This is a genomic window from Pseudomonas serbiensis (assembly GCF_030580745.1).
Classification (GTDB): domain Bacteria; phylum Pseudomonadota; class Gammaproteobacteria; order Pseudomonadales; family Pseudomonadaceae; genus Aquipseudomonas; species Aquipseudomonas serbiensis.
This window is the reverse complement of the sequence record NZ_JAUQOO010000011.1, coordinates 57672-173014: the sequence shown is the minus strand read 5'-3', so window position 1 is coordinate 173014 and position 115343 is coordinate 57672. Positions and strand designations below refer to the sequence as shown.

The window sequence follows — 115343 nt, the reverse complement described above, 5'->3', positions numbered from 1 at the left end:
GTAGGCCTGCGGGGCCGAAGCGCCATCAATGTCTTCGTTGTACAGCGGCAGGTCACCGATCTCGACGATGTTCAGCTTCAGTGTGTCAGGGGCCAGATCAGCCAATGCGAGCGCGATCTTACGGTTGATGGAATCTTTTCTCAGACTGCCGACCAATACGGCGATGGAGTGAACCTGGCTCATGGAGATATCCGTCATCTGATTCAAGGAACCATCAGGTATAGCCCAAGTCATGTTCAAGAGGCGAATGGAATAGCCCACTATTTTTTCGTGCCCGCCAAACTCACCTATGAATCAGTGGTCTACAAGCCTCGGTGGATTCTTAATCCAACGGTTATCTTCAGTTTCAGAGGTTACAAAGCAGATGGCTTCAGTTCTCGTCGGACAGTTTCATGCAAGAGATGCGGCAGGCCGTATCTACCCGGTGCATGAATTCCAGGAATCACAGCCTGATGAGGCTGACGGCAAGGAGCCTGTCAAAACGTATCGCCTGGCTATCGGAGACAGGGTCAACCATTTAGGCGGGGATGATTTTGAAGTGATCCAGTCCGGCGTGAAGATGACCCGAATCCCATAACATCCGTGTGCAGGTGTGGGACCGGATTTATCCGGGAAGATATTTCTTCGCTCCCACCCTTCAGGGAAATATCAGATACCAGAAAATCGCTGTCTCACGAGTCTGCGGGTCGATGCTGCGGTAACGCATGTGATCGAAACCTCCCACCACATACCCGCACCGCTCATACAGCCTGCAGGCCGCCAGATTATTGTTCTGGGTTTCGAGCATTATCCCCGGCAGATTGCGCTGGCGGCTCCAGAACTGCGCCACATCCAGCAAGGATCGGGCAACCCCGCAACGACGTGCCGACTCGTCGACCGCCAGCTCATCGATATGGGCAAAACCATTCCAGTGGGTACTGAGCACGATATGCCCGACCGCCTGCTCTCCCAGCCAGGCGACCAGCACCGTACTGTCGGCGGCGTCGCGGTAATCGCAGAATTCCTGTGAGTCGATGCCGTAGTTCTTGAGATAAGGCTCTACCGAATCGATGACCCAGGACTCGACACTCTGCCCCACGACCACCCGGGCATAACCCTGGACCGTGAAGGTGAATTCGCTGTTGAGGATATAGTCCTCGAAGCATTCGTCTGCGACACGAATGCTCAGAAAGGGGTTTGCTGCCGTCATCTCACCGCTGCCATGCTGGTGCAAACCATGGCCCGGTCAGGACGAAGCCTGAGCCTTGGCCTCTTGCAACTGAACCCACAACGGCGGCGCGCCTGCCGCCTTGGCAATAATGGCCAGGCGTGCTTCATGCTCTGCCAGTTCACTTTCGGTCGCACGAATGATGCGCGACGGCTGACGGCCGGACAGGCGGCGAATCTCGCTGCCGCGGTTGGCATTCCCACCACTGGAGCCGTTGTCATCGCTCGCGTTACCGGCCAGAGACAGGCTGGTCTGCCCACCGGTCATGGCCAGATAGACATCGGCCAGGATCTCGGAGTCGAGCAATGCGCCGTGCAGCTCACGGCCCGAGTTGTCTACGCCATAGCGCTTGCACAAGGCATCGAGGCTGTTGCGCTGGCCCGGGTGACGCTCACGGGCCATCAACAGCGTATCGAGCACCGAGCAATGCTGGGTGATATCGGCCTTGTCGTGCGCGCCCATCAACGCGAATTCGTTGTTGATGAAGCCAACGTCGAACGCCGCGTTATGGATGATCAGCCGGGCGCCCTTGATGAACTCGAAGAATTCTTCGGCGACTTCATTGAAGCGCGGTTTGCCAACCAGAAATTCGTTGGTGATACCGTGAACGCCAATCGCACCTTCATCGCTCTCGCGATCAGGTTGCAGATAGACGTGAAAATGCCGCCCGGTCAGGCGGCGGCCAATCAACTCGACGCAACCGATCTCGATGATGCGGTGGCCGTCGGTGACGGGCATACCGGTGGTTTCGGTATCGAGTACTACGGATCTGTTATCTGTGTTTTGCACTGCCATTGACTGTTGCCTCGTCTACAGGCCGCGATCTTAGCACGCTGCAAGGCCGGATGAGCCGTTCAGCTCATCGGGCAAACGGTCAGCCCTGCTTGATGCCGCGCACCTCATCCACACCACGGTTGGCCAACTGGTCGGCACGCTCGTTGCCGGGATGGCCGATATGGCCACGCACCCACTGCCACTTCACGGTATGACGGCTGACCTGTTCGTCCAGTTGCTGCCAGAGGTCGGCATTCTTGACCGGCTCCTTGGCAGCGGTTTTCCAGCCGCGCTTCTTCCAGTTGACCATCCATTCGGTGATGCCTTTCATGACGTATTGCGAGTCCGTCACCAGGGTCACTTCGCAAGGACGCTTGAGTTCTTCCAGGCCGCGAATGGCACCGGTCAGCTCCATGCGGTTATTGGTGGTATTGGCCTCGCCGCCCCACAATTCCTTTTCGACGCCCTTGTAGATGAGCAATGCACCCCAGCCGCCGGGGCCAGGGTTGCCCTTGCAGGCGCCATCAGTGAAGAGTTCAACGCTTTCGCTCATTACGACCGTTCCAGAATCAAGGGATTATTCGGGCAGGACGACAGGCCAGACCATCAAGGTTGCGGCGTGTTGCGGTTGACCTTGGCCATCGGCAACGGGATCAGCTTGCCCATCGGCTCGCGACGGACCTGACGCAAGGGGCGCAAGCCAACCACCAGTTTGCGCGCCACCAATAGATAGAAGCCGCCGCCCGGACTTTGCCGCCCCTCACCGAGGCTTTCCAGACCGCTGAAGCGTGCCTGCCATGCTGCCGAAGAAAGGGGCGGACGATAACACCCGAAGCGCCGCTTCTCCAGTGCGAACCCCAGCAGGTTCAGCCAGTCGGCGACACGGGACGGTGAAATGCAGCGCGCCTTGCGCAAGGCATCGCGAGCGAAGACATGCCGTAAACCCCAGGTGCTCCAGGGGTTGATACCGATAATCAGCAGGTGCCCGCCCGGCCTGACGCTGCTGGCGGCTTCGCGCAGCAGGCCATGGGGCGAAAGGCAGAAATCCAGGCCATGCTGCAGGACCACCACATCGGCGGCATGCTCGCTCAATGGCCAGGCTTCTTCTTCGCAGACGATCTCTACGCCGGGCAGCGGCGCGCCAAGCCTGACATTGCGTTGTACCTGCTTCGCCACGGGCGGGTTTTCGGCAGATGGCCCGTAATGCACAAGATAACCACCGAAATAACGCCCCAGTTCGTCTTCGAGAATCCGACGCTCCTCCTCAAGCAGGAGTTGTCCCAACGGCCCGGACAGCCACTTGCGGGCGGCCTGGATCAAAGCAAGCCATTCAGGATCGGCCTGGGCGAACGCTTCATCGGTCATTTGAGGTCTCCTTGGGGGTTCGCTTGCAGCCGTATCAAAGACTAAGATGCACCATTGTTTCCCGATGTGCGAACTGCGCCATGATACAGATCCACGCCCTGCACGCTTTCAACGATAACTACATCTGGTTGTTACAAGACCTTTCCACTCAACGCTGCGCAGTGGTCGATCCGGGTGATGCGCAGCCAGTACTCGACTGGCTGGAGCACAATCCCGGCTGGCAACTGACCGATATCCTGATCACTCATCATCACAACGACCATGTCGGTGGTGTCGTGCAGCTCAAGCAGGCCACTGGCGCCAGAGTGCTCGGCCCGGCCACGGAAAACATCCCCGCCCGTGACATCGCGCTGGTGGACAACGACAGGGTATCCGTTCTGGGCCTGGATTTCGCGGTCCATGCCGTCCCGGGCCATACCCTTGGCCATATCGCCTTTTATCACGATGACGCGACGGCTCCCGTGCTGTTCAGTGGCGATACCCTTTTTGCCGCTGGCTGCGGACGCCTTTTTGAAGGGACGCCGCAGCAGATGCATGATTCCCTGAGCCGACTGGCGGCCTTACCCAACAGCACGCTGATCTACTGCGCCCATGAATACACACTGAGCAACCTGCGTTTCGCCCAGGCCGTGGAACCCGAAAATCGGGATATTGCCGAACGTCTGGCGCAAGTCAGCCAATGGCGCAGTGAAAATCGTATCAGCCTGCCTTCCAATCTAGCTCTGGAACGACGCACAAACCCCTTCCTCAGGGTCCGGGAAACATCTGTTAAAGAAAAAGCGGACGAACGGACCGGCCGTGAAAACAGCTCGCCGAGCGAGGTTTTTGCTAGCTTGAGGGCTTGGAAAGATACGTTCTAAAGCGCGTGGAATCGGCACGAAAATTCTGAAAGGTTGACCGTTGGGGGGACGCTTTCTAGAATCGCCCGACATTTTCGCCTGGAAGTCCCCCCCAGCCAATGTCGTCACTTACACGCAAACACCTAAATTCGGACGCATTGACTCGGTTGGCTCAGGCTGTGGCTGTAGCCGCGAGTGCGCTACTGGCAGGCTGCCAGACCACAAGTCATGTGGAGCCAAGCAGCACTTACCGCACGCCCAACCTGTCCACCGGCATCAAGCAAAAACCCATCTTCATTACCCAGACGCCAAACCAGTCGGCCCCGCCCCAGGATATCTGGGACCGGATGCGCCAGGGTTTCCAGTTGCAACAGAACAACGACCAGAACCCCCGTATCGATCAGCAGCGCCTGTGGTTCGCCAACAACCCGTCCTTTCTTGAAAACGCGGGCGAGCGCGGCAGCCTCTATATGCACTACATCGTCGAGCGCCTGGAAGAACGCAACATGCCGCTTGAGCTGGCCCTGCTGCCAGTGATCGAAAGCGCCTACAACCCGATGGCGATCTCCCGCAGCCAGGCTGTAGGCCTGTGGCAGTTCATCCCGTCCACGGGGCGCTACTTCAATCTGCGCCAGACCAGCTTCTATGACGGTCGACGCGATATCCAGGCGTCCACCGTGGCGGCAATGGATTACCTGACCAAACTGCATGACATGTTCAACGGCGACTGGCTGTTGGCACTGGCGGCCTACAATGCGGGCGAAGGCACAGTCAGCCGCGCCATCGAACGCAACGAGAAGCTCGGCCTGCCAACGGACTACTGGAACCTGCCGCTGCCTCAGGAAACACGCGACTATGTGCCCAAGCTGCTGGCACTTTCCCAGGTGGTTCTGTCGCCGGATGCCTATGGCGTCAACCTGAACCCGATTGCCAACGAACCCTATTTCGAAGTCGTCGAGCTCAACAAGCGTGTCGATCTGTCCAAGGTCGCAAGCCTGGCCAATATCGACGAAGACGAACTCATCCAGCTCAACCCGGCCTTCAAGAAGCGCCTGACCATTGATGGCCCTCAGCATTTGCTGGTGCCGACTTCAAAGGCGCACATACTGACAGCAAGCCTGTCGGCCATGAAGTCCGAAGAACTGACCGCATGGCAACCCTACCGCGTACGTCGTGGCGATACGCTCGAAAGCCTTGCCAGCCGTTATCAGGTGCCGGTCAGCTCGATCAAGAGCAACAACAGGCTGGCTGGCAACAAACTCAAGGCCGGTCAGTCCTTGAGCATTCCGGTCCAGCCGGGCATGAAGTCTTCGCAGCCTGTGTTCGAGGAGCTGGCCAGCAACGACAAACCGGCCACCAGCCGCAGCTACAAGGTCAGGAATGGCGACAACCTGTCGAGCATCGCTCAGGCCCACAAGGTTGATGTCGAAGAGTTGCAGCGCTGGAACAAGCTGTCCGGCAACAAGCTCAAGATTGGCCAGACGCTGATCGTTCAGGGCGGCAAGGCCGAGAAAGCAGCCACTGCAACGGCCAGCGCCGAGCCCGAAAAGAAATCCATGCAGTACAAGATCCAGAAAGGCGACTCGATGTATCTGGTCGCCAAGCGCTTCAACGTCGAGATGAAGCATCTCAAGCGCTGGAATCCACGTACCGGTCAGGCCCTTAAACCCGGCCAGACCCTGACTGTCTACCTGCCTCATTGATGACGCCGGCCACCTGCCCTGAAGCAACCTCGGGGCAAGTGGTCGTCCAGACCATCGCTCCCGCATTGCCGGCGGTCTTTTTCCAATCCGGACAAGCTGTTACTGTTAGCGACCCGAAAGCCCAAGCCGTCTGGATCGTGATACGTCCCTTCCTGCTAGTCATCTGTCTGGTCTTGAGCTTCTGTGCCAACGCTGCCATCAGCGAAAGCAATGGCTATGCGCAATTTGGCGTTCTCAAGTACCCGGCCAGTTTCACTCATTTCGACTGGGTCAATCCCGAGGCGCCGAAAGGTGGCACCTTGCGAATCATGGCCTTCGGCACGTTCGACACACTCAACCCTTACACCTTCAAGGGCACCAGCCCTGTGTCGACAGGCAACTTCCTGCAATACGGCGTCAATGAGCTGAACGAACCCCTGATGGTCGGCACCGGCCAGTACGACCCGTCCGGCGACGAGCCCACGTCCAGTTACGGGCTGATCGCACAGTCGGTGGAGTTCAGCGAGGACCGCAGCTGGGTGGTATTCAATCTTCGTCCCCAGGCGCGCTTTCACGATGGCAAGCCGATCACGGCCTATGACGTGGCCTTCTCCTATCGCACACTGCTCAAGGACGGTCACCCGCAATACCGCACGGCCTTGCAGGAAGTGCAGCGAGTCGACATTCTCAATCGCCATCGCATCCGCTTTGTCTTGAAGCGTTCCGGCAATCCCCTGCTGATCCTGCGTCTGGGTGAGCTGCCGGTACTGCCGCAGCATTACTGGAAAGACCGCGACTTCAAGGCCACGACTTTCGAGCCGCCACTGGGCAGCGGCCCCTATCGCATTACCCGAGTACAGCCAGGACGCCAACTGGTGTTCGAGCGGGTGAAGGATTACTGGGGCAAGGACTTGCCGGTCAATCGCGGCAAATACAACTTCGATCGCGTCGAAGTGGAGTTCTACCGCGACAGCGATGTAGCCTTCGAGGCCTTCAAGGCCGGTGAATTCGACATCTATATCGAACATCAGGCCAAGAACTGGGCCAATGGCTACAACTTCCCGGCCGTCGCCAATGGTCAGGTGATCAAGGCGCAGATCCCGCACAAGATCCCGACCCAGACTCAGGGGCTGTTCATGAACACCCGGCGCGGCACCTTTGCCGATATCCGGGTGCGTGAAGCACTGGGGCTGATGTTCAATTTCGAGTGGACCAACCGCGCACTGTTCAGTGATGCCTACTCCCGCTCCACCAGTTACTACCCCAACAGCGAGTTTTCCGCGACGGATCTGCCCACCGGCCGCGAGCTGGCCCTGCTGGAGCCTTACCGGGACCAGTTACCCGCCAGCCTGTTCACCTCCCCCTTCAGCCCATCGAAGACCGATGCCCGCGGCATTCCGCGTGAAACCCTGCGCAAGGCACTGGGCCTGCTTGCCAAGGCCGGCTGGACGCTGTCGGAGCGAGGCCTGCTCAATGCGGACCAACAACCGCTGCATTTCGAGATTCTGCTGGTGAACCCCAATCTCGAACGCATCCTGCAACCCTATATAGAAGACCTGCGCCGCATAGGGATCGAAGCAAGCCTGCGCACGGTGGACCGCGCCCAGTACAAACAGCGGCTGGACCATTTCGACTTCGACATGATCCTCATGACCCTGCAACAGACACTCAGCCCCGGCCTTGAACAGTGGCAGTATTTCCACTCCAGCCAGGCCACGGTCAATGGCAGCAAGAACTACGCTGGCGTCGCCAATCCTGTGGTCGACAGCCTGCTCAACAAGCTGCTGGCCGCACAGACGCATGATGAACAAGTCGCAACGGCACGCGCACTTGATCGCGTATTGCTGTCCCAGCATTACAGCATTCCGAACTGGTACCTGAACAATCATCGCCTGGCCTATCGCAATCGATTCGCCATGGTCACCACCCCGCCCTATACCATGGGGTTGCGTGCGTGGTGGCTCAAGACTCCGGAGAAGACCCGATGACCCCACTGCGTTCCCTGTTCATGCAGGCTGGCGGCCTGTTGCTGGCCGGTATCGTCTGCACCGTCCAGGCTGCTCCCCAGCATGCCGTGACGCTGTATGACGAAGCCCCGAAATATCCGGCCAACTTCAAGCATTTCGATTACGTGAACCCCGACGCGCCCAAGGGCGGGATTTTCCGTCAGGCAGGCTTCGGCAGTTTCGACAGCCTTAACCCGTTCATCAACAAGGGCGTGGCCGCTGAAGATATCAGCCTGATCTACGACACCTTGACCAGCCGCAGCCTGGATGAGCCGTTTACCGAGTACGGGCTGATTGCCGGCAAGATTGAAAAATCTCCGGACAATGACTGGGTACGTTTCTACCTGCGCCCTGAAGCGCGCTTCCATGACGGCCATCCGATACGCGCCGAAGACGTGGTATTCAGCTTCGAGTCGCTGATGAAACATGGCTCACCCATGTACCGTGGCTACTACGCCGATGTCGATCAGGTGATTGCCGAAGATCCTTTGCGCGTGCTGTTCAAGTTCAAACACAAGAACAACCGCGAAATGCCACTGATCCTGGGTCAGTTGCCAGTGCTGCCCAAGCATTTCTGGGCCACACGGGACTTCAGCAAGAGCAATCTGGAGATCCCGCTGGGCAGCGGGCCTTACAAGGTCGCCGAGGTCAAGGCCGGGCGCTCGATGCGTTATGAGCGGGTCAAGGATTACTGGGCCAAGGATCTGCCGATCAACAAAGGCTCCTACAACTTCGATGTCCTGACCACCGATTACTACCGTGACAACACGGTCGCTCTGGAAGCCGGCAAGGCCGGGCAGTTCGATTACTGGCTGGAAACCAGCGCCAAGAACTGGGCCACGGCCTACAACACGCCAGCGGTGCGGGACGGTCGCCTGATCAAGGAAGAGTTGCCCAACGGCAACCCCACCGGCATGCAGGGTTTCATCTTCAACCTGCGCAAACCGGTGTTTCAGGACATAAGGGTCCGCGAGGCCCTGACCCTGCTGCTGGATTTCGAGTGGACCAACAAGCAGCTGTTCAACGGCTCCTACAGCCGGACCAAAAGCTACTTCGACAACTCCGAGATGGCCTCCAGCGGCCTGCCTTCGGCACAGGAACTTGCCATCCTGGAACCGTTGCGCGGCAAGATCCCTGACCGGGTCTTCAGCGAAGAATACAAACTGCCGGTCAACGATGGCAGCGGCATGATCCGTCCTCAATTGCGCCGCGCCTTCCAGTTATTGCAGGAAGCGGGCTGGAAAATCGTCAACGACAAGATGGTCGATGCCCAGGGCAACCCGGTCAAACTGGAGTTTCTGCTGGCCCAGACCGAGTTTGAGCGCGTCCTGCTGCCCTACAAGCGCAACCTGAACGATCTGGGTATCGAACTGAGCATTCGCCGGGTGGACGTCTCGGAGTACATCAACCGCCTGCGCTCGCGGGACTACGAGATGATCGTCAGCAGCTACCCGCAATCCAGCTCGCCGGGCAACGAACAGCGGATCTACTTCCACTCCTCCAGCGCCGACAACCCTGGCAGCCGCAACTTCATGGGCCTCAAGGACCCGGCCATCGATACCCTGGTGGACGGCCTGATCAATGCCGACTCGCGCCAGAACCTGATCACCCATACCAAGGCCATGGACCGCGTCCTGCTGTGGGGCTTCTATGTGGTTCCCAACTGGCACATCAAGACCTGGCGCGTGGCCTACTGGGACCATATCGCCCACCCCAAGGCCCCGCCACTGTCGGACATCGGCGTCATGACCTGGTGGATGAAACCGGACGCAAAACCGGCGATTCCCGCGCAGCCTGCCAACGGGCAAGCTGAACCTGCGAGTACGGAGCAATAACATGCTGGCTTATATTCTCCGGCGCTTGCTGCTGATTATCCCGACCCTGTTCGGCATCCTGATCATCAACTTCATCATCATCCAGGCCGCTCCCGGCGGACCTGTGGAACAGATGATCGCCAAGATCGAAGGTTTCGACGGCGCCACCAGCCGCATCGCCGGTGGTGGCTCGGAAGTCGCGGTGGCAGGCTCCAACTACCGCGGCGCACAGGGCCTGGACCCGGCGCTGATCAAAGAAATCGAGCGCATGTACGGCTTCGACAAGTCGGCACCGGAGCGCTTGTGGATCATGATCAAGAACTACGCGCAGCTGGATTTCGGTGACAGTTTCTTCCGCGATGCAAAAGTGATCGACCTGATTGTCGAGAAGATGCCGGTGTCCATATCCCTCGGGCTATGGAGCACCCTGATCATGTATCTGGTGTCGATCCCGCTGGGTATCGCCAAGGCCACTCGCCATGGCAGCCATTTCGATGTCTGGACCAGTTCGGCAATCATCGTCGGTTATGCAATTCCCGCGTTCCTGTTCGCCATCTTGTTGATCGTGGTATTTGCCGGTGGCAGTTATTTCAACTGGTTCCCGCTGCGCGGCCTGACGTCCAATGGCTTCGACGAGATGAGCACGCTGGGCAAGATAGGTGATTACTTCTGGCATCTGGTGCTGCCGGTGACAGCGCTGGTGATCGGCAACTTCGCCACCATGACCCTGCTGACCAAGAACAGCTTCCTGGACGAAATCAGCAAGCAATACGTAGTGACCGCCAAGGCCAAGGGCCTGAGCAATAACCGCGTGTTGTACGGCCATGTGTTCCGCAACGCCATGCTGTTGGTGATAGCAGGTTTCCCTTCGGCCTTCATGGGGATCTTCTTTACCGGCTCGCTGCTGGTGGAGGTGATCTTTTCCCTGGACGGCCTTGGCCTGATGAGTTTTGAAGCGGCCATCAACCGTGATTACCCGGTGGTCTTCGGCACCCTGTTCATCTTCACCCTGCTGGGGCTGCTGGTGAAACTGATCGGTGACCTCACGTACACCCTGGTAGACCCGCGCATCGACTTTGAAAGCAGGAAGCATTGATATGAAGCTGTCTCCTCTCAATCGCCGCCGCTTCGAGCGTTTCAAGGCCAACAAGCGCGGCTGGTGGTCGCTGTGGCTGTTTCTGATCCTGTTCGGCCTGAGCATGGGCGCGGAACTGATCGCCAACGACAAGCCGCTGGCTGTGCGCTATGACGGCGAATGGTACTTCCCGGTGTTCAAGCGTTACCCGGAAACCACCTTCGGCGGGGAATTCCCGCTGGAAGCCAATTACAAGAGTCCCTACATCAAGGAACTGGTCGCGCAAAAGAACGGCTGGACCCTTTGGGCACCCATTCCGTTCAGCTACCAGAGCATCAACTACGACCTGAAAGTCCCCGCCCCGGCGCCGCCCTCCAGCGAGAACCTGCTGGGCACCGACGATCAAGGGCGCGATGTATTGGCTCGCGTGATCTATGGTTTCCGCATCTCGGTATTGTTCGCCCTGATCCTGACGGTGCTCAGTTCCATCATCGGCGTGATTGCCGGTGCCTTGCAGGGTTTCTATGGCGGCTGGGTGGACCTGATGGGCCAGCGCTTCCTGGAAGTCTGGTCGGGCCTGCCGGTGCTGTACCTGCTGATTATCCTGGCCAGCTTCGTGCAGCCCAATTTCTGGTGGCTGCTGGGCATCATGCTGCTGTTTTCCTGGATGAGCCTGGTGGACGTGGTACGCGCCGAATTCCTGCGCGGCCGCAATCTGGAATACGTGCGCGCTGCCAGGGCGCTGGGCATGGAGAACGGCGCGATCATGTTCCGCCATATCCTGCCCAATGCCATGGTGTCGACCATGACGTTCATGCCGTTCATTCTGACCGGCGCCATCGGTACCCTGACAGCGCTGGACTTCCTGGGCTTCGGCCTGCCCGCCGGCTCGCCTTCGCTGGGCGAACTGGTCGCGCAGGGCAAATCCAACCTGCAAGCCCCGTGGCTCGGCATCAGCGCCTTTGCCGTACTGGCATTGATGCTGAGCCTGCTGGTGTTCATCGGCGAATCCGCCCGCGATGCTTTCGACCCAAGGAAATGAAATGAACAATGACAATCTGATCGAAATCCGCGATCTGGCGGTCGAGTTCGTGACAGGCGAGTCGCGCCAGCGCGTGGTCGAAAACATCAGCTTCGATATCCGTCGCGGCGAAACCCTGGCTCTGGTGGGTGAAAGCGGCTCCGGCAAGTCGGTCACCGCGCACTCGATCCTGCGCCTGCTGCCCTACCCCATCGCCACCCATCCTGCCGGCACCATCCGCTATGCGGGCGATGACCTGCTGAAGATGGACGAGAAAAAACTGCGCTCCATTCGTGGCAATCGCATTGCCATGATTTTCCAGGAGCCCATGACCTCGCTCAATCCGCTGCATTCGGTGGAAAAGCAGATCAACGAGGTGCTCGGCCTGCACAAGGGGCTCACCGGCAAGGCAGCCACGGCGCGTACGCTGGAGCTGCTGGAAATGGTCGGCATCAGCGAGCCGCACAAACGGCTCAAGGCCCTGCCCCACGAGCTGTCAGGCGGCCAGCGCCAGCGCGTCATGATCGCCATGGCCCTGGCCAACGAGCCCGAACTGCTGATTGCCGACGAACCGACCACCGCACTGGATGTTACGGTACAGCTGAAAATCCTCGAATTGCTCAAGCAATTACAGGCTCGTCTGGGCATGGCATTGCTGCTGATCAGCCATGATTTGAACGTTGTGAGGCAAATAGCCAATCGTGTATGTGTCATGCAGCGCGGTTGCATCGTCGAACAAGCATTGTGCGAAGAGCTGTTCCGTTCACCACAGCATCCGTACACCCAGGTGTTGCTCAGTGCAGAGCCCAGCGGCGGTCCTTCGACCAACCCGGCTGGCGCTCCACTGCTTGAAGTCGAGGACCTGAAAGTCTGGTTCCCGATCAGGAAAGGCCTGCTCAAGCGAACCGTCGATCACGTCAAGGCGGTGGATGGTATTCGCTTCAGCCTGCCTCAAGGGCAGACACTGGGGATTGTCGGTGAAAGTGGATCGGGCAAATCGACGCTGGGCCTGGCAATACTCAGGCTCATCGGCAGCCAGGGCGCCATACGGTTTGAAGGCAAGCCGCTTGATGGCCTGTCGCAGCAGCAGATTCGTCCGCTGCGCAGACAGATTCAAGTGGTGTTCCAGGACCCGTTTGGCAGTTTGAGCCCGCGCATGTCAGTAAGCGATATCGTGGGCGAAGGCCTGCGCATTCATGGCATGGGGACGGACGCCGAGCAGGAAGCGGCAATTATCGAGGCACTCAGGGAAGTAGGTCTGGACCCGGAAACCCGGCACCGCTACCCCCACGAGTTCTCGGGTGGGCAAAGGCAGCGAATCGCCATAGCCCGTGCATTAGTGTTAAAACCGGCGCTGATTCTGCTGGACGAGCCGACATCGGCCCTCGACCGGACAGTGCAGCGTCAGGTAGTCGAGTTACTGCGCTCGCTGCAAACCAAGTACAACCTGACGTATTTGTTCATCAGCCATGACCTGGCTGTCGTCAAAGCGCTGAGCCACCAGTTGATGGTGGTCAAGCAAGGCAAAGTGGTCGAACAGGGTGTGGCGCAGGATATCTTCGCCGCACCGCAACATCCCTATACACAGCAGCTACTGGAAGCAGCCTTTTTGGCGCCGGTAGCTGTCGATTAACCTGAAGAGGAACAACACATGGGTTTTCTCGCCGGTAAGCGCGTCCTGATCGTCGGTGTCGCCAGCAAACTGTCCATCGCATCCGGCATCGCTGCCGCCATGCATCGTGAAGGTGCCGAGCTTGCGTTCACCTACCAGAACGACAAACTCAAGGGCCGCGTCGAAGAGTTCGCAGCAGGCTGGGGCTCAGGCCCTGAGCTGTGCTTCCCTTGCGACGTGGCAAGCGACGAAGAGATCAACAAGGTCTTTGAAGAGCTGAGCAAGAAGTGGGACGGCCTGGACGTCATCGTTCACTCCGTTGGCTTCGCTCCAGGCGACCAGCTTGATGGCGACTTCACCGAAGCCACCACCCGTGACGGCTTCCGCATCGCTCACGACATCAGCGCCTACAGCTTCGTTGCCCTGGCCAAAGCCGGTCGCGAACTGATGAAAGGCCGCAATGGCAGCCTGCTGACCCTGTCGTACCTGGGCGCTGAGCGCACCATGCCTAACTACAACGTGATGGGCATGGCCAAGGCCAGCCTGGAAGCCGGCGTTCGCTACCTGGCTGGCAGCCTCGGCCCGGAAGGCACTCGCGTCAACGCCGTATCGGCTGGTCCGATCCGTACCCTGGCTGCTTCGGGTATCAAGAACTTCCGCAAGATGCTGGCAGCCAACGAAGCGCAGACCCCTCTGCGTCGCAACGTCACCATCGAAGAAGTCGGCAACGCCGGCGCCTTCCTGTGCTCGGACCTGGCGTCCGGCATCAGCGGTGAAATCATGTACGTCGACGGCGGTTTCAACACCACTGCGATGGGCAACATCGAAGAGTGATCTTCGATAGGGGCTGGCGTCTGACGTCGGCCCTGAAAACAGAAAATCCGGACGCCCGCCAGGGATCCGGATTTTCTGTTTCTGCCCCCACGCCTATTTAGGCTTGGGTATGCCGAACTGCTCCAGAGTCGGGTTGACGGTACGGCTGAAGGCCTTGCGTTCCTTACGCTCCTTCACCGAATTGATGATCTCCGAAATACCCATGCCGATGCTTATGGCACCACTGACCGCCCAGCCCACGGGGCCGGCCGCCGCACCAATCGCCGAAGCTGCCGCTGCACCCGCCGCCTGACCGGCAACCGCCCCGACAATACGCCCGCCAACAGCCGCGGCTACACGCCCACCGATACCTACCGCTGCGTTTGCACCGCCCCTGCGCACACCCACCTTGTCACCAAAGTCGATCACCTCGTGAATAGTGCTGGCAGCCTGCTTCAGATCATCCTTGGTCTGATTCGTATCCTTGCCAGTGCCACCGGGGGTAAATGCGGTGCTCATTCCGGTGGTACCCGCCGCTGCTTTTTTGGTCGTGGTTTCATTCACCACCTGAGCCAGTGCCGGGTCGCTGTTAATAATCAACTCTGCCTGGCGGTCGGTATTCCTGGCCAGAAAGGCCTGCACGGAAGGATCGTTCTGCAACTGGGTGATCTTTTCATCCAGAGCGGTTTCGGTGGCCGAGGTGTTACGAATCGAGCGTCCCGCCACGACCTGCTCGGAAATCTGTTGCAACTCCACCAGTACGGCGGCTTTCTGCTCGCCGCTGTAGGCCTGAGGGTTGCTGAACACATCGCCGTTCAGCTTGCTGATATCCACACTTGAAACCGCACCGATAGTCGCAGCGTCGGTGAGAACCCGTGAAAAGTCCTCTTCATTGGCTGGGGCCTTGTGCTTGATCCAGGTGCTGATATCCCGCTTGATCATCACACCGTCAGGAGCCCGCATCGCCAGCTTTTTGCCGCGCATGTTGCCCTGGTCCATCATCTCGAACATGCCTGGCTGCGCCCAGGTGGCGGCAGAGTCCTGCAGGACACTGGAAAGCCCCGGGTTATTGGCGCTCACCGACTCAAGCCCCGCGATGGTGGTGCGGCCATTGACCTTGGTCTGGCCTTCAACGCCCTGGGCGTTGGACGGATCACCGGCTTCGGTTATTGGCTCATGAGCCAGCAGCACGGCTGCCGAACGCACCAACTGCACCGATTGTGCATCGGCATCCGGGTTGTCCTTGCGGAAGTCATTAAGGCTGTCTGTGCCTTTATCGACCTGTTTCTCCATGTTCTTGGCGAAGGTCTTGGCGTCCTTCTTGGTAATCTTGCCGTCCGCCTTGCCACCCTGAGCCGTGTCCATGGCGGTTTTCAGAGTCGGGTTCTCATCCAGGAAGGCCCAGGCCTTGTCCGCATCCGGGTCATTGGCGGCAATCATTCTGGCAGCGGCAATCGGGCGGTTCAGCTCTTTGGCAGCCTGCTCACGCTTGGAGGGCGGCATATCACCCAACAGACCGTCCCATTTGGCCAGTTCCTCGGGCGAGCTGTATTTCGAGTCGTCTAGATACTCATGATTTTCCCGCACAGGAGGCTGGGCCTTGCCTGAGATCTGGCTGCTCAAGGCGCGCAGCAGACGCTGGAGGAACGAGTCTTCAGCGGCCTGAGGAACTGGCAATGCCGTTCCGGCCATCTTGCCAGCCTGGCCATACTCGACACCGGCCAGACCACCGGTAGACTTGTGAAACTCACCCGAGGTCAGACTGAAGGGGACCTCGGTAAGGTTTTCCGGTACTGGAAAGCTCCCAAAACCACTGGGACCACGACCGGTGCTTGAAATGGGATCGCTCATTGCGGTTTCTCTCCCTCGGCACGAAACAAGGATCTACGTACTCGACTGAGTGGTAAAGCGCTGAAAACGGTTCCCTTGCTGCGGAAAAGAATCACAAGAAAATCACAAACCGCACAAAGCAAAACGCCCGGTGAATGCACCGGGCGTTTCGAGTGAATCAAATCGAGCTTAGAAACGCTCGATCTTGGCCTTGCTTTCCAGTTCCGAGCGATAAGCAGCGAAATCCTGCTGACCGGCACGCGACGCCAGGAAACGGCGGTATTGCGCCTTTTCCGCGTCACTCGGCGCTGTTGCCTGATTCACGCCATTGAGACGCACAATCACAAAGCTGCCGTCTGCCGCGGTCAGGCTGGCAAACTCAGGCTTGTCCTTGCCGGTAGGCTTGGGCATACGGAACACCGCTTGCAGCACTGCCGGGTCGACACCGTCCTGACTGCGGGTAGCCGCTTCCAGAACTGCCCACGCATGACCATCCTGCTTGGCTGCCAACGGGGTCTTGCCATCGCGCAGGCCTGCCAGGAGCGCTTCGCCCTTGGCCTTGGCTGCGGCACTGGCGTGCTCCTTGAGCAACTGGGTACGGATGGAGGCGGCGACGCTTTCAAGCGGCAACTGCTGAGGCTGCAAGTGCTCTTTGGAACGTACGACCACTACAGTCTCCGGGTCCAGTTCCAGCGTGTTGCTGTTGGAACCTTCTTCGAGGACTTCCGGGCTGAATGCTGCCTGGATCACCGCACGATTGGCTGTCAGACCTTCGCCGCCTTCACGACCGAACGGCGCGGTAGTCTGCACCTTGAGGCCCAGATCCTGAGCCGGCTGAGTCAGATCGGACGACTCGAAAGCCGAGTCTTCCAGCTGTTTGGTCACTTCGACAAACTTCTGCTCGACCTGCTGAGCCTTCAGATCATGGGTCAGCTTCTCTTTCAGGCTGGCAAAGCTCGGCACCGAAGGTGCTTCAACGCCCAGCAGCTTGATCAGATGCCAGCCGAAGTCACTGCGTACCGGCTGCGAAACCTGATCCTTGTTCAAGGCATACAGCGCCTCTTCGAAGGCCTTATCGTAGACGCCCTTGCCGGCATAGCCCAGGTCGCCACCCTTGCTCGACGAGCCAGGGTCCTGGGAGAACTCCTTGGCCAGCGCTGCAAAGCTTTCGCCCTTGGCCAGACGCTGCTGGATTTCTTCCAGTCTGGCCTTGGCCTGGGTTTCATTGAGCTTGTCGTTCACTTCGATCAGGATGTGCGCAGCACGACGCTGCTCCGCCAGATTGGCGATTTCCTTCTGGTAAGCATCCTGCAAGTCTTCGTCCTTGACCTGCACCTTGTCGAAGAAGGACGACTTCTTCAATTCGATGTAATCAAGCACAACCTGCTCAGGACTCATGAACTCCTTGGCATGCTGGTCGTAGTGAGCCTTGACTTCGTCATCGGTCACTTTCGCAGCAGCCAGATCGACAGGCAGGGTCAAGGTGGCAAAGTCGCGAGTCTGTTTTTCAAGACGGGCGAAGGCCTCGACTTCCGTATCGGTCACGAAGGCACTGCCAGCGATACCGGCACGGACCTGACCGATCAGCATTTCCTGACCCAGCAACTGGCGGAACTGCAACCGGCTGTAGCCCAACTGGCGGATGACCTGATCGAAACGATCGGCATTGAACTTGCCATCAACCTGGAATTCAGGCGTCAGCAGAAGCTGCTGATCCAGCGCAGCCTCGGAAAAAGCGAATTTGGCATCGGCCGCACCTTGCAGCAGCAGCTTGCGGTCGATCAGCCCTTTGAGAGCGGATTCACGCAACAGCTTTTCATCCAGCATCGCAGGATCGAAATCCTTGCCAAGCTGCTGAGCCAGTTGCTGAGCCAGCTGGCGGCGTTGCATGTCGACAGCCTGACTCAGTTCATTCTGAGTCACGTCCTCGCCATTGACCTGGGCAGCATTCTGCTTGTTACCACTGGCGGTGAACATCGCTTCGATGCCCGTCAGGGCCATCAACGCGATGATGATCCCGATAATTGTCTTGGCAATCCAGCCTTGTGAATTGTCCCTGATATTCTGCAGCATTGCGTCCCCCAAAACGGTTGAACCGACTAACCAACCGCAGAGCGTGGGTAGAAAGCGGATAGAAGAAAGGCGCATCCGAGGATGCGCCTTCTCGTAACTGACGAAGCGGAAGGGCTCGAACCCTCCGGTCTTGCAACCGGCTGCACCACCGCTGCGCTACCGGTTCAGATTGGCTCTGACCCGGCGGGCAAAGGCTTCAAGAGGCTTAGTTGACAGCTTCTTTCAGGGCTTTACCGGCTTTGAAACCTGGTTTTTTAGCAGCAGCGATTTCCAGCGTCTTACCAGTCTGTGGGTTGCGACCGATACGAGCAGGACGATCTGTAACGGAGAACGTACCAAAGCCAACCAATACAACAGAGTCGCCAGCCTTCAGAGCGCCAGTGACGGATTCGATAACTGCATCCAGCGCACGGCCAGCAGCAGCTTTCGGGATATCAGCAGATGCAGCGATAGCATCAATCAGTTCCGACTTGTTCACTCTAAGTCCCCTTATCTCTATATTGAGTATGTTTCTAAGTTTTTGGTGGTAAGCAAAACGAGCACTGGTGGGCTTGCTGGTACTTGCCAGAAAGAGCCGCTTTATAACAAGGGCTCCAAAAAGCTGTCAAGGAAGCCCACACAGACTTAATGCGTGCTAATTCTTTCCTTAGAGTCAGACTCGCGTTTTTCATCCTTTGCAACAATATCGGGAGCCACATCCGGCAAGGGCTCCGGCGCGTATTGCAGCGCAATTTGCAGGACTTCGTCAATCCATTTAACAGGCTTGATCTGCAGGTCTTGCTTGATATTGTCAGGAATTTCCTTCAAATCGCGCACATTCTCCTCCGGGATGATCACGGTTTTGATTCCACCGCGATGCGCCGCCAGAAGTTTTTCCTTCAAACCACCAATCGCCAGCACCTGCCCGCGAAGGGTAATTTCACCGGTCATCGCCACATCGGCACGCACCGGAATCTGCGTCAACGCCGATACCAGAGCCGTACACATGCCTACACCCGCGCTAGGGCCATCCTTGGGGGTAGCCCCTTCCGGCATGTGGATGTGAGTGTCGTGTTTCTCGTGGAAATCCAGCGAAATGCCCAGGCTCTTGGCCCGACTGCGCACGACTGTCTGCGCCGCCGTGATCGATTCGACCATGACATCGCCCAGAGAACCGGTCTTGATCAACTGCCCTTTGCCGGGAACCACAGCCGCTTCGATGGTCAGCAACTCTCCGCCGACCTGAGTCCAGGCAAGGCCGGTTACCTGACCGATCTGGTCCTGCTGCTCGGCCAGACCGTAGCGGAATTTTCGCACGCCCAGGAAGTGTTCGAGCATCTCGGCCGTGACACGAATTGCAAAACGTTTTTCCAGCGCATGCTCTTTGACCGCCTTGCGGCAGACCTTGGCAATCTGGCGCTCAAGACCGCGCACACCTGCTTCACGGGTGTAGTAGCGGATGATGTCGCGAATCGCATCGTCGTCGAACTCGATTTCGCCTTTTTTCAGGCCATTGGCCTGAATCTGTTTTGGCGAAAGGTATTTGACGGCAATGTTGACCTTCTCGTCCTCGGTGTAACCGGGCAGACGAATGACTTCCATCCGGTCCAGCAGCGCTGGCGGGATGTTCATCGAGTTCGAGGTACACAGGAACATCACATCCGAGAGGTCGTAATCGACTTCCAGATAGTGGTCATTGAAGTTGTGGTTCTGCTCGGGATCAAGCACCTCAAGCAATGCCGAAGCCGGATCGCCACGCATGTCACTGCCCATCTTGTCGATTTCATCGAGTAGGAACAGTGGGTTGCGTACGCCAACCTTGGTCATTTTCTGTATCAATCGACCCGGCATCGAACCGATATAGGTCCGACGATGGCCACGAATCTCAGCCTCGTCACGCACACCGCCCAGGGCCATGCGCACAAACTTGCGGTTGGTGGCGCTGGCGATGGACTCGGCCAGGGAGGTTTTACCGACGCCCGGAGGCCCTACGAGGCACAGCACAGGGCCGCGAATCTTTTTCACGCGCTTTTGCACGGCGAGGTATTCAAGGATGCGCTCCTTGACCTCCTCCAGACCATAGTGATCGGAGTCGAGAATGGCTTCGGCACGCGCCAGATCGAGGCGAACCTTGCTCTGTGCCTTCCACGGCACCTGAACCAGCCAGTCGATGTAGGAGCGCACGACAGTCGCTTCAGCCGACATCGGGGACATTTGCTTGAGCTTGTTCAGCTCGGCAGTTGCCTTGGTCAGAGCATCTTTAGGCAGGCCAGCGGCTTCGATACGCTTTTTCAGCTCCTCGATTTCGTTGTGCCCTTCATCGCCATCGCCCAGTTCCTTCTGAATGGCCTTCATCTGCTCATTCAGATAGTACTCGCGCTGGCTGCGCTCCATCTGTTTCTTGACGCGACCGCGAATGCGCTTTTCAACCTGCAGCAGGTCGATTTCGGCATCCAGCAAGGCCAGCACGTGCTCGACACGGGCAGCCAGGTCGATGATTTCGAGGATTTCCTGCTTCTGCTCGATCTTCAGCGCCATATGCGCCGCCATAGTATCTACCAGGCGACCGGGCTCATCGATGCTATTGAGCGACGACAGGACTTCGGCAGGGACTTTCTTGCCAAGCTGGACATACTGCTCGAACTGCGACAGCAGGCTGCGCACAAAGACTTCGGATTCACGATCAGGCGCGTCGGTTTCATCGATCAGCGCGACTTCTGCGCGGCAATGACCATCGACTTCAATGAAACGCTCGACAGAGCCACGCTGCTCGCCCTCAACCAGTACCTTGACGGTGCCGTCAGGCAATTTGAGAAGCTGCAATACGGTTGCAATCGTGCCGACGCTATAAAGAGCCTTTTCATCGGGATCGTCGTCAGCCGGATTTCTTTGCGCCAGCAAAAGGATTTGCTTGTCGCCCGTCATCGCTGCTTCTAGAGCTTCGATAGATTTCTCGCGCCCCACGAACAGCGGGATAACCATGTGCGGATAAACCACAACATCACGCAATGGCAAGAGAGGCAATTCAATTGTGGTCTTCATGATTTCGCCTCTACGGCGGCCAATTGGCCGTGGACAGGTGGAAGTTGCTTGAAGTCAAGATGGGGGTAGCGTTCAAAAAAAACAAGCTTTAGTGGCCTGTTTTGAAAATACGCTCTCTTTTTGACGCACGAGCACAGCCATCGGACAGGACGCCGCACCCAGTCATGGCGAGGAATGGCAACACAATCAGGCGGTTACAGGCGCAGCCAAAAAAAGCAGAATGACTTCCCGGACAGGATACTAGTGGCTCATTGGAGAAAAACGTTCCCTAAAGACGAAGGATACGATGCCACTAATAATGCAAAAGGAGGCCCGCAGGCCCCCTTCTGTATGTCTCTCTACGCTTTAAGCGTCAGGAGCAACCTTGGCAGGCGGCTCGCTGTTTTCGTAGATCAACAGTGGCTTGGACGAACCATCGATAACGCTCTCGTCGATCACCACTTTGCTCACGTCGGTCTGCGACGGGATTTCATACATGGTGTCGAGCAATACGCCTTCCAGGATGGAACGCAGACCGCGGGCACCTGTCTTGCGCTCCAGCGCACGACGAGCAACCGATTTCAGCGCGTCGGTACGGAACTCGAGGTCCACACCTTCCATCTCGAACAGCTTGGCATACTGCTTGGTAAGGGCGTTTTTCGGCTCGGTAAGGATCTGCATCAACGCAGCCTCATCCAGCTCATCCAATGTCGCCAGCACTGGCAGACGGCCCACGAACTCAGGGATCAGACCAAACTTGACCAGATCGTCAGGCTCGACTTCACGCAAGGATTCGCCAACCTTCTTGCCTTCTTCCTTGCTGCGGACTTCGGCGTTGAAGCCGATGCCGCCACGGGTGGAACGGTTCTGAATGACTTTTTCCAGACCCGAGAAAGCACCACCGCATATGAACAGGATATTGCGCGTGTCCACCTGCAGGAACTCCTGCTGTGGATGCTTGCGCCCGCCTTGAGGAGGAACGGAAGCCACGGTGCCCTCGATCAGCTTCAGCAAGGCTTGCTGCACGCCTTCACCGGAAACGTCACGAGTAATCGAAGGGTTGTCGGATTTGCGGGAAATCTTGTCGATTTCGTCGATGTAGACAATACCCATCTGGGCCTTCTCTACGTCGTAATCACATTTCTGCAACAGCTTCTGAATGATGTTTTCCACGTCCTCACCGACATAACCGGCTTCGGTCAGGGTCGTGGCATCGGCGATGGTGAACGGCACATTGAGCAGACGAGCCAGTGTTTCAGCGAGCAAGGTCTTGCCGGAGCCGGTAGGGCCGATCAGCAGGATGTTGCTTTTGCCGAGTTCAACATCATCGTTTTTCTTGTCGCGCTGGTTCAGACGCTTGTAGTGGTTGTACACCGCTACTGCGAGAACCTTTTTGGCACGTTCCTGACCAATTACATACTGATCAAGGATGCCGCTGATTTCTTTAGGCGAAGGCAATTTATGCGCGCTGCTCTCGGCCTGTGCTTCCTGCACCTCCTCACGGATGATGTCATTGCACAGGTCGACGCACTCGTCGCAGATAAAGACCGAGGGGCCGGCAATCAATTTGCGCACTTCATGCTGGCTTTTGCCACAGAAGGAGCAATAGAGCAGTTTGCCGTTGTCCTCGCCGTTGCGGGTGTCAGTCATTCGATCGATCCAATCCGGTAGGCTTGCAACACAAGATGAAGGCTATTGCGGGCTTTTTCAAGTCCGCAGGTGGTCGGTTGGTCCAACCACCCACATTTTGAGTTACTTAGGCAGGCATTTGACGTTTGTTGATCACAGAGTCGATCAGGCCGTATTCCGCCGCGCGATCTGCGCTCATGAAGTTGTCACGCTCGGTGTCGCGCTCAATGGTTTCAAGGCTTTGACCGGTGTGGTGAGCCAGCAACGAGTTCAGGCGATGACGAATGTGCAGGATTTCCTTGGCATGGATGTCGATGTCCGACGCCTGCCCCTGGAAACCGCCCAACGGCTGGTGAATCATCATCCGCGAGTTAGGCAGGCAATGACGCTTGCCTTCGGCACCGCCAGCCAGCAGGAAGGCACCCATGCTGCACGCCTGACCGATACAGATGGTCGACACGTCCGGCTTGATGAACTGCATGGTGTCGTAGATCGACATGCCTGCTGTCACCGAACCGCCAGGTGAGTTGATGTAGAGATGGATATCCTTGTCCGGGTTTTCCGCTTCCAGGAACAGCAGTTGCGCCGCAATAAGGTTGGCCATGTAGTCTTCTACAGGACCTACCATAAAGATCACACGCTCCTTGAGAAGGCGCGAGTAGATGTCATAGGCGCGTTCGCCACGGGCGGACTGCTCGATAACCATCGGGACCAGGCCGCCAGCGGCCTGGATGTCAGAGTTCTGCTGAATATAAGAATTGCGGGACATGTCCTGCATTCACTCCCAAATAGTCGAGTCTTGAATACGCACAAGCCAGCGCGAAGGCTGGCTTGTGGGTGTTTTTCGAACGAAAAGAGAAATCAGTCGGCTTTTGGAGCTTCTACCGGCTTGACCGCTTCTTCGTAGGAGACCGATTTGTCGGTCACGCTAGCTTTCTGCAAAACAGTATCCACAACTTGCTCTTCAAGCACAACAGAACGTACTTCGTTCATTTGCTGCTCGTTCTTGTAGTACCAGGCAACAACCTGCTCTGGCTCTTGATAGGCAGAGGCCATTTCCTGGATCAGATCACGAACGCGAGCGTCGTCTGGCTTGAGCTCGAACTGCTTGACCACTTCAGCAACAATCAGGCCCAGCTCGACGCGACGCTTGGCTTGCTCTTCGAACAGCTCTGCAGGCAACTGGTCAGGCTTGATGTTGCCGCCGAACTGTTGAACAGCCTGGACGCGCAGACGATTGACTTCGTTTTCCAGCAGGGCTTTTGGAACTTCGATCGGGTTGGCAGCCAGCAGACCGTCCATGACCTGGTTCTTGACCTTGGACTTGATGGCCTGACGCAGTTCGCGCTCCATGTTCTTGCGAACTTCGGTGCGGAAACCTTCGATGCCGGTTTCCTTGATACCGAACTGCTTGAAGAACTCTTCGTTCAGCTCAGGCAGCGTTGGTGCGGAAACACTGTTGACGGTAACGGTGAACTCAGCGGCTTTGCCAGCCAGCTCCAGGTTCTGGTAGTCCTCAGGGAAGGTGACGTTCAGAACGCGCTCTTCACCCGCCTTGGCGCCAACCAGACCGTCTTCAAAACCAGGGATCATGCGGCCGGAACCCAGAACCAGCTGGGTGCCAGTAGCAGAACCGCCAGCGAAGACTTCGCCGTCAACCTTGCCAACGAAATCGATGTTCAGCTGGTCTTCGTTCTGGGCAGCACGATCGGCCGCTTCGAAACGAACGTTCTGCTTGCGCAGGATTTCCAGCATGTTGTCCAGGTCGCTGTCAGCTACGTCGGCGGACAGGCGCTCGACGGAGATGGACTCGAAACCTGCAACAGTGAACTCAGGGAACACTTCAAAAGTGGCGATGTATTCCAGGTCCTTGCCTTTCTCGAAGGACTTTGGCTCTACAGCAGGTGCGCCAGCCGGGTTCAGCTTCTGCTCAACCACTGCTTCGTAGAAGGTAGCCTGAATCAGATCGCCCAGTGCTTCCTGGCGCGCGCCATCTTCATAACGCTGGCGGATTACGCTCATAGGCACTTTGCCAGGGCGGAAGCCCGGGATCTTGGCTTTACGTGCGGTCTGCTGCAGACGCTTGTTGACTTCAGTCTCGATGCGTTCGGCAGGCACGCCAATGGTCATGCGGCGCTCAAGAGCGGAAGTATTTTCAACAGAAACTTGCATGGATATTCCTCGTTGCACAGACGTTAGCCGGCCGTTTCCGACCCCAGAATCAAGGGCATGCATTCTAGTGGGTCAAACTCAAGAAGTCACCCTACTGAAAAAGGGCAGATTTAAGAGGATGGAAGCGGACTGCTGGCGAGCAAAGACAACAAGGCCTTTACAGCACCGGCAAAGCGTCTGGCACGGGCTATATAAAGGAAGCACGTGCACCGGACCGCTACCGATTCCATCCGCGTAGCGCGCCCCGCTCGACCGGCGGCAACGCGCCAACCGACCAGCGAGACGATAAAACCAACACGCTGAAACAAAAAAAGCCGCACTAGGCGGCTTCTTTCAATAGTGAATGTATCAAGGCTTCACTATTTATATCTTGGTGCGGACGGAGAGACTCGAACTCTCACACCTTGCGGCGCTGGAACCTAAATCCAGTGTGTCTACCAATTCCACCACATCCGCGTTACAAGCTTTTAAAGCAAAGGCGCCAGTTTATGATTAATAAATCTGGCGCCTCTCCGAATATGGGGTGGACGATGGGGATCGAACCCACGACAACAGGAGTCACAATCCTGTGCTCTACCAACTGAGCTACGCCCACCATATTGCATGCATCTACTACAACTCACCTACCGTGCCAAAGCCGCCTTTAATGGCGCACCCGGCAGGACTCGAACCTGCGACCATCCGCTTAGAAGGCGGATGCTCTATCCAGCTGAGCTACGGGCACTTATATAATCTGCATTCTTTATTGAGTACAAATTAGAAGGCTTTCAATCACGTCGAGTTGATTTTCAACTCCACCCGACTTACATCAACCAGCGCCAGCTTCTTAAGCAGTGCTGGGTGCTGCCCGGCAAGTGCGACGAATCTTATAGACGCCCCTGGGGGTCGTCAACTCTTTTTTGAAAAAAATTCAGTTAGATAAAGGAGTTAGCTGAATATACAGACCAAGCGCCTTTGCCCCTGCGTCATGTCATGCGAGAATGCGCGCTCATTTTTTCCCTCTCGATGGTTAATCACGCGTCATGACTGCACAACTTATCGACGGCAAAGCGATCGCCGCCAGCCTGCGCCAGCAGATCGCCAAACGTGTCGCCGAACGTCGCGAGCAAGGCCTGCGTACGCCAGGCCTCGCGGTGATTCTGGTGGGCAGCGACCCCGCCTCCCAGGTTTACGTCTCTCACAAGCGCAAGGACTGCGAGGAAGTAGGCTTCATTTCCCAGGCCTACGACCTGCCCGCCGAGACCACACAGGTTGCGCTGACCGAGCTGATCGATCGTCTCAACGGCGACGCCGATGTCGACGGTATCCTGCTGCAACTGCCATTGCCTGCGCATCTGGACGCTTCCCTGCTGCTGGAGCGCATTCGCCCGGACAAGGACGTTGATGGTTTCCATCCTTATAACGTCGGTCGTCTGGCCCAGCGCATCCCGCTGCTGCGCCCATGCACCCCCAAAGGGATCATGACCCTGCTGGAAAGCACCGGTGTCGATCTGTACGGGCTGGACGCCGTGGTTGTAGGCGCCTCCAATATCGTCGGTCGTCCGATGGCAATGGAATTGCTGCTCGCCGGCTGCACCGTCACCGTGACCCACCGCTTCACCAAGGATCTGGCAGGCCATGTCGGCCGCGCCGACCTGGTGGTGGTAGCCGCTGGCAAACCCGGCCTGGTCAAGGGCGAGTGGATCAAGCCTGGCGCAATCGTCATCGACGTCGGTATCAACCGCCAGGAAGACGGCAAGCTGGTGGGTGACGTCGTGTACGAAACCGCCCTGCCCCGCGCAGGCTGGATCACCCCCGTACCGGGCGGTGTCGGCCCGATGACTCGCGCCTGCCTGCTGGAAAACACCCTGTACGCTGCTGAAACCCTGCACGACTGAGTGTCCCCACAATGAAAAACGGCACCTCATGAGGTGCCGTTTTCATTCAGGTCATCGATTACTTGCGTGCAGCCTCCCAGCTTTTAAGCAGCTCGGAGTACGCCACGGTCTCGCCTTTGGGCTTCTCGTTGGCCAGCTTGCGCTGCGGAGCAGCCCAGCCGTCCGGAGACGCTTCGCCCTTCTTGTACCACTCTTCAGCCGTGGTTTCCGGGTTCAGCTTCGGCGCGCAGCCGCTCTTCTCCTGAGCCTTGGAGCGCTCAAGCCGCATGAGGATGGAGTCCTGATCCTTGGCCAGCCCGTCCAGAGCCTGTTGCGCGGTTTTCTCGCCAGTGACCGCTTCCGCTACGTGACTCCACCACAGTTGAGCCAGTTTCGGGTAGTCCGGAACGTTGGTGCCGGTCGGCGACCATTGCACACGGGCCGGGCTGCGATAGAACTCGACCAGACCACCCAGCTTGGGTGCCAGCTCTGTCATTTCCCTGGAGTTGATGTCCGACTCACGAATCGGCGTCAGCCCTACGATGGTTTTCTTCAGGGAAACGGTTTTCGAGGTCACGAACTGCGCGTACAGCCAGGCTGCCAACCTTTGTTTCTCTGGTGTCGAATACAGGAAAGTCCACGATCCCACATCCTGATACCCCAGTTTCATACCGTCTTTCCAGTACGGGCCTTTAGGTGAAGGAGCCATGCGCCACTTGGGCGTGCCATCGGCATTCATCACCGGCAAGCCGGGCTTGGTCATGTCTGCGGTAAACGCGGTATACCAGAAGATCTGCTGCGCGACGTTGCCTTGGGAAGGCACCGGGCCAGACTCGGAGAACGTCATGCCCGCCGCTTCCGGTGGCGCATAAGCCTTGAGCCAGTCGATGTATTTCTGAGTGGCGAATACCGCCGCCGGGCCATTGGTGTCACCACCACGGGTAATGCTCGACCCCACCGGACGGCAGTTTTCTACGCGAATCCCCCACTCGTCCACAGGCAGACCGTTCGGCAGGCCTTTATCGCCGCCACCCGCCATGGAGAACCAGGCATCGGTGAAGCGCCAGCCCAGTGATGGGTCTTTCTTGCCGTAGTCCATATGGCCATAAATGCGCTTGCCGTCGATTTCCTTGACGTCTTCGCTGAAGAATTTGGCAATGTCCTCGTAAGCAGACCAGTTGACCGGCACACCCAGCTCATAGCCGTACTTGGCCTTGAACTTCGCTTTCAGGTCGGCACGCTCGAACCAGTCTGCGCGGAACCAGTAAAGGTTGGCGAACTGCTGATCAGGTAATTGATAGACCTTGCCGTCGGGCGCGGTCGTGAAGGACAGACCGATAAAGTCTTTCAGGTCCAGGGTCGGCGATGTCACTTTCTTGCCAGCATCACTGGCCATCAGTTCGGTCAGAGATTGCGCCTTGCCGTAGCGGAAATGGGTACCGATCAGGTCAGAGTCGTTTACCCAGCCGTCGTAGATATTCTTGTCCGACTGCATCTGGGTCTGGATCTTCTCGATCACGTCCCCTTCCTGCACCAGGTCGTGAGTCAGCTTGATCCCGGTGATTTCCGTAAACGCCTTGGCCAGGGTCTTGGATTCATATTCGTGGGTGGTCAGGGTTTCCGACACCACCTTGATTTCCATCCCGCGAAACGGTTCAGCCGCCTTGATGAACCATTCCAGCTCGGCCAACTGCTGCTCAGGGGTCAGGGTCGAAGGCTTGAATTCGGAGCCGATCCATTTTTTCGCGGCATCCTCATAGGCATCCGCCCACGCCGTCACGCTCAATCCACTGCATGCCAGCATCGAAGCCAGCGCCACGCTATGTCTCAGCTTGTTGTTTTTGTAGAACATAGACACCTCCAGATGATTATTACCCAGGGCACGTTGCCGCCTCCCGGACAGTCCCGGCACGAAACAGTTGCTCGGCTACCCCCAACGCATTACGACAAACAACCACACCAGCGATACCAGCGAGGCGATCCAGATGCTCCAGTCCGTCACGCCGATGACCAGCAAATGCAGGTAGGCACTTGCCAGCAGTCCGATAAACAAACGATCCCCCCGACTGGTCTCGATCGGCAGAAAACCGCGCCGCTCGACGCAGGGCGAACTCAGTTCCCACACCGTCATGCCCACCAGCAACAAAGCGATGACGCCGAAGAAACTCGCCGTCAGTGAAGTCCAGGCCATCCACTCCATATCTCGACTCCTCAGACCCGGCCCAGGGCAAAGCCCTTGACCACGTGATTGCGAACGAACCAGATCACCAGCATGCCCGGCAGAATGGTCAGCACTCCTGCCGCTGCCAGCACACCCCAGTCAATCCCCGAAGCCGATACGGTTCGCGTCATGACCGCTGCAATAGGCTTGGCGTTGACCGACGTCAGCGTGCGCGCCAGCAACAGCTCCACCCAGGAAAACATGAAGCAGAAGAACGCCGTCACGCCGATGCCGGAGCCAATCAGCGGCACGAAAATCTTCACGAAGAAGCGAGGAAAACTATAGCCGTCGATATAGGCAGTCTCGTCGATTTCCTTGGGTACACCCGACATGAAGCCTTCCAGAATCCACACCGCCAACGGCACATTGAACAGGCAGTGAGCCAGCGCCACGGCAATGTGGGTGTCGAACAGGCCAATCGAGGAATAGAGCTGGAAGAACGGCAGCAAAAACACGGCCGGTGGCGCCATGCGGTTAGTCAGCAGCCAGAAGAACAGATGCTTGTCACCCAGGAACCGGTAACGCGAAAACGCATAAGCCGCCGGCAATGCCACCGCCAGGGAAATGACCGTGTTCAGGCAGACGTAATACAGCGAGTTGATATAACCGCTGTACCAGCTTGGGTCGGTGAAAATCACCCGATAATTGGCCAGGGTGAAATCCTGCGGCCAGAGCGTCAGGCCACCGAGAATCTCGGTGTTGCTCTTGAACGACATGTTCAGCAGCCAGTAGATCGGCACCAGCAGAAACAGGATGTAGATCAATAACGGCACAGCCTTGCGTGCATTCATGGCCGATCCTCAGTTCTTGTCGCTATGGGTCATGGCGGTATAGAACAGCCACGAAACCAGCAGAATGATCAGGAAGTACACCAGCGAGAACGCCGCAGCCGGCCCAAGGTCGAACTGGCCGATAGCCATTTGCGTCAGGGTCTGGCTCAGGAAGGTCGTGGCATTGCCCGGCCCGCCACCGGTGAGGACAAACGGCTCGGTATAGATCATGAAGCTGTCCATGAAGCGCAGCATCACCGCAATCAGCAGCACACTCTTCATCTTCGGCAACTGGATATGCCGAAACACGGCCCAGCTCGACGCACGATCGATACGCGCAGCCTGGTAGTACACGTCCGGAATGGCCCGCAACCCCGAGTAACACAGCAGCGCGACCAGTGACGTCCAGTGCCAGACGTCCATGACCAGCACTGTCACCCAAGCATCCATGGTGTTGGCCGCATAGTTGTAGCTGATGCCCAACTGATTGAGGCTCCAGCCCAGCAGCCCGATATCGGCACGGCCAAATATCTGCCAGATGGTGCCCACCACGTTCCAGGGAATCAGCAGCGGAATGGTCATGACGATCAGACACAACGACGACCATCGCCCCTTGGTCGGCATGGTCAGTGCGATGGCGATACCCAGCGGAATCTCGATCAGCAGCACGCAGCCCGAGTAAATGAACTGCCGCAGCAGCGAGTCGTGCAAGCGCGGGTCCTGCAAGACCTGGCGATACCAGTCGGCGCCCACGAAATAACGGTTGGTCTGATCGAAGATGTCCTGCACCGAGTAATTGACCACGGTCACCATCGGCACAATCGCACTGAAGGCCACCAGCAGGAAAACCGGCAGTACCAGCCACCAGGCCTTGTTGTTATGGACCTTGTTCATGGCGCACCCCGCTCAGGACCGGACTCAAGCAAGAAATCATCGGCATACACCATCAGCCATTGCGCCGGAAAACTGATCCAGGCCTGGCCTTGTGGCACGGGCTTGTCTTCGGGCAGGCGCACTTTCAGGGTTTGCCCGGCCAGCGAAAGGGTCAAAATCTTGTAGGTGCCCAGATCCGCCACATGCACCACATCGCTACACATCGCCTCTTCATAGGGGCCATCCCAGACGTGAATGAACTCGGGACGGATGCCGATCTTCAGGCTGGTAAACGGTGTATTGGCAATCAATTGCTGCAAAGGGCCGGATAGCGGCACATGCACATCGCCGAAAACCACACCGTCACCCTGAGGCCGGACCTCGATCAGGTTCATGCCCGGGCTGCCAATGAAGTAGCCGACAAAGGTGTGTCGCGGTTTCTCGAACAGCTCACGAGGCGTACCGAACTGTACGATCTGCCCGCCATACATCACCGCAATCTTGTCGGCGAAGGTCGAAGCCTCCAGTTGATCGTGGGTGACGTAGACCATGGTGATATTGAACTGCTCGTGGATCTGCTTGAGCTTGCGGCGCAGTTTCCACTTCAGGTGCGGGTCGATCACCGTCAACGGCTCATCGAACAGGATGGCCGAGACGTCATCACGAACCAGCCCGCGCCCCATGGAAACCTTCTGCTTCTCGTCGGCCGTCAGGTTGCGCGCCTTCTTTTTCAGCAAGGGCTGCAAATCCAGGACCTCGGCGATTTCCTGCACCTTGGCCTGAACCCGCTTCTCATCCAGCCCCTGATTACGCAGCGGGAAGGCCAGGTTATCGAACACGGTCATGGTGTCGTAGACCACGGGAAACTGGAAAACCTGAGCGATGTTGCGACGCTCGGGGCTCAGATCATTGACCTCTTTGGAGTCAAACAGCACTTGCCCCTGGGACGGGCTCAGCAGGCCGGAAATGATATTGAGCAAGGTCGACTTGCCGCACCCGGAAGGTCCGAGCAACGCATAGGCGCCCCCCTGCTCCCAGATATGAGTCATTTCCCGGATGGCGTAATCGTCAGGCCCCGGATTGGCGCTGTAGCTGTGAGCCAGGTTCTGCAAACGGATCTCGGCCATCAGGCAACCCTCGCCATGCGCAGACCGGGCGCCTGGATCAGGCGCCCCTGCTGATCGAACACAAAGAGTTTGTGGGTCGGGATATAGACCCGGATCGCGGCATCGACGTCATAGCCATGCACGCCAGGCAAGTGCAACACCAGCGCAAAAAGCTCGTTGCGCACATGCAGAAAGGTTTCGGAGCCGCTGATTTCCGCCAGCTCGACCGTCACCGCCAGTTCCAGATCGTCATCGTTGGACGGCACCAGGCTCAGGTGGCTGGGCCGCACGCCAAAACGGTATTCGCCGTCACCGATCTTGCGCAGGTCCGCATTGAGGGGGAAATGCACGAAATTGGCGAAACTGACTTCATTGCCTTCGATGCGACCGGGCATCAGGTTGATAGGAGGCTCGGAGAACAGTTCCGCCGCCAATACAGTACTCGGCCTCTGATAGACCTCGGCCGCCTTGCCGGTCTGCACCACGCGCCCTTCATGCAGGATGGTGGTCGTCCCGCCCAGCGCCAGGGCCTCGTTGGGCTCGGTCGTGGCATAGATGGCGATGGTGTGGCGCGCCGCGAACAACTCGCGCATTTCCTGACGCAGCTCTTCGCGCAGCTTGTAGTCGAGGTTGACCAGCGGCTCATCGAACAGGATCAGCTCGGCATCCTTGACCAGCGCCCTGGCCATGGCCGTGCGCTGCTGTTGTCCGCCGGACAGCTCCAGAGGATGACGCTGGAGGAATTTTTCGATGCGCAGCATCTTCGCGGTTTCCAGCACCCGGCTCTGGATAACCTCTTTGGACATGCCCGCCTGACGCAATGGCGAAGCGATATTCTCGAACACGGTCATGCTCGGGTAATTGATGAACTGCTGATAGACCATCGACACATTGCGCTGGCGTACCGGTCGCTGAGTGACATCGACCCCGTTCATCAGCACCCGCCCCGTATCGGGCTTGTCCAGACCGGCCATCAGGCGCATCAGGCTGGTCTTGCCAGACAGCGTGCGCCCCAGCAGCACATTGAAAGATCCGGGTTCAAAACTCAGGGATGCGTCGTCGACCCATATCTGGCCATCGACTGCGCGACTGACGTGCTCCAACGTAAGTGACATGGCGTGCCCTTTGTTATTTTTTCTTGTCGGGGATACAGCTCAATACAGGTTGCATAGAGCGACATTCGTGCCAGATCGCTGCCTTTTCATGAAAGGCGCAAGCTAGAGCGTCCGGCGCTTTTCGAGCGAACGAAGCGTCTTCACAGCTGAACAAAAATGAACAAAAAAAGATGAACACCTGAACAAATTGAACATTGACTTTGAACAATACTGAACGACACTGGATGAACACTTCGGGCACGGACGCTCCATGCAAGACCTAAAACAAAAACAACAAGGCACTCGCAGGATCCATGCTCATGGCCAATTCCAGCGCATCGCTTGCTCACGACATCATCATTCAGGATTCATGGACGCGCTGTCGGGACTTCGGTCTCAGCCATCAGTCGCGCCCCTCGTTCGGCGGGCTGCCGGGCGCGCAGGTTTCACAACTGCTGGAGCGCCATCACTCTCTGGTGCAAACCACCCATCAGGAAGTGCTGCCGGTCTATGAAAACATCCTCAGTAACTCCAACTGCCTGATCCTGCTGGCCGACAATCAAGGCCAGTTACTCAAGTCATGGGGCACCCAGCGCTTCGTCGATGCTTCGCAGACTCAGGGTTTCATGGCCGGGGCAAGCTGGAGCGAGCGCGGCGCGGGGACCAACGCCATCGGCACCGCACTGGCCTGTGAGCAGGCAGTGCATATCGAGCCGGACGAGCACTTTCTCAAAGCCAATCGCTTCATGACGGGCTCCGCCTCACCGATATTCGATGCCGAACGGCGCATGATTGCGATACTGGACGTCTCCAGCGACAGCTTCCTGCCGCCCTCTCACACTCTGGGCATGGTGAAGATGATGAGCCAGTCGGTGGAAAACCGGCTGATTCTCGACCAGTTTCGCGACAGCCATTTCCAGCTGACCTTCAATACCGGCCTGAACAATCTGGACAGCCAATGGGCAGGCCTGCTGATTTTCGATGAAAGCGGCACAATCATCTGCGCCAATCGACGGGCCGACAATTTGCTGGGAGTCAGGCTGACCGGCGTCAGCATCGAAGACCTGTTCAAATGCCCGATCCTGCAACTGCTTGGCGAAACCGAAGCACGCCCTTTCGCATTGCATGCCTTCGGCAATAATCGTTTCCAGTGCCTGCTCAAGCGTCCACGGCGCAAACCGATCCAGTTATTGCAACCGGTGCGGCCAGCACAACAGGCCATAACGCAACCGACACTCGACCTGAAGACCATCGATCTGGGCGATGCGAAAGTCGAAAAAGCGGTTCGCCAGGCTCAACGGCTGCTGGAAAAAGACATCCCGCTGTTGATCCACGGTGAAACCGGGGTCGGCAAGGAAGTGTTTGTCAAAGCCCTGCATCTGGCCAGCTCTCGCGCCAGCCAGCCCATGATTGCCGTCAACTGCGCGGCGATTCCGGCCGAACTGGTGGAGTCGGAACTGTTTGGCTACACCAAAGGGGCTTTCACCGGTGCCCATCAGAAAGGCAGCATCGGCCTGATCCGCAAGGCCGATAAAGGCACACTGTTTCTCGACGAAATCGGCGACATGCCGATGGCAGTGCAGGCGCGCCTGTTGCGGGTATTGCAGGAGCGTTGCGTTCAGCCGCTGGGCAGCAGCGAGCTGTATCCCGTGGATATCCGCCTGATCTCGGCCACCAACCACAGCCTGCGCGAACGGGTCCAAACGGGGCATTTTCGTCAGGATCTGTATTACCGGATCAGCGGGCTGAATATCGAACTGCCGCCGCTACGCGAACGCACCGACAAGCAGGCGCTGGTCCAGCGCATCTGGGAGCAACATCGTGAGCCTCACCAGCGGGCGGGGTTCTGCAACGAGGTGCTTGATCTGTTCGAGCATCATCCGTGGCCGGGCAATCTTCGCCAGCTCAATAGCGTGATTCAGGTGGCATTGGCATTGGCAGACGAGCAGAAGATCACCTTCGAGCATTTGCCGGAAGATTTCTTTCTGGATGCTCAGTTGGATGAAGAGCGAGACGAGCCGGTGGCGGCTCTGCGGCTAAAGGGAAGCTTCCCGTGTACCGAAGACCTGAACCACCTGTTGCAGGCGGCCGGAGGCAACATTTCACAGTTGGCCAAACGGTTGGGGGTTAGCCGCAATACGCTTTACAAGCGGTTGCGGGAGGTGCGCGAATAAGCGGTGACGGCTTCGCGAATGAATTCGCTCCTACCGTAGGAGCGAATTCATTCGCGAAAAAACAGGTCAGTCAGCCAGACGCCAGGTCGTCCCGCCCTTGCCGTCTTCCAGTATCACGCCCATGGCGGTGATCTGGTCACGGATCCGGTCAGACTCGGCCCAGTTCTTGGCAGCACGCGCATTCAGACGCGCCTGGATCAGCGCTTCGACTTCAGCCGCATCGACACGCCCTTCGGCGCCGGCACGCAGGAAGTCTTCCGCTTCGAGCTGCAACACACCCAGCACACTGGCCAGTTGCTTCAGACGTGCCGCCAGACCCGCCGCCGCGGCCTGATCGCTGTCACGAAGACGGTTGATCTCACGAACCATCTCGAACAACACCGCACAGGCTTCAGGCGTCCCGAAGTCGTCGTTCATGGCTGCCGTGAAACGCTCGACGAACGCCTCGCCACCCGCAGGCTCGGCCACCGGCAAGCCCTTGAGCGCGTGATAGAAACGCTCCAGCGCACTCTTGGACTCTTTCAGGCTGTCTTCGGAGTAGTTGATCGCGCTGCGGTAGTGGCTGGAAACCAGCAGGTAACGCACCACTTCCGGATGGTATTTATCCAGCACGTCGCGAATGGTGAAGAAGTTGTTCAAGGACTTGGACATCTTCTCGCCATTGATGCGGATCATGCCGCAGTGCATCCAGGCATTGGCGTAGGTCTTGCCGGTCGCCGCCTCGCTCTGGGCGATTTCGTTTTCATGGTGCGGGAACTCGAGGTCACTGCCGCCGCCATGAATATCGAACGTCTCACCCAGGCAGCAGGTGGACATCACCGAGCATTCGATGTGCCAGCCAGGACGCCCCGGCCCCCATGGCGACTCCCAGCTCGGCTCGCCGGGCTTGACGCCTTTCCAGAGCACGAAGTCCAGCGGATCGTCCTTGGACTCGTCCACTTCGATCCGCGCACCGATGCGCAGGTCTTCGATCTTCTTGCGCGACAGCTTGCCGTAGCCCAGGAACTTGCCGACGCGGTAGTACACGTCGCCATTACCCGGCGCGTAGGCATAGCCCTTGTCGATCAGGGTCTGGATCATGGCGTGCATGCCGTCGATATGATCGGTGGCACGCGGCTCCATGTCCGGCTTGAGGATGTTCAGACGAGCTTCGTCCTCGTGCATCGCGTCGATCATGCGCGCCGTCAGCGCGTCGAACGATTCGCCGTTTTCACGGGCACGATTGATGATCTTGTCATCGATATCGGTGATGTTGCGCACATAGGTCAGGTCATAACCGCTGAATCGCAACCAGCGGGTGACCAGATCGAAGGCCACCATGCTGCGCCCGTGGCCCAGGTGGCAGAAGTCGTACACGGTCATCCCGCAGACGTACATCCGCACCTTGTTGCCATCCAGCGGCTTGAAGACTTCTTTGCTCTTGGTGAGCGTGTTGTAGATCGAAAGCACTGTCCTAACCTCAGCTCCAGGAATCCCGCAATGTCACTGTGCGGTTGAATACCGGGCGACCTGGCTTCGAGTCCTTGATGTCCGCGCAGAAATAGCCTTCGCGTTCGAACTGGAAACGGTCTTCCGGTTGCGCTTGCCCCAATGAAGGTTCAGCACGACAACCCGTCAGTACTTGCAGTGAATCCGGATTGATGTTCTCCAGGAAAGTGGCGCCATCTTCGGCCTTGTCAGGCGTCGGGGAGCGGAACAGGCGGTCATACAGACGCACTTCGCACTCGACGCTCGCGTCCGCCGGAACCCAGTGAATCACGCCCTTGACCTTGCGCCCTTCAGGGTTCTTGCCCAGGGTGTCAGGGTCGTAGGAGCAACGCAGCTCGACGATATTGCCGTCGGCGTCCTTGATGGCTTCGTCGGCACGGATCACATAGCTGCCGCGCAGGCGCACTTCACCGGCTGGCTCCAGGCGCTTGTAGCCTTTTGGCGGCTCTTCCATGTAATCGTCGCGATCGATGTAGATCTCGCGGGCGAACGGCAGCTCGCGCACGCCCAGGTCTTCCTTGGGGTGACGTGGCAATTCAAGCTTCTCGACCTGACCTTCCGGGTAGTTGGTGATCACGACTTTCAACGGGCGCAGCACGCACATGGCGCGTGGCGCGTTGCGGTCCAGATCGTCACGGATGCTGAATTCCAGCATCGCGAAGTCAACCACGCCGTCGGAGCGGTTGGTACCGACCATTTCGCAGAAGTTACGGATCGAAGCCGGCGTGTAGCCACGACGACGGAAGCCCGACAGGGTCGACATGCGCGGATCGTCCCAGCCACTGACGTGCTTTTCATCGACCAGTTGCTTGAGCTTGCGCTTGCTGGTGACGGTGTAGCTCAGGTTCAGACGCGAAAATTCGTACTGACGTGGCTTGCACGGCACCGGCAGGTTGTCCAGGAACCAGTCATACAGCGGACGATGGCCTTCGAATTCCAGGGTGCAGATCGAGTGAGTGATGCCTTCGATGGCATCGGACTGACCATGGGTGAAGTCATAGTTGGGGTAGATGCACCACTTGTCGCCGGTCTGGTGGTGATGAGCATGACGAATGCGGTACAGGATCGGGTCGCGCAGGTTCATGTTCGGCGAAGCCATGTCGATCTTGGCACGCAGCACACGAGCGCCGTCTTCGTACTCACCGGCTTTCATGCGGGCGAACAGGTCCAGGTTTTCCTCGACGCTGCGCTCACGGAACGGGCTGTTCTTGCCAGGCTCGGTCAGGCTGCCACGGTACTCGCGGGCCTGCTCGGGGGTCAGGTCGTCGACATAGGCCTTGCCCGACTTGATCAGCTCTACAGCCCAGTCGTGCAACTGGTCGAAATACTGCGAGGCATAGCGCACTTCGCCCGCCCACTCGAAGCCCAGCCACTTGACGTCACTCATGATGGCGTCGATGTATTCCTGGTCTTCCTTGGCCGGGTTGGTGTCGTCGAAACGCAGGTGCGTCGCGCCACCGAACTCGTTGGCCAGGCCAAAGTTCACACAGATCGACTTGGCATGACCGATATGCAGATAGCCGTTAGGCTCCGGCGGAAAGCGGGTCACGATTTGGGTGTGCTTGCCTGAATCCAGGTCTGCCTGCACGATCGGACGCAGGAAATTGGTAGGGACGACAGGGCCTGCCTTTGAATTCGCAGCGGGTTCTGGAGTGGGCTTGCTCATAGGATCCTTGGACATACAAGTGCGCGGCCAGGGTAGGCCGACTAAATCAAAGCGCTTATCATAGCCGAAGCTGTCAAGCCCCTGACAACAGAGTGCGCATTTGAGGGTGATAAAAGCAGCAAAATACCTGAAATATGTAACCACCCCTGTAAACTGCACGTCAGGGTAATACCGCGCCCATTCACGAATGCCAAGAGAGCGAGTAAGCATGTCCAAAGTAAAATTGACCACCAACCACGGCGATATCGTTCTGCAACTGAACGCAGAGAAGGCTCCGGTCACCGTTGCCAACTTTATCGAATACGTTAACGCTGGCCATTACAGCAACACCATTTTTCACCGTGTCATCCCTAACTTCATGATCCAGGGCGGCGGTTTCGAGCCGGGCATGAAAGAGAAGAAAGACAAGCGCCCAAGCATTCAGAACGAAGCCAACAACGGCCTGCCGAACAAGAAGTACAGCGTTGCCATGGCCCGTACCATGGAGCCGCATTCGGCATCCGCCCAGTTCTTCATCAACGTGGCTGACAACAGCTTCCTGAACCACAGCGCACCGACCGTTCAAGGCTGGGGCTATGCCGTGTTCGGTGAAGTGATCGAAGGCAGCGAAGTGGTCGACAAGATCAAAGGCGTTTCAACCACCAGCAAATCCGGCCACCAGGACGTACCGTCCGAAGACGTCATCATCGAGAAAGCAGAGATCGTTGAGTGATACTGCTGATCTCCGACCTGCATCTTGAGGAAAAGCGCCCGGATATTACCCGGGCGTTTCTGGATCTACTCTCTGGCCGGGCACGCCAGGCCAAGGCGTTGTATATCCTCGGGGACTTCTTCGAGGTCTGGGTCGGCGACGATGCAATGTCGCCGTTCCAGAGTTCGATCTGTCAGGCCCTGCGCGAACTGAGCGACAGCGGCACTCAGGTTTTCCTGATGCACGGCAACCGGGACTTCATGATCGGCAAGGCGTTCTGCAAGGCGGCTGGCTGCACCTTCCTGAACGACCCGAGCGTGGTTGCGCTAAACGGTGAGCCGGTGCTGTTGATGCATGGCGACAGCCTGTGTACCCGCGACGAAGGCTATATAAAGATGCGCCGCTACCTGCGCAACCCGCTGACCTTGTGGATATTGCGGCACCTGCCGTTGAATACCCGCCACAAGCTGGCGCGCAAACTGCGCAATGAAAGCCGTGTGAAAACCCGCATGAAAGCCAATGACATCGTTGATGTCACACCCGAGTTCATTCCCCAGGTGATGGAGCAATATGGCGTCCGCACACTGATTCACGGACACACCCATCGCCCGGCCATTCACAAGCTACAGATAGGCGACCAGACAGCGCAACGCATCGTATTGGGCGACTGGGACCGCCAGGGCTGGGCCTTGCAGGTGGACGAACAGGGCTTCTCCCTGAACGCCTTCGACTTCCCGCCTGAGCAGATGACACTGCTGAACTGAATCTGCTCAGTGGGAGGGAGCTTGCTCGCGACGGGGCCGGTAAATGTGAAAACTCATCACCCTCCAGGCCCTCTTCGCGACCAAGGTCGCTCCCACAGTACCGTGTCCGACCAGGCTATTTAATGACCGCCCGGCCCGGCCTTGGCGACAAACGGCGGTTTGGCCAGCCAGACCAGCAGAATCAACCCCGCAAACACCCAGCCCAGCATGTAGAAATAATCCACCGTGGACATCATGTAAGCCTGGCTATTGAGGGTCTGTTCCAGTTGCGCATAAGCCTGCGGGCTCGCGCCTCCCAAACTGTTGAGCGCGTCACGGGTGGCCGGGTCGAAGGTGCTGATGTTTTCACTCAGGTAGGCGTGATGCTGATCAGCGCGGCGAATCCATATCCAGGTCGTGAGGGATGCTGCAAAGCTGCCGCCCAGAGTCCTGAGGAATGTCGCAAGCCCGGAGCCATCGGCGATCTGATGGGGCGGCAAATCCGATAGCAGGATACTCAAGGTCGGCATGAAGAACAGCGCCACGCCGATCCCCATGAACAACTGCACCAGCGCCACATGCTCGAAATCCACCTCATTGGTGAATTGCGCCCGCATGAAGCAGCTCAGGCCCATGGCCAGGAATGCCAGACCGGCCAGCAAGCGCAGGTCGAACCTGTTGGCGTATTTACCGACGAAGGGCGACATCAATACCGGCAGGATACCGATAGGTGCCACGGCCAGCCCGGCCCATGTCGCGGTGTAGCCCATCTGGGTCTGCAACCATTGTGGCAGCAGCAGGTTGATCCCGAAGAAGCCGGAGTAGCCACCGACCAGCACCAGAGTGCCGATACGGAAGTTGCGGTAGGCAAACAGCCGCAAGTTGACGATGGGATGCTTGTCAGTCATTTCCCAGATCACGAACACCGACAACGCCACAATGGAGATCACCGAACCGATCACGATGAAGTTCGACTCGAACCAGTCCATGTCGTTGCCCTTGTCCAGGACGACCTGCAATGCCCCGACACCAATGATCAGGGTCAGCAGCCCGACGTAATCCATCGGCTGACGACTGGTACTCACCGGGCGCTTGGCCATTTGCGTACGCACCACCCAGGCCGCAAACAGGCCAATGGGGACATTGATGAAGAAAATCCACGGCCAGCTGTAACTGTCGGTGATCCAGCCGCCCAGAATCGGCCCGGCAATCGGCGCGACCACCGTGACCATGGCCAGCAGCGCCAGCGCCATCCCCCTTTTGGCGGGCGGGTAAACCGCGATCAGCAGCGTCTGGGTCATGGGATAAAGCGGCCCGGCCACCACACCTTGCAGCACCCGGAAGCCGACCAGTTCGGGCATCGACTGGGAAATGCCGCACAGGAACGAAGCCAGCACGAACAGCAGGGTTGCCCACAGGAACAGCTTGACCTCACCGAAACGGCGGCTGAGCCAGCCAGTCAGTGGCAAGGCAATCGCGTTGCTCACCGCAAACGAAGTGATGACCCAGGTCCCCTGCTCCGAACTCACACCCAGGTTTCCGGAAATGGTCGGCAAGGCGACGTTGGCAATAGTGGTATCGAGGACCTGCATGAAGGTCGCCAGCGACAGGCCGATGGTACACATCAGCAGGCTGGGCGGCGTAAATGAGGCCGGGGCGTTGTTGCTCATCGCAAATCCTTGGAAACTGAGACGGTGCCCCGACCCGAAGGACGGGGCTTGCGGATTGGCGGATCAGCGCTGGGCAGTCGCTTTGCTACTGGCTGCACTGTTGTCATGGATCAGACGCGCAATCATCGCGTCGGCATCAGCCAGTTGTTCGGCGTAGATATTGGTGCTGAAGCTCGCTTTCTTCGGCGGCTGCTGGGCCAGTACCGGACCACTCTGGTCATGCAGATTGACATCGACCGTGGTCGACAGACCGATCCGCAGCGGGTTGTTCGCCAGCTCATCGGGGTTGATGTGAATCCGCACCGGCACGCGCTGGACGATCTTGATCCAGTTACCGGTCGCGTTCTGAGCCGGCAACAGAGCGAAGGCACTCCCGGTCCCGGCACCCAGGCTGTCGATGGTGCCGCTGTATTTCACATGGCTGCCGTACAGGTCCGAGGTGATCTCCACCGGCTGGCCAATGCGCATATTGCCCAGTTGCGTCTCTTTGAAATTCGCGTCGATCCACAGCTGATCCAGCGGAATCACCGCCATGGTTGCAGTGCCCGGCTGAATCCGCTGGCCCAGTTGCACGGTACGTTTGGCCACATAACCGGTCACCGGCGACACAACCGTAGTACGGGCATCGGCCAGATACGCCTGACGCAATTGCGCAGCGGCAGCTTTTACGTCCGGGTGAGAAGAAACCACCGTGTCGTCCACCAGCGCAACGCTACTGGCCAGTTGTTGCTGGATATTGTTCAAGGAGCTCTGCGCGCTGGTCAGGTCATCCTTGGCGTGGGACAGCTCTTCCTGGGAAATCGCCCCGCTTACGGCCAGGCTACGGCGACGGTTGTAGTTGTCCTGAGCCTTCTGCACTTCGGCACGTTGCGCGGCCAGTTGCGCCTTCATGCCATCGACATTGCTGTAGAGCCCGCGCACCTGGCGCACGACCTTGGCCAGATTGGCTTCAGCACTTTGCAGGCTGACTTCGGCATCGCTGGGATCGAACTTGATCAGGACCTGGCCTTCGCGAACCAGATCACCGTCATCGGCGCCGATGCTGATGACCGTACCGGTGGTCAGCGGCGTGATTTCGACGACGTTGCCATTCACATAGGCGTCATCGGTACTTTCGCTCCAGCGGCCATAAAACTCATGCCAGGCCCAGACAGCCGCACCGCCAAGGATGACGATCAGGGCGAGCACCAGCAGCATGAATTTGCGCTTGCCCGGATTCGTGTCTTGCGGCGAGCTGGCAGATGGTTTTTCAGTAGCGGCAGTAGCCATGACGATTACCTGTAGTCGGTGAAGCAGTAATTGCGGGATATCGAGGTTTTACCGGGGCCGTTCATTTCGCCCCTGTGGACTTGAAGCTCAGGCGCGTGAGGGTGATGTGGTCGTCGGCGGCCACCAGCACCTTGGTCAGAATTCTTTGCAGGGTTTCGACTTCTTCCTTGTCCAGAACGGCAAATGTGTCGTTCATCGCGTCAGCACCGATCTGCGGCAGCAGGTCCGAAAGTTTCTGCCCCTGCTCGGTCAAGGCCACATGCACCTGGCGTCGGTCGGCTGCCGAACGGGTGCGCACGATCAACTCCTTTTGCTCCAGACGATCAAGCATGCGCGTCATGGAACCGCTGTCGAGGGACAGGTGCCGACACAATTCGACAGGGGTATCGAGGGCGAACTGGGAAATGATGATCAGCACCTTGAACTGCGAAAAGGTGACGTCATAAGGCAGCAAATACTTGTCCAGCATGCGGTCCTTGAGAGCATTGGTGCGACCGACCAACAGACCCATCAGGCTGGAATCGAAATTCTCGGACGTGAAATGTTTCAAGGACTCACCATAAAAGCTGCTTAGGCAGTAATGTGGCGATATTACTGCCTAGACAGCTAATGTCAAAACATTTGTTAGCTGGCTAACAATATCTTCATAAAAAACGACCGCTGGCAAGGCGGTCGTTTTTTATGAAGCCAGTGATAACTCAGGCCGCGGCAGGCACACCGCTATGGAAGCGAAATTCCTCGTCGGGACTTTCGATCAATTCACGCTCGGCATGGCGAATCTCTTCGATCTTGGCGTCAACATCGGCTTTATCGCCATAGGTATAGGCCAGCTTCAAGTAGTCCTGAAAATGCCGGGCCTCGGACTTCAACAGCCCGCCGTAGAACTTGGCAAGCTCTTCGTCCAGATGCGGCACCAGCGCAGCGAAACGCTCGCAGGAGCGGGCTTCGACGATGGCCCCCACAATCAGGGCGTCGGTCAGCCGGTAGGGATTATGGTTGCGCACCAGCTTGCGCAATGCCCCCGCATAACGCGCCGAACTGACGTTGGCCATCGGGATTTCGCGCTTGCGGATAATGCTCAGCACCTGCTCGAAATGCCGCAGCTCTTCACGGGCCAGCCGCGACATCTTGCTCAGCAGGTCGAACTTGTCGTTGTACTGGAACATGAACTGAAACGCCGCCCCGGCCGCCTTTTTCTCGTTGTTCGCATGATCGATCAACAGGATGTCCAGATTGCGCAAAGCGGCCTGAACCCAACTGTCGGGCGTGCGGCAAAGCAGGAAGGCTTCGATTTCAGGGATCGGGTACATAAGCTCACAGATAGCGGGTTTGCAAGGCCGCGCATTATACGAGGGGCGTGCGTCTGCGGCGATAGAAATGCAGTGATCCAGATCAAGCGACGACCCGATGCGCTGCAACTATAGTTGTGGAACACAATTTGCCTTGTGGAGGTTAGCCCCATGCAGTCTATTCGCAGCATCCTGGTGGTCATCGATCCCAACCACGCCGATAGCCTGGCCCTAAAGCGCGCGAAACTGATTGCCGGGGTCACTCAGGCTCATCTGCACCTGCTGATCTGTGACAAGGATCATCCCCATACGCAACAACTCAACGAGCTGAAAAGAAACCTTCAGGAAGAAGGCTTCACCGCCAGCGCGGAACAGCACTGGGAAGAGTCCACCCACAAGACCATCTGCAAGGTGCAGCAAACCGAGGGCTGCGGCCTGGTCATAAAGCAGCACCTGCCGGACAACCCGCTGAAAAAGGCCCTGCTCACTCCCGACGACTGGAAACTGCTGCGCTACTGCCCAAGCCCGGTGTTGATGGTCAAGACGTCACGGCCCTGGACAGGCGGCGTGATTCTCGCGGCTGTGGATGTCGGCAATGCGGATGGAGAACACAAGACGCTGCATTACAGCATCGTCGATCACGGCTATGACATTGCAGCACTGGCCAAGGGGCACTTGCACGTCATAACCGCCCATCCGTCGCCCATGCTGTCGGCTGCCGACCCGATCTACCAGCTCAAGGAAAGCATCGAAACCCGCTATCGAGAGCAATGCCAGGCGTTCCAGACGGAATTCGATATCGACGACACCCACCTGCATATCGCAGAAGGTCCGGCTGATGTGCTGATTCCCTTTACGGCCAACCAGCTCGACGCAGTGGTCACCATCATCGGCACCGTGGCGCGTACCGGTCTTTCAGGCGCACTGATCGGCAACACCGCCGAAGTGGTACTCGACTCGCTGGAAAGTGATGTGCTGGTTCTCAAGACCGAGGAAATCATCCGGCATCTGGAGGAGATGTTTGATGCGTAGCGAATGAACGCCTACAAACCAATGCCGATCACTCAAGGCATACATGTCACCTGAGGGAGGGGCCTTGGCCGCGACGACCTGCTGACAGGCAACACATTTTCAGCGCCTGAAACCGGGCTGTCGCGGTCAAGGCCCCTCTCACGGATTTTGATTTCAGCCACCCGACTTTTGAAATCAGCCTCTCAAGGTCGGCATTACTCCTACAAACCGAGCGCATCCTTCAGGAAACCCGGCGCGATATATCGCTGGTAATGAGCTTCGGACAACAGAAAAAACTCACGGTCGATGGCATCGCGCAATTCAGGCAGTGCCCAGTCGCGAAACTCCGGCAGCAGCACGAAGCCATAAGCCTCGACCTGATTGATGACCCGCGCACCGCGAGCGATCAATTGATAGGCCCAGCAATATTCGGACTGATGCGCCACAAAGCGGATCTTGCGCTGGACGAGCTGCATGCGCAGCTTCTCGACATCGAAAATTTCGAGCTTGGCCGCCATCACCTGAACCAGCAATTGCTCCAGGCGCAGCCAGACCGCTCTTTTCTCGTCTTCGTTATAGCCGTTCCAGTGGACCACTTCATGATGGAAACGCTTGCAGCCACGGCACACCAGGTCCCCGTAAACAGTGGAGCAAAGGCCGACACAAGGCGTTTTGATGATTTGATCAGGCATGGCTGGCAGGACAAGGGCAGGCGAAACGAGAAGGCATGTTAGCCCTTTGTCTAACAAGGGTCACCCCCGAAGATGTAGGGTCTAACTTACCTTTAACGAAGTTTTGCCGTAGAATCATCGGGCCTTAGATGGCGCCAATGTCCGTTAGAAGCTGTTTTCAAAGCGTCACGAGCACAGTCAAGTTAATCCCGCAGTCCGGTGTCGGCAGGCCGTTCCCTCATCACGAATGGCCATGTCGACCTACACTCCCCCCGTCCTGCTGGCGTAAAACTTTGAAAACAGCTTCGTAAGGAATTGCCGATACCCTGCAAACAAGGCTCGAAAGCCTTGCGTGGGTGCGGACAATTTCTGGATGAGCGTCCCGGACACCCATTTGGGACCACTGATGAGGGTAATACTGTGCTTGAAGCCTACCGCAAACACATCGAAGAGCGTGCCGCCCAGGGTATCGTGCCCCAGCCGCTTAACGCCGAACAAACCGCAGCCCTTATTGAGTTGCTGAAGAATCCCCCCGCTGGCGAAGAAGACTTTCTTGTCGATCTGATCACCAACCGCATTCCACCGGGCGTGGACGAAGCGGCCTACGTCAAGGCCGGCTTCCTGTCTGCTCTGGCCAAGGGCGAAGCCACTTCCCCGCTGATCGACAAAAAACGCGCTACCGAACTGTTGGGCACCATGCAAGGTGGCTACAACATCGTTACTCTGGTTGCCCTGCTCGACGATGCAGAGCTGGCACCGGTCGCTGCCGAACAGCTCAAGCACACGCTGCTGATGTTCGACGCCTTCCACGACGTTGCTGAAAAAGCCAAGAGCGGCAATGCGCACGCTCAGGCAGTCCTGCAATCCTGGGCTGACGGCGAGTGGTTCAAGAAGCGCCCTGTACTGGCTGACAAGATCAGCCTGCGCGTCTTCAAGGTCACCGGCGAAACCAACACCGACGACCTGTCCCCGGCACCTGATGCCTGGTCCCGTCCGGATATCCCGCTGCACGCCCTGGCCATGCTGAAAATGGCCCGTGAAGGCATCGTTCCTGACGTGCAAGGCTCCATCGGTCCGATGAAGCAGATCGAAGAAATGCGCGGCCAGGGTTTCCCTATCGCCTACGTCGGTGACGTGGTCGGTACCGGTTCCTCGCGTAAATCTGCAACCAACTCGGTTCTGTGGTTCTTCGGCGACGACGTTCCCTATGTCCCGAACAAGCGTGCCGGTGGTTTCTGCTTCGGCAGCAAGATCGCCCCGATCTTCTACAACACCATGGAAGATGCTGGCGCACTGCCAATCGAATTCGACGTTTCCAACATGCACATGGGCGACGTGATCGACCTGTACCCGCATGAAGGCAAAGTCACCAAGCACAACAGCGACGAAGTCCTGACCACCTTCGAGATGAAGACTCCGGTCCTGCTCGACGAAGTGCGTGCCGGTGGCCGTATTCCCCTGATCATCGGTCGTGGTCTGACCGGCAAGGCACGCGCCGAGCTGGGTCTGCCACCATCGGATCTGTTCAAGACTCCGGATCAGCCGGCTGCCAGCACCAAGGGTTTCACCCTGGCGCAGAAAATGGTCGGCAAGGCATGCGGCGTGGAAGGTATCCGTCCGGGCACCTACTGCGAACCGAAGATGACTACCGTCGGTTCCCAGGACACCACTGGCCCGATGACCCGCGACGAGCTGAAAGACCTGGCTTGCCTGGGCTTCTCCACCGATCTGGTCATGCAGTCCTTCTGCCACACCGCAGCTTATCCAAAGCCGATCGACGTCAAGACTCACCACACGCTGCCTGATTTCATCATGACCCGTGGCGGTGTTTCCCTGCGTCCAGGCGACGGCATCATCCATAGCTGGCTGAACCGCATGCTGCTGCCGGACACCGTCGGCACCGGTGGCGACTCCCACACCCGCTTCCCGATCGGTATCTCCTTCCCGGCCGGTTCCGGTCTGGTTGCCTTCGCCGCAGCCACCGGCGTCATGCCGCTGGACATGCCTGAGTCGATCCTGGTCCGCTTCAAGGGCAAGCTACAACCTGGCATCACCCTGCGCGACCTGGTTCACGCCATTCCTTACTACGCGATCCAGGCTGGCCTGCTGACCGTGGAGAAGAAAGGCAAGAAGAACGCCTTCTCTGGCCGTATCCTGGAAATCGAAGGTCTGGAAAACCTCAGCATCGAACAGGCTTTCGAGCTGTCCGACGCTTCGGCCGAACGTTCGGCTGCCGGTTGCACCATCAAGCTGGCAAAAGAGCCGATCATCGAGTACCTGAACTCCAACATCACCCTGCTGCGCTGGATGATCGAGCAAGGCTACGGTGATCCACGCACTCTGGAACGCCGCGCCAAGGCGATGGAAGCCTGGATTGCCGACCCGCAACTGCTGGAAGCCGACAAGGACGCCGAATACGCCGAAATCATCGAAATCGACCTGGCCGACGTCAAGGAGCCTGTGCTCTGCGCGCCGAACGACCCGGACGACGCACGCCTGCTGTCTTCGGTACAGGGCGAGAAGATCGACGAAGTGTTCATCGGTTCCTGCATGACCAACATCGGCCACTTCCGCGCTGCGGGCAAGTTGCTGGATCAGGTCAAAGGCCAGTTGCCGACTCGCCTGTGGCTGTCGCCTCCGACCAAGATGGACGCTCACCAGTTGACCGAAGAAGGCTACTACGGCATCTACGGCAAGGCTGGCGCGCGCATGGAAATGCCAGGCTGCTCGCTGTGCATGGGTAACCAGGCTCGCGTTGAACCGAACTCCACCGTGGTTTCGACTTCGACCCGTAACTTCCCGAACCGTCTGGGTGACGGCGCAAACGTCTACCTGGCTTCGGCCGAGCTGGCGTCCGTCGCTTCGATCCTGGGTCGCCTGCCGACCGTCGAGGAGTACATGAGCTACGCGAACCAGATCGACACCATGGCAGCGGACGTATACCGCTACCTGAGCTTCGATCAGATCGCCGAGTTCCGCGAAGCCGCTGCGAACGCCAATATCCCGGTCGTTCAAGCGTAAGCACGAAACACAGCGTTAAAAGAACCCCATCCTTGTGATGGGGTTTTTTATTGGCTGTGCGTTTTTCCAAACTCTCCAATCGTCGTGGAAAATGCTTGCCGCTATTTATTTCGTATGTTAAATAATTTACTTCACATACGAAATAACTCCCATGCGAACGACAACCCATTCGATCACCTGCACCAATGGTCACAGCGTCGAGGTCACGACCCATACCGGCGCAGGACCTGTGAAAGCAGTGGTTCAGATAAACCCGGCGACGGGCGTCACCGAGCGCATGTACTTGCCGTTCGCCCAGTATCTGGTCGCCAATGGCTTTACCGTCATCACCTACAACTATCGGGGTGTCAGCAGGAAAGGTCCTCATCCGAAAACCGTTCAGGCGGGTTTTGTTTCGTGGGCTGACAACGATGTCGAAGCCGTCACCCACTGGGTGTCCGGGCAGTACAAGGGGGTTGCTCACCTTGCGATAGGCCATAGCTTCGGCGGGCATGCCATCGGGTTATGCGAGAGCAGCAACAAGCTCAGCGCGGCAGTGACTCTATGCGCCCATGCGGGCTGTCTGCGATTCATAAGTCCCTGGCAGGAACGCTTGAAAGTGGCGATTCTGCTCAAAGTCCTTGGCCCGCTCAGCGCCAAATTCCTGGGCTATTTTCCGGGGCGCAGGCTGGGAATTGGTGAAGACCTGCCAGCCGATGTCATGCGCGAGTGGTCACGCTGGACAAGCCTTCGCCAGTACTTTTTTGACGACCCAACAGTCAATGCCACTGCCCGTTTTGCCAGGCCCACACTGCCGGTGCTGGCCATAGGCGTCGATGACGATCCATGGGCACCCGCCGAAGCCATCGACCTGATGACAGAGCATCTGACCGGCTGTGCTGTAGAGCGACGTCAGTTTGCTCCGGCGGACAGTCACGGTTCGACCATCGGGCACCTGGGCTTTTTCCGCCAACAACATGCCGACACCCTATGGCCCGTAGTGGCAAGATGGCTGGAAGCTCAGTTACCGGGTAATCCAAATGGCGCATGACCGTCGCTACGTCTATTTATTGAATGCTGCTCAAAAAAGCCTGTCCCGATACATCGAGCGGCATATCTCGAATCGCGCCGGCATCAGCGCCACTCAGGCTGGCGCACTCTTTGTACTCAATGGGCAGGATGGCGCCCTCAGCGGCGAAGTCGCGCTGGCGCTGGATATCGCGCCTTCCGCCATGACCGGGCTGGCCGACCGGATGGTCAGGTCAGGGCTGATCGAGCGCCGCGTCGATGAACATGACAAGCGCAGCTTTCGTTTGTGGCTGACGGATGCAGGCCGGACAGCGACCTTGCAGGCCACATCGGAACTGGCACCGCTGAATGAAAAACTGACCCAGGCATTCAGCGATGAGGAAATGGAGGTTGTTTCCAGATGGCTCGCAGCCGTCAGGGATCGCAGCCAGTGACGGCCTGATTCAGACTCCGCGCCGGTCAATGACCGGCGCATGTTGCGTCATCAGTTCAGCAACCCAATCGATAAATACCCGAAGCTTGAGGCTGATATGCCGGTTGGGCGGAAATGCCACGTACATCGGCATCGAATCCATGCGCCAATCCTTGAACAGCGGCACCAGATCACCCCGCTCCAGATGGTTTTTGGCCATGTAATCCGGCACCCACAGAACACCCATACCAGCCAGGCCTGCGGCGAGGTAGGCATTGCCATCGTCCACCGCCAGCACGTAACGCCCGTGGACGTGAAGGCTTTCACCCTCGCGGTGCATGGCATAAGGCAAGGCCTTGCCGGTACGCGCCCACAGGAAACCGACGATGCGGTGGTGGGAATCTTCCAGCTCTCGCGGATGCGCAGGTGTGCCGACCCTTTCCAGGTAACTCGGTGCCGCATACACCCCAAGCCTGAGATCACCCACACGCCGGGCCATCAGGGACTGGTCAGCCAACTCGCCACCGCGAACCACGCAATCCACATTCTCGCCGATCACATCCACGATACGGTCGCTGACGCCCATATCGATCTGGATATCCGGGTATCGCGCATGAAACTCAGGCAGGGCCGGCATCAGAATCGTGCTGGCAAACGGGCTGGGCACATCCACCCGCAGCCGCCCTCTGGGCAAGGCCGAAGCGCTGGACAGGCTGGTCTCGGCATCGTCCAGGTCAGCCAGCAGCCTGACAACGCGCTCGTAATAAGCCGCGCCATCAGCCGTGACATTGACCTTGCGCGTCGTTCGGTTGAGCAACTTGATCCGCAAGCGGGCCTCCAGTTGCTGCACCAGTTGCGTCACAGTGGTCTTGCTCATGTGCAGGGTTTCGGCTGCTTTGGTAAAACTCCCCGCCTCTACCACCCGCGCAAAAGCCTGCATCGCATCGAAACGGTCCATTTCTACTCCGGATAACGGCTGGATTGTTTGGATTTTACAAACAGTGCTGGCTACAGTTGCTCGTTTATCGCCCGGATACAAGCTCTTAGAGTTCTCCCATCGTTAATGACGGGTCGCCTTGACCTGCCTCGATGGAGATCAACCATGACAAAGCGTGATGCAGTTTTCCCCGCCGGACGCCTCGAACTTTACGAGCGCAATCGCTATTCGCCCGCGATCCGTTCCAATGGCTTTCTGTTCGTTTCCGGTCAGGTCGGCAGCAAGGAGGATGGCTCGCCAGAGCAGGATCTGGTGATACAGGTCAGGACAGCCTTCAGCAATCTGAATGCCATCCTTAAGGAGGCGGGTTGCACCTTCGATGACGTAGTCGATGTCACCGTCTTCATGGTCGACCCCGAATCGAAGTTCGAGAAAATCTGGACGGTGTTCCCTGAGTTCTGGGGCCAGGCACCGTACCCGACACTGACGGCAGTGGGCGTCACCTGGCTTTATGGCTTTGATTTCGAGATCAAGGTGATTGCCAGGATTCCAGATGCTGTTGAGGGTTGAGCCGCCATGATGATCTGGCTCGCCATGCAGATCATCAGTTCTGGCCCTTTAGGCCATCCACCCGAGAGTAATCGCTGTCAGCACCAGATAACGCAGCCCTTTGGCAAGCGTGACGATAAGCAGAAAACTCCAGAACGGCTCGCGCATGACGCCCGCGATCATGGTGATGGGGTCGCCGATGATCGGCACCCAACTGAACAACAGCGCCCAGCGTCCGTAGCGCTTGTAAGTGTGCTGGGCCTTGTCCAGATGGCGCTCGCTGACCGGAAACCAGCGCCGATGCCGAAAGCGCTCGATAGAGCGGCCCAGATACCAGTTCACGGCTGAGCCCAGAACATTGCCTGACGTGGCAACCAGCAAGAGCAGAATCGTCGTATAGCGCTCCGAAAGCAGCATGCCGACCAGCACGGCTTCGGATTGCAGCGGTAACAGCGTGGCAGCGCCAAACGCCACGGCAAAAAGCCCCAGATAACTTGTCAGCTCGAACATCGAGTCATACCTTCATGCCGCCGCTCTCATCAAAAAACGCAACATCATGAATTAAATGGGGTTTATGTGGAATGCTGGCGCTTCTTATCTCGGCTAACCTGGATTAACGGCAGGTAGATATGGCTCGACACGTGTCCGCAGTATCGTGATCAGATCCGGGCTCATGTATTCAAAATCGTCAGGAATATCCAGGCATACGATGCGTTTGTCAGCCAATACCTTGCGGAATCGGGCTGCCAGTTTTCTGCGGTGCGCAGGCTCCATGACAAACACTACATCAGCCCATTCCAGAGACTCGGTATCCATTGGGATATCAGCATCCCTGCCAACACCCGCCGACGCGGTTTCCACGCCCGGCCACTGTGCAAATACATGCTCGGCGGTCGGGCTGCGCAGTCGGTTTTTACCGCAGATAAAAAGCACATTCAAAATGATCGGCTCCAACGAGCAACTGGAAATCGCTCAATATACTACCGGCTACTTACAAACACTCCTGCGCCGCTCGCTCGAATCGGGAGGTAGTGAGCGTCGATGCCAATAGTTGGCGCTCATACAAAAACACTTTTCCGCCTGCCGGAGCCTTGTAGGCCTCAATAACGTTGTCAGCCGCGACCGGGCTGGAGACGACAATCCTGTAGTGCCGCTGAGATTGCGACAACACCGGGTTCAATGAATGTTCTTGCAGTTTGGGCATTACACACTGCACGTATTCATCGGGAGCCTTACTGGTTTGCAAGACAAGCGTCGGTTGATTCGGTGCAGAAGCGCATCCATTCAACAACGCAAAAACGACGGCAATGGCCGGAACAGTCAAAAGGCGCATGTGAAGATCCTGAAATAAAAAAACGGCTCATCGAGCCGTATGTCCAATGCGCGCATTTTCCATATTTATTACAGGGAATAAAATCTCTGGTTTCTGATAGTCACTATCAGCGACACCGATGAAGTCGGCCCCGTCCGTCCGCCCCGCTTCAATCCTACTGAACATTCCTCCCGGCACCCTCCTCAACTCAGGTAGAACCCAACCCGAGGTGAACCGATGAACACGTCCCTGCCCAACACCCCAAGCACGCCAGATCAATCCGGAACCGAAGGCGATCTGGACAACGCCCCCACTCAGAACGAGCCAGAGGAGCCGAGCGAGGAGAAGATCGATCATGCCATCGAGGAAACCTTCCCCGCCAGCGATCCGATTTCACCTTGAGCCCCATCAATCCTGGCGGCCCATTTCCTGAGCCTGCCAGAATGTCTGGAACAGTCCGCCCGCGCTACGCAGCCGCCCGGGCGGGCCGTCTTCGACGATGCAGCCTTGTTGCATCACCAGCACCCTGTCAAACGCACTGAGGGTGGTGAGCCGATGGGCGATGGCCAGTACCGTTCGACCGCGCATCAGGCTGCCGAGCGCCGACTGGATGATGGCTTCGGAGCTTGAATCCAGAGCAGCAGTGGCTTCGTCGAGCAACAGGATCGGAGCGTTCTTGAGGAAGGCCCGTGCAATGCCCAGGCGCTGGCGCTGACCACCGGAAAGCATCACGCCCCGCTCGCCCACCAGGGTTTCATAGCCTTGGAGCAACTGGTCGATGAACTCGTGACAATAAGCACTGCGAGCGGCGGCGATCACTTCCTCGCGGGTGGCCTCGGGTCGGCCGTAGGCAATGTTTTCGTAGATACTGCGGTTGAACAGGGTTGGCTCCTGAGGCACTACGGCTATCTGTCGGCGCAGGCTGTCCTGGCTGATCTGCCGAAGGTCGCGGCCATCGATGCGAATGCTCCCCGTGCTGACGTCATCCAGGCGTTGCAACAGCCCCAGCAGAGTGGTCTTGCCTGCGCCGGACGGGCCGACGATGCCAACCCGCTGCCCGGGCTCGATGCGCAGGCTCAATCCACACAGCACCTTGCGAGCACCGGGATAGGCGTACCCGACATCCTGCAACTCGATGGTGCCGGATGGCACAGCCCAGTCCAGCTCGGAGTCGCTGAGGTCATAGGGTTTGGCGATCACTGCCAATGTGTCGCCGACAGCGCCCAGATGCTGGCTGGTCTCGACCAGGGCCAGCGCCAGATCGCGTGAGCCATGCAGGATACGAAACGTCAGAGCACTGACCATCACCACATCGCCAATGCTCACTGCACCGCGAGTCCAGAGCAGAATGGACCAGGCGAGCATGGTTCCCGCCATGCTCGCCAGACACAGGTCATGCAGTACCCGGGCCTTTTCCACGTACATCCAGCTGCGACTCTGAGCCCGCGCCTCGGTGCGGATTTTCGCATCCAGACGCAGGCGCTCCCGCTCCCGCGCCGTGAAGGCCTTGATCGTCCAGACATTGTTGACCAGATCCACAAGCTCACCGCCCACACTGGCAGCCTGCGCCGCATAAAGCTGATGACGACTGCGCCCGCGAATACCGAAGAAGGTAATGATCGCCGCCACCAGCACCACGAAAGCCACCAGTGCCAGAGCCATCTGGATACGCACCATGGCCAGCAGCACCACAGCCCCTAGAAAGTCGACGCAGGGCGGAATGATTTTCCACAACAGCGCACTGTAGATCTGCCCCGCCGCCGCGCCGGTAGCCGAAATGCGGCTGCCCAGGGCTCCGGCGTAGTGCTCGGCAAAGTAGCGCATCGGGTGTCCGGTCAGATGGCTGAACAGGTCCACCCGCATGTCCGCGCAACTGGCAACCACCGTGCGACAGCCCAGCCAGCCGCCCAGACGCCAGAACAGATTTTCGATGGCAATCAGAAAAATGAACAACCCGAAGGCGAACCAGACCCCGGAACGATTTCCCTCTTCTCCCATACTGTCGACCAGCAGCTTCATGCCGTACTGCACGACCACCGCACAACTGGCGGCGGCAATCACCAGCGTGACCATACCGCCATAAGCCCATGGCCGACGCCTGGCGTAGCCCCACAGAAAGCGTCCGGGATTGGGGTTGGGCGGCACACTTTGCGCGATGTTCATGCTGGCGGCCTCTTGGCAATACGCACTTGGGCCTCGGCCAGCCGCAACGCAAACCGGGCCAGAGCAGCACGGGTCGGAGGGTCTTCGGGACGAAATCCACTGGCATCGGCATAGCCAAGCAGACCGCTGTCGCAGTGACGGTCGTCATCCCAGCCGGGATAGTCGAGAACCGGGTACAGGCACAGGCCGCGCAAGTCGACACCTTTGCTCAGCGCAAGAATTGCCTGCTCGCCGACGTAATCCAGCCACGATTCACGCCCGATACCTTCGGTCCCGGTTTCACTGATCACCAGCGGGCGACCATAGCGGACATGGACTTCCATCAGCATGCCAGCCAATGGCCGAAAGTGCGGATCACCAGGACGGATCGTCGGTCCATCGAGGTACCACTGGTTATGTGGATAGAAGTTCACACCGAGGATATCCAGAAAATCCTCCTGACCGCCCAGGCCCGGCCAGCTTCGGCCGCTGATCAGGTCCCAGCTTTCGTACTGAGCCATGCGGTAGACCTCGGCCGCTTCGATATCAGCCGACCGCTGACGCATGGCGCGCACATGAATCAGCGGGTCGGCATGGATGAAACGCGCCCGTGAATCGACCTCGCGAATGGCTGTCATGGCTGCAATGCTGGCGCGCACCAACTGGTGTTTGAGTTCGGTGCCGCGCCGATGCCCCAGCGGATAGAAATAGCCCACCTCGCCACCGCCCCATGCCCAGAAAGACGGCTCGTTGATCGGACAATAAAACGGCACGGCATCGCTGGACTCGCGCACCCGTCTGGCGACTGCCTGGGCCATCCGGGCAAAACGTTCGACGAAGACCGGTCGCCAGATATCCAGATCGTCCGGATATCCGTAGTGCCCCAGATCCCAGATCACCTGGGTGCCAGCCCTCGTGGCGGCCAGCAACAGCGGATCCAGACTGCTGAAGTCATAATGGCCGGGGCGCGGCTCGATCAGGTGCCAACGCACCCCGTCGCGCACAGTGCGCATTCCGTGCCCGGCAAGGCTGCTGTAATCCTGCTCGGCCCAGCGGTCATGCCCGGTTGAGGCGATCAGGTCCAGACGTCGCCCGTCGCCTCTACGGCTGCTGGTGCATTCAAAACCTCCCATGAGAAAACTGGCGAATGGCTCAAGCCCACTCATGGGACGCGCCCTCGGCAGTTGCGCCGCGGGTCTGGGCAATACGTTGGTAAAGCGCCAACGCCTGCCCCACCACTTGATCCATGTTGTAGTACTTGTAAGTCCCTAAGCGCCCGAGGAAGGTCACGCCTTCGGTGGACTCGGCCAGCACCTTGTAGCGCTGATACAACTCGGCATTCTCTGGAGCCGGGACCGGGTAATAGGGATCACCTTCAGCACAGGGGTATTCGTAGGTCACACTGGTTTGCGCATGTTCCTGACCGGTCAGGTGCTTGTACTCGGTGATGCGGGTATGGGGCACGTTCTCGTCGGGATAGTTGACCACGGCCACGTCTTGAAAGTGTTCCTGCGCCAGGGTCCGGTGCTCGAAACGCAGGGAACGGTAAGGCAGACGCCCAAGCGAATAGCTGAAGTATTCGTCCACCGGCCCGCAATAAACCAGATGGCCACGGGGCAGTAACCGGTCGACCTCGGCGAAATCCACATCCAGCAGAATGTCGATACCCGGATGATCCAGCATTCGCTCGAACATGGCGGTGTAACCCTGCTGAGGCATCATCTGAAAGCTGTCAGTGAAATAACGGTCATCGGTGTTGGTCCGCGCTGGCACACGGGCCGTGACCGAACGATCGAGCTGCGCCGGATCGAGCCCCCACTGCTTGCGGGTATAACCACGAAAGAACAGCTCATACAGCTCGCGCCCGACCTGACCGACCACCACGTCCTCGGCGCTACGTATCGGCTCGACAGCTTCGGCGCGCTCGGCAAGAAACGCCTCGGCACCTGCCTCGTCCAGCTCCAGGTCATAGAGCCGATTGAGCGTGGTCAGGTTTATCGGTATCGGCACCTGTTGCCCACGCACCTGAGCCAATACCCGATGCTCATAAGGCCGCCATTCGGTGAAGCGCGACAGGTAGTCGACGATCCGTTGGGCATTGGTATGGAAGATATGCGGCCCATAGCGATGCACCAGAATCCCGGCCTCGTCCAGATGATCGTAGGCATTACCGCCGATGTGCCCGCGACGGTCGATCAACAAGACCTTCAGGCCCAACCCGCAAGCCAGACGCTCGGCCAGCACGCTACCCGCAAAACCGGCACCGACGATGAGATAGTCGTAGAAGGGTGCGCCGCCCTCCTGTAATTGCCCGGCACGCTCCCGGGCCTGTTCGAGTGTCAGGCCAGGCATGCAATGTGCTCCATCATGGCGTTCCAGGTTGTGTCCCAGCTCATGCCGTTCAGGGCCTGATCCGCCAGGCGAAACAATGCCTCACGGTCCTTGCGCTGGATCAGTGCAGCTTCGACGGCAGCGACGAAACCGGGCCCATCCTCGGCAATATGCACCACCGGGCAAGCGCCATAGGTGCGCACTACATCGCGGATCGGCGTACTGACTACAGGGCAACCACCCGCGAGATACTCAGGCGTCTTGGTCGGGCTGATGAAGCGTGTGGCTTCATTGCGGGCAAAGGGCATCAGGGCCACATCCCATCCGCTCAGGTAGGCGGGCAATTCACTGTAAGCCTTGCCGCCCAGGTAATGGATGTTGGGCAGCCTCGGCAAGCTGGCCTCGTCGATCTTGACGACAGGCCCCAGAATCACCAGTTGCCAGTAGGGGCGCTGCCTGGCCAGACCTTCGAGCAACGCAAGATCAAGACGCTCGTCGACCACACCAAAAAAACCCAGTCGCGGATGGGCAATAACCGCCTGATCGACTGGCTCGGGCAAAGCCTGCCGGGCGCTGGCGAAATGTTCGATATCAACACTGCTGGGCATCGCATGGACATTGCCATGCTGGGCACGCTTGGCTTCCCACAGGCTGACACCGCCCGTGAAAACCACATCCGCCAAGGCCAACAGACGCCGCTCGCGCTCAAGCAACTGCGGCGGCGCGCCCTTGAATGCCGAGAGTTCATCCATGCAGTCATAAACCGTCCCTCGGGCCGGCAGGTGCTCGCTGAACCCCAGGCTCATGGGCGTGAAATACCAGCGCAATAGCACCTCGCGAGGATTGCGCAGCAGGTAGTCATCCAGCAACTCACGAAGTTTCTGTTCGGTCTGTGCGGCATCCAGCCCGACCGGCAGGTGCGGCGTTGCCACCGTGACCCCGCTGCTCTGAAGGGACAGTTGCAGATAAGCCTGCTCACCTTCGGCCGCCAGCGGCTCCTCGAAGAAAAGCACATCGTAGCGCCGAGCCATGCGCGTCATCAGGTGTTGCGGGCGCTGATAGACGAACCCCCAACGCAAATGTGAAAGGCAAACAAGCAAGGGACGTATGCTGGCAACTGCTTCATGGCCTTCGGCCAAATGCTCTGCGATGGGGTATGCAGCCGGGGTTGCAATCATGAGGTTCTCTCCAGAGCAAGTGATGTCGTGGCGATGAGCAAGACACCCGACACAGAGTTATGGACGAGTGCCCTGCGACGAGCGTTCAGTCGAGACACCTTGATGGCCGACCAGTGACATGACCGTCCGGCCAATTCCCGGAACCGGGGATCGGAACTGCCTTTCGTTATGAAGTAAGCGATCCATTTCATCCGCGCAGACCTTCGCCATAGCGCAACAGCGGTCGCACCCCACTTATTTCATGCGAAGGTGACTCTATGATCCTTGTGACCGGTGGAGCTGGTTACATCGGAGCCCACGCGGTACTCGCCCTTCTGGAGGTAGGCGAAGATGTGCTGGTTCTGGACAATTTCTGCAACAGCAGCCCACATGCTCTGACACGAATAGAACAGATCTGTGGCCGTCGTCCTGTGTTGGTGCAAGGCGATGTGCGCAACCGCGAAGTGCTCGCCAAACTGTTTGCACGCTACCCGATCCGGGCAGTGCTGCACTTCGCTGGCCTCAAGGCGGTGAGCGAAAGCGTGCGCAAGCCGCTGCACTACTACGACACCAATGTCAGCGGCAGTATCAACCTGTGCCAGGCGATGGCAGCCGCCGGTGTTTTCACTCTGGTGTTCAGTTCGTCGGCTACCGTTTATGGCAGTTGCCGCAAGATGCCTATCGACGAACAGGCACGCCGAGGCCGGCCAACCAATCCCTACGGCCAATCGAAGCTGATGGCCGAACAGGTGCTCGGCAGTCTGGCGCGTGCCGATCAACGCTGGCGCATCGCGCTGCTGCGCTATTTCAATCCGGTTGGCGCTCACCCGTCGGGGCTGATCGGCGAATCGCCCACCGCGATCCCGAACAACCTGTTGCCCTACCTGCTGCGCGTCGCTGACGGGCAGTTGCCGGTGCTACCGGTCTATGGCGGGGATTACCCGACGGTGGACGGCAGCGGCGTGCGGGACTACATACACGTTCAAGACCTGGTCGCCGGACATCTCGATGCGTTGCGCTACCTGCGCAACAACAGCGGAATCCGCGCCTGGAACCTGGGAACAGGCATCGACTATTCGGTGCTGCAAGTGGTGAGTACCTTCGAGCGGGTCACCGGGATGAAGGTGCCTGTACAAATGCGCGAGCGGCGTCCCGGCGATGTCGCGCAATGCTGGGCCGATCCGTCACGGGCGTTGCGTGAACTGGGCTGGGTAGCCCGGCATGGCCTGGAAACCATGTTGCGCGATGCCTGGCACTGGCAATGCACGAGCCCCGAAGGTTACGAAGACGGACTGCTCGCCGTGCAAGAGCCGATACCCGGCGTGCCGCTGTCGACAGACGATGGCTTGCGTGCGCTTTCCATGTCTCGCACGCGGCAGTGATTCTGTGAGCTTTCGCGAATGAATTCGCTCCTACGGTAGCGAATTCATTCGCGAAAACATGTTGCCTTCAAATCCTGCACCCTGAAAACAAAAAGCCCCGCATCGCGACGATGCAGGGCTTTTCGTTACAACCGGGCTAGACCATCAGACCGCGACGGCTTGCCCACTCATTGCCAGGTCCAGCAACTCGCGGTTGGCAACTGCATACATGGCGTAGTCAGTGCCGCTGGCCGCACGCAGCTCGACCAGCATGGCACGCCAGCGCTCGACCATCGGTGCGTGTTGCTCCAGCCACAAGGCCAGACGCTCTTCCAGATCGGCAGGGCCTTCCGGAATTTGCAGCACGGAGATGGTGATCGCACGTTGTTGCCAGTCGATATCGTCACGGAACGCTTCACGGGCCAGCGCCTGCCAGTTGTTTTCCACCGGCAGATTGCTGATCTGTTGCAGATACCAAGTCACGTCCAGCGCGCTACCCACAGCGAAATACACCTTGGCCACATCGGCAGCGTTATGCCCGGTGACGTCGGAAGCCTCGATGATCGGCAGCAGGGTGTACAGGTGGCTGGTGCCTGCAACCATGCGGGCCAGCAACTCGGGCACGCCGGCTTCGACATAAGCTTCGTAGCGAGCCTGCCAGACCTCACGGGTCGGTCCTTCCAGCAACTCATCGAGCTTGAGGCCCAATGCCGCCAGATGCGGACCGAAGTGAGCAACGTCACGACCGGCGTCCAGTTCGTTGCGACGGCTGCGCAGGAACCAGCGTGTGGCACGACGGCCCAGACGCATCAGCTCATCCATCAGCGACAACTGGATTTCAGCAGGAACCTTGTAATCCAGCGCCTCGATCTGACGGAACCAGTGCGGCAGGTGGAAGATGTCACGTACGGTCACGTAGGCAGCCGCCACGTTGGCCGCGCTCATGCCAGTGGACTCCTTGAGCCGCTGCACAAAGGTGATGCCCATGTGGTTGACCAGATCATTGGCGATCTGGGTGCTGACGATTTCGCGCTTGAGGCGGTGAGCACGCATGGCGGTCGAGAACTTGGCGCTCAGCGACGGCGGGAACGCCGTCTCCATGTCGCGGGTCAGGTAATCGTCATCCGGAACACGGGACTCCAGCAAGGCTTCCTTGAGGTCGATCTTGCTGTAGGAGATCAATACCGACAGCTCGGCACGGCTCAAGCCCTGACCGGCGGCAACGCGCTCGGCGATCTGGTCTTCGGCCGGCAGGAACTCGATGGCGCGATCCAGCTTGCCGCGAACTTCGAGGTCATTCATCAAGCGCTTGTATTCAGCGATACGGTCGTAGGCGCGACGTGCCGCCAGCGACAGAGCCTGGGTCTGCTTGTAGTTGTTGCCAAGCACCAGGTTGCCGACTTCGTCGGTCATGCTTTCGAGCAACTGGTTACGTTGCTTCTCGGTCATGTCACCGGCCTGCACCACTTCGTTGAGCAGGATCTTGATGTTCACTTCGTGGTCGGAGCAGTCCACACCACCGGCGTTATCGATGAAGTCGGTGTTGGTCGCGCCGCCATTGAGGCCGAACTCGACACGGCCCAGTTGGGTCATGCCCAGGTTGCCGCCCTCGCCCACGACCTTGCAGCGCAACTCGTTGCCATCGACGCGCAGTGCATCGTTGGCCTTGTCACCCACATCGGCATGGGATTCTTCGCTGGACTTGACGTAAGTACCAATACCGCCGTTCCACAACAGATCCACCGGAGCCTTGAGCAGCGCGTGCAGCAGCTCGGTCGGGGTCAGCTTGTCGGCCTTGATGTCGAAGCGCGCTTTCATCTGCTCGGTGATCGCGATGCTCTTCGCGCTGCGCGGGAAGATACCGCCGCCAGCGGACATGATGCTGGTGTCGTAGTCGGTCCAGGCCGAACGCGGCAGGTTGAACAGGCGCTGACGCTCAACGAAGCTGGTGGCAGGATCCGGGTTTGGATCGATGAAGATATGCAGGTGGTTGAAGGCGGCGACCAGTTGCAGCTTGTCGGACATCAGCAAGCCATTGCCGAACACGTCACCGGCCATGTCGCCGATACCGATCACGCTGATGCTGTCCTGCTGGACATTGATGTCGCGCTCACGGAAGTGACGCTGCACACCCACCCACGCGCCCTTGGCGGTGATGCCCATCTTCTTGTGGTCATAACCGGCCGAACCACCGGAAGCAAAGGCATCGCCCAGCCAGAAGCCGTAGTCGATGGCAATGCCGTTGGCGATATCGGAGAAAGTCGCAGTGCCTTTGTCGGCTGCCACGACCAGGTACGGGTCGTCGTCATCGTGACGAACCACGTTGGCAGGCGGCACCAGCACGCCTTCCTTGAGGTTGTCGGTGATATCCAGCAGACCCGAGATGAAGATGCGGTAGCACGCGATGCCTTCAGCCTGGATGTCATCGCGGCTGCCACCCAGCGGCAGGCGACGAGGCAGGAAACCGCCTTTGGCACCGACCGGCACGATGACCGAGTTCTTCACCTGCTGGGCTTTTACCAGCCCCAGCACTTCGGTACGGAAGTCTTCTTCGCGATCCGACCAGCGCAGGCCGCCACGGGCCACATTGCCGAAACGCAAGTGAACGCCCTCGACGCGCGGCGAGTAGACGAAGATCTCGAACTTCGGCACCGGCTTGGGCAGCTCAGGGATCAGGCGCGGGTTGAACTTGAAGCTGAAGTAGCTCTTGTTCTGGCCGTTGGCGTCGGTCTGGTAGAAGTTGGTCCGCAGAGTCGCTTTGATCAGGTCAAGGTAGCGACGCAGGATGCGGTCTTCGTTGAGCACCTGAACGTTGTCCAGCGCCGTGAGAATCGCCTGCTCCAGACGCAGTTGCTTGTCGTCAAGATCGTCGGAACCCAGCTTGCGTGCCAGATAGAAACGGGTCTTGAACAGGCGCGTCAGTTCACGGGCAATGTCGGTGTGGTTGTTCAGGGTACTGGCGATATAACCCAGATCGAAGCCCAGGCGAATCTGCTTCAGGTAACGGGCATAAGCACGCAGCAGCGCCACGTCGCGCCATGGCAGGCCGGCGGTCAGCACCAGACGGTTGAAGGCATCGTTTTCGGCATCGCCGCTCACGATATGGACGAAAGCATCCTGCAACGTATCGTTGAGCTGCTGGATGTCGAGGTTCAGGCCTTCACCATAGGTAAAGGCAAAGTCGTGAATCCAGAACTCACGGCCATTGGCGTGTTGCAGGCGGTACGGGAACTCGCCCAGCACGCGCAGGCCGAGGTTTTCCAGAATCGGCAGCACATCCGAGAGCGCCAGCGGCGTGTCGGCGTGGTACAGCTTGCAATGCAGTTGCTGACGACCACCGGCCAGCGGCTGATAGAAGCTCATGACCAACGGGTTGGTTTCGCTCAGGCTCAGGACATGCTGCATGTCCACGACAGCAGAGTGCGCAGCGAAGCGCTCGCGGTAGCCTGCCGGGAAGCCTTTGGGGAAGTCGGCCAGCACATTGGTGCCATGGGCTTCGCCGAAGCTCTCGACCACCAGGCTCGAATAATCGTCTTTCCACGAACGGCAGGCCTGGATGACTTCGTTTTCCAGTTGTACCGGGTCGATATCCAGATTGACCTTCGGGTCCACGCGCAGGATCAACTGCACACGGGCCAGGACCGATTCGGAGAAGAAGGTCCAGAACTCGCAGTCGCTGGCCTTCAGGCGCTCCATCAAGACCTGCTGGATCTTCTGGCGCACTTCGGTGGAATACACGTCGCGTGGCACGTAGGCCAGGCAGTAGCAGAAACGGCCATACGGGTCTTTGCGCAGGAACACGCGAATCTTGTTGCGCTCCTGGATCTGCACGATGGACATCACGGTGCTGAACAGTTCGTCCACCGGCGTCTGGAACAGATCGTCGCGTGGCAGCACTTCAACGACCTGCGCCAGTTCCTTGCCCAGGTGAGCCTTGGCATCGAAGCCGGAACGACGCTCGATTTCAGCGACCTTGCGACGGATGTACGGGATCTGACGCACGCTCTCGCCATACACCGACGAGGTGTACAGGCCCATGAAGCGGCATTCCTTGATGACCTTGCCCGATGCATCGATCTGACGGATCGAAACGTAATCAGGGTAAGCCGGACGGTGTACACGGCTTGGGTGCGCGGCCTTGGCGAACGACAGCAGTGTCGGCTCGCGCAGGTAATTCACCGCATAACCTTCGATATGCAGGTCTTCGCTGGAAAGCCCCGGGCGCAGCAGCTTGGCCAGACCCAGCAGAGACGACTCGTCGTAGATCAGTTGACCGCCATCGCCTTCACCGCGAACTTCAAATTCTTCATAACCCAGGAAGGTGAAGTGGTTATCCACCAACCATTGCAGGAAGACCTTGATCTCGGCCTTCTCTTGCTCATCAACGTTGTATTCGTTGGTGTCGATGCTTGCCAGCAACTCGTGCAGGCGCGCTTTCATCGGCTCGAAATCTTCTACCGCAGCACGGACTTCACCCAGCACCTGCTCCAGCTCACGCGCCAGCACACTCAGTTCGTTGGCATTGGCGCAGCGGTCGATCTCCAGATACATCAGCGACTCTTGCAGCACACCCTCGCCTGTCGTGCCCTTGGGCAGCAACTCAAGCAACTCGCCCGCAGCACCGCGACGCACGCTCAAGACGGTGGTTTGCAGGGTATGGATGCTGTAACCGCGACGGTTCAGTTCGGTACGAACCGAGTCGACCAGAAACGGCAGGTCATGATGCAGCACTTCAACGGCGCTGTGAGTCGACTGCCAGCCATGACGCTCGTAATCAGGGTTATAGACCCGCACCTGAGGCTTGCCATGCTCGAAACGCTCCAGCAGGCGCCAGGCGGACAAGGTGCAGCCTGCCAGGTCGGAAAGGCGACGCTGGGTCAGTTCATCCAGGGAAATGATGCCGAAGAATTGCTCAGCGAACAGCGCTACTTGTGGCAATGCCTGTTCGTTGATGTGCTGAGCCAGTGCCGATTTCAGTTGGTGCTGGAAATCGGACTTGCTGGCTGCGGTGAAGAACGCCATCTGTGGTACTCCGCTTTGCTTTTATAAGGAGGAAGCTTGATGGAAGTGTCTCGTACCAGACTGCACCGGGATGTAACGGGCAGAGGCACAGCATGGCAGAGTGTAAAGCTAAAGAAATAACGCTTGCCGCGAACGAGTCGTCACATTCCATTTCACAAATGAGATCGACACGGAACGGAGTGGCTCTTTGACCACTCATCTGATCGCAGCTTAACGAGAGCAGGCTGGCCGATACTTACAGGGCTGCGACATATTCGGACATCCGCGAACAGGTGCCGTCACATAAACCCTGCATGGCAAATCTGTGGGACCGAATTCATTCGGGAAGGCATTATTTCTTCAGATAAAGATGCGGCGGGTGTACAGGTCCTGCCCGGGTGAATTACCCAGCAAATTTTTTCCGGGGCTGGCACACTCGTCCGCTAGCCCAGCCAGGACCTCGACATGCAAATCAAGACCGCCCTTTTACTCGCCAATCCTTGCGACGACGAGAACGACGACATGGCGCTGCTTTGCTGCCATGACGAAAAGAACGAGCTGTTTTCCCTGGCGCGTTTTCCGGATGAAGACGAAGTCGAAATCACCGTCTGCGATGACACGGTGTATGTAACCGACCTGAAGGTTTCCTTGAATACCACGCATCTGGTGGTAGAGATTTCAGCCGAGGATGCAGAAGCCCTGGGTGGCGATACCCGATACGAGATTCTGCACAACACTTCGGCTGATGATTTGAGCGAGGTGCAACAGACAGTGCAGATCATTCTTGAAAATGTCGGTACATACATCAGCGAATTCGAGCAACGCAAAGGAGTAAGGTGAGGGCTTCGCTATCTGGAGCCTGTCATGCAGCCTATCTTCGATGCCCACTGCCATATCATCGATCCGCACTTCCCGCTCAAGGCCAACAACGGCTACTTGCCCGACCCTTTCGGCGTCGCCGACTACCGGGCAGCCACGTCTGCGCTGGGTGTCGCGGGCGGGGCAGTGGTTTCCGGGTCGTTTCAGGCTTTCGACCAGGGCTATCTGCTTGAGGCCCTGCGTCGGCTCGGGCCAGACTTCGTCGGCGTAACCCAATTGCCCGCCAGCGTCACCGATGCCGAGCTTGAAACCCTCAATGGCTTCGGCGTGCGAGCTCTGCGCTTCAACCTCAAGCGCGGCGGCTCGGAGCAACTGGATCAACTCGAATCACTGGCCAGACGTGTGCATCGGCAACTGGGCTGGCATTCGGAGCTTTATATCGACTCCCGGGAACTGGCCGAAATCGAAACCCGTCTGCTGCAATTACCCGCCATCAGCATCGATCATCTGGGCCTGAGCCGGGAAGGCCTGCCCACCGTGTTGCGTCTTGCAGAGCGGGGTATACGGGTAAAGGCGTGTGGCTTCGGGCGTGTGGACTTTCCGGTGGAGCAAGCGCTCAAGGACATTTACTCGGCCAACCCCCATGCCTTGATGTTCGGCACCGACCTGCCCTCGACCCGCGCACCACGCCCTTTCCAGGCGAGCGATATCGAACTGGTCATGGAGTCACTGGGCGAAAAGGCTGCACACAAGGTTCTATGGGAGAACGCCGCAGACTTCTATCGGCTATAAAACGTCGCCCGAACGACACAGGGTAGATAGCGTCTTCTGACACTCATATTGCGATTGAGTGAGCAGGCAATCCGTGGGAGGGGCCTTGGCCGCGACAGCATGTTGAAGGCTCCGAAAATGCGGTGACTGGAAGCTGGTCGTCGCGGCCAAGGACCCTCCCAGTTCACACACCTACACGCATCCTTGACAAAACATGTGGGACGATTCCCAAATAAACGCCACCTACTTCCTGAAAGTGTATAAAAAACCCTGTAGCGGTTAGTCGATCCCTATCGGGATGGATTAAAGTATCGCCCCCAGCTTCGGTGTCGTGTGACACCGCTGATTACCTTGCCAGGAACACTCATCGATGGAACATCGTGAAGCGCTGATTGCGCTGCGAACATTTCTTTCAACGCAGATCCTCGGCCAGGAAAAGCTGATCGAACGCTTGCTGATCGCCTTGCTTGCCGACGGCCACATGCTGGTCGAAGGCGCTCCGGGTCTGGCCAAGACCAAGGCCATCAAGGAGCTGGCCGAAGGCGTCGAAGCGCAGTTCCACCGAATTCAGTTCACTCCGGACCTCCTGCCGGCCGATATCACCGGCACCGAGATCTACCGTCCGGAAACCGGCAGCTTCGTCTTCCAGCAAGGGCCGATCTTCCACAATCTGGTACTGGCCGACGAAATCAACCGTGCTCCGGCCAAGGTGCAATCGGCCCTGCTCGAAGCCATGGCCGAACGTCAGGTCAGCGTCGGGCGCAGTACCTATGACCTGTCACCGCTGTTTCTGGTCATGGCCACGCAGAACCCCATCGAACAGGAAGGCACCTATCCGCTGCCCGAAGCGCAGCTGGACCGCTTCCTGATGCACGTCAAGATCGGTTTCCCGGACGCGGCCGTAGAGCGCAAGATCCTGCAACAGGCCCGCGGTGAAGCACTCAACGGTGAAACCAAGCCCGAGCGCCGGATCAGCCAGCAGGCAATCTTTGCTGCCCGCAAGGAAATTCTCGGCCTGTACATGGCCGACGCAGTAGAGGAATACCTGGTGCAACTGGTCATGGCCACCCGCACTCCGGCCAAGTTCGATCAGGAACTGGCCGAATGGATCGGCTATGGTGCCAGCCCTCGCGGCTCCATTTCCCTGGACCGCTGCGCTCGTGCCCACGCATGGCTGGCCGGGCGTGACTTCGTCAGCCCTGAAGACATTCAGGCAGTGCTGTTCGACGTGCTGCGCCATCGCATCATTCTGTCGTTTGAAGCCGAGGCTGCCGGTATTGATCAGGACCGCGTAATCCAGCGGATCCTCGACGTCGTCGCCGTTGCCTGAAGCCATGCAACCCTACCTGATCTCACAGCCGGGCATTCGTGTCAGCCTCAGCGAGCTGATCGAGATGCGCCATCGCGTGCGGGAAGTGCAACTGTTCTCAACGCCAAGCAGGCGCAGCCCCCTGATCGGCCTGCACCACTCCAAATTGCGCGGGCGTGGCGTGGACTTCGATCAGGTGCGGGTCTATCAGGCCGGCGACGATGTGCGCAGCATCGACTGGCGGGTCACGGCCCGAACCCAGGAGCCGCATACCAAACTGTTTCATGAAGAACGCGAACGCCCGATCTTCATCATGGTGGAACAAAGCCGTCGTCTGTTCTTTGGTTCAGGCCTGATGTTCAAGTCGGTGCTGGCGGCTCAGGCTGCGGCCTTGATCGGCTGGGCCGCACTGGAACATAACGACCGGATCGGCGGGCTGGTGTTCGGCGACAACGAGCATTACGAAATCAAGCCCCGGCGCAGCAAGCAATGCCTGTTGCAGCTCTTGAATCGACTGGTGCGGGTCAATCAGTCGCTGCATACCGAAATCGCCGCCGACCGCGACGCATTCGGCATTGCCCTGCGTCGGGCACGCGAAGTGCTGCGCCCTGGCAGTCTGGTCATTGTGCTGTGTGACGAGCGCGCCCTGTCGGAGGCGGCAGAACAGCAGTTGAGCCTGCTATCACGGCATTGCGACCTGCTGTTGCTGCCCATTTCCGATCCTCTGGACCGGGCACTGCCTGCTGCCGGCCTGCTGCGTTTTGCCGAACGCGGTGCCCAGCTGGAACTCGACACTCTGGACCCCGAACTGCGCAAGGCCTATCGCGCGCAAGGCCAGGCTCGCTCCGACCGTTGGGAACTGCTGGCGAAAAAGCTGCGGGTCTTGCTCATGCCCCTGAGCACCCAAACCGCCATGGTCGAGCAGTTGCGTGACTATCTGGATGCCCGGCGTCCGGTAAAAAACAAATGAATCCTCTGGATCAGCTACAACCACTGATCACCCCTGCTCCCGTGGGCTTCTGGCCGCCGGCACCGGGCTGGTGGTTGCTGATGCTGCTGATACCTGCCGTGGCCTGGGGTTTCTGGCGGCTGCGCGTGCTGCTGCCGGTCAAATCCAGCAACCGTCGCAGCGAGCAACCTCTGGACCCGGTCCGCCTTGCGGCGCTGGCCGAGCTGGCCAGCCTGCCCAAGCCCTACGACGGCGCACCGGCCGGTGCCTGGCTGCAACAGATCAATGGCCTGCTCAAGCGCGTGTGCCGCAATCACTATCCGCACAGCCAGAGCCATACCCTCAACGGTCGAAAATGGCTGGCTTTCCTCGATAACCGCTGCCCCGCCGCGGGCCTGACCCGCTGGATGATTCTGGTCGAAGGCGCTTATAAACCCGAATGCAAACTCGACGACAAGGCCATTACCGGCCTGACACAGTCGGTCGAAACCTGGATTCGCAAACATGTTTGAATTCGCCTGGCCCTGGGTCTTCGCCCTGCTGCCATTGCCCTGGCTGATGCGGTTTTTGCTGCCAATTGCAGACAGCGGTGAAGCGGCGCTCAAAGTCAGCTTTCTCAACGAACTTGAAGAGTTGAGCGGACGCCGGGCCAAGGCCAATCTGCCTGCATGGCGGCAACGCTTGCCACTGCTGCTGATCTGGCTTCTGCTGCTGATCGCTGCGGCGCGCCCGCAATGGCTGGGCGAACCGCTGCCGATTGCCGCCAGCGGCCGGGATCTGCTGGTGGCCGTGGATGTGTCCGGCTCCATGGACTACCCCGACATGCAGTGGAAAGGCGAAGACGTCAGCCGGCTGGTTCTGGTCCAGCACCTGCTGGGCGACTTTCTTGAAAGCCGCCAGGGTGATCGCGTCGGCCTGATCCTGTTTGGCAGTCAGGCATTTCTGCAAGCGCCCCTCACCTTCGACCGCCGCACCGTCCGCATCTGGCTCGATGAGGCCCGGATCGGCATCGCCGGAAAGAACACAGCCATCGGTGACGCCATCGGCCTGGCGCTCAAACGCTTGCGCCTGCGTCCGGCCAACAGCCGGGTGCTGGTGCTGGTGACCGACGGCGCCAACAACGGCGGGCAGATCGACCCGGTGACCGCTGCACGGCTGGCCGCTGAGGAAGGAGTGAAAATTTACCCCATCGGCATCGGCTCCGACCCCGACAGCAGCGGTGTGCAAAGCATGCTCGGCCTCAATCCCAGCCTGGATCTGGATGAGCCCACCCTCAAGGAAATCGCAACCCTCAGCGGCGGCCAGTACTTCCGCGCCCGTGACGGCGATGAGCTGAGAAAGATCCGCCTCACCCTCGATTCACTGGAGCCCGTTGCCCAGCAGCCCACCCAGGCTCGTCCGGCCATGGCGCTGTATCAATGGCCGCTGGCGGCGGCACTGGTGGCGAGTGTGTTGCTGGTTCTGCTCGATCTGTGGGCCAACAACGCCCTGCAACGCCTGCTCAACCAGCAACGTCTGGTGCGCCTGCGTAAACGTCTGGAACGTATCCGGAGGCCACGATGATCGCACTCTGGCCTCACTGGCTGCGACCCTGGTGGCTGCTGATCCTGCCACTGCTGGGCTTGTTGATCTGGCACCTCTGGCACCGGCAGAAACGCGCCGGACGCTGGCAGATGATCATGCCCGTGGCGTTCCATTCCGTGCTGCTCAGCGGCGGACGCGGCCGTAACAACAAATTGCCGTGGGTCATTCTGGGACTCTGCTGGGCCCTGGCCGTACTGGCCTTGCTCGGTCCCGGCTGGCAGCGTGTCGAACAGATCAGCCAGAAACCGGTCGATCCGCTGGTGGTGTTGCTGGAACTGACACCACAAATGCTCGCCACCGACAGCCCACCGACACGTCTGGAACAGGCCAAACGCAAACTGCTCGACCTGTTGCAGGCGCGCAGCGACTCACAGACCGCAATCATCGTTTATGCCGGCAGCGCCCACACGCTGGTGCCGCTGTCCGACGATCAGGTGACCAGTCATAACCTGCTGGATGCCATCAAGCCATCGATCATGCCCCAGGCCGGTCAACGCGCCGATCTGGCCGTCAAGAAAGCACTCGACCTGCTCAAGCAAGGCGCACTGGGTCAGGGCCGGATTCTGTTGCTCGGCTCCTCGTTGAACGAACAGGAACGCCAGGGCATCGAGCAGCTTCTCAAAGGACAATCGCCACCCTTGCTGATCCTGGGCATCGGCACCGCCGAAGGTGCTCCGGTAACACTGGAAAACGGCAGCCTGCTCAAGGACGCCCAGGGCGCGATTCTGGTACCGCGTCTGGACAGCGCCAGCCTCAACGATTTCGCCAACAACCTTGGCGGCAGCTATCGTCAAGCCAGAATGGACGACGAAGACCTGCGCAGCCTGGGCCTGTTTGCCGGTCCGCAGAACCTGCGCAGCGACGGGCAGGTCCTGCGCCTGGATACCTGGGCCGATCAGGGTTACTGGTTCCTGTTGCCACTGCTGTTGCTGGCAGCCTGTGCCGGGCGACGGGGCTGGCTGTTCTGTCTGCCGCTGCTGTTCATGCTGCCGCAGAACAGTCAGGCATTCGAGTTTCAGGACCTTTGGCTGCGCCCGGATCAACAGGGCCAGCGTTTGCTGGAGCAACGCCGCCCGGCCGAAGCCGCGCAGCACTTTGAAAACCCGCAATGGAAAGGCATGGCCTTCTATGAAGCAGGCGATTACGCCACGGCGGCACAACGCTTCGCCGAGGGCAACACGGCTGCCGATCATTACAATCGCGGCAATGCCCTGGCCCATAGCGGGGAACTGGAAGCCGCACTGGACGCTTACGAACAGGCTCTGGAGCGTCAACCGGACTTCCCGGCAGCACAATTCAACAAGGCCTTGATCCAGCGCCTGCTGGATCAGGCCAACAGTCCAACCCCGTCAGAAACAGGGCAGGACAAGAGCGAGCAAGGCGAAGACGGCCAAGAGGCTCCACATCAACAGACAAGCAGCACACCCGAAGCGGACCAGACCCCCCCTCAATCCGAGGAGGAAAACAGTACCGACAATCAGCCGCCTGAATCGGCAGGAAACGACAAGTCAGGCTCGACGCTGGACGACGAACAAACCACTCGTCCACCGATCCAGCCGGCCGAGAGCCAGATCACTGTCGAACGACGCCAGGCACTGGATCAATGGCTGAGGCAGATCCCGGACGATCCCGGCGAGCTGCTGCGGCGCAAATTTCGCTACGAACAGCAACATCAGGAAAAGACCCGATGAGTCGTGTTTACACCCTTTTGACCGGCCTGATTCTGGGGCTGGTCGTCTTGTCGTCACAGGCAGCGGAACTGATCGCCAAGGTCGATCGCACGCGCCTCAATTCCGGCGAGACCGTGGAGCTGACTCTGGAAACCACCGATGTCACGCTGTTCGGCAAGCCCGACCTGAGCCCTCTGGATGACAGTTTCGATGTGCGCGGCACCCGCCAGATCAACCGGCTGACCACACTGGATGGCGGCAACCAGGCCACGACACGCTGGATCATTACCCTGTTGCCCAGACAGTCCGGCATTGTGGTAATCCCTTCGCTGCAACTGGGTGAAATGAAAAGCCAGCCGGTCAGCCTGCAAGTCATGCAGAGCGACACACGGGAGCAAGGCAGCAAACTGGCGCCGATCTTCATTGAGGCAAGTCTGGATCAGGACAGCGTCTACGTTCAGGCCCAGGCGGTACTGACGCTGCGCATCTATCACTCGGTATCGCTGTTCGACGACAGCAGCCTGAGCGCCTTGCAGATCGCCGAGGCGCGGGTCGACAAGCTCGGCGACTCGCGCACCTATGAAAAACTGATCAATGGCGTACGCCATGGCGTGATCGAAACGCGCTATGCGATCTATCCCCAACAGAGCGGCACGCTTCAGGTTCCGGCGCTGGTCTTCAGTGCAACGCTGGTGCAGACCGGCCTCCAGAACCAGGAAGCCAGCCCGTTCGGTCCGCAGCCGGGCAAGCTGATGCGGGTCAGCTCTGCCAGGATCCCCCTGAATGTCAAACCCAAGCCTGCCGACTACCCGGCCGATGTGCCCTGGCTGCCAGCCCGCAGTGTGACCCTCGAAGAAAACTGGAACCCCGAACCGGGCAACAGTCAGGTCGGCGACTCCCTGACCCGCACCATCATTCTCAAGGCCGAAGGCCTGTCCGGCTCGCAACTGCCGCCGCTGCCTGCCACGCAAGTCGCGGGCCTGAGGCATTACCCGGATCAACCGCAACTGGGTAATCTGGTCAGTGAACGCGGCCTGATCGGCACTCGCGAAGAACGTGAAGCCCTGGTGCCCAATCGTCCCGGCGCCATCGACCTGCCTACCGTGGACGTGACCTGGTGGAACACCCGCGAAGATCATCTGGAGCACAGCAGCCTGCCTGCGCGGACCCTGCAGATCAACAACAATCCGGGGCTTGCAGTGGATACCCCAGTCAACAACGAGCAAGGTGGCCTGACGATCATTGGCCCACCGGTCTGGCCGTGGCAACTGAGCACCCTGTTTTTTGCCTTCACCACCCTGGTGAGCCTGATCCTCTGGTGGCGGGCACGCGGCATGCCAGCGGTGACTCGCACGGTACAGACCGGGCCAAGCCCGCGCACCGTGCTGGACGATCTCAAGCGCGCATGTACGGCCAACGATCCCCATGCAACCCGTCAGGCCCTCGATGCCTGGGCACGCCAGCAACCCGAAACCCTGGCCGATATGGCCGCCCGTTTCGTGCCGCTGTCCGATGCGCTGGATGGCCTGAACGGCGCGCTGTACAGCGAAACCGGCAAATTCTGGCTGGGTGAAGAACTATGGCGTGCCATCCGCACCCTGCCCGCTGCCGAGCGGATACAGGACCCGACGGGCGATGCAGGGTTGCCGCCGCTTTATCCGAAGTGAGATGGTGGTAGCCCTTCCCACACAATCAACGCGGGAGGGGGCTTGCCCGCGACAGGGCCAGAAAAACCAACACACCCGCCCCAAAAATACCGCTTACAGGTCAATCAATGCGTTTGTTTCACACCTCCGACTGGCATCTGGGTCAGAACCTCCACGGTCAGGAGCGGGACTTCGAACACGCCAGCTTTCTGAGCTGGCTGCTGGCCCGTCTGGCCGAACGTCAACCTGATGTATTGCTGATCGCAGGCGATATCTTCGACACGGTCAACCCGCCGGTCAAAGCCCAGGAGCGTCTGTACGACTTTATCGTCAACGCCCATGAGCAACAGCCGCTGCTGACCATCGTCATGATTGCCGGTAACCACGACTCTGGCTCACGCATCGAATTGCCTGCCCCACTGATGCGCCGCTTGCGTACTCACGCGCTGGGGCGGGTGCTGTGGCTGGATGATGGTTCGCTGGATGTCGACCGCCTGTTGCTGCCGTTGCCTGATGCAAAAGGTGAGGTTCGGGCATGGTGTCTGGCCTTGCCGTTTCTGCGCCCGGCCGAAGTCACGGGCGCAACCCTGGGCGACGATTACCTGCGTGGCATTGCCAAAGTCCATGAATTGCTGATCGAAGCCGCCAACGTAAAACGTCAGCCGGGTCAGGCCCTGATCGCGGTCAGCCATGCGCACATGGCCGGAGGTTCGGTGTCCGAAGACTCCGAACGCAGCCTGATCATCGGCAATGCCGAAGCGCTGCCCGCCAGCCTGTTCGGCCCGAGCATCACCTACGTCGCCCTCGGCCATCTGCACAAGCCGCAGCGGGTCAACGGTGAAGATCGTATCCGCTACAGCGGCTCGCCCATTCCGCTGTCATTCTCGGAAATCGACTACAAGCACCAGATTCTGGAAATCAACTGCGACGGCGAGCAACTGGTCAGCGTAGAACCTCGCCTGATCCCCCGCGCCGTCAACCTGCAACGCCTCGGCCCTGCCCCGCTGGCCGAACTGTTGCTGCAACTCAAGGGCCTGCCGGACATCGACCTGCTGGCCGACATTGACCGCCAGCCCTGGCTGGAAGTGCGCGTACGCCTGGACGAGCCGCAACCGGACCTGCGCAACCAGATAGAAACCGCCCTGCAAGGCAAGGCCGTGCGTCTGGTACGCATCGGTGCCGAATATGCCGGCAAGGGCAGCCTTGATGGCGGTGATGAGCAATCGACCCTGATCGAACTGGGCCAGCTCAGCCCACAGGAGCTGTTCAGCCGTGCCTGGGAGGAAAACTTCGGCAGCGCGGTGGATGAACAGACCCTTACCGATTTCGCCACGCTGCTGCGTGAAGTTCAGCAGGAGAGCGAACAGCCATGAAGATTCTCGCCATTCGCCTGAAAAACCTCGCCTCGCTGGCCGGGCCGTTCGAGCTGGATTTCACCGCCGAACCACTGGCCAGTGCCGGCCTGTTCGCGATCACCGGCCCTACCGGAGCGGGCAAGAGCACGTTGCTTGACGCCCTGTGCCTGGCGCTGTTCGGGGCGATTCCGCGCCTGAGCAATATCGGCCAGTCCAAGGTCCCGGATGTGGAAGGCGAAATCACCACCAGCGACCCGCGAACCCTGCTGCGCCGCGGCACTGGCAGCGGTTACGCCGAAGTGGATTTTGTCGGCATCGATCAACGTCGCTACCGCGCCCGCTGGGAAACCAACCGTGCACGGGACAACGCTGCGAAAAAGCTGCAGGCCAGCCGCCAGACCCTTACCGATCTGGACAGCGAACAAATCCTCAGCAACCAGAGCAAGCGTGAGTTCGAGCAACTGATCGAACAGCGCCTGGGGCTCAACTTCGAGCAGTTCACCCGTGCCGTGATGCTGGCGCAGAGCGAGTTCAGTGCTTTCCTCAAGGCCGATGACAAGGAACGCAGCGAGCTGCTGGAAAAACTGACCAACACGGCCATCTACAGCCAGCTCGGACGCCGCGCCTACAGCAAGAGCAAGGAAGCCGAAGAAACGCTCAAGACCCTTACCGCCCAGGCAGGTAACATCACCCCGCTTGAGCCTGAGCAGCGCGCTGAACTCGAACAGAACCTCAGCGAAGCCCAGCAACAGCACAAGGCCCATCAGGCCCGACTGCGCCAACTGGAACTCAAGCAACAATGGCTCACCGAACTGCATCGCCTGCGCGATGAACAGCTCAGCGCCAACGAAAGCCTGAGTAGCGCGCAACAGGATTGGGACAACCAGCAAGGCCAGCGCCAGACACTCGGCCAACTGGAGCGTCTGGGGCCGCAACGCCATCGCTTTGCCCGCCGCATAGCCCTCAATGCCCAGCTAAACCCACTGGCTGAGCGTATTGGTCAGCATCAAACTCAAGAAGCCGCGCTACAGACGCAACAGCAGCAACTGGAAAGCGCCCGCAGCAACGCGCACGCCAGACTGCTCGAAGCCCAGCAGCAACAGAACGATGCCAAGCCACTGCTGCAACAGGCCTTTGCAAGCCAGAACACCCTGAACCACCTGACTCAGGAACTGGCAAAGATCGTCGCGCTCCAGCAACAGGCGGAGCAGAGCAGCACACAGGGCCAGAGCCAGTTGCAAGGTTTGCTCGACCAACAGCAACAGGTCGCAGAGCGCCTGGAGCGCATCGCGCAACAACTGGAGCAAAGCACTGAACTCGCACCGCTGGCACACGCCTGGAACGCCTGGCGCGACCGACTCAAATCCCTGACGCTGACCGCCAATCGCCTGAAGCACGGGCAAGGCGAGTTGCCTGCCCTGCAACAAAGTGCCGCCGATGCCGATGAGCAGTTGATCCAGCAGCGCAGCGACCTGGAAGTGCTGTACCGCGAGGCCGATTGCGAAGCAGAAGCTGTCACCGAACAGACCCAGATTCTGGGCAGCCTGTTGCAGGACAACCGCAAGCAGCAGCGCGCCTTTGAAGAACTGGCTCGCTTGTGGGCCAGCCAGCAAGAGATCGATAAACAACTGCAGGCACTCGCGCAGCAGCAACAAGACGCCCAGCAGGAACGTGAAAAGCTCAATGCCGAAGGCATCCAGACCCGGGACGATCTGAAAGTTGCCGAGCAGACCCTGAGCGTCACTCAGCAATTGCTGGAGCGTCAGCGTCTGGCCCGCAGCGCCAGCGTCGAAGAACTGCGCGAACAGTTGCAGGATGACCAGCCATGCCCGGTGTGCGGCAGCGTCGAACATCCCTGGCATCAACCCGAAGCACTGCTGCAAAGCCTGACTCGACACGATGAAACCGAACAGGCCGGCGCACAGAAAGCGGTGGATGAGCTAAAGGAAAAGTACACCCAGTTGCGCGAACAGGTCGGCGGCGTCATTGCCCGGCAGAAAGAACTCATCCGTCAGCAGGAAAAACTGACGCTCCAGCAGCAGGAACTCGCTCCTGATCTGCAAGCCCACGCCCTCGGTGCGCAACTGCTGGACCGTGATGCCACGCAACGTGACGGCTGGCTGAAGCAGCAGCTCAGCCAGTTGAGCGAAGTCATCAGCCGCGACGAGCAGCGCCAGGATGCATTGCTCAAGCTGCAAAAAGACGCTGCGCGCCTGCAACAGCAGGTCCAGGCCGCCCATGAAGCCAGCCAGACCGCCGCACGGCATGTCACGGACCAGATCAAGCAACTTGAAGCGGATCGCGAGCGTCTGGAGGAAGAACTGACGGCACTGGCCACGCTGGTATCGCCAGTGCTTCTGGACAACCTGCGCAGCGACGCTTCGGCCACCGTCATGCAGCTTGAGCAACAAGTGACCCAGCGTCTGGACCAGCTCGAACAGCAAAGCGAAGAACAGCAGGAACAGCGCGAACGCCAGCAGCGGATCGAGAAGGAACAGGTCGAGCAACAGAACCGTGTCCAGCGTCAGGCTGAACTGCTTGAACAGGTTCAGGCCCTGAGCCAGCAGCAACACGCCAGCCAACAGATATTGGCTGAACTGCTGGGCTCCCATGCCGATGCCCAACAGTGGCAAAACGCGCTGGAACAAGCCGTCGAGCAAGCCCGACACGCTGAAACCTCGGCAGGCCAGACCTTGCAGGATGTTCACCACCAACTGATTCAGCTCAATGCCGAACTCAAGGCCGATCAACAACAGTTGCAGGCTCTGGAACAGGAGTCCAGCGAACTCGACGGCCAGATCAGCGAGTGGCGCAGCAGCCATCACGAACTGGATGACGCAGCACTTGAAAACCTGCTGACTTACGACGACGCCCGCATCGATCAACTGCGCCAGCAACTGAGCCGCAGTGAAAAGGCCCTGGAACAAGCCAAAGTGCTGCTGCATGAACGCGAACAGCGCCTGCAACAGCATCAGGCGCAACACAGCGACATTACCGATAACGAGCAACTGGCCGCTGCCCTGCTTCAGGTTCATACCGAATGTGAAATCAGCGAACAGCACTGCGCCGACCTGCGCGCCAAGCTGAGCGAAGATGAACAGCGACGTAACGCCAACAGCGAGCTGCAAGCGCGTATCGCGCTGGCCACAAGCGAGTATCAACGCTGGGCGCGTCTGGCGGCATTGATCGGTTCGGCGGAAGGCGACAAATTCCGCAAGATCGCCCAGGCCTACAACCTCGACCTGCTGGTCCATCACGCCAACGCCCAACTCAGGCAACTGGTGCGCCGTTATCGCCTCAAGCGCGGCGGCAGCATGCTTGGCCTGCTGGTGCTGGATACGGAAATGGGCGATGAACTGCGCTCGGTGCATTCGCTGTCGGGCGGGGAAACCTTCCTCGTCTCGCTGGCCCTGGCATTGGGGCTGGCCTCGATGGCGTCGAGCACCTTGCGTATCGAATCGCTGTTCATCGACGAAGGCTTCGGCAGCCTGGACCCCGAATCCCTGCAACTGGCCATGGACGCCCTGGACGGCCTACAGGCTCAGGGACGCAAGGTTGGCGTGATCTCTCACGTACAGGAAATGCATGAGCGGATTCCGGTACAGATCAAGGTACGTCGACAGGGGAACGGGTTGAGTACGATAGAGGTTGGGGATTGAGGGCGAGGTTGTTCGCTCTTGCATGAGCTGGATAACCTGCTTGAACGAACAGCCCGCCATCAAGGCGGGCTGTTCGTTTACTCCTGAAGACTACTGCCAGTTGGCTGCGATCACGGCATTGAGCTGATCATGCTGCGCCTGACTCAGGTTGACTTCCCCTCCCTCTGGCGCACCAAAAGCCGCCATGGCACTGACGAGGTTCTCGACCTGATTGGCATACAAGGTCGAACCGCCCGCCTGAATGGCATCCAGGCGCTGGGACGAACCGACATACCAATCCTGTACGGTAACGCTGTCTTGCGCTCCCCGAAGATCAATCACCAGGCTATTCCCCTGACGCGATAACCAGAGGTTGTCACGGCTGACACCTTCAATGCTCAGCACATCGTTATCAGCCTCAGGTGTGTTCGACAGGTTGTTTAGCACGTCCTGACCATCACCGCTGGCAAACGCATAGGTGTCACTCCCGCCGCCACCGATCAGGTAATCGTTACCAGCATTACCACGCAGGAAGTCGTTACCCGCACCGCCGTCGATCAGGTCAGCATCGGATGAACCCAGGATGATCTGGTTGCCCGCCTGACCAGCGAAAACCGTGCCGAAAGCACGCTCGTCGGGCAGGTTCAGGTAAGCCGGTGAACCGGCTGGATCGGGATTGCTCAGGCCAAAGGCATCGAACAACTGACTGGCCGTGATCTGCCCGCCCGAGGCGAATGTGATGCTGTCCACCACGTAGTCTCCACCCAGGAACCAGTTCCTGATCGTCACCTTGTCACTGCCGCCACTGACATTGAGCACCAGGTCATTGCCACTTTTCATCAGGCCGCTGGCAACCTGATTGAAGCTGACGCCCTCAAAATGCAGCGTGTCGGTACCGCCGCCGCTGTTGTCGATCGTCTCCTGACCGCCTCCGGCGGAAAAGACATAGGTGTCGTCACCACGACCACCGATCAGCGTATCGTTGCCTGCACCGCCGTCCAGGGTGTCGCTGCCGTTGCCACCATCCAGACGATCGTTCCCGGCGTCGCCGAACAAGGCGTCATTGCCATTGAAACCCTGCAACAGGTCGCTCTGCGCAGTGCCGTCGAGCACATCATCGCCGGTCGATCCCTGGGCCGTATTGTCGAAGCCTGCCGCTGGAGCCGGCATGGACAGTCCGAAGGCACCGTAGATCTGCGCTGCCGTGAGCTGGCCGCCGGTTTCAAAGGTAAAATTCTCCACCAGACGGTCGCCGCCCAGGAAGAATTCCTTGAGCGTTATCTGGTTGGCCGAACTGCCGTTGACCCGAAGAATCAGGTCATTGCCCGACTTCATCAAACCACTGGCCACCTGATTGAAAGTGATGCCATTGGCGAACAGCAGCGTATCTGCGCCAGCGATTTCCTCGATGACATCCTGGCCCGCGGTATAGACATAAGTGTCATCGCCAATACCGCCAATCAGGGTGTCGTTGCCCGCAACACCATTGAGCGTATCGTTGCCGGCCCCGCCCAGAAGGATGTCGTTGCCAGTCGTGCCGGTCAGTACATCTGAACCGCCCACACCCGCCACCGGCGGCTCTCCCGTCCCGCCTGGATTGCCGGGTTCGGTCGGTTCCTCCGGTTCGCCCGGCTCAACCGGCTCTTCGCCACCGCTCCCGTCGGGCAGCGCCGTGAGCCGCCCGGCGATCTGGGCGGTGGTCAGGTAACTGCCGCCATCGGGTTGCACATAATCGATGGCGTAATCGCTGCCGAGAAAATGATTGGTGACACGGACCTGCTGACCAAGATCGCCATCGACCAGGATGATCAGATCATCACCATCACGGTGGTAACTCAGGCGGGACAAAGCCACGTCCAGGAAGAACACTCCGTCGAAGCCGCCCCCACTGTTGTCGATGACATCCACGCCGTCGCCCGCGCGGTAATAGTAGGCATCGTCACCCGTTCCACCGGCCAAGGCATCGTCGCCATCCTCGCCGATCAATACGTCGTTGCCAGCGCCACCGATGAGCCAGTCGTTACCTGAGCCATTGTGCTGGCCATTGCCGCCTGACAAGTAGTCGTTACCGTCGCCACCCTCGACCTGATCGTCGCCGCCCATGCCGAACACGGTGTCGTTACCTGCCAGGCCACGCAGAAGGTCTCGACCGTCGTAACCAGCCAGTTGCTCACCGCTTGCCGTGCCTTCGATCAGGGCGTCAAAGCCGCCAGCCACGCCCTGCGCAGCGACGATATGGCCTATGCGCTCGGCGCTCAGCAGATAACCACCGGAGGGTTGGACGTAGCTGATAGCCTTGTCGCCCCCGAGGAAGTGACCGAGCACTCGCACCGACTGCGCGCTGTCGCCATCGATCAGAATCAGCAGGTCGTCACCAACACGACTGAAGCTCAGGCGGTCCTGACCGATATCATCCGTGAAAAACACCCCTGAATAGCCGCCACTATTGTCAATGATGTCGGCTCCGCCTCCCGGGTTATAAACATACTTGTCGTCACCCGTTCCGGCTGCCAGGAAGTCGTCTCCGGCACCTCCGTTGAGCTGGTCATTGCCGCTGCCTCCGTAGAGGCTGTCGTTGCCGGCCTCGCCTTCGAGGTAGTCGTTGCCGTCTTCGCCATGAATCACATCGTCGCCAGCACGGCCCCATGCCTGATCATCACCGTCACCCAGACGGATATGGTCGTCGAGTTCACGGTAGCCAATGAAGCTGTCGCCACTGGAAGTACCCTGCCAGACCACACGGTTCTCCACATCGGCCTGGCTCAGCGAGCTGCCGTCGGCGAACAGGAAGTGCTCCAGCTTGAAGTGGTCGGTCGGCTCCTGGAACCAGTTCTGTACCGTGATCGAATCGCTGCCGTTAGCATGCTCGATGATCAGGTCGTCGCCACGGCGCACGAAACTCAAGTCGGAAGCTGCGATACCGGCACCGAAGCTCAAGGTGTCGGTACTCGGCTCGATGTTGCTGTAAGACTCACCCGGCCGCCGCTCGATCAACAGGTCTTGGCCATCGCCCAGACTGAAGAGGTAAGTGTCATCGCCGAACGAACCGTAAAGCGTATCGCTGCCGGCTCCGCCCTCAAGCGTATTGTTGCCCTGATTCCAGGGGTTGCTGTAAGCCTCCAGCACGTCGTCACCCGCACCGCCTCGCAAGGTATCGAAGCCCTGACCGCGCAGAATATCGTTACCCGCGCCGCCGTACAGATCGCCGCTGCCTTCAAGCAGATCGTCACCGTCACCGCCGTCAAGCACGCCATTCCCCTGGAGAGTGTCGTCGCCTGTCTCGCCATACAGGGCGTCGAAGCCACCGCCACCGATCAGAACGTCGCTCCCGTCACCGCCGTGCAGAGTATCGTTGCCACTGCCCCCGTCGAGCAGGTCGTCGCCGATATCGCCGCTCAGCAGATCATCACCGTTGCCGCCATAAAGGGTGTCGATACCATCGCCACCGCTGATCTGGTCATTGCCATCCTGACCGTAAACGAGGTCGCTGCCTGTCGCCGCACTGATCACATCGTCGTCGGCATGGCCGAAGATAATGTCATCCAGAGCGGTTCCTTCCAGAGCCTTGCGCTTGATCGCTTCGTAGTCCCAGGTGGTGCCGTCGAACACGAACTGCTCGATCGCAGTCGCTCCCGCAACGCCCGCCTGGTAAGAGAACTGGCCGAGGATGCGTAACCGGTCATTGGTGACCTGATTGAGCACCACCAGATCGGTGCCATCACGGCGTAACAGCAGGTCGGCTGGCGCCACACCCTGAAACTGCACGCTATCGGTGCCGGCACTGTCGATGATGAGATCGTTGCCCCATCCAGCAGTGAACTGGTACCGATCGCTTCCCGCACCACCCTCCAGGTGGTCGTCTCCAGTACCGCCTTCGAGCAGGTCATCGCCATTGCCAGCCTGCAGGGTGTCGTTGTCGGCACCGCCATGCAAACTGTCGTCGCCAATGCCACCATCGAGCAAGTCGACTCCGGCACCACCGGACAGCAGATCGTTTCCAATACCGCCATAGAGTGTGTCGGTCCCTTCGCCACCAAGCACGGTATCGTTGCCATCTCCAGCCTGGACGTAGTCGTTGCCAGCACCGGCGTCGATCGTGTCATCGTCGGCATGGTCGTAGATAGTATCGTCCTGTGCCGTTCCTTCCAGCGCCTTGAGTTTGATGGCCTCATAGCCCCAGGTAACGCCGCCGTCGAACACGAACTGTTCGATGGCCGTCACCCCGGCCACACCAGCCAGATAGGAGAACTGGCCACTGATACGCAACTGATCTCCGGTGACCTGGTTGAGCACCACCAGATCCGAACCTTCACGGCGCAGCAGCAAATCAGCCGGCGCTACGCCAGTGAACTGAACGCTGTCGCTGCCAGCGCTGTCGATGATGAGGTCCTGCCCCCAACCGGCAGCGAACCGGTATTGGTCGTTGCCCGCTCCGCCTTCAAGGTGATCGTTACCGGTATCGCCCTGCAGAATGTCATTGCCATGACCTGCATAGACATAATCAGCGCCAGCGCCTGCGATGATCAGGTCATCACCATTGCCGGCGTCCAGAAGGTCATTGCCATCGCCACCGTAGAGGCTGTCGTTGCCATCTCCGGCACTCACCACATCATCGCCCCCAAGGGCCTCGATCAGATCATCGCTGGAATAGGCGTTGATCAGGTCGGCAGCCTCAGTGCCCTCAAGGGTGAGCAGGCGCAATTGCTCCGGGTCAATCACAGTCTCCAGCCCGTCTCCGTAGCGCAGGCGCATCCCGCCAAGCGGGATCTCGCCACTAAAGAAGGAGGACAGCGATAGCTGGTCGCCGACGCTGTCGGGGAAGGCAATATCCAGACTAGTGCCGTTGCGACGGAATACCAGACTTTCCAGCGGCAGGTCGGAGAGGTAGATCGTCACGACATTTTCGTAAGTATCCACGACCACGTCCCGGCCATCTCCACGAGCGAACAGGTAGCTGTTTGTGCCCGAGCCACCATAGAGCTGGTCGTAGCCCTTACCGCCAGCCAGCAGATCATCACCGGCTCCGCCAGACAGCACATCGTCGCCGTCGCCTCCCTGCAAGGTGTCACGACCCGCGCCCCCCTGGAGGTCGTCATTGCCTGCACCGCCGCTCAGGATGTCGTCGCCAGCACCACCAATGAGCAGGTCGTTGCCGTCGCCGCCGTCCAGTGAGTCGTCACCTTCACCACCGAGCAACAAGTCGTTTCCGGCATCCCCGAACAGAGTGTCCTTGCCGGCACCAGCGTCAAGTGTGTCGTTCCCTTCCCCGCCGAGCAGAGTGTCGTTGCCGCCGTTGCCATACAGAAAGTCGTGGCCTGCCAGGCCAGACAGCACGTCGTCGGAAGCATACCCTTCGATCAGGTCATCACCATCGCTGGCTTGCAGCACCATCCCCATGACATCTGCGATGGTCCAGATGGTGCCGTCGTGAAAGACAATCTCGTCAACGGCCATGCTGTTGGCAGCTTCGCTGGAAAAGTAGTTGTTCAGGCGAATGCTGTCGCTGGCAGAAGTACGAATGAACAGGTGGCTGTTGCTGCGCTCGATGCTGACCGCATCCGGGTCGATGCCTTGGCCGAACACCACGCGATCCACCCTGGCGCCCGTCACTTGTGCGGCGTTGTCTATGACATCGTTGCCATACCCGACCTCGAACAGATAGGTGTCACTGCCACGGCCGCCGATCAACGAATCGTTGCCTGTGCCGCCGATCAGTGTGTCATCGCCGTCATCGCCCATCAGTACATCATCACCGGCACCACCGGATAGCTGGTCGTCACCCGCCAGGCCATGGATGTTGTCGTTGCCTGCCAGAGCATCGATGGTATCGCCCACCGTGCTGCCGAATATCAGGTCGTTGCCCTCGGTGATCGAGGACGCGGTCAGGATATCCAGGATCTGCTCGATGTTCAGACTGCTGCCGTCGGCAAAGGCCAGCCGCTCTATCGCACCGAAATCAAGCGTGCCGTCGAAGTCGAAGAAGTTGTCGATACGCAACGAACCGGAATCACTGCCATCGGGGTTCTTGACGCTGATAGTGACCGTAGTGGCGTTACGCGAGAACACAAGATCGTCCTGGCCAATGCCCTCGCCGAACACCACCTGATCCAGACCGCCGCGATCAAGGATGGTGTCGTTGCCATGGCCCCAGGAGAAGTGGTAACTGTCATTGCCCGTCTGACCGTAGAGCCTGTCGTCGCCACCCAGGCCATAGAATATGGAGTCAGCTTCTATCCCGGACAGCGTATCGCTGACCGTCGTGCCGATCCTGGTCGAGAAGTCGAAGAACGAGGCCAGATCGGTGTTAGCGGCAGCAATGGCCTGAAAGGCAGCATCGCGCTTGTCGCGGTAGCCAGGCGAATAAGTCCCAAGGTCGGTCAGGATCGCAATGACACTGGCGATCCGGTCGACCCGGTCATTGGCGTAAAGGTTTTCCAATGTACCTTGCAGGCTGCCCCAGTCCACTGTGATGCCGTTGGCGTCAGAGCCGAATGCGGACTGGATGATGCTCATCTCCTGCGCATACTCGGTCTGCGCCAGAATCTGGGCAGCGGTAAAACGTTTGAATTCCAGATACTCGGCCACCAGAATCGGCGCGGCCTGGCCATGGGGGTTCGGATCGTACTCACCCCAGCACCAGATTCCCATGTAGGAACGCCCCACAAGGTTCTCCAGCGTCACCAGCTGGCGCGCGTCCATCACATGGCCATAAACCTTCATTGGGTCCCGGCTGTACGGGTCCACACCCTCGGCACCCGCCCAGCGGTAGATCAGATCGTCGAGCAGCGCGTCGCGGCTGGCGGCATCGCTGGACGACACATACTGTTCAAGCAGGGACTTCAGTTCGGGGTCCATTGCCATGGCCTGGTGCAGGTCATGCACCTTGCCGAACCCCTTGGCATTGGCGAGGGACAGGATGTCCGGGGCAAGCTCGATGTCGCCACTGTTCACCCGGCGTGTGGTGTCTACCTTGAACCACACGTCCGCAGCGGTGGAGGCGGTGCCATTGCTCAGCATGATGGTGCCGACCTGACGATGCTCGTGACCGTGAGTGTCCACATGGCTGGAGTCGGTGTAGCCCGTACTGATCGACACCACACCGGCATCGGCCAGGCTCTGCAACTCGCTCACATCGCTGATGCCGTTGCCATTGAGATCGCGCCAGACTTGCAGCTCAGCGTAAGAGCTGTCTTGCGCATCAATCACGCCATCGCCGTTGTCGTCATACTCGGCCAAGGCCTGAAAACCGTTCTCGGCAGTCTGACCATTACTCAGGATGCTGTGGTTGCCGAACAGTTCGGTGCCGTTGCTGATACGGCCGTCACCGTTGCGGTCGTGTACCAGCAGCCCGTCGTCCGGGCTGACCCAGCCGGACATTTCACTCAGGCCATCACCATCCAGGTCAAAGTAGCTGGCACCGACTTCCAGTGTTTCGATACCGTCGCCATCCAGGTCAAGGACGATGGGGGATGTGCGACTCTCGGCATCATCGGTCTCAGGCGTTTCGTCTTCTTCCTCTTCTTCCTCACTGAGGACAATCTGCAAGTCGCTGCTGTCCTTGTTGTAGTCGTTGATGACGAGAGAGCCATTGACGACCAGAGTGGTGCCATCCAGGAAATAGGTATTACCGCCGCCGTAGTACGTGTTCTCGGGGTCGGTTTCCTTGCGGGAGCCGCCGGTGAGTTGCTGATTGCCCAGGTAAACTTTCCCTTTGCCGTCAGTATCGGAAATGATGTCCTTGCTATCGGCCTTGTAGATGTCGAATCCATCGTCGCCCTTGAGGTTATCCTGACCATCGCCTCCTTCAAGGTAGTCGTCCCCGAGACCGCCCTCGAGACTGTCATCTCCCTGACCACCATACAGGGTGTCCTTGCCTTCCCCACCCAGCAGGGTGTCGTTGCCCTGCCCGCCATAGAGAGTATCGACCCCCTCTCCTGCGTCGAGATTGTCATCGCCAGCACCGCCCTCGATGTAATCGTCGTCCTCCCCGCCATTGAGCGTATCGGCGCCATCCATGCCGAAAAGGTAATCCTTGCCCTCTCCACCCTGAATGCTATCGCTGCCGCTGCCGCCGAAAACGATGTAGCGCTTGTCCATGACACCAAGATCAACGCCATCGATCGTCAGCTTGTACTCTGAGCCACTGCTGTAATCCCGGAACTCGATGTCACCGGGAATGGGAACAGGGAGGCCGAATGGCATTTCATAGGAGCCATCCGTGTCACCGGACTCTCGATAGAATTTCTCGAAGATGAGGAACGATGCACGCTTGTCGATCCACTCATCGGACAGAGCACCTTTTCCGGTTTTCACGTCCGCCAGGCTCAAATCGCTGGAGTAGCCTGGAAGCTCGATGGCGATCGGAGACAAGGCGTACAGCGCATTCCTGACCGAAATATTGCTCTTGGCCAACGAAACAAGTGCCCCCTTCTCGCCGGGCAGAAGGATCGTATTCGCGTTGAGCGCAATCGATGAATCAAGGCCGGAGAAAAAGCTTTGTGCCGCACCTGCAAAATTCTCGGGCGTGGTCGCCGAGTCTGAGCGTTTGCCTAGATAGGTCGCCCGAAGCCAGTCCAGGACCACATGCGTACCGGCTTCGGAAATGAGTTCTCCGAGTTTTCGTGCTTCGCCAGACAAGAGGGACGTGATGTTATTGGTTGCGAGTGCCCGCAACTCACCAAAGCCGGCAGTATCAAAAGTCTCCCATCCGACGCCCAGGTCATCCAGAAGGGTCTTGTCCAGAGTAAGAAGATCAGTCAGTCCAGCACTTCTGGTTTTTTCAAAGGCATAGGCATAAGCGTCATAGGCAAAGAGCAGGTTCTTGACGTCATCTACGCGATTGAGATCGTCCCCGCCCTGTCTTGTGAACCGATTGGTTTCATTCTGCCCGAGCGCCGAGAAAAGAATGGTCCCCGACCAAGCGGCATTTATTTCTCCACCGGCGCTGTCGTTCCCCAAAGAGGCAAATAAAACCTGCCCTACGCCAGTCGCATCATTATTTGCAATATCTGAAATAGTGGGGACCAGCCATTGTCCAGTGCTGGATCGGCGACTCGGATCGAGAATGTCATTCAGGGCATTGATTGCCACCTGATTTGAAGCCTTCTGCATGAGGGCGTCTGAATAGGCGACACCACGCAGTTCCATCTGCCGCTGACTGTAAGACCTGATAATTTCCGCAAAGACCCCTTGCCCCGCGTTGGCAAGTGCCGCCCCCTGCAACCATAACTTTACAGCGCCATCCGGAAGCATGCTGGCAATGGCGTTGTACACATCGGCATAGTTGCCATCAGCATTCGGAGCGCGGCCTTGAAGGTCGCGAATAATTGATATCTGTTCGTCCGTCAGGTAGCTATTGCTCATCGTGAACCTCCATGGCTTTGATTGTTATTTACTTCACTTCATATACATCAATCTTGTTACGCACTTCTTTCGTGATGGACTTCCAATCCTTCAGGAGGTCATAGGAGAAAAAAGATTGAATGAGCAGCCCTGAGTGACTGTAGAAAGACGTCCTGCACGTGCCGTTTTTTCTGGAAGGGTCTTTTGGCCAGATAACCCTGCAGAAGAACTCTGTCGGGGGCGTGGTGTTGTCTGATTCCCGGGATTGGTAAATGTAAGTCCGGGAGACGTCTGTAAAAGACGGGGCGTTTACAGGATATTCGATCAAGTCCAGGTCTGTGCGCTCGACTGGCGTGCCTGTCTTTTCAAAAGACAACATGCTTTCCATCCGGGCAGGGTTTCCCCGCGTGGAAATCTCTGTCCTGATCATGTGCTGCTCCCCTTTGCCTGCCGGTCCCGTTCTGGGTGGGTTAAAGAGGAAGCCCATGTTGAGGTGCAAGGTCAGCATGTCAGCCTTTGCGGCTTGAATGGTGCCAGCCGTATACACATCGAACACAACATCCGCAGGTACTCGGAAAGTCGAGCTTGCGACCTGGATCGTATTCGGTTCACCCTTGGTAATACCGTGGGCAGCAAGGTACTCTGGGGTATTGATTTTGGGAGCTTCCTTGTCGCAGGCGGCAAGAAAGAAGAACAGAGGCAAGAGAGCGAGGCAGCGGCAGAGCCTTGCATAGGCGTCGTGAGTCACAGGAATCCCTTCGGCGTGATGGCTAAGTGATTCTGTATTGAAAACAGGCTAATGTGCAAAATTCTTCGCGAATGAATTCTCTCCTACCCAAACCGTGTGGGCGAATTTATTCGCGAACAACCCGAATCACGACGCGCGTTCCTGTGAGTCCGCAGCCACGACCACAGAAGGCGCAGCCGATTCGTAGGTACGGGTTTTAAGCTGGGGGTTCATGCTGGTGATGGTCACTACAGCAATGAAAACAACATAAAGCGAAATCGCGATATACGCGCCTTGTTTGATTGAACCCAGAATGGCAGTGGCCATGTTTACTGCTCCATAATGTTTTGCATGGCCAACAGGATCGTCGATATCCACAACATTGAAAAACCATAGGTATGCATAGCCACTATCAGTTTTCTTGATGAGTGGAACATAAAAGCTAAACCCAGGATAAACACCCACGCATAAAAATCCCCCGTCACTCATGAAGTAACGGGGGATTCGGTGTAAGCCCAGTCCACAGTAGATGCATGGTCTGCCACGCAATGGGCAGTGGTCGCAAAAACCTGTGTGAGCCAGTGAAAACAGTGGTCGTTCAGTGCTTACTGCGCGGTCTTGTGGTCCAGCGCGGCATAGAAGTTGGCACTTTGTTGCAGGTATTTTGGAGTGTAAGTCTGGGTGGCGTGGGCTTTCTTGTCGCTGACTTCAACGCTGGCGCTGGCAGGGAGAACAACAGATGCCGAAATAGCCGATGCTGCAATGATGGAAAAGATATTGAAGTTCATGTCGTTAACCCTCGGTGGTCTTTTATATATGCACGCTTGGATTCAAGTGGTGGCCGTTCTGGCCGTGACTCAGACTTACGCCCGAGGCTGCTCATTCAAAAATCTTTTATGCCACTAACTCATATCATCTGGATTAATAGTTGCTCAAGCCCACGCAAACCGCGGGCTTGAGCCTTGGAGACAGTCAATCGCGAGACAGGAAATGCAAATCCGAAGGCGAGTCGAAATCGATTTTCTGCACCGTATCGCCCAGCATTCCACTTTGCGGGTCGCGGCGAACCGTCACGATCTGGTTGCTCTTCTGGTTGGCGATCAGCATGAATTTGCCACTGGGGTCGAAGCTGAATTCCCGTGGCTCCGTACCTTCCACCGAGCGACGCTGTAGCTCTTCAAGCTTGCCCGTGGTCGGATCGATCCGGAAAACCAGCAGTTGATTGGCTTCACCCCGATTGGCGACATACAGAAAACGGCCATCGGGCGATGCATGCAAACCACCGGCACCATTGCGTTGCTGCACGCCCTGGTTTTTCAGATCGACCAGTTGGGTCTGCTTGAACTCGCCATCCAGATAATCGAACACCGCGACCTGAGCCGACATTTCCAGAACCAGCCAGGCATGCTTGCCTTCGCGACTGAACAGGATATGCCGCGGTCCGCTACCACCCGGCAACTGCACCGAAGCGGTACTGGCTGGCTGCAAAGGCCTGGCCTGACTGGCGTCGTAGCGGTATACGAACAGTTTGTCGGCGCCAAGATCGGCAGCAACCACATACTTGCCATCGGGCGTCGGCACCGCCGCATGCACATGGGAAGACATCTGACGTTCCGGGTTGACCTGGCTGGCAGTATTCGGCCCGGCGGACTGCACAACGTCCTGAAGCTTGCCGTCCTTGCCAATCGGCAATACAGCCAAAGACCCGCCAGGATCGGGCTGTACCGCATAGTTGGAAACAAACAGATAACGCCCGTCAGGGCTCAGGCTCGAATGCGTAGGCTCGTCGCCCTTGCTCTTGACCTGATTGAGAGGCGTCACCTGATGGGTCTTGGGTGCGATGGCAAAACTGCTGACCTTGCCTTCCACATCACTCTGCCCTGGCCCGTTCTCGTTGACCGCGTACAAGTAACGCCCGTCCTTGGAGAGGGTCAGCCAGGAGGGATTTTCGGCACGGATCACCTGACGCGGTGCGGGATCGATCTTGCCCGTCTGGCTATCGAAGCCGAAACGGTAGATGCCTTCGCTCTTGCCCTGGGTGTAGGAACCCACCAGCAAATCGGTATCGGACATGGTTTGGGCCTGTACGGGGAAAACACTGATTGCACTGGCAAGCGCCAGCCACGGCAGAAACGCAGGAGTCATGGGGGCATTCCTTTTCTTGTTCAAATTATGGGTGCCGGCTTAGCGACAGTCAGGGCTATGACAGGCTATCGCTCATGTAGTTTTGCGGGAGAATCAATCCAGCTCGCTTTCATCCTCATCATTGGGGGTGAACGCATCGAGGCAGATGATGCGGTGATCGGCATTGCCATCGTTGACGACCCAGCTTTGCAGGCTTTCATCGAAGGTCGCCGCCTGAATCTGCGCCAGGCTGAAACGCCATACCTTGCGCTCGCGGCCATCCATGCATTCGATATTCAAATCATCGCCCAGAGAGAACTCCCAGGCGTGAAGCCCATCGATTTCCAGCATCGTGGAAGCTTGCAGGGCGGCCAGCAGGGTGGTGGGTGTGGTTGTCATGAGGGATCATCGGCCTTTGTAAAAGGGCGAATGATAGGGCAATACCGATGGGACGGCTATGAACATGCCGTGAGGCACGGAGACACACTTCCGGTTCCGTATCTCCGACGTCTGCCTTCTGGCACTTTTTATTCAAGATTAATACCCAGGTCTTCTATGCCACAGGTTTGATGACTCCATTATCAATCGAAGCCACCTTATTCATAGGCACTTTTATTATCTGCCCTGGCGAAGTGATACTATCCAAAACAGCCAGATCCGCTTCATAATCAACCAACTTAAGTGCAGCATGCTGAGGCTGTTGAGTTCCACAGAAATAACCAGGAATTATAAGCTCAGTGCCCTCAGGAATTCGAGAGAATGCAGTATCCATATCAAGCCCTAGACCATGCGACCACTCGTTATACCACTCTGTACCCGTCCAGGCAACAACACTCTGATGCCCTATTAATTCCGACCCAATAGAACGTGCATCCCACACTTCATCTCCATTGACGCGTACGATTTTATCCACAGAAACAGTATAAACTTTTCCTTTATAAACCTTATCCAATATGCCGATCGTCTTTTTGGCAACATCAACCGACTTCAGCTCACCCTCGTATACAAAGCTCACACTCCCCGATTTTTCCTCCACCCTGAATATAGAACCCGGCGCAGCCTTGACAAACGTATCCATTAAACTTTCCATTGTGCCATCTCCTATGACACCCCTACTCACTCTTTACGGTAGCAGTATTTTCTCGTCACTTAATGGCACCAGACAGAGTCGCTAGAATACTTTCAGGTTTAAACTACCCGTGTTATATCCAAACAGTTGACGAGTCTCTTCCTTCACGACTCAAAAACACCGCCCCCTCGCCTGCTTATCACCTTACACTCTAATTTTCAGCATCGATATTCAATATCTCGATTGATGCATGGCTATAATCGGGTCAGATCAAAACCACATAAGAACTGAGCCCCAGCCCCTTGTCCCCCCGGATTTCGGGATCACTGATGCTCACGGGGATCAACCGCTCGATCAACGTCCAAAAAAGAGAGAGACAGTGGCGGCTCAATATTGCGCCACTGCTTGCCGAACTTGCATTTCTATAGTGACAGTTGAAGCTCAATAAACACGATCCTCCTGCTTCAGGACATAGATACGCCTTATCGTCCAGAGAGAGATCAGTAGCAGGATCAGTGTCAGTGATAGCCCACCGGACAGGATGTAAAAATCCGGACGGTAAGTGTGCAACTCGGAAGCAATCGCGTTTTTCCCGGTAAACCAGCTCGAATAAACCAGAGAGATGGCGTCTCCCACCTCATAGTGAGTATTTTCGTCATAGCGCGGATCGAAGTATTGATCGTCGTGAGCCTCGCCTTCCTCATCCACATACCGATAATGGATTATTTTGCCCATACTGTTTCGGGGAATATTTTCCAGCGCTTTTACACTCCCCGAGACCTGGACGGCACCAAGCTGCATGACTGCATAAGTCGATCCTTGATGCCGAGCCAGTGAAGCCAGAAACAGAATCGCGCAACAGGCAAAGGTAAGCAGAATGACTCGATTGAACAGATTATCTTTTTCAGCTTCGCGCGGATAAAACATCAAACATTCCTTCGTCGTACCAAAGCGGTCAAGAGCATTGATTTCGGCAGCCAATGCGCAAACTTGAGGCTTTGGTACATCACTGAAGGGTTTCTACAATCTGGTAACTGCCAGCCAGATCAAAACCACGTAAGAACTGAGCCCCAGCCCCTTGAGCAACCCTCGGGTTTCGGGGTCACTGATGCTCACGGGGATCAACCCCACGATCAACGTCCAGCCAAAGTAAATAAATAAGAGTATCAGCCCCCAGACCAGGTAAGGCATTCGTCCCAGAAACTCGACAATGGCATTACGTCCAGATACTGAGTTGATGATTTTTTCTGTATCGAGCGTGCCCTTCAGAACAAACCTGGCAATAAAATCCCACTCCTCTTCTTTGATACCAGCGTCGTGCTGCCCCTTCAAATATTGAACCTGAAATAAACCATTCGAGTTCTTGAAAGCTTTGAACCCATCGTGGCCAGCACTACCGAGATCCTGCCAACCGAAAACCTGAAAAAGTTTAGGAAAAAAGGCGACGACCCAATCGGAAGTGGCAACAAGGTTGAGCACATTTTTCACTCTGGGCTGATTGGCATCAAGAAGCTTCTCCCAGTCGTACCCGACCCGGACAACGCTGCCTGCAAAAACCACATTTTTGAATTTACAGCATGGATACAACTCCAGAGCTTTGGCGATCAGGTAAGTGCCGTTGCTATGTCCGACGTAAGAAAACTCGGCATTGGGGTAGCGCGCCAAGGCTTCTGTGTACTGATCCATCAACCATTCCACTTTATTGCGGCGATACCATGGCAACAGGAACGGAAGCATTGGAAAGTAGCCATAGCTGGAGGTTTCCGTAGCCCACTCACATGATGCCAGGACGGCGTTAGGTGCCGTGGCTTCTTTGGCAGCCAGAGTCCTTACCCTTCTGGCGATTTTCTGCGTCCAGAACCCTTGATCCCGAATACCGTGAATGACAAACACAACGTTCTCTATGGCTGGATTCTCCACAAAAAACTTCTCATCCGCCGGAATAACTTCTAATCCGCGTAAAGACTCCTTAGACGAACTCAATGCCTGCTTTAGGACTGCTTTACGATCAAATCCATACTGTAGATCCTGCAAGTCCACCACATCGGCATGGCCTGAAAATGGCACATCCAGATAAATGAAATCATGCCCGGAAACAAGATCCAGATTATCTTGCGGCGATACAACATCATCCCGAGAGCCCAGCAATTGTACTATCAGAGTCTCACCGGGAAACGTTGGACGCTTCAGCCACTGAATTCTCAGTTGAGTAATGAACTCAGCCCCTCGTCTGAGCTTGAAAATCAGAAGCCAGCGCCGGGTGAAAAACCTGATGATATAGGCCATCACCAGACCAAGACGCCAGCCAATTGCATGTAGAGGGCTCAAGTGATGGGAGATCTGCCAGCCTCGATTCATCCCCGCAAGCAGCACAATGCGCGTTACCAATGGCGCCCAGGTTCGCGCCGATAGCAGTCCATTTTCACTCTTGAAGCCTTGCTGGTGATAAATCGGCTCAAAAGGTGCTTTGGAGGTTTCACCACAGGCAGCGACATAAAGCTTACGGCCAATGACACCGCCTACACTGTGCCCAACAATCACTATTGATGTGAAAGGGCTGCCTTCATGACTAGCCAAGTCGACCAGCTCATCGACACCAACAAGCAGGCTGCAAACAATTTCATCGGGATCGACCCGTGAGAAAAGGCCTGTAGGAAGTTCTGGACACCAGATTCTTGCTTTGGGCCAAAGCTCTTGAATTGAATCGGAAACAGCCTTGAGACTCGAGGCCTGTCGTAGATAGGCATGAAGCAGTACGACCAAGCGCCCCTCCCCCGAACAGTTGTCCGACAGAGTCATGTTCAACTCACTCGTAGAGGCGTGCTCTTCTTTAACGATCATGTCGATATCCCTATCCTTACAATCCATCCAGATAAATTGAAGCCAAAGAGCTTCCCTGACTCAAAGCCGAAACCGATCCACCGACTGCGATAACTGCCCCGCCAGCGCCGATAAGTCATCGGTCGTCCCCGCCGTCTGGCCAATGACTCTGCTATTGCCTTCGGACATGTTGGCGATCATTTCCACCTGATGAGCGATTTCGTTGCTGGCCAGGCTTTGTTCGCTGATGGTGCGGCTGATGTCGTTGACCAGTTGGGTCGTGCTCAGCGTGGCTTCGAGGATTTCGCGGATGGCGCGTTCGACTTCGGCGGTGACGGCCATGCCCTTGTCGACCTGGGCAACGCCCGCTTCCATGCTGGTGACGGCTTCGCGGGTGTTTTGCTGGATACGCGAAACCATGCTGGCAATTTCCTGGGTGGAGGCGCTGGTGCGCCCGGCCAGGCTTCTGACTTCGTCGGCAACCACCGCAAAGCCACGTCCCTGCTCTCCGGCGCGGGCGGCTTCGATAGCGGCGTTGAGGGCGAGCAGGTTGGTCTGGTCGGCGATGCCCTTGATCACCTGGATGATGTTGAAAATGCCCTCGGACTCTTCATCCAGATTGCGGATCACCTGGGCCGATTGCTGCGAAGAACGGGCAATGCCTTCCATATCGCTGACCACCTGATGAATCACTCGACCACCATTTCTGGCCAGAGCTTCGGCCTGGTTGGCCATGTTCAGAGCACGCTCGGCATGCCGGGTGATTTCTTCGATGCTGGCCGTCATTTCACTGGCCGCTGCAGACATGGTGCTGGCTGCGGTGCTTTGCTGCTGGCTGCTACCCGCCACTTCATGGCAGCCGCTGCTCAGTTGCTGGCTCATGTCGGTGACGCCGTGGGCATTGCGGCGCACCACTTCGATCATGCCTCGCAAGTCGCGCTGCATGGTTGCCAGGCTGCGAATCAGCATGCCCGCTTCGTCTTGTTGCCGGGGCTCGGCGATGGATTCGCTCAGGTTGCCATGGGCGATGCTTTCAGCGATCCGGCTGGCGGACTGCAACGGCCCCATGATGCTGCGGATAACCCAGAGACCCTGAACGACCAGCAATATCAGGCTGGCGACGAGTACAACACCAAGGGTGAGGTTGGCATTGCTGCTGGCTTGTTGAGTTTCTTCGCTGGTCTGTTGCGTGCTGCTTTCGATGACCTCGCTCAGGCTGGCCATTTCGTCTTCAAGCTCGCCGAACGCCTTGTTGAAGACGCCCAGTTCCTTTTGTGCGCTCTCAGGGTTGTCGAGGGCCAGCCCGACAATTCTTTCGCCAGCGGCAATGTAGGTTTCGAGGCTGGGTTTGACCTTGTTCAGGCCTGCCTTGATGGTTTCATCGACCGGCAGCTTGAGGTTTTCGTCGAGCACTTTACGAAAGAGTGCGGCATGTTCGGCAATGGAGCTTCGCACCTCGTCTTTGGTGCTGTCGCTCTTGCCCAGGCCAACCAGCATGGCCGAGAGCACATCGGCGCGCAAAGCGTCATGCATCATGTCGGCTTCAAGATGGTTGCGCAGCGCGGTCATGCTGACCTCGTTGTCCTCCATCGCATGGGCCATCCGGACATTGCCCACATAACTGACCAGACTCATGATCAGGATGGCTAGCACACCGGTCCCGATAAGCAGAAGCAAACGTAGTTTTATAGACACCCTGCCGTCCTCTTGTGGTCCTTCAGATAGATACAAACGTAGCTCTAGATGGGTTGTCGGCACGCTCGCCGGGTTAGTTAAGACTATTTGCAGGTTTTCGCTGATTGGCTACCGATACTGGCTGCATCCGGGCGTCCGCAACCGCTCTGCCACACTCATTGAAGACACATCCAGCCAGAAAACAGGCATAGTGCTATCCTCGGCGCGGCATCCACAGTCAGCCTGCTGGCAGATGCCCGAAGGCCTGAAAACACACATTTGAAGACAGGGATAAAGGGATGATTGACTTCAGTAACAAAGGTTTCTTCAAGCTGAAGCAGAACAGCGAATACGCCGAGCGTGTGACTGAACTTCTGCTGGAAGGCGAACAGATCATCGATTCCTATAAATCGTTGCGCGATGGCGTGGTTTTCACCAGCAAGCGAATCATTGCGGTCAACGTGCAGGGCATCACCGGCAGCAAGAAGGACTTCACGTCCCTGCCCTACAAGAACATCGTCGCCTATTCCGTGGAAACCTCCGGGACCTTCGATCTGGACTCCGAACTTGAGGTCTACTTTTCAGCGCTGGGTAAAGTGAAATTCGAATTCACCGGCAAGACCGAGATTGTCGAGATTTCAAAAATCATTTCCAGGCACATCTTCTAAACTCGCGACCTGCTCAGCGCTAGTTGATCGTTCCATCTCCAGTAGACAGGCACGATCAACATCCACCGGTTTTCAATCCCTGCTCCGCAAATACTCCGCCATCGCAGCAAAGCGCCGCCGGGTTTCGTGCTCGAACAGTCGGTTGACCAGAGGATCGAGGACTCGGCCCAGCCAGCGTGGGCGCATCTGGATTCGGAAGGTGTAAATCAGCTCCGAGCGTTCGTCATCAAGGTCGCGGTGCTGCATCGATGCAGCCCAGCCCTCGAACCAGCCCGCAGGCTCAACCAGCACGGCAGCCGCTACCTTGCCCGGCTGATAATTCACAAATCGAGTGCGCATGGCGAAAAAGCGTTTCCAGCCGCGCCCCTGATTGAAGGTGATCGCGCCCACATAGGGATGGCTCCCGCCGCCTTCCACTTCAGCCCGCGATAGCAAGCTGTCCCAGCACATTCGTACATCATGGTCGTGGAAGGCCTCAAAAGCGTCGGCGGCGCTGGCTGGCATGATCATCCTGATTCGGTTTTGCCGCATTTTCTGCCTCTGATGATTACGCTTTGCTTACCCGACCAGACGCTGGACGATGCTCACCAGTCGTTCACCAACCTTCTGAGCATCGCCCCGGCTTTGCGCCGCCAACTGCGCGCCGTCGAGCACAAACAGGATTTCGCTGGCGGTGCCTTCCGGGTCCATCAGACCTGCCTCGGTACACAGCGCAATCAGACGCTCGCTGAGGTCGCGTGAGTGAGCTTCAATCACAGCTCGCGCAGGATGCTCCTTGTCCGGCAGCTCGGCGACCGAGTTGGCGAAACAGCAGCCTCTATCGGCATCGGCGGCCAAACGACTGGCAATGAACCGAGCCCAGCCCAGCAACTGGGCCTTGGGATCATCGGGGTGTTGCACCTTGAGTTGGTCCAGCACATCGGCATAGGCCAGGGACTCCAGTCGCAACCATTCGGCAACCAGCGCGTCCTTGTTCGCAAAGTGCCGGTAGATCCCCATTTTGGTGGTGCCTGCATGGGCGGCGATAGCCTCCACGCCGACGCCACGAATCCCGTCTCGATAAAAAAGCTCATCGGCGGCGAGCAGGATTCTCTCCCGAGGCGGCAATTTCTGACTGTCTCTTTTCATGAGTCACCCTTGACTATGATACCGACCGGTATCAACATGATACTGATCGGTATCAGCGAGATATTAACATGAACGCCAAGCACTACACATTTGGCTCGACCCACATCACCCGCGTCAGCGAAAAACTGTTCGACGCCTTTGCGCCCAATGCGCTGTTGCCGGACTGGGACAACAGCGCCATTGACCCGCAGCGCTCATGGCTGGTGCCCGATAGCCTCACCGCCACAGGCCAGAAGGTGATCATCAGCGTGCATACCTGGGTCATCAAGACGCCGCAGTATACGGTGCTGGTCGATACCGGCGTCGGCAATGGCAAACATCGTCCTGCACTGCCCATCTTTCACCAGTTGAACGAGCCCTGGCTGGAACGCCTGGCGGCTGCCGGGGTAACCCCCGAAGAGGTCGACTACGTACTGCTCACCCATTTGCACACCGACCATATCGGCTGGAACACTCATCTGGTGGATGGCCAGTGGGTGCCGACCTTTCCCAATGCCAGGTATGTGTTTCCAGAGGTTGAGTATGAGTATTTCGTCAATGGCCCCGGACGTCAGGCCATGGGTTATCAGGCCTTTGTCGACAGCGTGCTGCCGGTGATCGAATCCGGTCAGGCACTGATGATCGGAGCCGAGGGCGGGCCGTTTCTGGAGGACTTCCACTTCCATCCGACCCAAGGCCATAGCGTGGGCCACATGTCCATCAGTTATCAGCACGATGGCAAGACGGCCATGTTTGGCGGCGACGTCATGCATCACCCCATACAGGTTTCGCAACCGCTCTGGGCTTCCTGCTTCTGCGGCCTGCCAGAGGCCGCCAATCGCTCACGGCAATGGTTGCTGGCGTTTCTGGTTGAGCACGACGCCCTGTATTTCAGCTCCCATTTCGCTGGCACCTCGGCCGGGCGTGTCAAACGCCAGGGCGACGGTTACAGCTGGCACTTTGAATAATCCGCCCTTCACTCATCGCACAAGGACACTGCCATGACTGCACCTCACCTCGCGCCCACCCTGAACGTCAGGACGTTGGACCCCGGCGCCGCGCGCGTGGTTGCCCTGATGCGTCAGGCCTCTGCTGCCACGGGCGAACCGACTCCCGAACAAGCCCGGGCAGCCTTTCGCAGCAGCCGCCAGGCCCTTGCGGCAGCGCCTGTGGAAATCGTTGCCGTTGAAAACCTGAGCACACCAGGCCCGGGCGGCGAGATACCTTTGCGTCTCTATCGCGGGGTCGAAACCAGCGAGGGCGAAAATCTGCCTGCCCTGATGTTCTTTCACTCGGGTGGCTGGGTCGTCGGTGATCTGGATACCCATGACGGCGTTTGTCGGCAACTGGCCCTGCTGGCTCGCTGCATCGTGATCGCAGTGGATTACCGCCTGGCGCCAGAGCACAAATTCCCTGCGGCAATAGAAGATGCCTTCGCAGCTCTGGATTACGTCCGGGCACAGGCCGCGCAACTGGGCGTCGATGCCGAACGTCTTGCCATCGGCGGCGACAGCGCCGGTGGCAACATCGCCGCTGTCCTCGCCTTGATGGCGCGGGATGCAGGCTACCCGCCGCTGGCATTGCAGGCACTGATCTACCCGGTAACCGACTTCCATGGCGTTCATCGCTCCCAACAACAATTGGCCATGGAACCGCCGCTGACAGCCGCCACACTGAACTGGACCAAAGCTCAATACCTGCGCAACGATGCCGACCGCCTGGACTGGCGAGCGTCCCCGTTATTGGCCGAAGACCTCAGCGGCCTGGCTCCCGCCTTTATAGTGACCTGTGGCTGCGACCCTCTCGAAGACGAAGGCCGCGCCTACGGCAAACGCCTGCATGAAGCGGGTGTCACAGTGACCGACAGCCACTTTGCGGGGCAGATCCACGGATTTATCACCATGGGCCGCCTGATCCCGCAAACCACCGAACTGCTGGCACAGATCGCCGGGGCGCTGGATGCCGCGTTTAATAGAGGGGCCGAGCAGAGCTTTGGACAGTAGGAGATCACCCGCCGCCTTGGCGCCGCGCTGTCGCGCAGCAAACAGAGGACGGTGGAGCGCGCTTGCTCTGAACAGGCAAAAAAACCCTATTTCCATCACAAGAATGAATCCCGCAAATCCTGAATCCTGTTTGGCACCAAGGCTGCTAGGCTAACCAGTCAAGTGCCGTTTCCCCAACATGGATGACCGGGATGTCGTACCAACGCTTGTTTTATCATCCTGTCTGCTTGTGGCTGATGGTGCTGGCAGCGACTTGGCCTTGGTAACGGCATGACGCTGACAGCGGCAGCGTTGCTAATGATGCAGGGGATTATCTGGGCATCCGCGTTTGGCATTCGGTCTTATCGGATAAATTCCGGCAATCGCAAAGTCTGGCTCAGAGCACTCACGATACCGGCCATCGCTCACGGCGCACTGTTGATGATTGGCGTATTAGCGTCCTCAGCACCTATGACCTACAACACGTTTCTGTTGGGTGGACCGATCCTGGCTTGCGGCTATATATGGATGCTGGTGCGTCAATCGCAAACATGGCAACCGCCCCGCCCAGTGCCCTCGCCCCGACGCAAGTGGCAGTGGCGATCAATGCCAGCACGCGCTCTGGCAGTGGTGACTCTCGCAAAACTGCCCTTGCCTCAACCCAATGACAGGCAGAGTGTGTTTGCTCTGGTGTACGTCTCAGTCATTGGATTGGTTGCTACAGCCATCGTCATTCACGGGCTCGCAACCAATGACCTGGTGATCGTGAGCAAGCGAGGTTCATTCCATGTCAGCGGGACCGAAATCATACCGTATGCCATCATTTATATTTGCCTTGCGTTGATCTGCATATCGGTCGTGGCCGGTCACCGTGATGAACGGCCCAATGCTCATTTTTACAGGCGGTTTCGCAGCACTCTGTCGTGGATAACAGGAGTCCTGCTGGCCTATACGGTTTTATCAAACCTCGTACGCCTCATCGCGGCGATTGTTGAGGGAGCAAACCGCTAACCAGCTCAGGACATCACGATCAGCCAATGCCGATTGATCGCCCCTACCTCTCCAGCCAGGAACGATCAACTCATTACATCAGGCAAAAAACGACCAACGCCGACCCAGCAACCGCCGCAACCAGGACCCGGTCACAGCCTCGGGCTGCACCTGAACCAGCTCCGGCAAATCCCGCAACTTGACCCACAGCTCTCCATGCCATTGCAGCGAACTCAGGGCATTGCCCTGCCAGCGCATCTGGTAAAGCAGAGGTTGATCGGTTGTATCTGCATGACGGGCATCCAGAGCTGGCAAGACTTCCTGCGCCAGCCAGCGGCGCAGTGCGCGGTTCTCCGGGACGTAGTGATGCACCAGCATCGCAAAGACGCCCGATTCACTGATCATCAGGCATTTTTCCCAATTGCCGTGGGTCAGCAGCCAGACCGTGCGGCGTTGGTCGATATCGAGTTTGAGGGTGGCGCGTTCGTCCAGTTGCTTGCCCATCAGCCGGGCCAGATCCTGCAAGGGAAACCAGACCTGGGCATCGAGCATCACGGCGCGCAGCATGCGGTGATGGCGGATGAAGATGGTGGGCTCGAAGTGGTCGGTGCAGGATGGTGAGGGGTATGGAAGGTCCATGGGGGTAAAACTCCTTTGGGGAATTAACCACCCGATACGTCGCTAAACGCATTTGGGTGGCGACTGTACGACGGTTAGCGAACCGGCCCCAAAGGCACACCGGCAGACCCTAAGGTCTCCGACGCACAGCCGCCATAACGCATGCCTCAAGCATAAAGCTCGCTTGAAGCAGGTTGTGTAGCACTGCTGTGCCTTTGATTCGGATCGCTAAACCCGGCCGCTGATTTTGCAGCGACGCCGCACCTTAAATCCCCGAATCGACACATACAAGCGGTCAGGATTTTCTAGGAAATTTCACTCAAGGGAAAGGGAAGAAACCATGCGGCTGAGCTAATAAGGCGCACATATCACTTTGTAGGAGGCAGCTTGCTGGCGAAGACTGATGTGAAGACGCCGCCTATATGCGCACTTCACTGCTGCTATCGCCAGCAAGCTGTTCTGGTCAGGTTTTGCCAGACACAAGATTTGTGAAATCAGCCTCTTGACTGACGGGCATCAGGCCAAGGACTCTCCCGCGGGATTGTGACGTTAACGATGCACTCAGCGATTCACCTTCGCCCGCGCCGCATGCAGTTTCTTGTAGCTGTCGATCAAACGCTGGTGTCTGTCGAGCCCTTCCAGCTTCATGCTGGTCGGCGTCAGGCCGTAGAAGCGGACGCTGCCGTCCATGGAGCCCAGCACCGCGTCCATTCGCTCGTTGCCGAACATGCGACGGAAGTTGACTTCGTAGTCTTCCAGCGCCAGCTCTTCGTCCAGTTCCACTTCCAGTACCACGTTCAGGGCTTGATAGAACAAGCCGCGCTCGACGGTGTTGTCGTTGAATTGCAGGAAGGCTTCTACCAGTTCTTTCGCCTCTTCAAACTTCTGCAAGGCGAGGTAGATCAGCAGTTTCAATTCCAGAATCGTCAACTGGCCCCAGGCTGTGTTGTCATCGAACTCGATGCCGATCAAGGTGGTGATGTCGGTGTAATCGTCCAGTTCGCTGTCTTCCAGACGCTTGACCAGTTTTTTCAGGCTGGCGGCGTTCAGGCTGTGCAGGTTCAGGATGTCGGCGCGGAACAGCAGCGCCTTGTTGGTGTTGTCCCAGATGAGGTCTTCCAGCGGATAGATCTCGGAGTAACCCGGCACCAGAATCCGGCAGGCCGATGCACCCAGGTGCTCGTACACCGCCATGTACACTTCTTTGCCCATGTCTTCGAGAATGCCGAACAGCGTCTCGGCTTCTTCGGCATTGGAGTTTTCGCCCTGGCCGGAGAAATCCCATTCGACAAATTCAAAGTCGGATTTCGCACTGAAGAAGCGCCACGACACCACACCGCTGGAGTCGATAAAGTGTTCGACGAAGTTATTGGGCTCGGTCACCGCATGGCTTTCAAAGGTCGGCTGCGGCAGATCGTTCAAGCCTTCGAAGCTGCGGCCCTGCAACAATTCCGTCAGACTGCGCTCCAGCGCCACCTCAAAGCTTGGGTGCGCGCCAAACGAGGCAAACACGCCACCGGTACGCGGGTTCATCAGGGTGACGCACATCACCGGGAATTCGCCGCCCAGCGAGGCGTCCTTCACCAGAACGGGGAAGCCCTGCTCTTCCAGGCCCTGGATGCCGGCCAGAATGCCAGGGTATTTCGCCAACACGTCCTGCGGCACATCCGGCAGTGCAATTTCACCTTCCAGAATTTCGCGTTTTACTGCCCGCTCGAAGATTTCCGACAGGCATTGAACCTGCGCTTCGACCAGCGTGTTACCGGCACTCATGCCATTGCTGAGGAACAGGTTTTCGATCAGGTTGGAGGGGAAGTACACAACTTCGCCATCCGACTGGCGCACATACGGCAGCGAACAGATGCCGCGCTCGACGTTGCCGGAGTTGGTGTCGTAGAGATGCGAGCCGCGCAGTTCGCCGTCAGGGTTGTAGATTTCCAGGCAGTACTCGTCGAGGATTTCCTCCGGCAGCGCATCTTTACGGCCCGGCTTGAACCAGCGCTCGTCCGGGTAATGCACGAACTCGGCATTGGCGATGTCTTCGCCCCAGAACTGATCGTTGTAGAAGAAGTTGCAGTTGAGTCGTTCGATGAACTCACCCAGCGCCGACGCCAGTGCGCCTTCCTTGGTCGCACCCTTGCCATTGGTAAAACACATCGGCGATTGCGCGTCGCGGATATGCAGCGACCAGACATTGGGAACGATATTGCGCCACGAGGCGATTTCGATCTTCATGCCAAGGCCCGCCAGGATGCCCGACATATTGGCGATGGTCTGTTCCAGCGGCAGGTCCTTGCCCGCAATGCAGGTGCCCGCTCCCGAAGCCAGGCTCGGCATCAGCAAAGCCTGAGCATCGGCGTCCAGGTTCTCCACTTCTTCGATCACGAACTCAGGCCCGGCCTGCACCACTTTTTTGACCGTGCAACGGTCGATGGAACGCAGGATGCCCTGGCGGTCCTTGGCGGATATATCGGCAGGCAGCTCGACCTGGATCTTGAAGATCTGGTTGTAGCGGTTTTCCGGATCGACAATGTTGTTCTGCGACAGGCGAATATTGTCGGTGGGGATGTTGCGGGTTTCGCAGTACAACTTCACAAAGTAAGCCGCGCACAAGGCCGATGAAGCCAGGAAATAGTCGAACGGACCCGGTGCCGAACCATCGCCCTTGTAGCGGATAGGTTGATCGGCAACCACCGTGAAGTCGTCGAACTTGGCTTCAAGTCGGAGGTTGTCGAGAAAGTTGACCTTGATTTCCATGCGGGATTACCAGAATAGCGAGCAAACGATTGGCGGCCATTATCCGGTTTTTCAGCGGGAAGTCTTGCGCTTTGGCGGGCTGTGGTCGGGTTGCTTTGGGAGAGCGCAGGCAATATGGCCATGCAAGACACATCAGACCATCAGACTCGCGCCACTCAACGCCAGGAAACGTCACCCACAGGAATAAGATGCAAGGCAGCAGATTCCCTCTGGACTGCACTGCGCAACCGACTGGCATCCCTGGCCGGTGACAACCCGAACATGCGGGCATAGTCCCTACTGAACTGCGAAGGGCTTTCATAGCCCACCCGGTAACCGGCACCTGCTGCATCCAGCGCTTCGGCCACCATCAAGCGACGGGCTTCCTGTAGCCGCAACTGGCTGCGAAACTCCAGCGGGCTCATGGAGGTGACGGCCTTGAAGTGCGCGTGGAAGGTAGAACGGCTCATGCCTGCGATATCGGCGATGTCATCGATGCGGCAGGTTTCGCTGTAATGACTGCGCAGCCAGGCAATTGCCTTGGCAATCTGGCTCAGACGGCTGTCGGCTTTGGCCAGTTGTCGAACCACACCATTGCCGCTGCTGGTCAGCAACCGGTAAAGAATCTCGCGAATCGTCAGCGGAGCCAGTGCTTCGATATCGTCCGGGGTATCCAGCAAAGCGGCCAGCCTTGCGGCGGCCTCCAGCAATTCGGGGGTTGTGTCGTTGAGTTCGATGCCTGCGGCAGGCAGGCCGCTCGTTCCGTCGGGAGCCGGGTATCGCAGGACGAGGTCGCTCAGCACGGTCATGTCCAGGTCGAGAACAAGGCACAGATAAGGCGCCGTCTCGCTTGCCTCGATCACCGAGCCCGTCACGGGAATGTCCACGGAGGCAACAAGGTATTTGGCCGCATCGTAGACATACGAAGTGGTTCCAACCACCACTTGCTTGCGGCCCTGGGCGATCAGGCAGAGCGTCGGCTCATAGACCACAGGCATCGGAATGGTCGGCGCGCCCGAGCGGACCAGGCTGACGCCGGCAATCGGCGTTGAATGTATGCCGTCAGTCGGGGAGTGACGACTGATGAGATCGACCAGCTTTTCCAGAGAGCCCATGCTTGCTCCTTTGAAAGTCAGGATTATTGCGTACACGGATAATCATGCAAGGACTCAGGACAATCCGGCTACAGGCAGGCGCGCCACTGAATGCAGACTCATTCCCTACAGGTTTCAGGTTCCACTTTCTGTGAGGAGTTCAGTATGTCCACTATTTCAGCACTCGACCATTACCGCCTGCTCGGACGATCGGGCATGCGGGTCTCACCGCTCGCCCTCGGCACCATGACCTTTGGCTCTGACTGGGGCTGGGGCGCGGATGAAGCCCAGGCGCGGCAGATTTTCGATACGTACGTCGATAACGGCGGCAACTTCATCGATACCGCTGTCAATTACACCAACGGGGCTTCGGAACGCATCCTGGGGCAGTTTCTCAAGGAGAAGCGTGATCGCCTCGTGGTTGCGACCAAGTACACCATGGCCCGCGACCCTGGCGACCCCAATTCGGGCGGCAACCATCGCATGAATCTGGTGCGCTCGGTGGAAACCAGCCTCAGGCAGCTCGACACGGATCGTATCGAACTGCTTTACCTGCACGCCTGGGATTTCACCACCTCTGCCGACGAAGTGATGCGGGCACTGGACGATCTGGTGCGCAGTGGCAAGGTGCTCTACCTCGGGATCTGCAACACCCCGGCGTGGAAAGTCGCGGAACTGCAAACGCTTGCAGACCTGCGTGGCTGGTCACCCCTTGTGGCCTTGCAGATCGAGTACAGCCTCGTCGAACGCAGCGTCGAGCATGAGTTGATCCCGATGGCGCAGGCGATGGGCCTTGGCGTGCTGCCATGGTCGCCGCTGGGTGGCGGTATCCTGACAGGCAAATACAGCCGCGATGATCTGAGTCAGGCCAGCGAAGCGAATGTTTCGCCGACTCGCAAAGGCGTAATCAGCTCATCCGGGCATATGAATGAGCGCGCCTTGCAAATCGCTGCCGTCGTGGGCGATATCGCCAGAGAAATCGGTACGACGCCTTCCCGGGTGGCGCTGGCCTGGACGTTGCGCAATCCTGCCGTAGTTGCGCCGGTCATGGGTGCCAGAACCCTGGCTCAGACGCTGGACAACCTGGCCGCGCTCAGCCTTCAACTGGATGACGAGCATGTAGCGCGCCTGGATCAGGCCAGTGCGCCCGAGCCGATCTTTCCGGCTCGTTTCGTCTCCCGGCCAATGGTTCAGCAACTGATCTTTGGCGGGGCTCGCAGGCCGGATTTTGGCCCGTGGCAAGGGCGGTAAAAATCATCTGCCTGTAAACAGTCGCCGGCAAGCCGCCTCCCACAGGGAAAGCGGCGTTCCAGAAAAAGGAGTCTTTAGCATGGGCATAGCAAGCTTCAGAAACACCCTGGCGTTCGTCGTGCTGATCATGTCGGGCATGGCCGATGCCGCTTCAGAGCGCGATGTAGCAGCACGTAACAAGCAAATCGTCAGCGAAGCATTTGATCGCTGGGCCGCAGGCGGGAACAGCTTCTTCAGTGAAATGCTGACGCCGGACATTGTCTGGACGATCAAGGGCTCGGGACCGAGTGCCGGGGTGTACCGAGGCATCGACCCGTTCATCGAGCAGGCCATCCGCCCATTCGTATCGCGGCTGTCCAGGCCGGTTAGGCCCGTCAGCAGGCAGATATGGGCGGATGGCGATCACGTCATCATTCAATGGGACGGTGCCGGTGTGGCGCGTGACGGGCAGGCCTATAACAACAGCTATGCCTGGATCTTTCACATGCGCAACGGCAAGGCCGTCGAGGTCACTGCCTTTCTCGACCTTGCGCCTTATGACGATGTATTGCGGCGCATCCCCGAGGCTGCGGCGTCACGTTAACCAATGCCATAACAGCAGCGTGCCGATCAGCCCGACTACCGAAACGATGGTCTGCAACACTGACCAGACCCAGAGTGTCTGTTTGAGTTGAAGCCCGAAGTATTCGCGGACCATCCAGAAACCGGCATCGTTGACGTGGCAGAAAAACACCGAGCCTGCACCGATCACCAAAGCCACCAGCGATGCTTCGACAGGTGCAAGGCTGGCCATCATCGGCGCCAGAATACCCGCCGTCGTGGTCGTCGCCACGGTGGCCGAACCGGTGGCCTGCCGCAACGCCACGGCAATCAGCCAGGCCAGCAGCAGATACGGCATGTGCGCGCCCTCCGCCACTTTGCTGATCGTCTGGCTGACACCGGCATCCAGCAAAGTCTGTTTCAAGCCGCCACCGGCACCGATGGTCAGCAACAGCACGGCTATCGGTGCCAGGCTTTTGCGCAAGGTCCCGCCCACATGCTCACGGGAAAGACCGTTGGCCCAACCCAGGCACACCGTTGCGGCCAGCACCGCAATGCCCAAGGCAACCAGCGGCTCGCCAAGAAACTTCAAGGCCAGCGCGAGGCTGCTTTCAGGTGCCATGAGCACTTTGGCCAGAGTGCTGCCGAGCATGAGAATCACCGGCAAGAGAATGATCAGCAACGAAATGCCAAAACTCGGCTGGCGGCTGACATCGGGCTTGGCACTGAACAGCTCGCCCAGTTCGGCAGGCTCTTCGATGTGCATGCGCTTCGACAGCCAGTTGCCGTAAAGAGGCCCCGCAAGAATCACCGCCGGAACAGCAATGCAGAGCCCCAGCAACATGGTCAGCCCCAGATCGGCGTGCAAGGCACTGACCGCGATCAGCGGCCCGGGATGTGGAGGCATCAAGGCATGCAGCGTGGTCATGCCCGCCAGTGCCGGAATGGCAATTTTCAGCAACGGCTGATTGGACTGACGCGCCATGACAAAGATGATCGGCACCATCATCACCAGCCCGACCTCAAAAAACAGTGGCAGGCCGATGACCATTGCCACCAGCGCCATGACCCAAGGCAGGGTCTTGCCCTTGCCCAGCCCGAGCAAGGTGGAAGCAATCCGGTCCGCCGCGCCCGACTCGGCCATCAACGCACCGAGCATCGCGCCCAGGGCAATGATAATCCCCGCCTCCCCCAGAATACCGCCCGCGCCCTTGCTGAAAGCTTTTGCAACGGCTTCAGGCGGCAACCCTGCGCCTATCCCTGCGATGAAAGTCCCCACCAGAATCGACAGAAACGGAGGAAGTTTGGTAGCGCTGATCAGCACAATGATCGTGGCAATCGCAATCAGGCAGCAGATGATCAGACGGGTGTCATGCAACACCCAGGCAGCAGACGACAGATCCAACGTAAACCCCTTCTTGGTACGGTTTTCTCACGAAACAACTGAAACAATTTGTCTCAATTTTTCCAAACCATACCGGAATGCGGCATTGCGTCGCAGTTAAATTTTTACAGAAGGCCGCCCGCCGCGCTGTCGCGCAGCAAACAGGGGCTGGTGATTGCTGAGAGGAAGCGGATGAATCTTCTCCCTCTGTGAGGTGGTGTGGGAGCGAATTTATTCGCGAAAGGTCGCTACACCCGACAAATACCGGTCGTCTGGAATAGCGTCTCGCTACTTGTGCACTGGCTAAGTTTGTCGGCAGTTCATGACCACACTCAAAGGTTTGTGCAGCGGAACTTAAAGTCTCAACGCAGACCAAAGGTGCCAAACCCGACACCTGGGGCACGCGACGGTCAATGGCCGTTCTGGAAAAGTGATGGCGGTGAAATATGGCAAATAAGGCGCAGTTGATCGAGCAGGCAAAACAGGCATCCGAGACTCTGTTTGCCTGGGCCAGTTTTGTCGCACGCACCGAGTTTCTTTGGCAGGACAGCACATTAGTGACGGATGCCGAAGCCTGGCAAAGCCTGTGGTTTGAGCTGGAGATCCTGAACGGCCTGGCGCTGGCCGAGTGGGAAGAACAAGGGCGGCCTGCCGACTGGTCAGCAACCTGGCGTGAAACCTATCAACAGGACGCACGCGAGCTGGCGGCTGAACTGCTGACGTTGACTGCCTGATCGTCGCATCACGGAGAAGAGTGCATGTACCGCAAAACCGCCGTCGCCCTGCTTCTGATGTTATCCAGCGGCTGTAGCCAGTTTCCCCACAACAGGTTTTTCACCCCGCCCGCCGCTGGCCCGGATACGGCGTGGGTGCGTATTGTGGGCGGCACCGAACGGGCCTCTATCGAGCAGGAACTCAATGGCCAACGCACTGGCGGCCTGGTGCGCAGCAGTGAATTCATACTCACACGAACCCAGGATCTCGGGATGCCTGTGGACAGCGAACAGGACAAATCGACCTGGAGCGATTATTACGAAACACCGGTGATTGCAGGCCGGAAAACAAGCATCGGCCTCGCCTATCACGGCCCCAATAATCAGTGCAGCAGCAACATGACCTTTGTGCCGCAGAAGGGCCACTATTACCAGTTCGGCCTGCAGGTCGACGTGCGCCTGCGCCAGTGTCGCGGCCTGCCGTATGAACTGATCAAAAATGAGCAGAGGCAATGGAAGCTACAGCGTCAGAAGGATGTGATCTGGGGCGGGAAATATGGTCATGAAGATGAGAACTGGCAGAAGATGCCAGACTCGCTGATGCCTCCTTGAAATCCTTGAAGGCGCAGGTAGCCGGGGTGTCGTTTTGCGCAGCTGGCAACGGCGCAGAGCATATGAATTCCTTCAAATCGTCTGCGGAGGAAGAGGTTGCAACGGCAAGCAGTACTGCTGCGATCCTTGCTTTCATATTCGTTCCCTGAGGGTTGGTGGCGAGGGGGGACGGTAGCTTGGCGGTAGGGGAAATATACTTGGTCAGGTTTATGGGGGCGGGTTTGTTTTGAAAAACGACAAAAATTCTGCATTTGTACGCTGAAGTCGCCAGCAAGCTGCCTCCCACAAAGTGATTTATGACCTTAACTGATCAGCATTAGCCCGTCGGAGTGCTTAGCTGCTCTGTATGACGCTCTTTCGTCAATCTGTGTCTAACATTTTCCTCTTGACCGCCCTAGCATCGGCCTCTCCGTCCAAGTGAATCCGATGAAAGAGATCCCCGGCAACATCGATTTTTCAGGCTTGACGGTCCGTCGATTAGAGCCAAATGACCGTGAAATAATTTGTGTACATCGCGAAACGATGTTCCTTGAAGCGGGAGGAGACCCATCGGAGTTGCGGGTAATGACTGAGAACTTTCGGCCTTGGTTGCACCAGCGCTTAATCGACGGTCGCTACTACGGTTTTGCGCTGATTGACACAGGGCAGCCTGTGGCGGCGATAGGACTGATGAGCATCGACTGGCCACCTCATCCGTCCCATCCGACCTTAGACCAGCGCGGCTATGTACTAAATGTTTTCGTCGAACCCGCTTACCGGGGCCGGGGCCTGGCCTCAACCCTGATGAAGTTGGCTGAAGCCGAGTTTGCCCAACGCGGAATAAGTTTTGCCGTACTCCACGCGACCAAGGCCGGTAAATCGGTGTATGAAGGGCTCGGCTGGGCAGCCACCTCTGAGATGGCGAAAACCGTTTCGTGATTTGACTGCCTGGCTCAGAAGTCTGGTCGCCGCTGCCAGCCGTTGATGAAGGGCTGATTTCGAGTCGATTCGGTCAGTCGCGAAAGGCAGAAGTCGGCCAATAGCAGACCTAGCCAAAGGCGGGCTTAACGAGTCCGTTTGAGCTTGAGGCAGCGAAGGCGAGCACTCCACTCTATCTTGACCGAGCACCACATTGGCCTAGCCACATCAACTAATCATCCTTATCCTCCTTGCTCAGCCCGGAACAGACCAACGACTGTTTTGCTGCGAAGATTTCGTAATTTCTCTTGATCAATTAGGTGCGAAATGGAAGGCGAAGAAGGAAAGAAAACTCAGTTGTTTGTAGGGTTTAGAAAAGCCAATGGCCAGATAGGATATATCTCAGAAAGCCTCTCAATCCCTGAGTTTTTCGAGATGGTGCGACCTTCAGATAACCATGGACGAGTTCTAGTTGATTTTTCACCGGTGATTGAGGCACTTCACGCGCTACACAAAGAAGCCGGTGATGAAGCAGTTATCAGCAAATATAAGTCCATGTATAGCTACTGGCACGATTCTATATCATACAGCGATTTTCGGATCAGACTGCCCAAATGTGAGAGCCTATCGGTAGCTGCCAACGAGTTGCTGGCAATTCTCGAAGATAGGGTAACTAAGCACAGTAGGGCCTATAAAGGTCGTAGAATAGGTGACTCGAATGACAATCTAAAGGTCATCTTGGCACTTGAAAAAGATGTGAACATTGTAATTGATACACTACTTTGTTTCGTTCATTCCAAAGCATCTTTAGAAATTGCCTCATTTAAGAAGGACGTAGTGCTGGGCGGGTACTGTACACGACTACTTTCAGTGCTAGAGGACTTATTGACTAAAGTCATTGATTACTCAACCTATAATGATAATTTTAAGCTGGAAAGCGATTCTTTATTATTTCATTTGGCAATAACTAACAATGACGACGTTGATAGCTACAGCCGACTGTTACCTAATTTTGGAGTTAAGGAAGATCTGCGTCTAGCCGTTCTGCATCGCGGCGATAGCTATGAAGTTACGGATGGGTGTAATGATCGTTATATGGAAGTAGTAACTCGTTATCGTGTTCCGGATGAAAATGAATTAAAAATAGCTAAAGTGCTCAGGGACCTGTGTTACAAGGTACATTCAATGAGCGGTTTGATCCACACACTCAAGCATGAGGTAGTCCTGTGGGATCCTTCTGAAAATTCGATTGATGAGTTGAAAGACCTGATTCGCCTCCCTCCCTCGACAGTAAACACTTAATAGCAATGAGCGGGCGAGGATAATCGACGGCTGTTTAAAATTCAGTTTGTAGCGGGCTGATGAGTTCGCCTTCTCTGGGCAGGAATGTTTCGTCTTATTAAGGGGGGCTGACTACCAAACGACGTCATACGCTCTAGCCTAAAGCAGTCGGGCTGGTGCTCGATCACAGTGCCCGCTCGATTCTAGCCGTTAGCTGCGCTTAGCGAAGGTCTGCTTTTGGCCCAGAGTGTGTAAAAACACCAACCGCGCTATCGCTACCGAATTTAAATGGTAAGGAATGCCAACGTTTCAAGGTCGATCTCAGCGAAGCTCCCCAAATTCCCCTTGTAGAGCCTGATCCTAGAGACCCCAAACTCCGCCTGCAAGAAAGTGACGAGCTGTCTAAGGTTGCCGTTGGCATGCGCCGTGGTCGGACTTATGACAGTCGCACACCCTTGCTCGTCGTCGTAAGTTCTGATCAGGAACATATCCCCATCGTTCTGCACGCTGTAATTATGACCACGGTACTCATACCCTAAATCGTGGTCGACATCGTCAAAACGGGTAGATTTCACTATCTTCACAGCAGCATCCAACATTCGAGTTCCACAAGAGGATCGTCTCGTGAAGCGCTTTATTCAAGGGGAGCATAGAGGTCAAGGCACCTTACTTCCCCAAAGCCTCGATGACTACGTCAGCGATACCAACCCGGTGCGTATAGTCGACGTCTTCGTTGACGAACTCGACCTAGTCAATTTGGGTTTCGATGGTGCTATTCCTGCTGATACGGGCCGACCTGCTTACCACCCTGAGGTCCTGTTGAAGATCTATATCTATGGCTATCTCAACCGCATCCAGTCGAGCCGACGCCTGGAGCGAGAAGCTCAACGCAACGTTGAGCTGATGTGGTTGACGGGTCGTTTGATGCCGGATTTCAAGACCATCGCCAACTTCCGAAAAGACAACAGCAAGGCCATCCGAGGCGTCTGTCGTCAGTTCGTCGTGCTCTGTCAGCAGCTCGGATTGTTCGGAGAAAACTTGGTTGCCATCGACGGCAGTAAATTCAAGGCCGTCAACAATCGTGACCGCAACTTCACTAGCGCCAAACTAAAGCGGCGGATGGAAGAAATTGAATCGAGCATCAGCCGCTACCTGACTGTGCTTGATGCTGCTGATCGAGAAGAACCCACAGCCTCCGAACCCAACGTCGTACGGTTGGAAGAGAAGATCGCCAAGCTGAAGACGCAGATGAAAGAGCTTCAAGCAATTGAGACTCAGCTCAACGAATCACCGGATAAACAGGTCTCGTTGACCGATCCAGACGCCCGTTCCATGATGACGCGCGGCACTGGAATCGTCGGTTACAACGTGCAGACAGCGGTCGATACCCAGAACCATTTGATCGTTGCCCATGAGGTTACCAACGTCGGTTCCGACCGCGATCAACTCAGCTCGATGGCAAGGCAGGCCCGCGAAGCTATGGCGTCAGATACCTTGTCGGTAGTGGCTGACCGAGGTTACTTCAAAGGCGAACAAATCCTGGCTTGTCACGATGCAGGTATCACAGCCTATGTGCCCAAGCCGATGACCTCTGGAGCCAAGGCTGACGGGCGTTTCAATAACGATGCCTTCCTCTATGACACGGCAAAAAACGAATACATTTGTCCCGCTGGAGAGGCGTTGATCTGGCGCTTTTCCAGCGTTGAAAAAGGCCTGAAGTTGCACCGTTACTGGAGTTCTAACTGCCAGGGATGCGTGCTGAAATCGAAGTGCACACCGAGCAAGCAACGGCGAGTTCGGCGATGGGAGCATGAAGCCGTACTGGAGGAAATGCAGAACAGGCTGAGCAACGCGCCGGACATGATGCGAGTCCGCAAGCGTACGGTCGAGCATCCCTTCGGGACACTCAAACAATGGATGGGCGCCACACATTTCCTGACCCGAAAGCTGGCCGGGGTAAGTGCGGAGATGAGCTTGAACGTCCTCGCCGACAACTTTAAGCGAGTCATGAAAATTCTCGGTACCAGCGGTTTAATGAAGGCGCTGTCGGCCTGAAGAGGTCGGTATTTTGGCCACCCAGCAAGGTAGAAGCGGCGCTAGGGTCTCCCAGACCTTCGTGATGATCTTCAGGACTTGTTCTGAGCAATTACTCAGCTAACAACAGTCAGCGCTGCGCGCCAACAGTGCATTAGCGAGTTTTTACACACTCTGGGCCGAAAGCGATCCTTGGCGCTCCCCTCCACTCCCCCCCGCGACGCCCGAAACGCCTCAGCATTCTCCAGCAACCACATCCACAACGGCACCCTATGCGCTAGAAAACTCCTTCCCAGCGGAGTCAGCTCATAATCAACACGCGGCGGAACCTCGCCGTAATCGCAACGCGAGATCAATCCGTCTCGCTCAAGTTGTCGCAAGCTGCGGGTCAGCATGCGTTAAGTAATGCCCAGTAGGCGACGCCCGATTTCGGCGTGACGCAGTTTGCCCTCTATCTCCAGCGTATGAACCGATTGCCCGCATGGGCCATGAGATGTTTGCGACATCACTGTTCGTGCTAAGCCAATTCAAAGCCGCTCAATCAACATTTCCAGAAAGGCGCGTACAGCCGGATTGGTGCGGCGACTCTCGGGCCATATGGCCGTGATGTTGTGTCGGTCCACGGCAAAGTCAGACAGGATCGGGACTAACTCTTGGCGCTTTACCCTGGGAGCAGCCATGAAGCTTGTGGCCATTCCGATACCTGCGCCTGCAGCAATGGTTGCCATGACGGCTTCGCTTGCATCAACGATGACAGGAGATGACGGCAATATCTCAATCTCCTTATCCCCGATCCTGAACGGCCAGCGAAACAGTTGGCCCGTACTTTGATAGCGCAGGTTGACGGTTTCGTGCCCTACCAGTTCATCGGGATGCATCGGAGTGCCGTATCTGGCCAGATAATCTGGCGAGGCATAGCAGCAGAGCCTGTATGGCAAGAGTCGGCGCGACAGAAGAGACGAATCCGCAAGGTCGCCGATCCTTACCGCAAGATCAATGCTCTCTTCAACCAGGCCTACGATGTGATCACTCAGCCGCAGGTCGATCATCACCTTTGGGTAAAGCTTGCGAAACTCCGTCATGGCCGGGGCAATGATGTGGAGGCCAATCGGAAGTGATGCCGCAATGCGTAATGTGCCCGCAGGTTCGGAACGAACGGCCTTAGCCATCTGTTCGATCTCTTCGGCATTGCGTAGCAGCTGTA

93 protein-coding genes, 3 tRNA genes and 3 pseudogenes (2 of these 99 cut by a window edge) are annotated in these 115343 nt (G+C 58.0%); 42 read left to right on the top strand and 57 right to left on the bottom strand.

What is annotated here, in order from left to right:
• Positions 1-183 carry the beginning of an NADPH-dependent FMN reductase gene (locus Q6A51_RS16000; RefSeq protein WP_304575238.1) on the bottom strand. It extends 387 nt beyond the left edge of the window, so the window shows 183 of its 570 coding nt (coding positions 1-183); it begins with the start codon at positions 181-183; its stop codon lies off the left edge, out of view.
• Positions 184-364: 181 nt separating this feature from the next.
• Between Q6A51_RS16000 and Q6A51_RS15995 the strand changes: the two genes are divergently transcribed.
• On the top strand, positions 365-577 hold the full coding sequence (locus Q6A51_RS15995; RefSeq protein ID WP_025259241.1) for a hypothetical protein: 213 nt from the start codon (positions 365-367) through the stop codon (positions 575-577).
• 60 nt (positions 578-637) lie between these two features.
• On the opposite strand, the gene Q6A51_RS15990 is transcribed toward Q6A51_RS15995, so the two are convergent.
• From Q6A51_RS15990 to Q6A51_RS15975, 4 genes are all read right to left on the bottom strand, one after another.
• On the bottom strand, positions 638-1189 hold the full coding sequence (locus Q6A51_RS15990; RefSeq protein ID WP_304575237.1) for a GNAT family N-acetyltransferase: 552 nt from the start codon (positions 1187-1189) through the stop codon (positions 638-640).
• A gap of 36 nt (positions 1190-1225) precedes the next feature.
• Positions 1226-2002 (bottom strand): DNA polymerase III subunit epsilon, encoded by a 777-nt coding sequence (gene dnaQ / locus Q6A51_RS15985; RefSeq protein ID WP_304575236.1) that lies wholly within the window; start codon positions 2000-2002, stop codon positions 1226-1228.
• Positions 2003-2081: 79 nt separating this feature from the next.
• The gene (gene rnhA / locus Q6A51_RS15980; RefSeq protein ID WP_025259238.1) at positions 2082-2534 is read right to left on the bottom strand and encodes a ribonuclease HI; all 453 of its coding nucleotides are present in this window, start codon (positions 2532-2534) and stop codon (positions 2082-2084) included.
• A 53-nt stretch (positions 2535-2587) separates the two neighbouring features.
• Positions 2588-3346, bottom strand: coding sequence for a class I SAM-dependent methyltransferase (locus tag Q6A51_RS15975; RefSeq protein WP_201019786.1), 759 nt, complete (start codon positions 3344-3346; stop codon positions 2588-2590).
• Between the two features lie 80 nt (positions 3347-3426).
• On the opposite strand from Q6A51_RS15975, the gene gloB reads away from it, so the two are divergent.
• The 8 genes from gloB to fabI all read left to right on the top strand — a co-directional run bounded on the left by gloB (position 3427) and on the right by fabI (position 14229).
• Positions 3427-4206, top strand: coding sequence for a hydroxyacylglutathione hydrolase (gene gloB / locus Q6A51_RS15970; RefSeq protein WP_304575235.1), 780 nt, complete (start codon positions 3427-3429; stop codon positions 4204-4206).
• Between the two features lie 98 nt (positions 4207-4304).
• Positions 4305-5888 (top strand): lytic transglycosylase, encoded by a 1584-nt coding sequence (locus Q6A51_RS15965; protein ID WP_201019788.1) that lies wholly within the window; start codon positions 4305-4307, stop codon positions 5886-5888.
• Between the two features lie 137 nt (positions 5889-6025).
• The gene (locus Q6A51_RS15960; RefSeq protein ID WP_304575252.1) at positions 6026-7855 is read left to right on the top strand and encodes an extracellular solute-binding protein; all 1830 of its coding nucleotides are present in this window, start codon (positions 6026-6028) and stop codon (positions 7853-7855) included.
• Positions 7852-9708 (top strand): extracellular solute-binding protein, encoded by a 1857-nt coding sequence (locus Q6A51_RS15955; RefSeq protein ID WP_201019789.1) that lies wholly within the window; start codon positions 7852-7854, stop codon positions 9706-9708. The genes Q6A51_RS15960 and Q6A51_RS15955 overlap by 4 nt, the downstream gene beginning before the upstream one ends.
• 1 nt (position 9709) lies before the next feature.
• A complete protein-coding gene (locus Q6A51_RS15950) occupies positions 9710-10783 on the top strand; it encodes a microcin C ABC transporter permease YejB (protein WP_201019790.1) in 1074 nt (357 codons plus the stop codon).
• Position 10784: 1 nt separating this feature from the next.
• Positions 10785-11804 (top strand): ABC transporter permease, encoded by a 1020-nt coding sequence (locus Q6A51_RS15945; RefSeq protein ID WP_201004318.1) that lies wholly within the window; start codon positions 10785-10787, stop codon positions 11802-11804.
• A gap of 1 nt (position 11805) precedes the next feature.
• Positions 11806-13416: an ABC transporter ATP-binding protein gene (locus Q6A51_RS15940; protein WP_304575234.1), complete on the top strand. Its 1611-nt coding sequence runs from the start codon at positions 11806-11808 to the stop codon at positions 13414-13416.
• Positions 13417-13434: 18 nt separating this feature from the next.
• Positions 13435-14229, top strand: a complete 795-nt coding sequence (gene fabI / locus Q6A51_RS15935; RefSeq protein WP_201019791.1) for an enoyl-ACP reductase FabI — start codon at positions 13435-13437, stop codon at positions 14227-14229.
• Between the two features lie 93 nt (positions 14230-14322).
• Here the strand turns inward: fabI and Q6A51_RS15930 are convergent, their stop codons facing one another.
• The 10 genes from Q6A51_RS15930 to Q6A51_RS15885 form a co-directional block, all read right to left on the bottom strand.
• A complete protein-coding gene (locus tag Q6A51_RS15930) occupies positions 14323-16059 on the bottom strand; it encodes a type III effector HrpK domain-containing protein (RefSeq protein ID WP_201019792.1) in 1737 nt (578 codons plus the stop codon).
• 168 nt (positions 16060-16227) lie between these two features.
• Complete coding sequence (locus Q6A51_RS15925) at positions 16228-18111, bottom strand: SurA N-terminal domain-containing protein (protein WP_304575233.1); 1884 nt, start codon at positions 18109-18111, stop codon at positions 16228-16230.
• 205 nt (positions 18112-18316) lie between these two features.
• Positions 18317-18589, bottom strand: a complete 273-nt coding sequence (locus tag Q6A51_RS15920; protein WP_002552737.1) for an HU family DNA-binding protein — start codon at positions 18587-18589, stop codon at positions 18317-18319.
• 146 nt (positions 18590-18735) lie between these two features.
• The gene (lon, locus tag Q6A51_RS15915) at positions 18736-21132 is read right to left on the bottom strand and encodes an endopeptidase La (protein WP_201004328.1); all 2397 of its coding nucleotides are present in this window, start codon (positions 21130-21132) and stop codon (positions 18736-18738) included.
• Positions 21133-21477: 345 nt separating this feature from the next.
• The gene (clpX, locus tag Q6A51_RS15910; protein WP_025259224.1) at positions 21478-22761 is read right to left on the bottom strand and encodes an ATP-dependent Clp protease ATP-binding subunit ClpX; all 1284 of its coding nucleotides are present in this window, start codon (positions 22759-22761) and stop codon (positions 21478-21480) included.
• 106 nt (positions 22762-22867) lie between these two features.
• Complete coding sequence (gene clpP, locus Q6A51_RS15905) at positions 22868-23509, bottom strand: ATP-dependent Clp endopeptidase proteolytic subunit ClpP (protein WP_025259223.1); 642 nt, start codon at positions 23507-23509, stop codon at positions 22868-22870.
• Between the two features lie 92 nt (positions 23510-23601).
• Positions 23602-24912, bottom strand: coding sequence for a trigger factor (gene tig, locus Q6A51_RS15900; RefSeq protein ID WP_201019793.1), 1311 nt, complete (start codon positions 24910-24912; stop codon positions 23602-23604).
• Between the two features lie 371 nt (positions 24913-25283).
• Positions 25284-25368, bottom strand: a tRNA-Leu gene (locus Q6A51_RS15895).
• A gap of 63 nt (positions 25369-25431) precedes the next feature.
• A tRNA-His gene (locus Q6A51_RS15890) sits at positions 25432-25507 on the bottom strand.
• 52 nt (positions 25508-25559) lie between these two features.
• A tRNA-Arg gene (locus Q6A51_RS15885) sits at positions 25560-25636 on the bottom strand.
• 298 nt (positions 25637-25934) lie between these two features.
• Here Q6A51_RS15885 and folD point away from each other — a divergent pair.
• Complete coding sequence (gene folD / locus Q6A51_RS15880; protein WP_201004332.1) at positions 25935-26789, top strand: bifunctional methylenetetrahydrofolate dehydrogenase/methenyltetrahydrofolate cyclohydrolase FolD; 855 nt, start codon at positions 25935-25937, stop codon at positions 26787-26789.
• Between the two features lie 58 nt (positions 26790-26847).
• Here the strand turns inward: folD and Q6A51_RS15875 are convergent, their stop codons facing one another.
• The 6 genes from Q6A51_RS15875 to Q6A51_RS15850 all read right to left on the bottom strand — a co-directional run bounded on the left by Q6A51_RS15875 (position 26848) and on the right by Q6A51_RS15850 (position 32853).
• Positions 26848-28620: an ABC transporter substrate-binding protein gene (locus tag Q6A51_RS15875; RefSeq protein ID WP_201004334.1), complete on the bottom strand. Its 1773-nt coding sequence runs from the start codon at positions 28618-28620 to the stop codon at positions 26848-26850.
• Positions 28621-28695: 75 nt separating this feature from the next.
• Positions 28696-28968, bottom strand: a complete 273-nt coding sequence (locus Q6A51_RS15870; protein WP_201004336.1) for a DUF2160 domain-containing protein — start codon at positions 28966-28968, stop codon at positions 28696-28698.
• Between the two features lie 11 nt (positions 28969-28979).
• Entirely contained in the window at positions 28980-29780 is an 801-nt protein-coding gene (locus Q6A51_RS15865; protein ID WP_117165301.1) for a carbohydrate ABC transporter permease, read from the bottom strand.
• 9 nt (positions 29781-29789) lie between these two features.
• On the bottom strand, positions 29790-30653 hold the full coding sequence (locus Q6A51_RS15860; RefSeq protein WP_304575231.1) for a carbohydrate ABC transporter permease: 864 nt from the start codon (positions 30651-30653) through the stop codon (positions 29790-29792).
• The gene (locus Q6A51_RS15855) at positions 30650-31759 is read right to left on the bottom strand and encodes an ABC transporter ATP-binding protein (protein WP_304575230.1); all 1110 of its coding nucleotides are present in this window, start codon (positions 31757-31759) and stop codon (positions 30650-30652) included. The genes Q6A51_RS15860 and Q6A51_RS15855 overlap by 4 nt, the downstream gene beginning before the upstream one ends.
• A complete protein-coding gene (locus tag Q6A51_RS15850) occupies positions 31759-32853 on the bottom strand; it encodes an ABC transporter ATP-binding protein (protein ID WP_201004342.1) in 1095 nt (364 codons plus the stop codon). Before Q6A51_RS15850 ends, Q6A51_RS15855 begins: the two co-directional genes overlap by 1 nt.
• Positions 32854-33152: 299 nt before the next feature.
• Between Q6A51_RS15850 and Q6A51_RS15845 the strand changes: the two genes are divergently transcribed.
• Entirely contained in the window at positions 33153-35006 is a 1854-nt protein-coding gene (locus Q6A51_RS15845; protein ID WP_304575229.1) for a sigma-54-dependent Fis family transcriptional regulator, read from the top strand.
• A gap of 66 nt (positions 35007-35072) precedes the next feature.
• Here the strand turns inward: Q6A51_RS15845 and cysS are convergent, their stop codons facing one another.
• Together cysS and Q6A51_RS15835 are read right to left on the bottom strand one after the other, a co-directional pair.
• Complete coding sequence (cysS, locus tag Q6A51_RS15840) at positions 35073-36455, bottom strand: cysteine--tRNA ligase (RefSeq protein WP_304575228.1); 1383 nt, start codon at positions 36453-36455, stop codon at positions 35073-35075.
• Positions 36456-36465: 10 nt separating this feature from the next.
• Positions 36466-38160 carry a glutamine--tRNA ligase/YqeY domain fusion protein gene (locus Q6A51_RS15835; protein ID WP_201019798.1) on the bottom strand — a complete coding sequence of 565 codons (1695 nt, stop codon included), beginning with the start codon at positions 38158-38160 and terminating at the stop codon, positions 36466-36468.
• A gap of 208 nt (positions 38161-38368) precedes the next feature.
• On the opposite strand from Q6A51_RS15835, the gene Q6A51_RS15830 reads away from it, so the two are divergent.
• Both Q6A51_RS15830 and lpxH read left to right on the top strand, forming a co-directional pair.
• The gene (locus tag Q6A51_RS15830; protein WP_201004349.1) at positions 38369-38872 is read left to right on the top strand and encodes a peptidylprolyl isomerase; all 504 of its coding nucleotides are present in this window, start codon (positions 38369-38371) and stop codon (positions 38870-38872) included.
• Complete coding sequence (gene lpxH, locus Q6A51_RS15825; protein ID WP_304575227.1) at positions 38869-39615, top strand: UDP-2,3-diacylglucosamine diphosphatase; 747 nt, start codon at positions 38869-38871, stop codon at positions 39613-39615. Before Q6A51_RS15830 ends, lpxH begins: the two co-directional genes overlap by 4 nt.
• 119 nt (positions 39616-39734) lie before the next feature.
• Here the strand turns inward: lpxH and Q6A51_RS15820 are convergent, their stop codons facing one another.
• The 4 genes from Q6A51_RS15820 to miaE form a co-directional block, all read right to left on the bottom strand.
• Positions 39735-41264 (bottom strand): DHA2 family efflux MFS transporter permease subunit, encoded by a 1530-nt coding sequence (locus Q6A51_RS15820; protein WP_304575226.1) that lies wholly within the window; start codon positions 41262-41264, stop codon positions 39735-39737.
• Between the two features lie 63 nt (positions 41265-41327).
• Positions 41328-42533, bottom strand: coding sequence for an HlyD family secretion protein (locus Q6A51_RS15815; protein ID WP_304575225.1), 1206 nt, complete (start codon positions 42531-42533; stop codon positions 41328-41330).
• 61 nt (positions 42534-42594) lie between these two features.
• Positions 42595-43083, bottom strand: a complete 489-nt coding sequence (locus tag Q6A51_RS15810; RefSeq protein ID WP_201004356.1) for a MarR family winged helix-turn-helix transcriptional regulator — start codon at positions 43081-43083, stop codon at positions 42595-42597.
• Positions 43084-43231: 148 nt separating this feature from the next.
• Positions 43232-43843 carry a tRNA-(ms[2]io[6]A)-hydroxylase gene (gene miaE, locus Q6A51_RS15805; RefSeq protein WP_122320629.1) on the bottom strand — a complete coding sequence of 204 codons (612 nt, stop codon included), beginning with the start codon at positions 43841-43843 and terminating at the stop codon, positions 43232-43234.
• Between the two features lie 150 nt (positions 43844-43993).
• Here miaE and Q6A51_RS15800 point away from each other — a divergent pair, with 150 nt between their 5' ends.
• Entirely contained in the window at positions 43994-44854 is an 861-nt protein-coding gene (locus Q6A51_RS15800) for a universal stress protein (RefSeq protein ID WP_201019803.1), read from the top strand.
• 200 nt (positions 44855-45054) lie between these two features.
• On the opposite strand, the gene Q6A51_RS15795 is transcribed toward Q6A51_RS15800, so the two are convergent.
• The gene (locus Q6A51_RS15795) at positions 45055-45525 is read right to left on the bottom strand and encodes a DUF1289 domain-containing protein (RefSeq protein ID WP_201004362.1); all 471 of its coding nucleotides are present in this window, start codon (positions 45523-45525) and stop codon (positions 45055-45057) included.
• A 399-nt stretch (positions 45526-45924) separates the two neighbouring features.
• Between Q6A51_RS15795 and acnB the strand changes: the two genes are divergently transcribed.
• The 3 genes from acnB (at position 45925) to Q6A51_RS15780 (ending at position 49967) form a co-directional block, all read left to right on the top strand.
• On the top strand, positions 45925-48525 hold the full coding sequence (gene acnB / locus Q6A51_RS15790) for a bifunctional aconitate hydratase 2/2-methylisocitrate dehydratase (protein WP_201004364.1): 2601 nt from the start codon (positions 45925-45927) through the stop codon (positions 48523-48525).
• 151 nt (positions 48526-48676) lie between these two features.
• Positions 48677-49555, top strand: coding sequence for an alpha/beta hydrolase family protein (locus Q6A51_RS15785; protein ID WP_201019804.1), 879 nt, complete (start codon positions 48677-48679; stop codon positions 49553-49555).
• Positions 49545-49967, top strand: a complete 423-nt coding sequence (locus tag Q6A51_RS15780; RefSeq protein ID WP_201019805.1) for a MarR family winged helix-turn-helix transcriptional regulator — start codon at positions 49545-49547, stop codon at positions 49965-49967. The genes Q6A51_RS15785 and Q6A51_RS15780 overlap by 11 nt, the downstream gene beginning before the upstream one ends.
• 9 nt (positions 49968-49976) lie before the next feature.
• On the opposite strand, the gene Q6A51_RS15775 is transcribed toward Q6A51_RS15780, so the two are convergent.
• Positions 49977-50903, bottom strand: a complete 927-nt coding sequence (locus Q6A51_RS15775) for a LysR family transcriptional regulator (RefSeq protein ID WP_304575224.1) — start codon at positions 50901-50903, stop codon at positions 49977-49979.
• Between the two features lie 144 nt (positions 50904-51047).
• Here Q6A51_RS15775 and Q6A51_RS15770 point away from each other — a divergent pair, with 144 nt between their 5' ends.
• Positions 51048-51452, top strand: a complete 405-nt coding sequence (locus Q6A51_RS15770) for a RidA family protein (RefSeq protein WP_201019807.1) — start codon at positions 51048-51050, stop codon at positions 51450-51452.
• Positions 51453-51500: 48 nt separating this feature from the next.
• Here Q6A51_RS15770 and Q6A51_RS15765 read toward each other — a convergent pair whose 3' ends face one another.
• The 3 genes from Q6A51_RS15765 to Q6A51_RS15755 all read right to left on the bottom strand — a co-directional run bounded on the left by Q6A51_RS15765 (position 51501) and on the right by Q6A51_RS15755 (position 52764).
• A complete protein-coding gene (locus tag Q6A51_RS15765) occupies positions 51501-51941 on the bottom strand; it encodes a YqaA family protein (protein ID WP_201019808.1) in 441 nt (146 codons plus the stop codon).
• 93 nt (positions 51942-52034) lie between these two features.
• On the bottom strand, positions 52035-52373 hold the full coding sequence (locus tag Q6A51_RS15760) for a low molecular weight protein tyrosine phosphatase family protein (RefSeq protein ID WP_201019886.1): 339 nt from the start codon (positions 52371-52373) through the stop codon (positions 52035-52037).
• A gap of 49 nt (positions 52374-52422) precedes the next feature.
• On the bottom strand, positions 52423-52764 hold the full coding sequence (locus Q6A51_RS15755) for a hypothetical protein (protein WP_304575223.1): 342 nt from the start codon (positions 52762-52764) through the stop codon (positions 52423-52425).
• A 216-nt stretch (positions 52765-52980) separates the two neighbouring features.
• On the opposite strand from Q6A51_RS15755, the gene Q6A51_RS15750 reads away from it, so the two are divergent.
• On the top strand, positions 52981-53145 hold the full coding sequence (locus Q6A51_RS15750) for a hypothetical protein (protein ID WP_304575222.1): 165 nt from the start codon (positions 52981-52983) through the stop codon (positions 53143-53145).
• 6 nt (positions 53146-53151) lie between these two features.
• Here the strand turns inward: Q6A51_RS15750 and Q6A51_RS15745 are convergent, their stop codons facing one another.
• From Q6A51_RS15745 to Q6A51_RS15730, 4 genes are read right to left on the bottom strand one after another with little or no spacing between them, the layout of a single operon-like run.
• Positions 53152-54906, bottom strand: coding sequence for an ABC transporter ATP-binding protein (locus Q6A51_RS15745; RefSeq protein ID WP_304575221.1), 1755 nt, complete (start codon positions 54904-54906; stop codon positions 53152-53154).
• Complete coding sequence (locus Q6A51_RS15740; protein WP_304575220.1) at positions 54903-56051, bottom strand: beta-galactosidase; 1149 nt, start codon at positions 56049-56051, stop codon at positions 54903-54905. Before Q6A51_RS15740 ends, Q6A51_RS15745 begins: the two co-directional genes overlap by 4 nt.
• Positions 56038-57237 carry a UDP-galactopyranose mutase gene (gene glf / locus Q6A51_RS15735; RefSeq protein WP_304575219.1) on the bottom strand — a complete coding sequence of 400 codons (1200 nt, stop codon included), beginning with the start codon at positions 57235-57237 and terminating at the stop codon, positions 56038-56040. Before glf ends, Q6A51_RS15740 begins: the two co-directional genes overlap by 14 nt.
• Positions 57225-58394 carry a glycosyltransferase family 1 protein gene (locus tag Q6A51_RS15730; protein WP_304575218.1) on the bottom strand — a complete coding sequence of 390 codons (1170 nt, stop codon included), beginning with the start codon at positions 58392-58394 and terminating at the stop codon, positions 57225-57227. Before Q6A51_RS15730 ends, glf begins: the two co-directional genes overlap by 13 nt.
• Before the next feature lie 257 nt (positions 58395-58651).
• On the opposite strand from Q6A51_RS15730, the gene galE reads away from it, so the two are divergent.
• Complete coding sequence (gene galE, locus Q6A51_RS15725) at positions 58652-59755, top strand: UDP-glucose 4-epimerase GalE (protein ID WP_304575217.1); 1104 nt, start codon at positions 58652-58654, stop codon at positions 59753-59755.
• 144 nt (positions 59756-59899) lie between these two features.
• Here galE and Q6A51_RS15720 read toward each other — a convergent pair whose 3' ends face one another.
• Positions 59900-64756 (bottom strand): NAD-glutamate dehydrogenase, encoded by a 4857-nt coding sequence (locus tag Q6A51_RS15720; protein ID WP_201019815.1) that lies wholly within the window; start codon positions 64754-64756, stop codon positions 59900-59902.
• Positions 64757-65200: 444 nt separating this feature from the next.
• Here Q6A51_RS15720 and Q6A51_RS15715 point away from each other — a divergent pair, with 444 nt between their 5' ends.
• The 11 genes and pseudogenes from Q6A51_RS15715 to Q6A51_RS15670 all read left to right on the top strand — a co-directional run bounded on the left by Q6A51_RS15715 (position 65201) and on the right by Q6A51_RS15670 (position 78497).
• Entirely contained in the window at positions 65201-65575 is a 375-nt protein-coding gene (locus Q6A51_RS15715) for a hypothetical protein (protein WP_304575216.1), read from the top strand.
• A gap of 24 nt (positions 65576-65599) precedes the next feature.
• The gene (locus tag Q6A51_RS15710; RefSeq protein WP_201019819.1) at positions 65600-66346 is read left to right on the top strand and encodes an amidohydrolase family protein; all 747 of its coding nucleotides are present in this window, start codon (positions 65600-65602) and stop codon (positions 66344-66346) included.
• A gap of 349 nt (positions 66347-66695) precedes the next feature.
• Positions 66696-67655, top strand: coding sequence for an AAA family ATPase (locus Q6A51_RS15705; RefSeq protein ID WP_025259182.1), 960 nt, complete (start codon positions 66696-66698; stop codon positions 67653-67655).
• A gap of 4 nt (positions 67656-67659) precedes the next feature.
• Entirely contained in the window at positions 67660-68604 is a 945-nt protein-coding gene (locus Q6A51_RS15700) for a DUF58 domain-containing protein (RefSeq protein WP_201004397.1), read from the top strand.
• On the top strand, positions 68601-69095 hold the full coding sequence (locus tag Q6A51_RS15695) for a DUF4381 domain-containing protein (protein ID WP_201004399.1): 495 nt from the start codon (positions 68601-68603) through the stop codon (positions 69093-69095). The genes Q6A51_RS15700 and Q6A51_RS15695 overlap by 4 nt, the downstream gene beginning before the upstream one ends.
• Entirely contained in the window at positions 69088-70146 is a 1059-nt protein-coding gene (locus tag Q6A51_RS15690; RefSeq protein WP_201019820.1) for a vWA domain-containing protein, read from the top strand. The genes Q6A51_RS15695 and Q6A51_RS15690 overlap by 8 nt, the downstream gene beginning before the upstream one ends.
• Positions 70143-71568 (top strand): annotated as a pseudogene (locus Q6A51_RS15685) (VWA domain-containing protein); the annotation flags it as partial. The gene Q6A51_RS15690 and the pseudogene Q6A51_RS15685, both read left to right, overlap by 4 nt.
• 107 nt (positions 71569-71675) lie before the next feature.
• Positions 71676-71858, top strand: a pseudogene (locus tag Q6A51_RS27550) (hypothetical protein); the annotation flags it as partial.
• Positions 71855-73504, top strand: coding sequence for a BatD family protein (locus Q6A51_RS15680; RefSeq protein ID WP_304575214.1), 1650 nt, complete (start codon positions 71855-71857; stop codon positions 73502-73504). The pseudogene Q6A51_RS27550 and the gene Q6A51_RS15680, both read left to right, overlap by 4 nt.
• A 107-nt stretch (positions 73505-73611) precedes the next feature.
• Positions 73612-74856: an exonuclease SbcCD subunit D C-terminal domain-containing protein gene (locus Q6A51_RS15675; RefSeq protein WP_201019823.1), complete on the top strand. Its 1245-nt coding sequence runs from the start codon at positions 73612-73614 to the stop codon at positions 74854-74856.
• Positions 74853-78497, top strand: a complete 3645-nt coding sequence (locus tag Q6A51_RS15670; protein ID WP_304575213.1) for an AAA family ATPase — start codon at positions 74853-74855, stop codon at positions 78495-78497. Before Q6A51_RS15675 ends, Q6A51_RS15670 begins: the two co-directional genes overlap by 4 nt.
• Positions 78498-78587: 90 nt before the next feature.
• Here Q6A51_RS15670 and Q6A51_RS15665 read toward each other — a convergent pair whose 3' ends face one another.
• The 11 genes and pseudogenes from Q6A51_RS15665 to Q6A51_RS27540 all read right to left on the bottom strand — a co-directional run.
• Complete coding sequence (locus Q6A51_RS15665; protein ID WP_304575212.1) at positions 78588-87839, bottom strand: calcium-binding protein; 9252 nt, start codon at positions 87837-87839, stop codon at positions 78588-78590.
• Between the two features lie 28 nt (positions 87840-87867).
• Positions 87868-88566 carry a hypothetical protein gene (locus Q6A51_RS15660; protein ID WP_304575211.1) on the bottom strand — a complete coding sequence of 233 codons (699 nt, stop codon included), beginning with the start codon at positions 88564-88566 and terminating at the stop codon, positions 87868-87870.
• 126 nt (positions 88567-88692) lie between these two features.
• Positions 88693-89010 (bottom strand): hypothetical protein, encoded by a 318-nt coding sequence (locus Q6A51_RS15655; RefSeq protein WP_304575210.1) that lies wholly within the window; start codon positions 89008-89010, stop codon positions 88693-88695.
• A 140-nt stretch (positions 89011-89150) separates the two neighbouring features.
• Complete coding sequence (locus Q6A51_RS15650; RefSeq protein ID WP_025259171.1) at positions 89151-89333, bottom strand: hypothetical protein; 183 nt, start codon at positions 89331-89333, stop codon at positions 89151-89153.
• 184 nt (positions 89334-89517) lie between these two features.
• Positions 89518-90690, bottom strand: a complete 1173-nt coding sequence (locus tag Q6A51_RS15645) for a lactonase family protein (RefSeq protein WP_304575209.1) — start codon at positions 90688-90690, stop codon at positions 89518-89520.
• Positions 90691-90783: 93 nt separating this feature from the next.
• Positions 90784-91068: a DUF5629 family protein gene (locus tag Q6A51_RS15640; protein WP_304575208.1), complete on the bottom strand. Its 285-nt coding sequence runs from the start codon at positions 91066-91068 to the stop codon at positions 90784-90786.
• 154 nt (positions 91069-91222) lie between these two features.
• Complete coding sequence (locus Q6A51_RS15635) at positions 91223-91747, bottom strand: hypothetical protein (protein ID WP_304575207.1); 525 nt, start codon at positions 91745-91747, stop codon at positions 91223-91225.
• 432 nt (positions 91748-92179) lie between these two features.
• Positions 92180-92719, bottom strand: a complete 540-nt coding sequence (locus Q6A51_RS15630) for a hypothetical protein (RefSeq protein ID WP_236249347.1) — start codon at positions 92717-92719, stop codon at positions 92180-92182.
• A gap of 39 nt (positions 92720-92758) precedes the next feature.
• Positions 92759-94579 (bottom strand): alpha/beta fold hydrolase, encoded by a 1821-nt coding sequence (locus Q6A51_RS15625; protein ID WP_304575206.1) that lies wholly within the window; start codon positions 94577-94579, stop codon positions 92759-92761.
• Positions 94580-94639: 60 nt separating this feature from the next.
• Positions 94640-95365, bottom strand: coding sequence for a methyl-accepting chemotaxis protein (locus Q6A51_RS27545; RefSeq protein ID WP_405046154.1), 726 nt, complete (start codon positions 95363-95365; stop codon positions 94640-94642).
• 132 nt (positions 95366-95497) lie between these two features.
• Positions 95498-96253: pseudogene (locus Q6A51_RS27540) on the bottom strand (HAMP domain-containing protein); the annotation flags it as partial.
• A 278-nt stretch (positions 96254-96531) separates the two neighbouring features.
• Between Q6A51_RS27540 and Q6A51_RS15615 the strand changes: the two are divergent.
• A complete protein-coding gene (locus Q6A51_RS15615) occupies positions 96532-96900 on the top strand; it encodes a PH domain-containing protein (RefSeq protein ID WP_025259164.1) in 369 nt (122 codons plus the stop codon).
• Between the two features lie 72 nt (positions 96901-96972).
• Here Q6A51_RS15615 and Q6A51_RS15610 read toward each other — a convergent pair whose 3' ends face one another.
• Together Q6A51_RS15610 and Q6A51_RS15605 are read right to left on the bottom strand one after the other, a co-directional pair.
• On the bottom strand, positions 96973-97431 hold the full coding sequence (locus Q6A51_RS15610; protein ID WP_304575205.1) for an SRPBCC family protein: 459 nt from the start codon (positions 97429-97431) through the stop codon (positions 96973-96975).
• Between the two features lie 27 nt (positions 97432-97458).
• Positions 97459-98028 (bottom strand): TetR/AcrR family transcriptional regulator, encoded by a 570-nt coding sequence (locus Q6A51_RS15605; protein ID WP_304575204.1) that lies wholly within the window; start codon positions 98026-98028, stop codon positions 97459-97461.
• 68 nt (positions 98029-98096) lie between these two features.
• Between Q6A51_RS15605 and Q6A51_RS15600 the strand changes: the two genes are divergently transcribed.
• The 3 genes from Q6A51_RS15600 to Q6A51_RS15590 all read left to right on the top strand — a co-directional run bounded on the left by Q6A51_RS15600 (position 98097) and on the right by Q6A51_RS15590 (position 101000).
• A complete protein-coding gene (locus Q6A51_RS15600) occupies positions 98097-98975 on the top strand; it encodes an MBL fold metallo-hydrolase (protein ID WP_201019834.1) in 879 nt (292 codons plus the stop codon).
• A 33-nt stretch (positions 98976-99008) separates the two neighbouring features.
• Entirely contained in the window at positions 99009-100010 is a 1002-nt protein-coding gene (locus Q6A51_RS15595) for an alpha/beta hydrolase (RefSeq protein WP_304575203.1), read from the top strand.
• Positions 100011-100280: 270 nt separating this feature from the next.
• Positions 100281-101000 (top strand): hypothetical protein, encoded by a 720-nt coding sequence (locus Q6A51_RS15590; protein WP_304575202.1) that lies wholly within the window; start codon positions 100281-100283, stop codon positions 100998-101000.
• Positions 101001-101078: 78 nt separating this feature from the next.
• Here Q6A51_RS15590 and Q6A51_RS15585 read toward each other — a convergent pair whose 3' ends face one another.
• The 3 genes from Q6A51_RS15585 to Q6A51_RS15575 all read right to left on the bottom strand — a co-directional run bounded on the left by Q6A51_RS15585 (position 101079) and on the right by Q6A51_RS15575 (position 105448).
• Positions 101079-101618 carry a BRO-N domain-containing protein gene (locus Q6A51_RS15585; RefSeq protein WP_304575201.1) on the bottom strand — a complete coding sequence of 180 codons (540 nt, stop codon included), beginning with the start codon at positions 101616-101618 and terminating at the stop codon, positions 101079-101081.
• Between the two features lie 540 nt (positions 101619-102158).
• The gene (locus tag Q6A51_RS15580) at positions 102159-104354 is read right to left on the bottom strand and encodes an OsmC domain/YcaO domain-containing protein (RefSeq protein ID WP_304575200.1); all 2196 of its coding nucleotides are present in this window, start codon (positions 104352-104354) and stop codon (positions 102159-102161) included.
• A 155-nt stretch (positions 104355-104509) separates the two neighbouring features.
• Entirely contained in the window at positions 104510-105448 is a 939-nt protein-coding gene (locus Q6A51_RS15575; protein WP_304575199.1) for an AraC family transcriptional regulator, read from the bottom strand.
• Between the two features lie 144 nt (positions 105449-105592).
• On the opposite strand from Q6A51_RS15575, the gene Q6A51_RS15570 reads away from it, so the two are divergent.
• Both Q6A51_RS15570 and Q6A51_RS15565 read left to right on the top strand, forming a co-directional pair.
• Positions 105593-106678 carry an aldo/keto reductase gene (locus Q6A51_RS15570; protein WP_304575198.1) on the top strand — a complete coding sequence of 362 codons (1086 nt, stop codon included), beginning with the start codon at positions 105593-105595 and terminating at the stop codon, positions 106676-106678.
• A gap of 79 nt (positions 106679-106757) precedes the next feature.
• Positions 106758-107261, top strand: coding sequence for a nuclear transport factor 2 family protein (locus Q6A51_RS15565; RefSeq protein WP_201004443.1), 504 nt, complete (start codon positions 106758-106760; stop codon positions 107259-107261).
• On the opposite strand, the gene Q6A51_RS15560 is transcribed toward Q6A51_RS15565, so the two are convergent.
• Positions 107253-108623: a GntT/GntP/DsdX family permease gene (locus Q6A51_RS15560; protein WP_304575197.1), complete on the bottom strand. Its 1371-nt coding sequence runs from the start codon at positions 108621-108623 to the stop codon at positions 107253-107255. The two genes, Q6A51_RS15565 and Q6A51_RS15560, sit on opposite strands and share 9 nt — an antisense overlap.
• 425 nt (positions 108624-109048) lie before the next feature.
• Here Q6A51_RS15560 and Q6A51_RS15555 point away from each other — a divergent pair, with 425 nt between their 5' ends.
• The 4 genes from Q6A51_RS15555 (at position 109049) to Q6A51_RS15540 (ending at position 112126) form a co-directional block, all read left to right on the top strand.
• Positions 109049-109336 (top strand): hypothetical protein, encoded by a 288-nt coding sequence (locus Q6A51_RS15555; protein WP_304575196.1) that lies wholly within the window; start codon positions 109049-109051, stop codon positions 109334-109336.
• A gap of 24 nt (positions 109337-109360) precedes the next feature.
• On the top strand, positions 109361-109927 hold the full coding sequence (locus Q6A51_RS15550; protein WP_304575195.1) for a hypothetical protein: 567 nt from the start codon (positions 109361-109363) through the stop codon (positions 109925-109927).
• Between the two features lie 426 nt (positions 109928-110353).
• Positions 110354-110845, top strand: a complete 492-nt coding sequence (locus tag Q6A51_RS15545) for a GNAT family N-acetyltransferase (protein ID WP_304575194.1) — start codon at positions 110354-110356, stop codon at positions 110843-110845.
• Between the two features lie 306 nt (positions 110846-111151).
• The gene (locus Q6A51_RS15540) at positions 111152-112126 is read left to right on the top strand and encodes a hypothetical protein (protein WP_304575193.1); all 975 of its coding nucleotides are present in this window, start codon (positions 111152-111154) and stop codon (positions 112124-112126) included.
• Between the two features lie 263 nt (positions 112127-112389).
• Here Q6A51_RS15540 and Q6A51_RS15535 read toward each other — a convergent pair whose 3' ends face one another.
• The gene (locus tag Q6A51_RS15535; protein WP_304575192.1) at positions 112390-112704 is read right to left on the bottom strand and encodes a hypothetical protein; all 315 of its coding nucleotides are present in this window, start codon (positions 112702-112704) and stop codon (positions 112390-112392) included.
• A 25-nt stretch (positions 112705-112729) separates the two neighbouring features.
• Here Q6A51_RS15535 and Q6A51_RS15530 point away from each other — a divergent pair, with 25 nt between their 5' ends.
• Positions 112730-114160, top strand: coding sequence for an IS1182 family transposase (locus tag Q6A51_RS15530; protein ID WP_304575191.1), 1431 nt, complete (start codon positions 112730-112732; stop codon positions 114158-114160).
• Between the two features lie 95 nt (positions 114161-114255).
• Here Q6A51_RS15530 and Q6A51_RS27345 read toward each other — a convergent pair whose 3' ends face one another.
• Together Q6A51_RS27345 and Q6A51_RS15520 are read right to left on the bottom strand one after the other, a co-directional pair.
• Positions 114256-114534, bottom strand: coding sequence for a winged helix-turn-helix transcriptional regulator (locus Q6A51_RS27345; RefSeq protein WP_322791248.1), 279 nt, complete (start codon positions 114532-114534; stop codon positions 114256-114258).
• Positions 114535-114666: 132 nt separating this feature from the next.
• On the bottom strand, positions 114667-115343 hold the 3' portion of the coding sequence (locus Q6A51_RS15520) for a LysR family transcriptional regulator (RefSeq protein WP_201004575.1). It continues 226 nt past the right edge of the window; only the last 677 of its 903 coding nucleotides appear in the window; the start codon falls outside the window, past its right edge; its stop codon occupies positions 114667-114669.

What these genes read in the sequence shown, in the direction of transcription:
- Q6A51_RS15995 (WP_025259241.1), top strand. Translation starts at nt 365, where the DNA reads ATGGCTTCAGTTCTCGTCGGACAGTTTCATGCAAGAGATGCGGCAGGC.
- Q6A51_RS15990 (WP_304575237.1), bottom strand. Translation starts at nt 1,189, where the DNA reads ATGACGGCAGCAAACCCCTTTCTGAGCATTCGTGTCGCAGACGAATGC.
- dnaQ (WP_304575236.1), bottom strand. Translation starts at nt 2,002, where the DNA reads ATGGCAGTGCAAAACACAGATAACAGATCCGTAGTACTCGATACCGAA.
- rnhA (WP_025259238.1), bottom strand. Translation starts at nt 2,534, where the DNA reads ATGAGCGAAAGCGTTGAACTCTTCACTGATGGCGCCTGCAAGGGCAAC.
- Q6A51_RS15975 (WP_201019786.1), bottom strand. Translation starts at nt 3,346, where the DNA reads ATGACCGATGAAGCGTTCGCCCAGGCCGATCCTGAATGGCTTGCTTTG.
- gloB (WP_304575235.1), top strand. Translation starts at nt 3,427, where the DNA reads ATGATACAGATCCACGCCCTGCACGCTTTCAACGATAACTACATCTGG.
- Q6A51_RS15965 (WP_201019788.1), top strand. Translation starts at nt 4,305, where the DNA reads ATGTCGTCACTTACACGCAAACACCTAAATTCGGACGCATTGACTCGG.
- Q6A51_RS15955 (WP_201019789.1), top strand. Translation starts at nt 7,852, where the DNA reads ATGACCCCACTGCGTTCCCTGTTCATGCAGGCTGGCGGCCTGTTGCTG.
- Q6A51_RS15950 (WP_201019790.1), top strand. Translation starts at nt 9,710, where the DNA reads ATGCTGGCTTATATTCTCCGGCGCTTGCTGCTGATTATCCCGACCCTG.
- Q6A51_RS15945 (WP_201004318.1), top strand. Translation starts at nt 10,785, where the DNA reads ATGAAGCTGTCTCCTCTCAATCGCCGCCGCTTCGAGCGTTTCAAGGCC.
- Q6A51_RS15940 (WP_304575234.1), top strand. Translation starts at nt 11,806, where the DNA reads ATGAACAATGACAATCTGATCGAAATCCGCGATCTGGCGGTCGAGTTC.
- fabI (WP_201019791.1), top strand. Translation starts at nt 13,435, where the DNA reads ATGGGTTTTCTCGCCGGTAAGCGCGTCCTGATCGTCGGTGTCGCCAGC.
- Q6A51_RS15930 (WP_201019792.1), bottom strand. Translation starts at nt 16,059, where the DNA reads ATGAGCGATCCCATTTCAAGCACCGGTCGTGGTCCCAGTGGTTTTGGG.
- Q6A51_RS15925 (WP_304575233.1), bottom strand. Translation starts at nt 18,111, where the DNA reads ATGCTGCAGAATATCAGGGACAATTCACAAGGCTGGATTGCCAAGACA.
- lon (WP_201004328.1), bottom strand. Translation starts at nt 21,132, where the DNA reads ATGAAGACCACAATTGAATTGCCTCTCTTGCCATTGCGTGATGTTGTG.
- clpX (WP_025259224.1), bottom strand. Translation starts at nt 22,761, where the DNA reads ATGACTGACACCCGCAACGGCGAGGACAACGGCAAACTGCTCTATTGC.
- clpP (WP_025259223.1), bottom strand. Translation starts at nt 23,509, where the DNA reads ATGTCCCGCAATTCTTATATTCAGCAGAACTCTGACATCCAGGCCGCT.
- tig (WP_201019793.1), bottom strand. Translation starts at nt 24,912, where the DNA reads ATGCAAGTTTCTGTTGAAAATACTTCCGCTCTTGAGCGCCGCATGACC.
- folD (WP_201004332.1), top strand. Translation starts at nt 25,935, where the DNA reads ATGACTGCACAACTTATCGACGGCAAAGCGATCGCCGCCAGCCTGCGC.
- Q6A51_RS15875 (WP_201004334.1), bottom strand. Translation starts at nt 28,620, where the DNA reads ATGTTCTACAAAAACAACAAGCTGAGACATAGCGTGGCGCTGGCTTCG.
- Q6A51_RS15870 (WP_201004336.1), bottom strand. Translation starts at nt 28,968, where the DNA reads ATGGAGTGGATGGCCTGGACTTCACTGACGGCGAGTTTCTTCGGCGTC.
- Q6A51_RS15865 (WP_117165301.1), bottom strand. Translation starts at nt 29,780, where the DNA reads ATGAATGCACGCAAGGCTGTGCCGTTATTGATCTACATCCTGTTTCTG.
- Q6A51_RS15860 (WP_304575231.1), bottom strand. Translation starts at nt 30,653, where the DNA reads ATGAACAAGGTCCATAACAACAAGGCCTGGTGGCTGGTACTGCCGGTT.
- Q6A51_RS15855 (WP_304575230.1), bottom strand. Translation starts at nt 31,759, where the DNA reads ATGGCCGAGATCCGTTTGCAGAACCTGGCTCACAGCTACAGCGCCAAT.
- Q6A51_RS15850 (WP_201004342.1), bottom strand. Translation starts at nt 32,853, where the DNA reads ATGTCACTTACGTTGGAGCACGTCAGTCGCGCAGTCGATGGCCAGATA.
- Q6A51_RS15845 (WP_304575229.1), top strand. Translation starts at nt 33,153, where the DNA reads ATGGCCAATTCCAGCGCATCGCTTGCTCACGACATCATCATTCAGGAT.
- Q6A51_RS15835 (WP_201019798.1), bottom strand. Translation starts at nt 38,160, where the DNA reads ATGAGCAAGCCCACTCCAGAACCCGCTGCGAATTCAAAGGCAGGCCCT.
- Q6A51_RS15830 (WP_201004349.1), top strand. Translation starts at nt 38,369, where the DNA reads ATGTCCAAAGTAAAATTGACCACCAACCACGGCGATATCGTTCTGCAA.
- Q6A51_RS15820 (WP_304575226.1), bottom strand. Translation starts at nt 41,264, where the DNA reads ATGAGCAACAACGCCCCGGCCTCATTTACGCCGCCCAGCCTGCTGATG.
- Q6A51_RS15815 (WP_304575225.1), bottom strand. Translation starts at nt 42,533, where the DNA reads ATGGCTACTGCCGCTACTGAAAAACCATCTGCCAGCTCGCCGCAAGAC.
- miaE (WP_122320629.1), bottom strand. Translation starts at nt 43,843, where the DNA reads ATGTACCCGATCCCTGAAATCGAAGCCTTCCTGCTTTGCCGCACGCCC.
- Q6A51_RS15800 (WP_201019803.1), top strand. Translation starts at nt 43,994, where the DNA reads ATGCAGTCTATTCGCAGCATCCTGGTGGTCATCGATCCCAACCACGCC.
- Q6A51_RS15795 (WP_201004362.1), bottom strand. Translation starts at nt 45,525, where the DNA reads ATGCCTGATCAAATCATCAAAACGCCTTGTGTCGGCCTTTGCTCCACT.
- Q6A51_RS15785 (WP_201019804.1), top strand. Translation starts at nt 48,677, where the DNA reads ATGCGAACGACAACCCATTCGATCACCTGCACCAATGGTCACAGCGTC.
- Q6A51_RS15780 (WP_201019805.1), top strand. Translation starts at nt 49,545, where the DNA reads ATGGCGCATGACCGTCGCTACGTCTATTTATTGAATGCTGCTCAAAAA.
- Q6A51_RS15775 (WP_304575224.1), bottom strand. Translation starts at nt 50,903, where the DNA reads ATGGACCGTTTCGATGCGATGCAGGCTTTTGCGCGGGTGGTAGAGGCG.
- Q6A51_RS15770 (WP_201019807.1), top strand. Translation starts at nt 51,048, where the DNA reads ATGACAAAGCGTGATGCAGTTTTCCCCGCCGGACGCCTCGAACTTTAC.
- Q6A51_RS15765 (WP_201019808.1), bottom strand. Translation starts at nt 51,941, where the DNA reads ATGTTCGAGCTGACAAGTTATCTGGGGCTTTTTGCCGTGGCGTTTGGC.
- Q6A51_RS15755 (WP_304575223.1), bottom strand. Translation starts at nt 52,764, where the DNA reads ATGCGCCTTTTGACTGTTCCGGCCATTGCCGTCGTTTTTGCGTTGTTG.
- Q6A51_RS15750 (WP_304575222.1), top strand. Translation starts at nt 52,981, where the DNA reads ATGAACACGTCCCTGCCCAACACCCCAAGCACGCCAGATCAATCCGGA.
- Q6A51_RS15745 (WP_304575221.1), bottom strand. Translation starts at nt 54,906, where the DNA reads ATGAACATCGCGCAAAGTGTGCCGCCCAACCCCAATCCCGGACGCTTT.
- Q6A51_RS15740 (WP_304575220.1), bottom strand. Translation starts at nt 56,051, where the DNA reads ATGAGTGGGCTTGAGCCATTCGCCAGTTTTCTCATGGGAGGTTTTGAA.
- glf (WP_304575219.1), bottom strand. Translation starts at nt 57,237, where the DNA reads ATGCCTGGCCTGACACTCGAACAGGCCCGGGAGCGTGCCGGGCAATTA.
- Q6A51_RS15730 (WP_304575218.1), bottom strand. Translation starts at nt 58,394, where the DNA reads ATGATTGCAACCCCGGCTGCATACCCCATCGCAGAGCATTTGGCCGAA.
- galE (WP_304575217.1), top strand. Translation starts at nt 58,652, where the DNA reads ATGATCCTTGTGACCGGTGGAGCTGGTTACATCGGAGCCCACGCGGTA.
- Q6A51_RS15720 (WP_201019815.1), bottom strand. Translation starts at nt 64,756, where the DNA reads ATGGCGTTCTTCACCGCAGCCAGCAAGTCCGATTTCCAGCACCAACTG.
- Q6A51_RS15715 (WP_304575216.1), top strand. Translation starts at nt 65,201, where the DNA reads ATGCAAATCAAGACCGCCCTTTTACTCGCCAATCCTTGCGACGACGAG.
- Q6A51_RS15710 (WP_201019819.1), top strand. Translation starts at nt 65,600, where the DNA reads ATGCAGCCTATCTTCGATGCCCACTGCCATATCATCGATCCGCACTTC.
- Q6A51_RS15705 (WP_025259182.1), top strand. Translation starts at nt 66,696, where the DNA reads ATGGAACATCGTGAAGCGCTGATTGCGCTGCGAACATTTCTTTCAACG.
- Q6A51_RS15700 (WP_201004397.1), top strand. Translation starts at nt 67,660, where the DNA reads ATGCAACCCTACCTGATCTCACAGCCGGGCATTCGTGTCAGCCTCAGC.
- Q6A51_RS15695 (WP_201004399.1), top strand. Translation starts at nt 68,601, where the DNA reads ATGAATCCTCTGGATCAGCTACAACCACTGATCACCCCTGCTCCCGTG.
- Q6A51_RS15690 (WP_201019820.1), top strand. Translation starts at nt 69,088, where the DNA reads ATGTTTGAATTCGCCTGGCCCTGGGTCTTCGCCCTGCTGCCATTGCCC.
- Q6A51_RS15680 (WP_304575214.1), top strand. Translation starts at nt 71,855, where the DNA reads ATGAGTCGTGTTTACACCCTTTTGACCGGCCTGATTCTGGGGCTGGTC.
- Q6A51_RS15675 (WP_201019823.1), top strand. Translation starts at nt 73,612, where the DNA reads ATGCGTTTGTTTCACACCTCCGACTGGCATCTGGGTCAGAACCTCCAC.
- Q6A51_RS15670 (WP_304575213.1), top strand. Translation starts at nt 74,853, where the DNA reads ATGAAGATTCTCGCCATTCGCCTGAAAAACCTCGCCTCGCTGGCCGGG.
- Q6A51_RS15665 (WP_304575212.1), bottom strand. Translation starts at nt 87,839, where the DNA reads ATGAGCAATAGCTACCTGACGGACGAACAGATATCAATTATTCGCGAC.
- Q6A51_RS15650 (WP_025259171.1), bottom strand. Translation starts at nt 89,333, where the DNA reads ATGAACTTCAATATCTTTTCCATCATTGCAGCATCGGCTATTTCGGCA.
- Q6A51_RS15645 (WP_304575209.1), bottom strand. Translation starts at nt 90,690, where the DNA reads ATGACTCCTGCGTTTCTGCCGTGGCTGGCGCTTGCCAGTGCAATCAGT.
- Q6A51_RS15640 (WP_304575208.1), bottom strand. Translation starts at nt 91,068, where the DNA reads ATGACAACCACACCCACCACCCTGCTGGCCGCCCTGCAAGCTTCCACG.
- Q6A51_RS15635 (WP_304575207.1), bottom strand. Translation starts at nt 91,747, where the DNA reads ATGGATACGTTTGTCAAGGCTGCGCCGGGTTCTATATTCAGGGTGGAG.
- Q6A51_RS15625 (WP_304575206.1), bottom strand. Translation starts at nt 94,579, where the DNA reads ATGATCGTTAAAGAAGAGCACGCCTCTACGAGTGAGTTGAACATGACT.
- Q6A51_RS27545 (WP_405046154.1), bottom strand. Translation starts at nt 95,365, where the DNA reads ATGTCTGCAGCGGCCAGTGAAATGACGGCCAGCATCGAAGAAATCACC.
- Q6A51_RS15615 (WP_025259164.1), top strand. Translation starts at nt 96,532, where the DNA reads ATGATTGACTTCAGTAACAAAGGTTTCTTCAAGCTGAAGCAGAACAGC.
- Q6A51_RS15610 (WP_304575205.1), bottom strand. Translation starts at nt 97,431, where the DNA reads ATGCGGCAAAACCGAATCAGGATGATCATGCCAGCCAGCGCCGCCGAC.
- Q6A51_RS15605 (WP_304575204.1), bottom strand. Translation starts at nt 98,028, where the DNA reads ATGAAAAGAGACAGTCAGAAATTGCCGCCTCGGGAGAGAATCCTGCTC.
- Q6A51_RS15600 (WP_201019834.1), top strand. Translation starts at nt 98,097, where the DNA reads ATGAACGCCAAGCACTACACATTTGGCTCGACCCACATCACCCGCGTC.
- Q6A51_RS15595 (WP_304575203.1), top strand. Translation starts at nt 99,009, where the DNA reads ATGACTGCACCTCACCTCGCGCCCACCCTGAACGTCAGGACGTTGGAC.
- Q6A51_RS15590 (WP_304575202.1), top strand. Translation starts at nt 100,281, where the DNA reads ATGACGCTGACAGCGGCAGCGTTGCTAATGATGCAGGGGATTATCTGG.
- Q6A51_RS15585 (WP_304575201.1), bottom strand. Translation starts at nt 101,618, where the DNA reads ATGGACCTTCCATACCCCTCACCATCCTGCACCGACCACTTCGAGCCC.
- Q6A51_RS15580 (WP_304575200.1), bottom strand. Translation starts at nt 104,354, where the DNA reads ATGGAAATCAAGGTCAACTTTCTCGACAACCTCCGACTTGAAGCCAAG.
- Q6A51_RS15575 (WP_304575199.1), bottom strand. Translation starts at nt 105,448, where the DNA reads ATGGGCTCTCTGGAAAAGCTGGTCGATCTCATCAGTCGTCACTCCCCG.
- Q6A51_RS15570 (WP_304575198.1), top strand. Translation starts at nt 105,593, where the DNA reads ATGTCCACTATTTCAGCACTCGACCATTACCGCCTGCTCGGACGATCG.
- Q6A51_RS15565 (WP_201004443.1), top strand. Translation starts at nt 106,758, where the DNA reads ATGGGCATAGCAAGCTTCAGAAACACCCTGGCGTTCGTCGTGCTGATC.
- Q6A51_RS15555 (WP_304575196.1), top strand. Translation starts at nt 109,049, where the DNA reads ATGGCAAATAAGGCGCAGTTGATCGAGCAGGCAAAACAGGCATCCGAG.
- Q6A51_RS15550 (WP_304575195.1), top strand. Translation starts at nt 109,361, where the DNA reads ATGTACCGCAAAACCGCCGTCGCCCTGCTTCTGATGTTATCCAGCGGC.
- Q6A51_RS15545 (WP_304575194.1), top strand. Translation starts at nt 110,354, where the DNA reads ATGAAAGAGATCCCCGGCAACATCGATTTTTCAGGCTTGACGGTCCGT.
- Q6A51_RS15540 (WP_304575193.1), top strand. Translation starts at nt 111,152, where the DNA reads ATGGAAGGCGAAGAAGGAAAGAAAACTCAGTTGTTTGTAGGGTTTAGA.
- Q6A51_RS15535 (WP_304575192.1), bottom strand. Translation starts at nt 112,704, where the DNA reads ATGTTGGATGCTGCTGTGAAGATAGTGAAATCTACCCGTTTTGACGAT.
- Q6A51_RS27345 (WP_322791248.1), bottom strand. Translation starts at nt 114,534, where the DNA reads ATGCTGACCCGCAGCTTGCGACAACTTGAGCGAGACGGATTGATCTCG.